Annotated in this window: 79 protein-coding genes and 2 tRNA genes; 36 read left to right on the forward strand and 45 right to left on the reverse strand. The window is 64.1% G+C overall.

Annotated elements, in window-relative coordinates:
- Positions 1-1,572 (reverse strand): SurA N-terminal domain-containing protein (locus tag ACTHN9_RS23325; RefSeq protein ID WP_440539163.1); only part of this gene is annotated, 1,572 nt, incomplete at its 3' end.
- Positions 1,573-1,763: 191 nt separating this feature from the next.
- Between ACTHN9_RS23325 and ACTHN9_RS23330 the strand changes: the two genes are divergently transcribed.
- The gene (locus tag ACTHN9_RS23330; protein ID WP_440539165.1) at positions 1,764-2,435 is read left to right on the forward strand and encodes a nitroreductase family protein; all 672 of its coding nucleotides are present in this window, start codon (positions 1,764-1,766) and stop codon (positions 2,433-2,435) included.
- Positions 2,436-2,555: 120 nt separating this feature from the next.
- On the forward strand, positions 2,556-3,995 hold the full coding sequence (gene phaZ, locus ACTHN9_RS23335) for a polyhydroxyalkanoate depolymerase (protein WP_440539166.1): 1,440 nt from the start codon (positions 2,556-2,558) through the stop codon (positions 3,993-3,995).
- Here the strand turns inward: phaZ and ACTHN9_RS23340 are convergent.
- Positions 3,937-5,745 (reverse strand): PHA/PHB synthase family protein, encoded by a 1,809-nt coding sequence (locus ACTHN9_RS23340; protein ID WP_440539167.1) that lies wholly within the window; start codon positions 5,743-5,745, stop codon positions 3,937-3,939. The genes phaZ and ACTHN9_RS23340 overlap by 59 nt on opposite strands.
- Complete coding sequence (locus tag ACTHN9_RS23345) at positions 5,742-6,494, reverse strand: beta-ketoacyl-ACP reductase (RefSeq protein WP_440539168.1); 753 nt, start codon at positions 6,492-6,494, stop codon at positions 5,742-5,744. The genes ACTHN9_RS23340 and ACTHN9_RS23345 overlap by 4 nt, the downstream gene beginning before the upstream one ends.
- Positions 6,495-6,678: 184 nt before the next feature.
- Here ACTHN9_RS23345 and ACTHN9_RS23350 point away from each other — a divergent pair, with 184 nt between their 5' ends.
- A complete protein-coding gene (locus tag ACTHN9_RS23350) occupies positions 6,679-7,926 on the forward strand; it encodes an acetate/propionate family kinase (protein ID WP_440539169.1) in 1,248 nt (415 codons plus the stop codon).
- 85 nt (positions 7,927-8,011) lie between these two features.
- Positions 8,012-8,485, forward strand: coding sequence for a universal stress protein (locus ACTHN9_RS23355; RefSeq protein WP_440539170.1), 474 nt, complete (start codon positions 8,012-8,014; stop codon positions 8,483-8,485).
- Positions 8,486-8,490: 5 nt separating this feature from the next.
- Here the strand turns inward: ACTHN9_RS23355 and ACTHN9_RS23360 are convergent, their stop codons facing one another.
- Positions 8,491-8,964, reverse strand: coding sequence for a universal stress protein (locus ACTHN9_RS23360; RefSeq protein WP_440539171.1), 474 nt, complete (start codon positions 8,962-8,964; stop codon positions 8,491-8,493).
- 282 nt (positions 8,965-9,246) lie between these two features.
- Between ACTHN9_RS23360 and fnr the strand changes: the two genes are divergently transcribed.
- On the forward strand, positions 9,247-10,023 hold the full coding sequence (gene fnr, locus ACTHN9_RS23365; protein WP_440539173.1) for a fumarate/nitrate reduction transcriptional regulator Fnr: 777 nt from the start codon (positions 9,247-9,249) through the stop codon (positions 10,021-10,023).
- Between the two features lie 39 nt (positions 10,024-10,062).
- Here the strand turns inward: fnr and ACTHN9_RS23370 are convergent, their stop codons facing one another.
- Positions 10,063-11,052, reverse strand: coding sequence for a zinc-dependent alcohol dehydrogenase family protein (locus ACTHN9_RS23370; protein ID WP_440539174.1), 990 nt, complete (start codon positions 11,050-11,052; stop codon positions 10,063-10,065).
- 96 nt (positions 11,053-11,148) lie between these two features.
- The gene (locus ACTHN9_RS23375; RefSeq protein ID WP_440539251.1) at positions 11,149-11,436 is read right to left on the reverse strand and encodes a DUF1488 domain-containing protein; all 288 of its coding nucleotides are present in this window, start codon (positions 11,434-11,436) and stop codon (positions 11,149-11,151) included.
- A gap of 155 nt (positions 11,437-11,591) precedes the next feature.
- Between ACTHN9_RS23375 and ACTHN9_RS23380 the strand changes: the two genes are divergently transcribed.
- Positions 11,592-11,939: a c-type cytochrome gene (locus ACTHN9_RS23380; protein ID WP_440539176.1), complete on the forward strand. Its 348-nt coding sequence runs from the start codon at positions 11,592-11,594 to the stop codon at positions 11,937-11,939.
- A gap of 82 nt (positions 11,940-12,021) precedes the next feature.
- A complete protein-coding gene (locus ACTHN9_RS23385) occupies positions 12,022-12,384 on the forward strand; it encodes a DUF3564 family protein (protein WP_440539177.1) in 363 nt (120 codons plus the stop codon).
- Between the two features lie 5 nt (positions 12,385-12,389).
- Here ACTHN9_RS23385 and ACTHN9_RS23390 read toward each other — a convergent pair whose 3' ends face one another.
- The 9 genes from ACTHN9_RS23390 to ACTHN9_RS23430 form a co-directional block, all read right to left on the reverse strand.
- Positions 12,390-13,238 (reverse strand): ureidoglycolate lyase, encoded by an 849-nt coding sequence (locus ACTHN9_RS23390; protein ID WP_440539178.1) that lies wholly within the window; start codon positions 13,236-13,238, stop codon positions 12,390-12,392.
- A gap of 55 nt (positions 13,239-13,293) precedes the next feature.
- Positions 13,294-14,070, reverse strand: coding sequence for an SDR family oxidoreductase (locus tag ACTHN9_RS23395; protein WP_440539180.1), 777 nt, complete (start codon positions 14,068-14,070; stop codon positions 13,294-13,296).
- Positions 14,071-14,111: 41 nt separating this feature from the next.
- Positions 14,112-14,945 (reverse strand): amidohydrolase family protein, encoded by an 834-nt coding sequence (locus ACTHN9_RS23400; protein WP_440539182.1) that lies wholly within the window; start codon positions 14,943-14,945, stop codon positions 14,112-14,114.
- Between the two features lie 39 nt (positions 14,946-14,984).
- Complete coding sequence (locus ACTHN9_RS23405; RefSeq protein ID WP_440539183.1) at positions 14,985-16,058, reverse strand: aldo/keto reductase; 1,074 nt, start codon at positions 16,056-16,058, stop codon at positions 14,985-14,987.
- Positions 16,055-17,386 (reverse strand): UxaA family hydrolase, encoded by a 1,332-nt coding sequence (locus ACTHN9_RS23410; RefSeq protein WP_440539252.1) that lies wholly within the window; start codon positions 17,384-17,386, stop codon positions 16,055-16,057. The genes ACTHN9_RS23405 and ACTHN9_RS23410 overlap by 4 nt, the downstream gene beginning before the upstream one ends.
- A 19-nt stretch (positions 17,387-17,405) precedes the next feature.
- A complete protein-coding gene (locus ACTHN9_RS23415; RefSeq protein WP_440539185.1) occupies positions 17,406-17,726 on the reverse strand; it encodes a UxaA family hydrolase in 321 nt (106 codons plus the stop codon).
- A 6-nt stretch (positions 17,727-17,732) separates the two neighbouring features.
- Entirely contained in the window at positions 17,733-18,773 is a 1,041-nt protein-coding gene (locus ACTHN9_RS23420; protein ID WP_440539186.1) for an ABC transporter permease, read from the reverse strand.
- The gene (locus ACTHN9_RS23425; RefSeq protein WP_440539188.1) at positions 18,763-20,322 is read right to left on the reverse strand and encodes a sugar ABC transporter ATP-binding protein; all 1,560 of its coding nucleotides are present in this window, start codon (positions 20,320-20,322) and stop codon (positions 18,763-18,765) included. Before ACTHN9_RS23425 ends, ACTHN9_RS23420 begins: the two co-directional genes overlap by 11 nt.
- Before the next feature lie 73 nt (positions 20,323-20,395).
- Complete coding sequence (locus tag ACTHN9_RS23430) at positions 20,396-21,364, reverse strand: sugar ABC transporter substrate-binding protein (protein WP_440539253.1); 969 nt, start codon at positions 21,362-21,364, stop codon at positions 20,396-20,398.
- Between the two features lie 481 nt (positions 21,365-21,845).
- Here ACTHN9_RS23430 and ACTHN9_RS23435 point away from each other — a divergent pair, with 481 nt between their 5' ends.
- The 4 genes from ACTHN9_RS23435 (at position 21,846) to ACTHN9_RS23450 (ending at position 25,624) form a co-directional block, all read left to right on the forward strand.
- Positions 21,846-22,664 (forward strand): IclR family transcriptional regulator, encoded by an 819-nt coding sequence (locus ACTHN9_RS23435; RefSeq protein WP_440539189.1) that lies wholly within the window; start codon positions 21,846-21,848, stop codon positions 22,662-22,664.
- 208 nt (positions 22,665-22,872) lie between these two features.
- A complete protein-coding gene (locus tag ACTHN9_RS23440; RefSeq protein WP_440539190.1) occupies positions 22,873-24,360 on the forward strand; it encodes a diguanylate cyclase domain-containing protein in 1,488 nt (495 codons plus the stop codon).
- 63 nt (positions 24,361-24,423) lie between these two features.
- Positions 24,424-24,990, forward strand: coding sequence for a TetR/AcrR family transcriptional regulator (locus tag ACTHN9_RS23445; RefSeq protein WP_440539191.1), 567 nt, complete (start codon positions 24,424-24,426; stop codon positions 24,988-24,990).
- Between the two features lie 208 nt (positions 24,991-25,198).
- Positions 25,199-25,624 carry an organic hydroperoxide resistance protein gene (locus ACTHN9_RS23450; protein WP_440539192.1) on the forward strand — a complete coding sequence of 142 codons (426 nt, stop codon included), beginning with the start codon at positions 25,199-25,201 and terminating at the stop codon, positions 25,622-25,624.
- Positions 25,625-25,733: 109 nt separating this feature from the next.
- On the opposite strand, the gene ACTHN9_RS23455 is transcribed toward ACTHN9_RS23450, so the two are convergent.
- Positions 25,734-26,057 carry a DUF4148 domain-containing protein gene (locus ACTHN9_RS23455; RefSeq protein WP_440539193.1) on the reverse strand — a complete coding sequence of 108 codons (324 nt, stop codon included), beginning with the start codon at positions 26,055-26,057 and terminating at the stop codon, positions 25,734-25,736.
- 21 nt (positions 26,058-26,078) lie between these two features.
- Positions 26,079-26,306 carry a hypothetical protein gene (locus ACTHN9_RS23460; protein WP_440539194.1) on the reverse strand — a complete coding sequence of 76 codons (228 nt, stop codon included), beginning with the start codon at positions 26,304-26,306 and terminating at the stop codon, positions 26,079-26,081.
- Here ACTHN9_RS23460 and ACTHN9_RS23465 point away from each other — a divergent pair.
- From ACTHN9_RS23465 to ACTHN9_RS23485, 5 genes are all read left to right on the forward strand, one after another.
- Entirely contained in the window at positions 26,305-27,255 is a 951-nt protein-coding gene (locus tag ACTHN9_RS23465) for a LysR family transcriptional regulator (RefSeq protein WP_440539196.1), read from the forward strand. The two genes, ACTHN9_RS23460 and ACTHN9_RS23465, sit on opposite strands and share 2 nt — an antisense overlap.
- A 142-nt stretch (positions 27,256-27,397) precedes the next feature.
- Positions 27,398-30,844, forward strand: a complete 3,447-nt coding sequence (locus ACTHN9_RS23470) for an adenylate/guanylate cyclase domain-containing protein (RefSeq protein WP_440539197.1) — start codon at positions 27,398-27,400, stop codon at positions 30,842-30,844.
- 21 nt (positions 30,845-30,865) lie between these two features.
- Entirely contained in the window at positions 30,866-31,924 is a 1,059-nt protein-coding gene (locus tag ACTHN9_RS23475; protein ID WP_440539198.1) for a patatin-like phospholipase family protein, read from the forward strand.
- Between the two features lie 69 nt (positions 31,925-31,993).
- On the forward strand, positions 31,994-32,608 hold the full coding sequence (locus ACTHN9_RS23480; RefSeq protein ID WP_440539254.1) for an HD domain-containing protein: 615 nt from the start codon (positions 31,994-31,996) through the stop codon (positions 32,606-32,608).
- Positions 32,609-32,781: 173 nt separating this feature from the next.
- The gene (locus ACTHN9_RS23485; RefSeq protein WP_440539255.1) at positions 32,782-33,207 is read left to right on the forward strand and encodes a hypothetical protein; all 426 of its coding nucleotides are present in this window, start codon (positions 32,782-32,784) and stop codon (positions 33,205-33,207) included.
- A 211-nt stretch (positions 33,208-33,418) separates the two neighbouring features.
- Here the strand turns inward: ACTHN9_RS23485 and ACTHN9_RS23490 are convergent.
- The 7 genes from ACTHN9_RS23490 to tig all read right to left on the reverse strand — a co-directional run bounded on the left by ACTHN9_RS23490 (position 33,419) and on the right by tig (position 43,660).
- A tRNA-Val gene (locus tag ACTHN9_RS23490) sits at positions 33,419-33,494 on the reverse strand.
- A gap of 84 nt (positions 33,495-33,578) precedes the next feature.
- Positions 33,579-33,851: an HU family DNA-binding protein gene (locus ACTHN9_RS23495; protein ID WP_440539200.1), complete on the reverse strand. Its 273-nt coding sequence runs from the start codon at positions 33,849-33,851 to the stop codon at positions 33,579-33,581.
- Between the two features lie 202 nt (positions 33,852-34,053).
- The gene (locus tag ACTHN9_RS23500) at positions 34,054-36,636 is read right to left on the reverse strand and encodes an RHS repeat domain-containing protein (RefSeq protein ID WP_440539201.1); all 2,583 of its coding nucleotides are present in this window, start codon (positions 36,634-36,636) and stop codon (positions 34,054-34,056) included.
- Between the two features lie 722 nt (positions 36,637-37,358).
- Positions 37,359-39,776: an endopeptidase La gene (gene lon, locus ACTHN9_RS23505; protein ID WP_440539202.1), complete on the reverse strand. Its 2,418-nt coding sequence runs from the start codon at positions 39,774-39,776 to the stop codon at positions 37,359-37,361.
- A 231-nt stretch (positions 39,777-40,007) separates the two neighbouring features.
- Positions 40,008-41,279 (reverse strand): ATP-dependent Clp protease ATP-binding subunit ClpX, encoded by a 1,272-nt coding sequence (gene clpX, locus ACTHN9_RS23510; protein WP_440539203.1) that lies wholly within the window; start codon positions 41,277-41,279, stop codon positions 40,008-40,010.
- Between the two features lie 212 nt (positions 41,280-41,491).
- A complete protein-coding gene (gene clpP / locus ACTHN9_RS23515) occupies positions 41,492-42,145 on the reverse strand; it encodes an ATP-dependent Clp endopeptidase proteolytic subunit ClpP (protein WP_440539204.1) in 654 nt (217 codons plus the stop codon).
- A gap of 168 nt (positions 42,146-42,313) precedes the next feature.
- A complete protein-coding gene (tig, locus tag ACTHN9_RS23520; protein WP_440539205.1) occupies positions 42,314-43,660 on the reverse strand; it encodes a trigger factor in 1,347 nt (448 codons plus the stop codon).
- A gap of 490 nt (positions 43,661-44,150) precedes the next feature.
- Here tig and ACTHN9_RS23525 point away from each other — a divergent pair, with 490 nt between their 5' ends.
- The 4 genes from ACTHN9_RS23525 to ACTHN9_RS23540 all read left to right on the forward strand — a co-directional run bounded on the left by ACTHN9_RS23525 (position 44,151) and on the right by ACTHN9_RS23540 (position 47,657).
- The gene (locus tag ACTHN9_RS23525; RefSeq protein ID WP_440539206.1) at positions 44,151-45,287 is read left to right on the forward strand and encodes a glycerate kinase family protein; all 1,137 of its coding nucleotides are present in this window, start codon (positions 44,151-44,153) and stop codon (positions 45,285-45,287) included.
- A gap of 234 nt (positions 45,288-45,521) precedes the next feature.
- Positions 45,522-45,983, forward strand: a complete 462-nt coding sequence (locus ACTHN9_RS23530; protein WP_440539207.1) for a MarR family winged helix-turn-helix transcriptional regulator — start codon at positions 45,522-45,524, stop codon at positions 45,981-45,983.
- Positions 45,984-46,168: 185 nt separating this feature from the next.
- Positions 46,169-46,255 (forward strand) — tRNA-Leu (locus tag ACTHN9_RS23535).
- A gap of 394 nt (positions 46,256-46,649) precedes the next feature.
- On the forward strand, positions 46,650-47,657 hold the full coding sequence (locus tag ACTHN9_RS23540; RefSeq protein ID WP_440539208.1) for a 2-dehydropantoate 2-reductase: 1,008 nt from the start codon (positions 46,650-46,652) through the stop codon (positions 47,655-47,657).
- Positions 47,658-47,779: 122 nt separating this feature from the next.
- Here ACTHN9_RS23540 and ACTHN9_RS23545 read toward each other — a convergent pair whose 3' ends face one another.
- Positions 47,780-48,145 carry a hypothetical protein gene (locus ACTHN9_RS23545; RefSeq protein WP_440539209.1) on the reverse strand — a complete coding sequence of 122 codons (366 nt, stop codon included), beginning with the start codon at positions 48,143-48,145 and terminating at the stop codon, positions 47,780-47,782.
- 270 nt (positions 48,146-48,415) lie between these two features.
- Between ACTHN9_RS23545 and eat the strand changes: the two genes are divergently transcribed.
- From eat to adhP, 5 genes are all read left to right on the forward strand, one after another.
- Positions 48,416-49,819, forward strand: a complete 1,404-nt coding sequence (gene eat, locus ACTHN9_RS23550) for an ethanolamine permease (RefSeq protein WP_440539210.1) — start codon at positions 48,416-48,418, stop codon at positions 49,817-49,819.
- 44 nt (positions 49,820-49,863) lie between these two features.
- Positions 49,864-51,258, forward strand: coding sequence for an ethanolamine ammonia-lyase subunit EutB (locus ACTHN9_RS23555; RefSeq protein ID WP_440539211.1), 1,395 nt, complete (start codon positions 49,864-49,866; stop codon positions 51,256-51,258).
- Complete coding sequence (eutC, locus tag ACTHN9_RS23560; protein ID WP_440539212.1) at positions 51,255-52,031, forward strand: ethanolamine ammonia-lyase subunit EutC; 777 nt, start codon at positions 51,255-51,257, stop codon at positions 52,029-52,031. The genes ACTHN9_RS23555 and eutC overlap by 4 nt, the downstream gene beginning before the upstream one ends.
- A complete protein-coding gene (locus tag ACTHN9_RS23565; protein WP_440539213.1) occupies positions 52,028-53,065 on the forward strand; it encodes a helix-turn-helix domain-containing protein in 1,038 nt (345 codons plus the stop codon). The genes eutC and ACTHN9_RS23565 overlap by 4 nt, the downstream gene beginning before the upstream one ends.
- 122 nt (positions 53,066-53,187) lie before the next feature.
- Entirely contained in the window at positions 53,188-54,213 is a 1,026-nt protein-coding gene (gene adhP / locus ACTHN9_RS23570) for an alcohol dehydrogenase AdhP (protein ID WP_440539214.1), read from the forward strand.
- Positions 54,214-54,236: 23 nt separating this feature from the next.
- Here the strand turns inward: adhP and ACTHN9_RS23575 are convergent, their stop codons facing one another.
- The 7 genes from ACTHN9_RS23575 to ACTHN9_RS23605 all read right to left on the reverse strand — a co-directional run bounded on the left by ACTHN9_RS23575 (position 54,237) and on the right by ACTHN9_RS23605 (position 64,474).
- The gene (locus ACTHN9_RS23575) at positions 54,237-54,974 is read right to left on the reverse strand and encodes an amino acid kinase family protein (RefSeq protein WP_440539215.1); all 738 of its coding nucleotides are present in this window, start codon (positions 54,972-54,974) and stop codon (positions 54,237-54,239) included.
- Positions 54,975-55,476: 502 nt separating this feature from the next.
- Complete coding sequence (locus tag ACTHN9_RS23580; RefSeq protein ID WP_440539216.1) at positions 55,477-56,133, reverse strand: dienelactone hydrolase family protein; 657 nt, start codon at positions 56,131-56,133, stop codon at positions 55,477-55,479.
- A 126-nt stretch (positions 56,134-56,259) separates the two neighbouring features.
- Entirely contained in the window at positions 56,260-56,988 is a 729-nt protein-coding gene (gene narI / locus ACTHN9_RS23585; RefSeq protein WP_440539217.1) for a respiratory nitrate reductase subunit gamma, read from the reverse strand.
- Positions 56,985-57,734 (reverse strand): nitrate reductase molybdenum cofactor assembly chaperone, encoded by a 750-nt coding sequence (narJ, locus tag ACTHN9_RS23590; protein ID WP_440539218.1) that lies wholly within the window; start codon positions 57,732-57,734, stop codon positions 56,985-56,987. The genes narI and narJ overlap by 4 nt, the downstream gene beginning before the upstream one ends.
- A gap of 2 nt (positions 57,735-57,736) precedes the next feature.
- Complete coding sequence (gene narH / locus ACTHN9_RS23595) at positions 57,737-59,257, reverse strand: nitrate reductase subunit beta (RefSeq protein ID WP_440539219.1); 1,521 nt, start codon at positions 59,255-59,257, stop codon at positions 57,737-57,739.
- Positions 59,254-63,051, reverse strand: coding sequence for a nitrate reductase subunit alpha (locus ACTHN9_RS23600; protein ID WP_440539220.1), 3,798 nt, complete (start codon positions 63,049-63,051; stop codon positions 59,254-59,256). Before ACTHN9_RS23600 ends, narH begins: the two co-directional genes overlap by 4 nt.
- 13 nt (positions 63,052-63,064) lie before the next feature.
- Positions 63,065-64,474 carry a NarK family nitrate/nitrite MFS transporter gene (locus ACTHN9_RS23605; protein ID WP_440539222.1) on the reverse strand — a complete coding sequence of 470 codons (1,410 nt, stop codon included), beginning with the start codon at positions 64,472-64,474 and terminating at the stop codon, positions 63,065-63,067.
- A 769-nt stretch (positions 64,475-65,243) separates the two neighbouring features.
- Here ACTHN9_RS23605 and ACTHN9_RS23610 point away from each other — a divergent pair.
- Positions 65,244-65,657: a hypothetical protein gene (locus ACTHN9_RS23610; RefSeq protein WP_440539223.1), complete on the forward strand. Its 414-nt coding sequence runs from the start codon at positions 65,244-65,246 to the stop codon at positions 65,655-65,657.
- Between the two features lie 193 nt (positions 65,658-65,850).
- Here the strand turns inward: ACTHN9_RS23610 and ACTHN9_RS23615 are convergent, their stop codons facing one another.
- Positions 65,851-68,037 (reverse strand): prolyl oligopeptidase family serine peptidase, encoded by a 2,187-nt coding sequence (locus tag ACTHN9_RS23615; RefSeq protein ID WP_440539225.1) that lies wholly within the window; start codon positions 68,035-68,037, stop codon positions 65,851-65,853.
- 117 nt (positions 68,038-68,154) lie between these two features.
- Positions 68,155-69,027 carry a LysR family transcriptional regulator gene (locus ACTHN9_RS23620; protein WP_440539226.1) on the reverse strand — a complete coding sequence of 291 codons (873 nt, stop codon included), beginning with the start codon at positions 69,025-69,027 and terminating at the stop codon, positions 68,155-68,157.
- Between the two features lie 168 nt (positions 69,028-69,195).
- Between ACTHN9_RS23620 and ACTHN9_RS23625 the strand changes: the two genes are divergently transcribed.
- A complete protein-coding gene (locus ACTHN9_RS23625) occupies positions 69,196-70,596 on the forward strand; it encodes a DHA2 family efflux MFS transporter permease subunit (protein ID WP_440539228.1) in 1,401 nt (466 codons plus the stop codon).
- 3 nt (positions 70,597-70,599) lie between these two features.
- On the opposite strand, the gene speB is transcribed toward ACTHN9_RS23625, so the two are convergent.
- Positions 70,600-71,565 carry an agmatinase gene (speB, locus tag ACTHN9_RS23630; RefSeq protein ID WP_440539229.1) on the reverse strand — a complete coding sequence of 322 codons (966 nt, stop codon included), beginning with the start codon at positions 71,563-71,565 and terminating at the stop codon, positions 70,600-70,602.
- A gap of 422 nt (positions 71,566-71,987) precedes the next feature.
- Between speB and ACTHN9_RS23635 the strand changes: the two genes are divergently transcribed.
- The 3 genes from ACTHN9_RS23635 (at position 71,988) to ACTHN9_RS23645 (ending at position 75,285) form a co-directional block, all read left to right on the forward strand.
- A complete protein-coding gene (locus ACTHN9_RS23635; protein WP_440539230.1) occupies positions 71,988-72,194 on the forward strand; it encodes a hypothetical protein in 207 nt (68 codons plus the stop codon).
- A gap of 306 nt (positions 72,195-72,500) precedes the next feature.
- Positions 72,501-73,835, forward strand: a complete 1,335-nt coding sequence (locus tag ACTHN9_RS23640) for a glutamine synthetase family protein (protein ID WP_440539231.1) — start codon at positions 72,501-72,503, stop codon at positions 73,833-73,835.
- A 34-nt stretch (positions 73,836-73,869) separates the two neighbouring features.
- The gene (locus ACTHN9_RS23645) at positions 73,870-75,285 is read left to right on the forward strand and encodes an aspartate aminotransferase family protein (RefSeq protein WP_440539232.1); all 1,416 of its coding nucleotides are present in this window, start codon (positions 73,870-73,872) and stop codon (positions 75,283-75,285) included.
- Between the two features lie 26 nt (positions 75,286-75,311).
- On the opposite strand, the gene ACTHN9_RS23650 is transcribed toward ACTHN9_RS23645, so the two are convergent.
- From ACTHN9_RS23650 to ACTHN9_RS23660, 3 genes are all read right to left on the reverse strand, one after another.
- Complete coding sequence (locus tag ACTHN9_RS23650; RefSeq protein WP_440539233.1) at positions 75,312-76,658, reverse strand: nicotinate phosphoribosyltransferase; 1,347 nt, start codon at positions 76,656-76,658, stop codon at positions 75,312-75,314.
- Between the two features lie 237 nt (positions 76,659-76,895).
- A complete protein-coding gene (locus ACTHN9_RS23655) occupies positions 76,896-77,390 on the reverse strand; it encodes a BCAM0308 family protein (RefSeq protein ID WP_440539234.1) in 495 nt (164 codons plus the stop codon).
- A gap of 83 nt (positions 77,391-77,473) precedes the next feature.
- A complete protein-coding gene (locus ACTHN9_RS23660) occupies positions 77,474-77,803 on the reverse strand; it encodes a hypothetical protein (RefSeq protein ID WP_440539236.1) in 330 nt (109 codons plus the stop codon).
- A gap of 295 nt (positions 77,804-78,098) precedes the next feature.
- Here ACTHN9_RS23660 and ACTHN9_RS23665 point away from each other — a divergent pair, with 295 nt between their 5' ends.
- Positions 78,099-79,811, forward strand: coding sequence for an AAA family ATPase (locus ACTHN9_RS23665; protein ID WP_440539237.1), 1,713 nt, complete (start codon positions 78,099-78,101; stop codon positions 79,809-79,811).
- A 56-nt stretch (positions 79,812-79,867) separates the two neighbouring features.
- Here ACTHN9_RS23665 and ACTHN9_RS23670 read toward each other — a convergent pair whose 3' ends face one another.
- Positions 79,868-81,064 carry an NnrS family protein gene (locus ACTHN9_RS23670; protein ID WP_440539256.1) on the reverse strand — a complete coding sequence of 399 codons (1,197 nt, stop codon included), beginning with the start codon at positions 81,062-81,064 and terminating at the stop codon, positions 79,868-79,870.
- 234 nt (positions 81,065-81,298) lie between these two features.
- On the opposite strand from ACTHN9_RS23670, the gene ACTHN9_RS23675 reads away from it, so the two are divergent.
- Together ACTHN9_RS23675 and hpnD are read left to right on the forward strand one after the other, a co-directional pair.
- A complete protein-coding gene (locus ACTHN9_RS23675) occupies positions 81,299-81,496 on the forward strand; it encodes a hypothetical protein (protein WP_440539239.1) in 198 nt (65 codons plus the stop codon).
- A 173-nt stretch (positions 81,497-81,669) separates the two neighbouring features.
- The gene (gene hpnD / locus ACTHN9_RS23680) at positions 81,670-82,530 is read left to right on the forward strand and encodes a presqualene diphosphate synthase HpnD (protein ID WP_440539240.1); all 861 of its coding nucleotides are present in this window, start codon (positions 81,670-81,672) and stop codon (positions 82,528-82,530) included.
- A gap of 35 nt (positions 82,531-82,565) precedes the next feature.
- Here the strand turns inward: hpnD and ACTHN9_RS23685 are convergent, their stop codons facing one another.
- The 3 genes from ACTHN9_RS23685 to ACTHN9_RS23695 are packed head-to-tail and all read right to left on the reverse strand — an operon-like array spanning position 82,566 to position 85,886.
- Entirely contained in the window at positions 82,566-83,804 is a 1,239-nt protein-coding gene (locus tag ACTHN9_RS23685) for a DUF1501 domain-containing protein (protein WP_440539241.1), read from the reverse strand.
- A gap of 4 nt (positions 83,805-83,808) precedes the next feature.
- Complete coding sequence (locus ACTHN9_RS23690; protein WP_440539242.1) at positions 83,809-85,497, reverse strand: DUF1800 domain-containing protein; 1,689 nt, start codon at positions 85,495-85,497, stop codon at positions 83,809-83,811.
- A 38-nt stretch (positions 85,498-85,535) separates the two neighbouring features.
- A complete protein-coding gene (locus ACTHN9_RS23695; protein WP_440539243.1) occupies positions 85,536-85,886 on the reverse strand; it encodes a hypothetical protein in 351 nt (116 codons plus the stop codon).
- Positions 85,887-86,122: 236 nt separating this feature from the next.
- Here ACTHN9_RS23695 and ompR point away from each other — a divergent pair, with 236 nt between their 5' ends.
- The 3 genes from ompR to ACTHN9_RS23710 are packed head-to-tail and all read left to right on the forward strand — an operon-like array spanning position 86,123 to position 88,816.
- A complete protein-coding gene (gene ompR / locus ACTHN9_RS23700; protein ID WP_440539244.1) occupies positions 86,123-86,857 on the forward strand; it encodes an osmolarity response regulator transcription factor OmpR in 735 nt (244 codons plus the stop codon).
- Positions 86,858-86,895: 38 nt separating this feature from the next.
- On the forward strand, positions 86,896-88,245 hold the full coding sequence (locus tag ACTHN9_RS23705; protein ID WP_440539245.1) for an ATP-binding protein: 1,350 nt from the start codon (positions 86,896-86,898) through the stop codon (positions 88,243-88,245).
- A 22-nt stretch (positions 88,246-88,267) separates the two neighbouring features.
- Complete coding sequence (locus ACTHN9_RS23710; RefSeq protein WP_440539246.1) at positions 88,268-88,816, forward strand: peroxiredoxin; 549 nt, start codon at positions 88,268-88,270, stop codon at positions 88,814-88,816.
- A gap of 57 nt (positions 88,817-88,873) precedes the next feature.
- On the opposite strand, the gene ACTHN9_RS23715 is transcribed toward ACTHN9_RS23710, so the two are convergent.
- From ACTHN9_RS23715 to ispD, 3 genes are all read right to left on the reverse strand, one after another.
- Positions 88,874-89,242 (reverse strand): hypothetical protein, encoded by a 369-nt coding sequence (locus tag ACTHN9_RS23715; RefSeq protein WP_440539248.1) that lies wholly within the window; start codon positions 89,240-89,242, stop codon positions 88,874-88,876.
- Positions 89,243-89,257: 15 nt separating this feature from the next.
- Positions 89,258-89,749 carry a 2-C-methyl-D-erythritol 2,4-cyclodiphosphate synthase gene (ispF, locus tag ACTHN9_RS23720; RefSeq protein ID WP_440539249.1) on the reverse strand — a complete coding sequence of 164 codons (492 nt, stop codon included), beginning with the start codon at positions 89,747-89,749 and terminating at the stop codon, positions 89,258-89,260.
- Positions 89,750-89,868: 119 nt separating this feature from the next.
- Positions 89,869-90,573, reverse strand: coding sequence for a 2-C-methyl-D-erythritol 4-phosphate cytidylyltransferase (ispD, locus tag ACTHN9_RS23725; protein ID WP_440539250.1), 705 nt, complete (start codon positions 90,571-90,573; stop codon positions 89,869-89,871).
- Between the last annotated feature and the right edge of the window lie 127 nt (positions 90,574-90,700).

Consider the following 90,700-nt stretch of genomic DNA (forward strand, 5'->3'; position numbering starts at 1 on the left):
GGCTTGTCCGTCCTTGCGGGCAAGCTCGGCCGCTTGTTCGGCCACGTACTTCGCACGCACGGCGTCTTTGATCGACGCCAGCGGCGGCGTCGCCGCCGGCTTGTAGTCGGTCACGTGCGCCGCGATCAGCGTGCTGCTGCCGACGTCGATCGCCTGCGTGTTGTTGTGGTTCTTGACCGAATCGTCGCCGAACACGGCCGCCAGGAATTTCGGGTTGTTGAGCGGGCTCGTCGGGGGCAGCGCGGCGTTCGGCTTCGGCGTGACGGTTGCCGTTTGGATCGTCAACTTGTACTTGTCGGCCGCCGGTTTCAGGCTCTTCGCCTGTTCGTAGACGGTGGAGGTGAAGCCGTCGGAGTCGTCGCTAAACGCCTTCGTCGCGAGTTGCGTTTTCAAGTCCTTGACGATCGCATCCTTGACCTCGTCGAACGGCTTGGTGGCAGCGGCTTTGACGTCCGTCGCCTTGATGATGTGATAGCCGAACGACGAATGCACGAGCGCGCTTACGTCGCCCTTGTTCAGCGCAATCGCCGCCGCATCGAACGTCTTCTCGCCCGTCAACACGCCGTTCGTCGACCAGCCCAGATCGCCGCCCTTGGCCGCCGAACCGGGATCTTGCGATTCCTTCTGCGCAATCTCAGCGAATTGGTCAGGATGCGCCTTGACGTCGGCCAGCACCGCTTCGGCTTTCGCTTTAGCCTTCGCATCGTCCGCCGGGCTGGCCGACTTCGGCGACGCGATCAGAATCTGGCTCACGCGCACTTCGCGCGGCGTCGTGTAGTGCGCGATGTTCTCGTCGTAGTACTTCTTCGCATCGGCATCGCTCGGCGTGGCGAGCGCGGCCAGCGTGGCCGGCGACAACACCAAGTAGTCGATCGTGGCCGTGGCGGGTGTGGCGAAATCCGCGCTGTGCGCCGTGTAGTAGGCCGCGAGTTGTGCGTCGGTCGGCTGAACCTTCGACGCGTAATCGCTCGCATGCAAGACGAGCCCTTGCACCGTGCGCTGCGCCTCGGCCAGTTGCGCGATGCGTTCGGCCAGCGACTTCGGCGTGAAGGCCGTCGCCTCGATGCTTTGCGGAATCTGCTCCATCGCCAACCCGTAGCGCACGCGCTCTTGGTATTGGTCGGGCGTCATGCCCTGCATCGCGAGCAGTTGCGTATAGCGTTCGATATCGATCGAACCGTCGGGCTTACGCAGCGAGGCGATCACCGGATCGGCCAGCAACGCGCGGCGCACGGCGTCGTCCGATGCGGTCAGATATTCGCGCTGGGTTTCGTCGGCCAGCGCGCGCTGTTGGATCAGGTTATCGAGCAAGTCTTGGCGGCGCGCCGGGGTGTCGAGCACCTTGGCATCGAATTGCGCGCCGAGATACTGACGCGCCTGGTCGAGCTGCTGGCGCATGGCGCTATCGAATTCGGCCCGGGTAATTTTGTGCCCGTTGACGCTCGCGACGTTCGCACTTTCATCGAAAAAGCCGCGGAAGCCTTGAATACCAAGAACGCCCAGCCCCGGCACGATGACCAGGACGAGCATAAGCATCATCAAGCGCTGATGGTTGCGAAAGAAATCGAGCATGCGTGACCGGTTACGTTGGACAAAAACGTCCAATAGTACAACAGGTGCGGCGGGACTCGGCAATTTGAACCGCATGCGGGCGTTAGCGGAGCCCGTTGACCGAAATCAACCCCGGCCGCGCCGTGGCTCGCTATCGTCGAACCGTGGGGCTGGGCGGCAGGTGCGCCGTGCCCCGTTCGAAGGAGCATTCCATGAACGAGACACCGTGGCTCACTTATATGCCGTCGCACGCGACGAGCGCGACTCGGCCCGCCGTGGGCGAGGCGCCGGCCGTCATCGATCTGCCCGCGCCCGATCTGCGCTCGGGCGTGCCGCTCATGACGGCGCTGTCGTTTCGCACCAGCACGCGCGAGTTTTCGCCGCGCGCACTGTCGCTCGCGACGCTCGGCGAGCTGCTGTGGGCCGCCGACGGGATCAATCGGCCGCTGTCGGGCGGGCGTACCGCGCCTTCCCCCCATGCGCTGCAAGAGATCGATATCTACGTGGCGTTGCCGCTAGGCGTCTATCGTTACGACTCGCCTAAGCACCAATTGGTGCTCAAGCACGCCGTCGATGCGCGCGGCATGACCGGTTATCAGGATTTCGTCGGCGCGGCGCCGCTCGATCTCGTCTACGTCGTGCGTGGCTCGCGGGTGCTGGACATGCCGGCCGCGCAGCAGGCGATGTTCTCGGCGGTCACGGCCGGCTCCATCGCGCAGAACGTGTCGCTCTATTGCGCGTCGGCGGGACTGGCCACCGTCGTACGGGGCTGGATCAATCATCGATTGCTGGGCGATGCGCTGAGGCTGAACGAGGACGAAACGCCGATCCTCGCGCAGACGGTAGGCTTGCCAGCCGACGCCGACGGTACGCACAATAAGTGACCGGCGGCCCGCGCCGCCGCGCGGGGCCGGAACGCTCCCCGCCCTAACCGATCCGGCACGCCGTGGGGCGTCGCCGTGGTGCCGCGAACGGCTCGCCGCGCTCCTCGGCCGGAGGCGACCATGCTTTACCAATGGCTGGAAACGCAGCGCACGCTCATGCGTTCGCTGGATGTGTGGGCGACGCTCGCCGCCGCCCCATGGGGCGGCTTGCCCGCCGCGGCGGATCACCGCGCCGGCGCACCGTACGACGGCGACGCCCGCTTGGCGAGCGTCGCGCTGCCGGGCTGCGATTGGCTTTACCGGCTCCTGCAAACCACATCCGAACCGCCGCCGTTCGACATCGAATCGGTGCGCATCGCGGGACATGCCGTGCCGGTGAGCGAAACGGTGGTCGATCGAGCGCCTTTTTGCGCCTTGCGAGCATTCGTCCGGGTGTTCGACGGCTCTGCGGCCAAACCCGATGGTCGCGCCGAGGGGAGCAAAACAGCTGCCGACGATGAAATCGATCGAGCCCCCGCTGCTTCAGCCAGCCCTAAAGGGCACAACCTGGCACCGGCCTGCGTGCTGCTCGTCACGCCGCTCGCCGGGCATCATGCCGTCATGCTGCGGGAGACCGTCGAAACGCTGCTCCAAGACGCCGATGTCTACGTCACCGATTGGGCGAACGCGCGCGACGTGCCGCTCGGCGAAGGGCGTTTCGGGCTGAACGACTACGTGCTCACGGTCGAGCGCTTCTTGCGCTCGCTGGCCGGGCGCGGCGTGCACGTGCTCGCCGTCTGCCAAGGCGCGCCGCCCGCGCTTGCGGCGTCGGCGCTGGCCGCGGCGTCCGACGTCAGACTCGCGCCGCTCAGCGTCACGTTGATGGGCGGGCCCGTCGACACGCGCTTGCATCCGACGATGATCGACCGCCTGGCCGCCACCCACGATATCGAATGGTTTCGCCGTACCGTCATCGACACCGTGCCGGCCCGTTACCCCGGCGCGGGCCGGCGTATCTACCCGGGCTATGTCCAGCATGCGGCGATCGTGGCGGCGCATCCGCATCGTCAAGTCGCACTCGAATCGCGGTATTGGGCCAGCCGGATGTCGGGCAACGCTCAAGCCGTTGCCGCGAGCCTGCGCTCGATGAACGAATACTCGGCCGTGCTCGACATGGACGAGGACTACTTCCTCGATACGCTGCGCGTCGTTTTTCAGGAGCAGCGTCTCGCGCGAGGCAACTGGTCGATCGGAACGCGCCGCGTGATTCCGGAGACACTGACGGCCACGGCGTTATGTACGGTCGAAGGCGACCGCGACGATATCACCGGCGCGGGGCAGACGCATGCGGCGCACGCGCTTTGCCGCGCCGTGCCCGATGCGATGCGGATGCAGATGACCGTCGACGACTGCGATCACTACGATCTCTTCACGGGGCCGCGCTGGCACGAACTCGTGCACCCCGCGCTGCAGCGATTTTGGCGCGCAAGCACACGAACGCCCGACACCGCGCCATGCGACGTCAAGCTTCGAAAACGTACGCTCCCGGCGCGTCCGGCAGGTCCGCCTCGAGCGCCCTAGCCTTCACCTGCCCGCTCGAGTTCCGCTCGAGCCACGCGCGCCAACACGGCCACCAAGACCCTTCGATCGGCGCGTTTTCCGCAACGAAGGCATCGGGGCTGCGGTAAGGGGCGTCGACCTCGCGCGTTGCCACCCGATAGTGGCGTCCCGCGTGGCCCGGCTCCGAGACGATGCCGGCATTGTGCCCGCCCGCCGTCAGCAGGAACGTCAAGGCCTGGTGCGCGAACAAGTGCAGCTTGTAGACGGAACGCCATGGCGAGACGTGATCGCGTTCGGTACCGACGACGAATAACGGCGCTTCCATATCGACCAGCGCCACCGGCTGGCCGCGCACGCAATAGCGTCCTTCGGCCAGATCGTTGTGCAAGAACAATCGCGTCAGATACTCGCTGTGCATCCGATACGGCATCCGCGTCGTATCGTCGTTCCACGACATGAGGTCGCTCGGCTTCGACCTGCGTCCAAGCAGATATTCGCTCATCATGCGCGACCAAATCAGATCGCGGGCGTTGAGCAGTTGAAACGCGGCGGCCATTTGCGCACCGTCGAGATAGCCTTGCTCCCACATCAGCGCATCGAGCGCCGCCAGTTCGCTCGCATCGATGAAATTGCCGAGTTCGCCGGGCTCGCTGAAATCGGTTTGCGCCGCGAGCATCGTGACCGACGCGAACGGATCCGCGCGCGGCCCCTCGGCGTTATCGCGCGAGCGCTTCGCTTCGCGCGCCAGCATGGCCGCCGCGATCGACAGCAGCGTGCCGCCGAGGCAATACCCGACCGCATGCACACGCTCGCCGCCCGCCCGCTCGCGCGCCTGTTCGAGCGCAGCAAGCAGGCCCTGCTCCAAGTAATCGTCGAGTCCCAAATCGCGCGACGCGCTGCCCGGGTTGCGCCACGAGAGCATGAACACCGTATAACCCGCATCGACCAGATATCGGACGAGCGAATCGTGCGGCGTCAAATCGAGGATGTAGTACTTCATGATCCAAGCCGGCACGACGAATACAGGCTCGCGCGCGACTTGGGCCGTTGCCGGCGCGTATTGCAGCAGCTCGCACAACGGACCGCGCCAGACCACCTTTCCCGGCGTCGCGGCGATGTCGCGGCCCGGCAGGAACGCCGGATGCGGTTTGCCCCTCAGGCCATGCGAGCGCGCGATCCATTGCGTGTAATCCTCGAACCAATGGCGCGCGCCGAACGCGAAATTAGCGCCACCCGAACTCAGTGCGCTGGCCAGCACGACAGGGTTCGTCGCGACGAAATTGCTCGGGGCGAGCGCGTCGAGCCATTGGCGCGCAAAGAACTGCACAAGGCGTTCGTGATGCGTCTCGACGCCGCGCACGCCGGACGTCGCTTGCCCCCACCAAGCTTCGCTCCGTTGGAACGCATCGCGGTAGGCGCTGAAAGGCCATGCGTGCCAGGCTGGATCGGCGAAGCGCGGATCGGGAGGGGCGTCGCCTGCGGCGCGCGATGACGCGCCCTGGCCCGGCACCCAGCCGGGCAAGCTATCCAGCCAATCTCGCACCGCGTGCGAGGCGAGCGCCACGGACTTACCGGGCGAGATCGCCATGTGCATGGCCCAGTCCGACCAGGCTAGCAGCGCCGAGGCCGGCGATAGCCCGCTCGTCATGGCGGCGATCAGCGCATGCGCGGCGCGATCGAGCGCATCGGCGGGCGTGGTGGCGGGTGGGCGGCAGGCGAGCGTCGGCGCTTCGGCGACGGCTTGCGTTTCTGAATCCCGGTGCGCGGTCATTGCATGTGCATCCCGCCGTTGACGGCTAAATCCGCGCCGGTAATGAACGCCGCATCGTCGGAACACAAGAACGCCACGAGCGCGGCGACTTCGTCGGGCCGCCCCAGACGCCCCACAGGGATCTGCGGCAAGACCTTCTTTTCCATCACTTCCTGCGGCACCGACGCCAGCATCGCCGTATCGAGATAGCCCGGGGACACCGTATTGACGGTGACGCCATGACGCGCGCTTTCGAGCGCGAGCGTACGCGTGAATCCATGTATGCCCGCCTTGGCCGACGCGTAGTTCGCCTGCCCATAGGCACCGCGCGAGCCGTTCACCGAACCGATGTTGACGATGCGCCCGAAACGCCGCTCGAGCATCCCCGCGAAAAATTGCTTCGTGACGTTGAACAGCGCGTCGAGGTCGGTATGCATGACTTCGTCCCATTCGCGCTTGGTCATCTTCAGGAAACTCGCGTCGCGCACGATGCCCGCGTTGTTGACGAGCACATCGACCGGCCCCAGTTCCGAGTGGACCCGCTGTGCACAGCGCTCGCACGAATCGAACGCGGCGACGTCGAGCGCGTACGCATGAAAATGCCGCCCGGCCTGGGCCTCGTGCGTGAGCCAGGTCGACACGTGGTCGTTGCGTTCCGAATACGACATCGCGACGGTCATGCCGGCGTCGTGCAGGCGTCGGCTAATGGCGGCGCCGAGACCGCCCATCCCACCGGTGACGAATGCGACGCGTCGAGCTGAAGCGGACATGGCAGCTCCTTTCGAAGAATGACGATGGACGCTCGGGCCACGAGCCGACACCGGCGGCTCGAACGACGAACGCAGAAGATTCGAGCTTTACTCTAGAGGCGTCTCCTGTTGCCGGGCTTGATCGGCATCAACCGCAGCGCGAACCGAGCCGGCTACAGTCGCGGCAATATCGACTCGCTCGGGAGTGCGCACGATGTCCGGCCAAGATGCCGTCCTCGTCCTGAACGCCGGTTCGTCCAGCATCAAGTTCGGCTTGTTCGACTGCTCTCGCAGCGAGGTGCCGAGGCATGCGCTCGCGGCCGGCGAAATCTCCGGCATCGGAGCGGCCGATCCCGTTGATGCCATCGACGCAGCCGACAACGCCATGACGTTCGCGCTCGACGGGTCGCCAGCGCGCACGATCGCCGCCTCCCCTGGCCTCGACCCTTATCGCGCGGCGCTCGAACCCATCGTGCAATGGCTGCGCGACGCCTGGCCCGATGCGCGCCTGGCCGCCGTCGCCCATCGTGTCGTACACGGCGGACATCGCTATGCCGCGCCCGTGATCGTCGACGAAGCGATCCTCCGGGATTTGCGCACCCTGATCCCGCTCGCGCCGCTGCATCAGCCGCACAACATCGATGCAATCGATGCGCTGCGCGCCGCGTATCCCGGCGTGCCGCAGGTAGCCGTCTTCGATACGGCATTTCATCGCGGCTTGCCGCGCACCGAGCAACTGCTACCGCTGCCGCACGCATGGTTCGACGAAGGCGTGCGTCGCTACGGCTTTCACGGTTTGTCGTACGAGTACCTCACGATCGCACTGGCCGACACGTTCGGCGAGGCGGCGCGCGGGCGCGTGGTCGCCGCGCATTTGGGAAGCGGCGCGAGTTTGTGCGCGTTACGCGGGTTGTCGAGCGTGGCGACGACGATGGGCTTTTCAGCGCTCGACGGCTTGATGATGAGTACGCGTTGCGGTTCGATCGATCCGGGCGTCGTCCTCCATCTGATCGAGGTGCGCGGCCTCACGCACGACGCGCTCGGCGCGCTGCTCTATCGCCAAGCCGGCCTGCAAGGCGTCTCAGGGCGCTCGGGCGATCCGCGCGTTCTGCTTGCGCACGAGCACGAGGACGACCGCGCACGCGACGCGCTCGCCCTTTACGTTCATCGGATCGTGCGGGAGACGGGGGCGCTCGTGGCCGTTCTCGGCGGCCTCGATATGCTCGTGTTCACTGCAGGTATCGGCGAACACTGTGCACCGATTCGCGCACGTGTGTGCGAGCGGCTGCAATGGCTCGGCATCGAACTCGACGAGGACGCCAATCGCGCGAACGCCCATGTCGTTTCGCGCGCCACGAGCCGCGTGAAGGTGATCGTCGAACCGACGAACGAGGCGTGGATCGCCGCCCGCGCGGCGTGGTCGCTCGTCGGTTCGAACGCAAGGCCCGCTTGACATGGATCAGCACGGCCGCGCTCGTTGCCGCCGATCATAAAGGCCTGAGTTCCTCTGAGTCCCTAACAAACGGCGAGGCATCGACATGTATCGACGCATTCTTGCACCGATCGACGGCAGTGAAACGTCCGCGAGGGCATTCGACGCGGCATTGCGTCTCGCGCGCGAATCGGGCGCGCAATTGGTTCCGCTTTATGTCGTCGACGTACCGCTCGTGGGTGCCGACGCGCCCGGCTACGATCCGAGCATCGTCCGCGACGCCTTGTATGAAGAGGGCTCGCACGTGAACGCGCAGGCCGTCGCGAAGATGGAACGCGAGGGCGTAACCGGCACGCCGCGCGTCGTCGAAACGAGCCCGCTCGGCGACGACATCGCCCACTGCATCTTGCGCGTCGCCAACGAATGGCCCGCCGATGTCGTCGTCATGGGGACGCATGGGCGGCGCGGCTTTCGTCGGTTGATACTCGGCAGCGTGGCCGAACGCTTCGTGCGGATCGCGGCGTGCCCGGTGCTGTTGATTCCGGCCGGAGATACCACACGGCAAGCGCCGGCCAGTTGATACGATCAAAGCTTATCGGCCGGCTCGGCATCGGGGTTGTACCGCACGAGCAGCACGGGCACCTGCGCCGTGCGCAGCAAGGCCTCGGCCACGCTGCCGAGCAGCGCACGGCGGACCCCATGCCGGCCTTGCGTGCCCATCGCGATCAAGTCCGCCTCGCACTCGTCGGCCGTGCGCGAGAGCACTTCGGCGATCCGATCGCCATAGGCATCGACGGCACGCGCCACGCCGGCCACCCCATGCTCGCGGAATAGCTCGCGCGCCTCGTCGAGCGCCGCGGTGGCCGCATCGACCAAGGCCGCGTCGGCGCCCCGCTCCGGCATATACACGGCACCGACGTCGACGAGTTGCGGGGCATGTTCGACGACGAACACGGCGACGATCTCCGCACCGGACGCCTTCGCGATCTTGAGCGCTTCATCGAGCGCGAGACGCGCGCCGCGGCTTCCATCCACGGCGGCAAGAATTCTTTTATACATACCTATCCTCCTGGGCTCGGTGCCCGACACTCGATGCGAATGGCATTGAGTTTGCGGTCGGGGCGCCTGGCGCTTGTTGACGGCGATCAACGACGGCTGCGGCCGCCTCGTTTCAATTTCGCCACGCGTTGATGTAGGACAATCCTTACAAAGCTTCATCAACGCTTACCGCAGTTTCATACGCCGCCGATTTCTTTATAGCTTCCGGCCTTCGATACTGCCAATTACCAAATTGACTTCTCGCGCCATCGTGGCTGCGCGCGACTCCTTTAAGGAGGTCGTATGTTCAACGAAACCCCCTTCGTCGATGCAAGCGCAACGGCATCGGTCATCCCCGCCTCCTCATGCACGAATGGCAAGCCGTATCAAAGCCGGCAGGCGCAGCAATGTGCCACCTGCTCGATGCGTTCGGCCTGCATGCCGCAAACGCTGAACGCCCAGGAACTCACCCGTTTCGACTCGATCGTGAGCGCGACGCGCCTCATCAAGCGCGGCGATTCCCTTTATCGCGCGAACGATCCATTCCAGAGCATTTATGCGATTCGAGCCGGCTCGCTCAAGACGGTCGTCATGCATCGCGACGGACGCGAACAGGTTACGGGCTTCCATCTGGCCGGCGAAGTGCTCGGTCTCGACGGCGTGTGCACCGAACGTCATAGCAGCGACGCTATCGCGATCGAAGACAGCAGCGTCTGCATCATCCCCTACGCGCTGCTCGAATCGATGTGCGGCGAGTCGAAGCAGCTTCAGCAGCAAGTTCTGCGCATGATGAGCGGCGAGATCGTCCGCGAATCGTCGCTCATGATGCTGCTCGGCACGATGAGCGCGGAGCAGCGCGTGGCCGCCTTCTTGCTAAACTTGTCGGGTCGCATGAAAGCGCGCGGGTATTCCCCTGCCGAATTCAATTTGCGCATGACACGCGAGGAAATGGGCAACTACCTCGGCATGAAACTCGAGACGGTCAGCCGCATGTTTTCGAAATTCCAGCGCGACGGCTTGGTTCAGACGCACGGCAAGCAGATTCGCATCGTCAACCTCGACGCGCTGGGGCGGGTATGATCGCCGCGCGCCCGATGACCGCCCGCCCCGCGGCTCGCGTCAAGCGTTCGCGTCCAGTACTGCCGCGCCCGCTAGCCGCCCTTCCCGCAGATCGGCCAGCGCACGGTTTGCTTGCGCAAGCGGGTAGACCGTGGTCGCGATATCGAGCGCGAACGTATCGGCGAGTTGCATGAATGCGTGGCCATCGTCTCGCGTGAGATTCGCCACCGAGACGATGCGGCGTTCGCCCCATAGGATGTCGTAGGAAAACGAGGGGATGTCGCTCATGTGGATGCCGCCGCAGACGACCACCCCGCCCTTCACGAGCGCCCGTAACGCGGCCGGCACCAGCGCGCCGACCGGTGCGAAAATCAGCGCCGCATCGAGCGGCACCGGCGCTTGCACGTCGCTCCCGCCGGCCCACTGTGCGCCGAGCCTGCGTGCCAGCGCCTGCGCCGCGTCGTCCCCGGGGCGCGTAAACGCATAGACCTCCCTGCCCTGGTAGCGCGCCACCTGCGCGACGATATGCGCCGCCGCGCCGAACCCGTAGATGCCGAGCCGCTGGGCATCCCCGGCCATCGATAGCGTCCGGTACCCGATCAGTCCCGCGCACAAAAGCGGCGCCGCCTCGATATCCGAATAACGCGTGGGTAGACGAAAGCAATAGCGGCTATCGGCCACCGTTCGCTGGGCGTAGCCGCCGTCGATCGTATAGCCTGTGAAGTTCGGTGCATCGCATAGGTTTTCCTTCCCTCGCGCGCAAAACGCGCACTGCCCGCACGTGTGCCCGAGCCAAGGCACGCCGACGCGCTCCCCTAGCGCGAAATCGGTCACGCCGGCGCCCAGCCCGCTCACGATACCGACCACTTCGTGCCCCGGCACGAGCGGAATCTTCGGCTGCGTCAGCTCGCCGTCGACGACATGCAGGTCGGTGCGGCACACGCCGCAGGCATGGACGTCGATCAGCAACTGCCCCGGCCCCGGACGCGGATCGGGCAGCTCGCACAGTCGCAGTAGAGGGCTATGCCCATCGAAAACCATCGCTTTCATTTCGGGGCCTCCTTCACGCGGCGCGAGACCTCGCCGATAGGATGCATTCGCGCCCGCTATCAGGGGGGCTTGGCGATGGATCCGCCCGGCTAGACGCTACGCATCGTAGAAACGAAAGTATCCGCTGTGCAACAGCACGGGCTTCTTGCCGATCTCGGTCAAAAGCTCGCGCGCCGCGCGTTCGATCTCGCGGCGATGCCGCTCGAACGCCCTCAGCATATCGTCCTCGCGCAGCGATACCGCGCCGAAGTGATCCTCGAGCGCTTCGGCGGTGATCGCGCATTGCACCCGCTCGCCGTCGACGAGCGCGGGAAACGCGAGCACGAGATCTCGGCCGCAGTATTCGGCCGGCTCTTGCGGAAAGCTGATCTGCATGACTGCCACCTCGAAGAACGCGGCCCGGTAAGCGGCCGCCGTCGCATCCAGCATAGTCGATGCCGCGGCCGGAACGGCTTGACCTGGGTCAACGCCGGCCCAACGCCCTGCGCCTACACTCGTCTCCAGGATAGACGAGCAACGCTTGGGGGCGGGAGGGTCCAATGAAAGCGCCATTACGCCGGGCTGCGTCGGGCCTAGCCGCGCTGACGGCATGCGCCGTGCTGGCCGGCGGTGCCCTCGCGCAGCCGCCCGAACCCACCGCACTCATCGATCAGCAGCATTGCATGTTTTGCCATACGGTCGATCAACCGTTTCTCGCGCCGTCGTTCCGCGACATCGCGGCGCGCTACCGCGACAACCCGCAAGCCCAAGCGATGCTCGAAGCGAAGCTCGTACACGGCGGCAAGGCGCACTGGGGCGACATGGCAATGCCACCGCCCGTCGAGCGCGGCGGGCCGCTGTCGGAGGAAGACGCGCACACGCTAGTGCGGTGGGTGCTCAGCCAGTGAGGCAGTATCGCGCCGGCGCAGTAGACCCCGCTCGCCCCGATTCGACCGAACATCAGCGACAGTGCAAGACGAGGACACCACCATGCGTATCACGATCCATCTCAGCACGTTCAACGAAAGGCATCCTTGTGCCTACGCGATCGTTTGGGTCGACCGGGACGCCCAGCGATGGTCGCGCGAAAGCCATTTCGGACTCGAGCTGCCGACGTGGGGCATCGTGCACTCGGGGCCGGGTGCGACGCTGCTGTGCGACCCGCACGACGGCTCGCCGCTATGCGAACTCGATGGCTTCGCGCTGGACGGCGAAGGCGGTCCGTTCGAAGGGGAAGCCGGCAGCGCGCGATTGTGCAGCGACAAGGCACGCGGCCATTGGCACGTGCAATGCATCGATGAAGAACTCGCGCTGCCGGAACACAGCCTGTTCGCCGAAGACGAAGGACTGTGAAAGGACTACTGCGCCGCCACGGTCCGTTGGCGCTGTTCGCCGAGCCCGGCGATGCCGAGCCGCATCGTCTGCCCCGCCTTCAAATAGACGGGTGCCGGCTTGATGCCGAGTCCGACGCCGGGCGGCGTGCCCGTGGAGATGATGTCGCCGGGCTGTAGGCTCATGCAGCGGCTCAGATAAGCCACGACTTCGGCCACGCTGAAGATCATCGTCCGCGTGTTGCCGTTTTGATACCGATGGCCGTCCACTTCGAGCCACAGATCGAGCTGCTGCGGATCGGCCACTTCATCGCGCGTCACGAGCCACGGCCCGATCGGCCCGAACGTGTCGAAGCCCTTGCCCTTGTCCCACTGGCCGCCGCGTTCGATTTGCCATTCGCGTTCCGAGACGTCGTTGACGACGCAATAGCCCGCGACATATTCGAGTGCACGGGCCGCATCGACGTTCTTGCAAGCCTTGCCGATCACCACGCCCAGCTCGACTTCCCAATCCGTCTTGGTCGACCCGCGCGGAATCTCGACGTCGTCGTTCGGTCCGACGATCGCGCTGGTCCACTTGTTGAAGACCACGGGCTCACTGGGCACCGGCAAATTCGATTCGGCCGCGTGATCGGCGTAGTTCAAACCGATGCAAACCATCTTGCCCACGCGCCCCACGCACGCGCCGATGCGCACGTCCGCGGGCACGCGCGGCAGCGACGCGGGATCCACGCCGCGCAGCCGCGCCAGGCCCGCATCGCCGAGCACGTCGCCCGCGATGTCGTCGACGACCGACGACAGATCTCGGATCGCGCCGTCGGCGTCGACGAGGCCTGGCTTTTCCTGGCCCTTGGGGCCGAATCGAAGAAGTTTCATTAGCGTTTGCTCAGTTTTAAAAAAATGCCAAAGCGGCGCGAGGCGGATCCGACGCTCAGTTCGACCACCCGCCGTCGATCAAATGAATCTGCCCGGTCGTGAACCCGGCCTCGTCCGACGCGAGATACGCAGCCAGCGCCGCAATCTCCTCGGGCCGGCCGATGCGGCCCATCGGCTGACGCGCGACGAACGCGGCCTCGACTTCCGCCACCGACTTGCCCTGCGCTTGTGCTTGTTCGGCGATACGCGCAGAGAGCGAGGGCGAGGCCACGGTACCCGGACAAATCGCGTTGCAGCGAATGCCCCGGGTGACGAAATCGGCCGCCACGGACTTCGTGAGACCGATCACCGCCGCCTTGGTCGTGCCATAAACGAAGCGGTTCGGTACGCCTTTGACGCTCGAGGCCGCCGACGCCAGATTGACGATCGAGCCGCGCCCGCGTTCGAGCATGCCAGGCAGAAACGTCCGTATTGTGCGATACATCGACTTGACGTTCACGTCGAACGAAAAATCCCAATCGGCCTCGTCGCACTCCAGCACCGTGCCCGCGTGGACGAAGCCCGCGCAATTGATAAGGATATCGACCGCGCCGATCGTCTCGGCTAGCGCAGCCACCGCGGCACCGTCGCGCACGTCGAGCCGGTGCACGTCGAACGGGGTCTCGGCGAGCAAATCGAGCCGGATGTCGGTGGCGATCACGCGTGCGCCCTCGCTGGCCAAACGCTCGGCGCAGGCCCGGCCGATACCTTGGGCGGCAGCCGTGACGAGCGCCGTTTTACCGGCCAAACGCGCGGCCGGCGGCTCGGGGAAGTTCGTGGCAATGGCGGTCATCGTTTGCAGGACTCCGTAAGAAATGGACAAGACATCGATGCTCAAAGGCCGTAGCAGGCCCGCGCGGTGTCGCCGAAGAGCGCGGCGCGCTCGCTGCTCTCCAAGCGTTCGGCGAACCGCGCCGCGCTGGCGTGCCAGGCCAAGTAGCCGCCGTTCATGTCGACGACGGGCCAATCGCTGCCCCACATCGTGCGCGAGGCGCCGAACAGCTCGAGCAGATGCGCGAGGTAAGGCTCGAGCATGGAATCGGTACAGGGCACGGCGGCTTCCGTCACGAGCCCCGATATTTTGCAAAAGACGTTCGGCAACGCGGCCAGTTCCGCCACGCGGGCGGCCCACGGCAGCCAGCCGGCGGCGCCGTCCGCGATCGGCGGTTTCGCGCCGTGATCGAGCACGATGCGCAAGCGCGGGTGGCGCCGCGCGAACGGTACGAGATACGGCAGATGACGCGTCAAGACAAGTGCATCGAAGACAAGACCGGAATCGATCAACGCTTCGATCGCAGGATCGAGCTCGGGGCGTGCGATCCAGTCGTCGTCGGGCAAGTCCTGCAACATCGGCCGTACGCCTTTGAACTTCGGCTCGCGCGCGAATTGCGCAATCAACGCGGGCGCATCGGGATCGTCGAGCGGCACCCAGCCCACCACACCCGCAATCGCCGGATCGTTGCGCGCCAGATCGAGCAGGAAGCGCGTTTCGTCGAGGGTCGGTGCCGCCTGGACGATCATGCTGCGCGACACCCCGGCGGCATGCGCAAGCGGACGCAAGTCGTGCGGCAGGAAATCGCGATAGAGCGGCGCCAGCGCCGGCGTCAGCCAGCCGTAGTCGCCGCGCGAGAGTTGCCAGAAGTGCTGATGTGCGTCGATTGTGTCCATCGTGGGGCGTCTTGGGCAGTTGTGCGTCGTGAATATCGGTCAGGCTGCGGGTATGGGTGCGCGCGCGTCCAATAGGCCTTCGCGCCGCAACGTCTCCCACAGTGTGCGGGGGATCGGCGCCAAAAACGAGGCGACGTTCTGTGCAAGCTCGTCCACACTGCTCGCGCCGGTCAACACGCTCGCCACGGCGGGATGCGCATAGGGAAAGCGCAACGCGGCGCTCGGCAACGGCACGCCATGCGCATCGCACACGGCTTCGATCCGTTCGACGCGCTCGACAATCTCTGCGGGCGCCTCGCCGTAGTTGAACTTCAGTGCGCTCGATGCCGCACCGGGCGCCTCTCGCAAATGGCGGACCCCGCGCGCGAGAATGCCGGAGTTGAAGGCCCCGCCGATGAGCAGCGAGACACCGCGCCGCTCGCATTCGGGCAGCAGCAGATCGAGCGTGCGCTGCTCGAGCAACGTATAGCGACCGGCCAACAGGGCGCAGTCGATGTCGAACTCGCGCATCGCATCGAGCACCACGGCTTCCTCGTTCACGCCTAGCCCCACGGCTCGCACCGCACCCGACGCCCGCAACGCGTCGAGCGCCTTGAAACCGCCCTCGCTCAGTTGGCGCCAGTAATGCGCGTGACGCTCGCCATGCGTGAACGTGCCGATGTCGTGTACGAGCAGGATATCGATGCGGGCAACGCCGAGCCGCTGCAGGCTATCGTCGAACGAACGCATGATCCCATCGTACGTGTAGTCGTAGACCGGGGCGAACGGCAGCGGATGCGCCCACCCGTCGCGCGGGGCGCGCGCTCGTTCGCCGCGCTCGGGCCGCATGAGGCGGCCCGCCTTGGTCGACAGGACGTACGCGTCTCGCTCGCGTTCGCGCAGCGCCGCGCCGATATAGTGCTCGCTCTTCGTATAGCCGTAGTACGGCGCCGTATCGAACAGCCGGATGCCCGCTTCCCATGCACGGTCGACCGTGGCGCGGGCCTCGCGTTCGCCGACGTCGCGATACAAGCCGCCTAGCCCCGCACCGCCGAGCCCAAGCGCCGTGACTTCCAACGCCGTACGCCCCACGCGGCGACGCGAAGCGATGTCGATCCGTGTGCCGGCACTCATGCGCCCGCCCGCGTCGCCGTTGCCGTCGCCGGCACGATCGGCAGACAGCCGGGGCCGATCGGATCGAAGGCCTTGTACGTCAAGATGAACTCCTGGTGACCGAGCATTTCCGACTTGGACGGCACGCCCCGTCCGACCGCGACCGTGAGATCGAAGATTTCGCGGCCGACCTCGTCGAGCATTGCCCGCCCTTCCAAGATTCGTCCGGCGTCGACGTCCATATCGCCCGACAGATTACGGTATGTTGCCGGGTTCGCGCAGATTTTGATCACCGGCGAGACGGCCGATCCGACTACCGACCCGCGCCCGGTCGTAAACAAAATCACATGGCAACCGCAGGCGATCAGCTCGCCGATTTCGGCGTTGTCGCTGATGTTCGGGAAACCGAAGCGCGGTTCGCCGTCGGGCACGACGTCCAGCAGATAAAGCCCGCCCGTCGGCGGGATGTCGCCCGGTTTGACGATGCCGACGATCGGCGAGGCACCGCTTTTCGCGTAGGCGCCGAGCGATTTCTCTTCCTGCGTCGTCAATCCCCCGTCGGCGTTGCCGACGGCGAAACTGCCATGCCCCATGATCGTGTAATAGCGCGCCGCTTTCTCGACGCAGGCGACGATCGCGGCACCGAGTTCCGGCCGCGCCGCGCGCGAACGCATGTGGTGCTCGCAGCCCACGAGTTCGCCCGTCTCCTCGAATACGCACGCCGCGCCCTGCTCGATCATTGCATCGAAGGCGCGTCCCACCGCGGGATTCGCCGTGATGCCGCTCGTACTGTCGGACCCGCCGCAGACCGTGCCGACGATCAGTTCGTCGAGCCGCATCGGCACGGGCCGCATTAGCGCGAGGGCGGCCCGCGTGCGAGCGACCCACTCGACACCGCGCGCAATCGTGCTGCGCGTGCCGCCCCGCTCTTGAATCGTCAGGACTTCGACCGGCCGCCCGCTCTCGCGCACGACCTCGGCCAGATGATGCTTGTTCATACTCTCGCAGCCCAGCGAGACGAACAGCACCGCGCCGACATTCGGATGCGTCGCAATTCGGGCCAGCATCTTTTGCGCATAGGCGTTCGGATAGCAGCCGGGAAAGCCGATCAAATGCACTTCGGGCGGGGCGTCGTGCGCGTTGATCGCATCGAAGGCGTCGGCGTCCGCAGCGAACCCACCGCTGTCGTCCGGCACCAAGCGCGCCGCGAACTGCGACACGATCGCGCTGGCGACGTGATGCGCGCACTCGACCAGGTAGGCCACGGCGACGACGTTGCGAATGCCCTTGCGCCCGTCGCGACGCGGATAGCCGAGAAGCGGCGCGGAATCGGAGTGGATCTCGTTCATGAACGTTTCGGCGATAAAGTCAGGAATCGTCGCGCTCGACGTAGGCATGGCCCGCATCGAGCGTGTACGTGGGCAGATAGTCGCTTTCCAGGTTGTGCGTGTGCAGATGCTCGCCCTTGGCCACGTCGCACGTGACATGGCCAATCGGCGCGCCGTAGCGCAGGATCTTCTCGCCAGCCGCTAACGCATGCCGCGCGAGCTTGTGTCCGAGTTCGACGGTCGCGCTCAGCACCACACGCTCGTCTTCGACCATGAGGGCGGTGCCGGCGGGCAGCGTCGTCGTGGCGATGACGCAGTTGTCGTCGGGAGAAAGCAGCAGCAATCGCGAATCGAGCGTCATCTCTCGTCACTCCTGGCTGCCGGCCACGCGCGCGATCATCAGCGAGCCGAGAATGATGGCGCCGTAAATCGCTTGAATCCAGAACGAGGGTACCTGCGCGAGCGTCAGGAGGTTCTGCACGACGCCGAGCAGCAGCACGCCCGTGAGCGCGCCGAGCATCGTCCCCTTGCCGCCGTCCAGCGAGATCCCGCCGATCACGGCCGCCGCGAACACCGTGAAGATCATCCCGTTGCCTTGATTGGCATTGATGGCGCCGACGTAGCCCGTCACCACGAGCCCGCCGATCGAGGCGAGCGCGCTGCCGAGCACGAACACGCCCCACACGACGCGCTCGACCCGGATCCCCGCGGCACGGGCCGCTTGCGCGTTGCCGCCGATCGCATAGAGCGCGCGGCCGAGGCGGTGGTAGCGCAGCATGAACGCGGCGATGGCAAAAGCCGCCGCGGCGAGCCAAACCGACAACGGCAGCCCAAGCACGGTGACGGTGGCGAGCGCGAAGAACGACGGCGGCATGTCGAACAGCGTGCCGCCCTTCGTCGCGCCGACGAGCATGCCGCGTAACACGATCAGCGTCGCCAGCGTCACGATGAACGCATTCAAACGCAGCCGCACCACCAGCAGACCGTTGACCCAGCCGATCAGCGCGCCCACCGCGACGATTGCGGCAAGCCCGGCCAACGGCGGCCACTGCCAGCCGAAGCCGGCCGAGGCGGCCGGCATCACGAGCATCGCCCCGAGTGCAGGGGCGAAGCCCACGGTCGATTCGAGCGATAGATCGAACTTGCCGACGATGACGATCAGCGATTCGGCCAGCACGACGAGCGCAAGCGCAGCCGACGCGCCGAGCACGCTGACGAGATTGGCGCGCGTCAGAAAACTGGGGCTGACCCACGCGCCGACGGCGATGAGCAGCGCCAGCGCGGGCAGGAGCGCCAAATCGCGCCAACGCGCCAAATCGAGACGCGCGCCGCGCACGCGGCCGCCGCCGGCAAAGCCGAAGCCGGCCGCATTCGCCTGCGGCCCGGGGTTGGACAAACTAGGCTTCATTGAGATCGACTCCTTCGATCGATGCGATCAATTCGTGGTCAAGCCATCCGGCCGCGAACTCGCGGACGATGCGGCCTCGGAACATGACGAGCACGCGGTCGCAACCGCGTAAATCGTCGAGTTCGCCGCTCGCGACAACGACGGCACGCCCTTGCTCGCGTGCGCGTTCCGCCATGGCGAGCAGCGCTTCTTTCGATTTGACGTCGACGCCGGCGGTCGGATCGATGAGCACGAGCACCCGCGGATCGGTGGCGAGCGCCCGCGCCATGACGACCTTTTGCTGATTGCCGCCCGATAGCCCCGATACGGGCGCAAGCGGCCCCTGCGCCACGATGCCGAGCGACGCGATCGCCTCGCGCGCGAGCCGGGCCTTGGCCGACGGACGCACGAAGCCGAACCGAGCGAGCTTGCGCACAAGCGTCATGGTGGCGTTCTCGGCGATCGACTGCGTGAGCACGAGCCCTTCGCGATGACGATCCTTCGGCACGCACCCCACACCCGCATCGAGCGCCGCGGGCACGTCGCCATAAGGCAGCGTCACGGTCGCTTCGCCGTCGTTGCCGTGCACGCGCACAGCGCCGGCGCGCGGACGCCGCAACCCGGCGATCGCTTCGGCCACACTGGTGCGCCCGCTGCTCGTCGCACCGGTCAAGCCGACCACCTCGCCGCGACGCACGCTGAACGAGACTTCGTCGAAGTCTTCTCCGCCAAGGGCCGCGACCTCCAACGCGAGCGGCGCGTGGGCAAGCGGCGCGCGACGCGTCGCATCGGCGCATGCCACGCCGCCCGCCTCGCCCGTCATCGCTTCGATCAGCGCCTCGCGCGGCAACTGTTCGACACGCGCGGTCAAAATTCGGCGCGCATCGCGCAGCACCGTGACCGCTTGGCAAATCTCGTAGACCTCTTGCAGATGATGCGAGATGAACAAGAACGTGACGCCTTCGCGCTGCAGCTCTTCGATCCGGCGAAAAAGCCGCTTGATCTCATCGCCGTCCAGTTGGGCGGTGGGTTCGTCGAGAATGATGAAGCGTGCGCCGTGCGAAAGTGCGCGGGCGATTTCGACGAGTTGTCGCGCCTCCACGCCCAAATCGCCGCAGCGCGCGTCTTCGCGGACATCGATATGCCAGTGATCGAGCAACATCCGCGCTTCGCGCCGCATCGCACGCCAATCGACGAGACCTCGACGCCCAGGCTGCCGATTCACAAACAGGTTCTCGGCCACGCTGAGTTCGGGAATCACCGTGGAATGCTGATAGACGCAGGCCACGCGCTCGCGCCAGGCATCGCGATCGTCGATCGGCGGCGCTGGTTCGCCGCCGAAGCGAATCTCGCCCTGGTCCGGCTTGCGCAGGCCCGTCAGCAGCGAGACAAGGGTCGACTTGCCCGCCCCGTTGCGGCCCACGAGCGCATGCGATTCGCCCGGCATCACGCGCAAGCAGACTTCGGCAAGCGCCGTGGTCGACCCAAAGCGCTTGGTCGCGCCGAATGCCTCGACCACGGGCGCGCTCGCGAGCGCAGCGGCTTGACTAAATAAAGGAACGGCACCCATATCGGCTCGCGTCAATCGGTGGTTCGGTGGCGAGCCGTGCGCGCACGGCTCGTTCGCTCGACCGCTCGCGCGATCACTTCAGGGTATTGCCCCAAAGATTCTTGTCGTCGACGTTTGCCTTGGTCACGAGCGGCGCCGGCAATTGATCCTCGAGCACGCCGGGCGCGAGCTGAATGATCGTGCTGTCGTGGTCGGTCGGACCGGGCTTGAAGGTCTTGCCTGCCAGCGTTTCCTTCATATACCAAAGGCCGTACTTGGCATAGCTGTCCGCGGGCTGCGAGACGGTCGCATCGATCTCGCCCTTGCGAATGGCGTCGAACTCTTGCGGAATGCCGTCGTTGCTGACGATGACGATATGTTTCGGATCGCCCGCGGGGAACAACAAGTGCTTGCGGCGCAGGGTTTGAAGCGTCGGCGACAGATAGACGCCGCCGGCTTGCATATAGATGCCCTTCACGTCCGGGTTCGCCGTCAACAGGCTATCGAGCGCCGATGCCGCGACATCGCCTTTCCATGCAGCCGGAATCTCAAGCACTTGCAGCTTCGGATAATGGCTCTTCACGCAGGAGCGGAACGCCTCCGAGCGATCGCGGCCATTGACCGAGGCGAGATCGCCCATGATTTGCACGACCTTGCCGGCGCTCACGTGATCGCCGATGTATTTGCAGGCTTTTTCGCCGTAAGCGCGATTGTCCGCCCGCACGACCATGGCGACCTTGCCTTGCGTGGGCGCGACGTCGACGGCGACGACCGGCACGTGTTTGGCCGATGCCGCATCGAGCGCGCGGCTGATGGCCGCGGAATCGAGCGGCCCCGTCACGATGCCTTTGACGCCTTGATTGAGCAGGTTATTGATGTCGGTGATCTGCTGAGCCGGATCGCCGTTCGAGTTCACGGGCGCGAGCATGTCGAGACCGAGCTGCTTGGCGTATTGCGGCAGGTAGTTGTTGTAGGCCTGCCAGAACGGCGACGTGAGCAGCGGCAAATTGGCGCCGATCGCATCGCTCGCGGCGTGCGCGGCCGGTGCCAGCGCCCCGAGCATGCCGAGCGTCGCCGCGCAGGCGAAGGCCAGCCGCCGCAGCGCCCGCCGATGCGGCGCGGCGCGGCCGGCGTCACGTACGTCACGCACTGCACTGACTACACGAATTGCACGAACTGCCCACTGCCCGGCGTCAACCGGTTCGATGCTCGATGTCATAGTCGTCTCCTGGCCCAAATCCGTGTGTCGCCACCGGCCTGGGCTCCATGCTTCGCGGTGATGCGTCGGCAAGACGCAACGGGACGGGCCGTTTCTAGCCCGATCTTTCGGTCCGCTCTTCGGCGGCTTCGTTATGCTGCTGGGTGCGACAGCGGATGCGGCCTAGGTGCGTCGCGTCCGTTAGCGCTATGGGTGCGTCGGCCGATCGCTTCGCCGGCGCGAACATTCATGGATGAACTTATTATTCATATTCGGACGATCGCACGTCAAGCGCCGCGTTCGCCGTGTTTTCCCTTAGTCCCCATGCCATGAGGCAGCACCGCCAGTGAAAATCGCCAAATCCACCCGCCCGAGCGAGACCGCCGACGAGGCCGCGCTCGACGAAGCCGACCGCTACCGCGCCCCGGCGCTCGACAAGGGCCTCGACATCCTCGAATTGCTGTCCGAGCAGAAGGACGGGCTCACGCGGGCCGAAATCATGAAGGCGCTCGGACGCAACGCCAGCGAGATCTACCGGATGCTGGAGCGGCTCGTCGCGCGCCAATACGTCATGCGCTCGGCGGGCGGCGATCGCTACTCGCTGAGCCTGAAGCTGTTCGCGCTGGCCCATCGCCATCCGCCGATGAACCGGTTCATTACCGCGGCGATACCCGTTATGCAGGCCTTCGCCGACGAAGCCGAGCAATCGTGCCATCTGACTGTGTACGACCGCGGCAATCTGCTCGTCATTGCCCAGGTGGACGGACCGGGCACTTGGGGCTTGTCGATCCGGCTCGGCTCGCGCGTGGGTTTAGTGGACACGGCCTCGGGACAAGTCATGCTCGCCTTCCAAAGCGAGGCGGAGCGCGAGCGCATGTTGACCGAGCATACGAAGGTCAAAGGCGAAATCGCGCTCGGCGATGCGCTGCTCGCGTCGACCTACGGCGAAATCCGCGCGCAGGGGCACCTGCGCAAGGACAGCGCGCAGACGTTCGGCGTCACGGATGTGACGTTCCCCATCCTCGGACCGTCGGGCCATGCCATCGCCGCGCTCACCACGCCGTTCATGCGGCGCATCGACGAATACGTCGCGCCCTCCCTCGAACAGGTGACGACAATGCTCGAAGCAGCCGCGCGCAAGCTGTCCATGCACGAGCACGGCTAGCCGCCACCGTTCGCCGGTGGCGCGATACGCTGCGTCGCTCCGCCCGGCCGCGCGCACCAAACAAAGTGGGTTGCGGCCCTACAATGGCGGCGGTCGTCTGCCGTTAACACGGCCGGACAGAGGGGCAGACACCCCCGCCGAACGAGACGAGCACATTCCCACGGCATCGCCGGACCGCTTCGATGCCTACCGCCGAAAGCGCCACCCCATGAAACCAGCCACAGCGAATGCAGGACCCGCCCTCGACATCGATACGACGGGCGTCTCACCCCTCGACTTATTCGATCTCACGCCCACCTCGCTCTGGCTCGAAGACTACAGCCGCTTGCGCGCGCTGTTCGAGACGTGGCGCGAGCAAGGCGTGAACGATCTGCGCGCGTTTCTCACGGCCGACACGCGTCGCGTGGCGCAATGCTCGGCGTGCATCCGCGTGCTGAAGGTCAATCGCCGCACGCTCGAGCTGTACGGCGCGAGCGATTTCGACGAGCTATCGGCGCGCTTAAGCGACGTGCTGCGCGACGACATGCTCGAAGCGCACATCGGCGAATTGGAGCAAATGTGGTCGGGCAGCTCAAGCTTCGAAAGCCGAAGCGTGAACTACCGGCTCGATGGCCGGCGGCTCGACATCTTGCTCAAGGGCGTCATCCTGCCGGGGCATGAAGCGTCGTGGGACCGCGTGCTCGTCGCCATCGACGACATCACCGACCTCGAAGACGCGCGCCGGCGCGCGCAAGCCAGCCAGTCGTACGCACAAGGGTTGTTCGAACACGCCCCGGTCTCGCTGTGGATCGAAGACTTTCGCCGCATCAAGACGCTGATCGACGAAGTACGGGAGCAAGGGATCGTCGACTTCCGCACCTTCACGGACGTCCACCCGGAGTTTGTCGAGCGCTGCATGGAAGAAATCGTCGTGCTCGACGTCAATCGATATACGGTCGACTTGTTCAAAGCGCACGACAAGGCCGCGTTGCTCGGCCGGCTGCCGGAAGTTTTTCGCGACGACATGCGTGGACATTTCCGCGAACAATTGATCGATCTGTGGGAGGGCCGCCTGTTTCAGCAACGCGAAGTCCTGAACTACGCGCTCGACGGCAGCGAAGTCCACTTGCACCTGCAATTCTCGGTATTTCCCGGCCACGAGCGCGAGTGGGACCTCGTTCTGCTCGCGCTGACCGATATCACCGCGCGCAAGAAGGCAGAGGCCTACCTCGAATACCTCGGCAAGCACGACGTGCTGACCAAGCTGAAGAATCGTTCGTTCTATGTCGACGAATTGAACCGCCTCGAGCGCAAAGGGCCGTTCCCGATCAGCGCCATCATCGTCGACTTGAACGAACTGAAGACCGTCAACGATCAGCTAGGCCATGCCGCCGGCGACGCCCTGCTGCGGCGCGCGGGCGAAGTGCTTGCCAAAGCGATCCAGCGGCCGTATCAAGCTGCGCGGATCGGCGGCGACGAATTCGCCATCTTGCTGCCCGGGGCCAACGCGCGCGACACGGAAGTCGTCGCGGACGGCATTCGTCAGATTGTCGAACTCAACAACCAGTTCTACTCGGGACCGACGCTGAGTTTCTCGATGGGCTGGGCCACGTGCGATCGCGGCGAACGGCTCGAAGACATGCTGCGCGAAGCCGACGCGGCCATGTACGAGGACAAGCGCCGCCATCGCGCACCGGAAACCGCAGCCGAAGACTGACGCCCGCAACGCACCCGCATAAAAATCTTGACTATCTACCTACTAGTAGATAAAGTGCAGTTCATGGAAACGACGAAGACGATCCGCGAGCAAATCATCGATCATGCGATTACGCTGATGATGCTGCGCGGCTACAACGGATTCAGTTATCGGGATCTGTCGGAACTCGTCGGCGTGAAAACTTCGAGCATCCACTACTACTTTCCGTCGAAGGACGATTTGGTGCTCGAAGCTGTTCACGCCTACACGCAGGAAGTGCAAAGCGCCGTTCGAACGATCGATACCGCGTTGCCGGCCGAAGGCAAACTCGCCACGTTCGCCAAGATGTTCGGTCGTACGTTGGGCGATGGCGACCATATTTGCCTGTGCGGCATGCTCGCCGCGGATATCGAAACGTTGCCCGAGCCCGTGCGTTTGGCCGTGCAAGCGTTTTTCAAAGCCAACGAGGCCTGGCTGGCGCAGGTGTTCACCGAAGGCGCGCGCGACGGCACGCTGGTGAAGCGTGCCACGCCCGAACAAGCGGCGCGCGCGTTTTTCGCGGCGTTGCAAGGTGCCGGCTTGGCTAGCCGGCTCTTTAGAACCAAGAGCCGGCTGGAAGAAGTCGAGGCATCGTTCAAGTTGTCGAAGTGAAGCAGTCGTAGCGGGATGGGGCGTCGGCGACGCCCCATTTAATGGATCGTTTTATCTACCTTCTAATAGATAGAATGAACACCCGAAGCTAGCAGTCGTGTTCGTGTAGTGGGAAGTAACCGGCAGTTTCGTACGGATCGCCTATCTTCTACCGGGTAGGCCGAACCACCCTCACCTTTATTGTCGATACACCGATAGGAGCAACACCATGTCGATCGAAAAAGTGCTGTACCGTGCCCATGCTCGTGCCACCGGTGGCCGCGACGGCCGCGCCGTCGTGCCCGACAGCGGTCTCGACCTGCGCTTGACGACGCCGCGCGAGTTGGGCGGCGCAGGCGGCGAAGGCGCGAACCCCGAACAATTGTTCGCAGCCGGCTATAGCGCCTGCTTCATCGGCGCGATCAAGTTCGTGGCGGCTCGCGACAAGATGGCCTTGCCGCAAGACGTCTCCATCGACGGGAGCGTCGGCATCGGCGCCATTCCGAACGGGTTCGGCATCGAAGTGGAATTGAAGATCTCGCTGCCCGGGATGGATCGCGCAGCCGCGCAAGCGCTGATCGAAAAAGCGCACGTCGTCTGCCCGTATTCCAATGCCACGCGCAACAACATCGATGTCACGCTGACGCTCGCTTAAGACGTCGATACGCCGAATGGGCGATGCGTCCTTAACGCATCGCCCAACGGCTTCGAAAAGCGATCGAGTCGATTGACCCGATCGGCTCGATTGCCTCAACTGCCAGCGCTTAGTCGTGCTGATAGATCGGCGGCGAGTACGTGCTGACCGCGCCGCTCGTCGCGCCGCCCGATTGCGACGCACCTTCTACGCTCGGGCCGTACCCGCTCGAATCGGCTTGCGCGATGCCTTGTTGCGCGGCAACCCGTTGCTCGGCCGCTTGGATGTTTTCCGGATAGTGCATCCAGTCGCGCGGGTTGTAGCCGGCGCCTTCGAGACGCACCAGATCTGCACGCACTTGTGCGCGCGTAACCGGCTGATTCGATTGCGCGAACGAAGAAACCATGGGAGCGACGAGGGCAACGGCAACGACGATTTGCTTGAGAGCGTTCATGATGACAACCTCCGACTACTGTTATAAGGAGCTGCGAACACGGTTGTGTGCAGCAGGTGAAGGCAGTGTAGGCTTAGGGTCTTCCCGGATAAATACGGAAATCTGGAATTCATTGGTGCCGTAGGGATAACAATCGGCGCGCATGCCTGGCACGCTGCAAACGCAGCGGGCGCCGCTTGCGAGACCATCGCCCCTTGCATTGCCATATAAAAAACGATCCGAAAAACGATCCAAACGGAGGTAGGTCATGGACCGCTTCTTTGCCATGAAGGTATTCACGCGCGTCGTGGAGTCGCGCAGCTTCGTCAAGGCGGCCGAATCGCTGCAACTGGCCGCGCCGCAGGTCTCGCGCACCGTGCAGGGGCTCGAAGCGCATTTGGGTGCGCGCTTGCTCAATCGCACGACACGCAGCATCAGCGTCACCGAGGACGGCGAGGCCTACTATCAGCGCAGTATTCGTGTGCTGGCCGAGGTCGACGAGATGGAGGCCGAACTCACGCATGCGAAGCTCAACCCGAAGGGGCGGCTCAAGGTGAACTTGCCGGCGCTCGTGGCGAAGATGGTGATCATCCCCGCGCTTCCCGAATTCTTCGAGCGCTATCCCGACATCGAGATCGAGATGGGGTTAAGCGATCGTCAGGTCGACATCGTCGAAGAAGGCGTCGACTGCGTGCTGCGTACAGGCGAACTCGAGGATTCGGGGCTCGTCGCGCGGCGCATCGGCAACATGCGGCGCGTGACGTGTGCGTCGCCAGCCTACCTCGAGAAATATGGCGAGCCGAAGACGATCGCGGATTTGCACGATCATATCGGCGTGAACTACGTGTCCAGTAATACGGGGCGCGTGCGCAGCTGGGACTACGTGGTGAACGGCGTGGTCGAAACCGTCGATATGCGCGGGTTGATCGCCGTGAACGATGTCGATGCTTACGTCTCTTGCGGCCTCCATGGTCTCGGGCTGCTCAAGACCGCGATCTTTCCGATCGCGCGGTACCTCGAAACGGGCGAATTGCAAGAAGTGCTGAAGGACTACTGTTCGCCGCCTCGCGCGATCTCCATCATGTATGCGCGCAACCGGCACTTGCCGCGCAAGGTGCGCGTATTCGCGGACTGGGTCGCGGAAGTGTTTGCACGCGACCCGCTGATGCAAACGGGCGCACGCTGCGCCGACGCGAGCTTGGGTGCCCAAGCGGCGTAACGATAAGCTCGCGCGCGCTCGATCGCTTTCCGCCGGCCATCGGCATACTCCGTTGCGTCCAGTGCATGCTGCTTGCAGCCGGCCCGTCCGCCGCCTAATGTTTTAGTTGCAAGGAGACGGCATCGGGCTTGGGAAAAATCGTATGCGCTGCGCACATTGCGGATTCGACAATCCCGCCGAAGCGAGCTTCTGCGAGACGTGCGGCAAGTTACTGCGCCGTCCTTGTCCGCGCTGCGGCCATGAAACCGAGCCTTCCGCCAAATTCTGCAGCGAGTGCGGCGTGGCGTTGTCTAATGGGCCGCCCGCGTCGCCCTGCCCGCCGCGACCCGTCAGCACCCCGTGCGCCGCTCCCGTTCATTACACGCCACACCATCTGGCCGAGCGTATCCGCGCCGAGCAGGCGGCCATGGAAGCACGCGGCGAGATTGCCGGCGAGCGCAAAACCGTCACCGCGCTGTTCGCCGATATGGCCGGCTCGACAGCGCTCGTTCACGACCTCGATCCCGAAGAGGCGCATCGTTTGATCGAGCCCGTCATCGCGCTGATGATGGAGGCCGTCCACTACTACGAAGGGTATATCGCCAAATCGCTCGGCGACGGCATCCTTGCCCTGTTCGGTGCCCCCATCGCGCACGAGGATCATCCGCAGCGTGCGCTCTATGCGGCGCTGCGCATGCAACAAGCCATGCGACGTCATAGCGATCGACTCCGCTTGGAAACCGGCATTCCTCTGCAGATTCGCGTCGGAGTCCATACAGGCGAAGTCGTCGTCCACTCGATTAGAACGGACGACTTGCACACCGATTACGATCCGGTCGGCCACACCGTTCATATCGCGTCGCGGATGGAGAGCATCGCGACGCCCTCCTCGATTCTCGTGAGCGAGGCCACGCACAAGCTCGCCGAGGGGTATTTCGAATTCAAAGCGTTGGGGGCCACGCATCTCAAGGGCATTCCCACGGCGCTTTCCGTCTACGAAGTGCTCGGCCCGGGCGCGTTGCGCACGCGTATGCAGGTTGCCGCGCATCGCGGGCTCGCGCGGTTCGTGGGGCGTGAGGCCGAGCTGTCGAGTTTAAATACGGCGTTGACGGAAGCCGAGGCGGGGCACGGACGGATCGTCGCTGCGGTTGGCGAAGCCGGCGTTGGAAAATCGCGTCTGTTCCACGAATTCAAGGAGCGATCGCGACGTGGCCGGCTAGTCCTTGAGACGTTCTCCGTCTCGCACGGCAAAGCGTTCGCCAATCTGCCGCTGATGGAACTGTTAAGAAACTATTTTCAAATCACAGCGCAAGACGACGAGCGCCGATGCAGAGAAAAGGTCGTGGGAAAGATGCTCACGCTCGAGCGGCACTTCGAAGCGGCGGTGCCGTACGTTCTGTTTCTGCTCGGCATTGGAGACGAGCAGGCGATGCTGGCCGAGATGGACCCCTCTACCCGGCGCGACCGCACCTTCGACGCAATCGTGCGCCTGTTGGCACGCGAGAGCCAGGACCAGCCGGTGGCGCTGCTGTTCGAGGATTTGCAATGGTTGGATCGCGAGACGGAAGGGTTTCTCGCGCACCTGACCGAGCGCCTACCCCCGACTCGCATCCTGCTTCTCGTCAACTATCGGCCCGAATATCGACCTCCTTGGGAATCCGCACGCCATTGCACCCGATTGAAGCTCGACGCGCTGACGCCGTCCGAGGCGGGAGGATTGCTCGCCTTTCTGCTCGGCAATGAGGTCGATCTCGAACCGCTCAAACAGCTCATTTTGGAGAAGACCGAAGGAAACCCCTTTTTTATCGAGGAAGTGGTTCGGACGTTGATCGAGGAAAAATCGCTCATCGGCGATCCAGGACACTACCGGATCGAGCGAACGCCGGCCACGCTGCACATTCCAACGACCGTGCAAGGCGTGCTCGCCGCGCGGATCGACAGGCTTCCCCTCGCCGAAAAGGAACTCCTGCAGACGCTGGCCGTGATCGGCAAGGAGTTTCCGTTCAGCGTGGTCCAGCGTATATGCGGGGACCGCGCCGGCCATACCGACGACGAGTTGCGCCACCTGCTCTCCGACCTCGAAGCGGCGGAGTTCATTTACGAGCGGCCCGCCTTCCCGGAGGTGGAATACTCGTTCAAGCACGCGTTGACGCAAGAAGTGGCCGGACACTCGTTGTTGACGGAGCGTCGCAGCGTCTTGCACGAACTCGCCGCCCAAGCGCTGGAGGCACTGTTCCCGACGCGTATCGCCGACTATTGCAGCGAACTCGCGCATCACTACAGCTTGAGCGGAAACATCCCTAAGGCGGTGGAATATCTGCATCGCGCCGCGCAACAGGCACTGCGGCACGCATCTCACCCGGAAGCGATGCATCATTTGGGGGCCGCGCTGCATCTGCTCGAACGTCTGCCGGACACCCCTTCGCGCAAGCGACAAGAATTGTCGCTGCTTCTTGCACTCGGCCCGGCGTTGATGGACGTGCGAGGCTACGGCGCGCCGGAGGTGGCGGCCACCTATGCGCGCGCCCTCTCGCTGTGCGATGAGATCGGCGAGCCCGAGCAGTTGTTCGCTGTGGATTTGGGCCTGAGAATTCATTACATGTCGCGCGCACAGCACGCCAAGGCCAGCGAACTAGGCGAGCGGATGCTGCGCATGGCTTGCGACGCCAACGATCCTGGTCTGCTGCTCGAGGCGCATGGCGCACTCGGTGTGTGCCGATTCTTCCAAGGCGCGTTCGCAGACGCGCGAACGCACCAGGAACAGGCGCTCGCCCTGTACGACCCCGACCGGCATCAAGCGCATGTGTTCGCGCACGGCGTGGATCCGGGAATCCGCGCATTGAACTTCTTGGCGTTGACGCTTTGGCTTCAGGGCTATCCCGACCAAGCACTCAAGCGCATGCAGCAAGGGCTGGCGCTTGCGCGCAAGCAGGCGTATGGGCCGACGTTGGCGTTCGCCCTAGCTTATGCGGCCGAGTTGCATCACCTGCGACGCGAGCCGTCGCTCACCCGCGAATACGCCGAAGCCGTCATCGAGCTATCGACCGAACACCGTTTGCCGTTTTGGCTCGCATGGGGAACGCTCTTTCGCGGCTGGGCGCTGACGGAATGCGAAAGCGTCCGCGAGGGAATCGCGCAGATGCGCAAGGGTTTGACGGCCGATGAGGCCACCGGTAGCGCCGATCAACGATCGTATTTTCTGGCATTGCTGGGTGAAAACCTGCGTATGGCGGGCGAGGCGCAGGCAGGCCGGCAACTGCTCGAACAAGCGTTGACGGTCATGGCGCAAACCGGCGAGCGTTGCTTCGAAGCGGAACTTGCCCGCCTCAAGGCGATCTCGCTGCTCGGCGCCGCAAACGCCGACGAACCTGCCTATGCGGCCGGCGAGCAAGCCGAGATTTGCTTGCGCGAGGCGGTCTCGGTCGCACGCGCTCAGGGCGCCAAATCGCTCGAATTGCGCGCGGTATCGAGTCTCGCCCGCCTATGGAAGCGTGCAGGCAAAACCGACGAGGCACGGCTCGCGCTTGTCCGAATCCACGACTGGTTTTCCGAAGGATTCGACACGGCCGACTTGCGGGACGCACGAACGCTGCTCGATGAGTTGGTGTGAGTGCGCATGAGGAAACAGACGATGTCGACACCGCATGGGAACCCTCCCCGTCATCCAGACCACGCAGAGCGCAAGCGCATCGCCCTGGCGTTGCAAGGGGGCGGCATGCACGGTGCCTTCACGTGGGGCGTGCTCGATCGGCTGCTCGAAGACGGCAGGCTCGAGATCGAGGGCGTGAGCGCGACGAGCGCCGGGGCGATGAACGCGGCTGTGCTCGCCTACGGGCTGATGCTCGATGGCGACGAAGGCGCACGGCGCGCGCTGCACGAGTTCTGGCACGCCGTATCGCAGTCGGCCGAGCGCTACAATCCGTTGCGCTGGACCCCGTGGTTGAAGGGCACGCACAGCTTCGGCCTCGATCATTCCTCGTTGTATGCGTTTGCCGATATGGTGCTGCGCATTTTCTCGCCCTACCAATTCAACCCGCAGAACGTCAATCCGTTGCGCGAGGTGCTCGAAAGCCAGGTCGATTTCGCCGAATTGCGCCGGCGGTGTCCCATCCATCTGTATTTGTGCGCGACCAACGTGGAGACGGGAAAAATTCGCCTATTCAGCGGCGAAAGCCTTTCCGCGGATGCGGTGCTGGCATCCGCTTGCGTACCTACGCTGTTTCAGGCCGTCACGATCGACGGCGAGCACTACTGGGACGGCGGCTACATGGGCAACCCGGCCATTTATCCCTTGATTTATCACTGCAGCACCCGGGACGTGGCGATCGTTCACATCAACCCGCTGATTCGCCGCGGCGTGCCGACCACGACGGCCGACATCCTCAATCGCATCAACGAAATCAGCTTCAATTCATCGCTGATGCGCGAGATGCGCGCCATCGCCTTCGTCACCGATCTCATTTCGCAAGGCAAGATCGATCGCGGCGAAATGAAGGAAATGCTGATTCATTCGATCCGCGCCGACGATGCCATGTGTGCGCTCAGCGCGGCTAGCAAATACAACGCCGATTGGGGATTTCTTCGCGAGTTGTTCGATCGGGGACGGCACGAGGCCGAGAACTGGCTCTTACACCACTACCGGGATATCGGCGAGCGCTCGAGCATCGACATCCGCCGAGAGTTTCTTTGAGTGGCGGGTCCCAGCCGGCGCGCACATCGAGCAATGAAGCGGGTATTGGAGGGGGTAATGGCCCGGGCAATGAGCGGCACGCAGGAGCGCTTCGCTACCCTATGGCTACGTTGTGGCGGCCAGCGTGCGCAGACGGTGTATGCCGATTTGATCCGATACTACGCGGAACCCGCGCGCCATTACCATACGATGCGCCACATCCGCCGTTGCCTGCGCGACCTCGATGGGGTACGCGGCGCAGTGCCGCATCCCGATGCAGTGGAATTGGCGCTGTGGTGCCACGACGTCATCTACGTGCCCGGCGCGCCCGACAACGAGCAACGCAGCGCGGACTGGTTTCGGCGATGGGCGGACGAGCGCATCGAGCGAGGCGAGCACATTTGCGACCTGATCCTAGCGACCAAGCATGCGCAGCCCCCCGTCGACGCGGATGCCTGCTTCGCCGCGGACATCGATCTCGCGATGCTGGGGGGCGGGCGCGCTCGCTTTCGCGACGACGGCGTGCGGCTGCGGGCCGAACGGCCCGACCTCGACGACCGTACCTATGAACTGCACGAGCGGGCGATCCTGGAAAACCTGCTGACGCGCGAGCGCATCTACCACACCGACGTGTTTCATACGCGCTGCGAAGTGCGTGCCCGAAGCAATCTTTCGTGGCGCCTCGGCCTGCCGACAGCGAAGTGACGGGGCAGCATCGACGTCTTGTCAGACGATACCTACAACCCCACCGCAGGTCCTACATCCATCTGAGCATCCGCTGATTTCGCTTGGCGCCGGCATCGACCATAGTGAAGTCAACGAACGGCGACCGCTCTTAACGCCCTCAACCAACCGGCGGCCGTCGCGGGAGACAGATGATGAAGACGATTCGCTTTCTGACGCACCAAGAAATTTTCGACCGCGTCGTTGCGCACCTGACCGAGCAACGCGGCGCGGCGCTGCTTCCGCGCGGCGGCGGAGCCTACCGCGGCGCGTGCGGCGGCTGTCCGATCGGGCACTTCATTCGGCCGGCGGATTACTCGAGCGCCATGGAAGGCGTGCCGGTGCGCTATTTGATCGGCACGGAACTGAGCCACCCTCAATACATGGACGCCGGTATTGCCGCGCTGCGCAAGGCCCTCGTCAAGGCCAAGATCAATGTCTATGACGAACGCACCGTCGCACTGCTGAGCTGCCTGCAAAATGTCCACGACGCGTTCGGCGTCTGGGAATGGCAAGAGCGCCTGCTTTCCATCGCCCGCGAATTCGGTCTCGTTGGCGATCGGCTAAAGGCGGCTGCATGAGGTGACCGAAGGCGGCATCATTCGGCAATGCGGGGACTGGCGACGCCTCGAACTTGAAGTTTGCGACTGAACGAGCTTCTCCGAAGCGGCAGCCAGCGGAAGTCGCGGCCGCGCGCAAGGCAACAAAAAACCCGCAGAGCCGATAGCCATGCGGGTTTTTGCGTGCTGCAGCAGATCGATGAGAACCTGCTTGAAAGCCGTTCGCGAACGATGGTGGGTGCTGAGAGGCTCGAACTCCCGACCTACGCCTTGTAAGGGCGCCGCTCTACCAACTGAGCTAAGCACCCGTTCGCGAAGCGAGCTTTTGCTGCTTTTTGCTTCTTATTTCGCTTAGCTTGCGAAGATCAAAACATTCACAGCCAGCGAGCCCGCTAGTTTAGCGCATCTTTCAGGGCTTTGCCAGGTTTAAATTTCGGCACCTTCGCTGCCTTGATTTTGATCGCGGCGCCGGTGCGCGGATTGCGGCCCGTGCGCGCCGTGCGCTTGCCCACGGCGAACGTGCCGAAGCCGACGAGCGTCACGGTACCGCCCTTCTTCAACGCGCCCTTGACGCCGCCGATGACGGCGTCGAGCGCTCGCCCCGCTGCCGCTTTGGATAGGTCTGCCTGTTCCGCAATGTGGTCGATCAGTTCCGTCTTGTTCATCCGAATCCCCGATGATGATTGTTGGCAGTCGCAAGGCGCCGCAGCGCCGAAAGAAGACGCAGGCAATGCTGCGCCCGCCCATTAAAGGTGGACGAAACGGGCGTGTCAACAGGGGTTGCGCCGGATCTGACGGGCGCTTTGGGGTCCCGGAAGGGACCCCATTCCCTATGGCTTCGAATTTCCCTCCATCCTGCCTGTTCCGTCAGTGCGCTGCTGCATCGAGCAAGCGCCTGTCATATGCCTGAACGAACGTATGTGCATTCTCTTGGATGCGCTGTCTATTGCTGTCCGTGTGGATTGCCACAATCTTACTTAAGTCAGCACCTCTTCCTCTCAATGTCTCCAAAAATATTGCAAGATGACTTGCCTGTGGACGGTAATGACCGCTATGCGCCTCAACAGAGACGATTTCAAAATCTTGATTCATAACGATCATCCCAGCCGATCGAACTGGCGCTCCAGCCATTAACGAAGTGTGTTGACGCTTATATTTTTCCTTATGCATCATATAAATTTCATTATCCCTATCCATGATGAAGATGGCTTCCGGGTGAGGCGCCGCCCGGAGGATCCCACTTTTTTGATCGAGCGGAAAATCCTCGGAAGGCCGAACTGTATTCCCGCTGAAAGAAGCAGTTATTTTATGGCGATTGCGATCGGCGGCGTCCTGGAGGTACTCAACCCCTTGGAACTCTGGCTTGCTCTTCACCTCATCGGGCACAGATGTCTTGAACCATTCGAAAAAATTGGAATCGCTGTCGGATTTTTCCCATAGCTTGCGTTGGTCCTCCAAGGCGTGCCCGTATCTATGCATGGGATCCAGAAGTTCCAAGTAGTAGTCCGAATGAAGGGATAGCGCCCCCTTGAAGCTGCCGGCAGATATTCGGCGCGCAAGGCCCACTGCTCGCCGCCAGTTCCTTTCGGCCCGCGCATGTTGTTCTTGCGTCAACTCGAGTCCCGCCTCGCGTTTTTTGTCCGCGGCTAATCCTTGGCCATCAACCAGAGTTGTAGGATTGTTGTGCACCATACGATAGCGGTTCAACCCATCCACGATCCCTGCCGGATCCGCATTCAACCACCGTCCGACCCAGGGTTGATAATAGCGGTACCCGTAGTAATAGAGCCCCGCAGCATCTCGCTCCTTGCCCGAATAGCGCACGAACTTGGTATCCGCCTCCACTTGGCTGCGTGCCGCCCATACTGCCGTGCCACCGTACGGGTAATACTCCTCGCGACTGATCAGGTCCGCGTCCGCGTCGAGTTCCACGGCGATTGAGTTGATGACATCGCTAGACCCATAGCGCGCCATGTCCCCCGGCACGCCTTTCGGTTGCCCTACCTCCCAATGCAGGTAGCGCATATGGATGAAGCCAGCCTCGCTGCCGATCTCTTGTATCTTCTCGCTCACGGTCATAGCCTTCCCATCGCCGTTCGACGTCACCCGAAGCGTCAACCCTGGCAAATAGATCGCCTCTACCGTGCGCGTCATGTTTTTGGCCTGCGTCCGCCGGCACTTGCGCACGCGCATCCCATCGGCGCCGTATTGGTACGCTTCTCGATCGTTATCGGGCCCACTGCGTTCGATCAGCGTCACACGCCGCAACGCGTTCCGGTTGTTCCAGGCCAACGGCTGCGTAGCGTCGGGCAACTGCTGTTGCTGATTGCCCGACGCGTCGAACCACTTGCCGTTGTCGATACCGTCCGGCGTCAGCGTTCCCGCTCCGTCTTGCAGCATCGCGTGATTGCTTCGATTCGATACGACGATCGCTTGCTTGTAGTTGATGGTTCCCTGGTGGCCAATCGTCGTCAGGTTGCCACCGCGATCGTAGGTGTAGGTGCGTGTGTAGTTCGAATAGACGGAATCGTCGACAGGTAGGGGAATCGTCGCTGGCGGCACGGTATGGCCTTGCACGCCCCGTTTGGCGATCTCGCGCCCCGTCGCACCGATCAATTGATACAGCGCGTCATACCGATAAACGCTCGCCGACTCGGTCCTGTGTTTGCGCCAATACGAGGGCGCCTGCGCGGCGTCGCTGACTCGTACAACGTTTCCCACCGGGTCGTATCGATAACTGACGTCCTGAACGATCGTGGCACGGCCGGTCTTGGCCGGACGCACGACCTTCAGGCCGATCAATCGCCGCGTTTGCGGCTCATAGGCATAGCTGCCGACCATGCCATTGCCGGCCGTCTCGCTCAAAATCTGCCCTGCCGCGCTATAGACCACCGACGAAAGCACGACTTGCTCGGCGCCCTTCTCGGGTTGCAATCGACTACTCGCGAGCCGGCCGGCAACATCGACACACCGCTGCTGGGTATTGCCCATCGCATCGGTTTGTCGATACCAGGCACCCGTTGCGTCGTGCCCCCAAGCCGTCGAATATGCGGTTGCATCGAGCGCCCGGTCCCACGCCGTCTCGTCGTCCTGACCGACCCAATTGGAATCGATATCGGGGTCGGCCAGCAGCCAGCGCGTTTCGTTAAGCGGCTGACCTGTCAATCGGAAAGCGCGCCACGCCAGCTTGCCCGCGGTGTCGTAGCAACGCACGCACTGGCCGCGCAGGTTATGCTCCTGCGCATTGGCTTCCCGCTCGCCGTAAATCCACACATCGCGAGTCGCAGCCGATTCGTCTCCCACCGCCTCGGCGCGCGTCAGCGGCCTTCCGAGCGCATCGTGCGCCCAAATCGTTGTCGTGCCACGGCCATCGCGGGCCCATACAGGCCGGCCCTCCACGTCGGACAGATCCCATTGCGGCCCGGCATCGACGCTATCGGTCCGCAACACCTGGCCCGACAGCGACGAAGCGTATGCGAAGTTCGGTAAGGGCGAACCTGAAGCGGCAAAGAACCTCGCGTCGATACGCGACGCCGCATGTCCGATCGGATCGTACGTCGTTCGATCGATACGCTCATCGAGGGCATCGCCGACTGTCTCGCGGTTATAGCGCAGCGTACGGATAGGCAAGCCGCGGTTGCTGTGCACCAGCAGTGTCGGCGTGCCAAAGGCGGCGTTCGTTGACATCGGGTTCGGCTCCCTTCAGCGCGTACACACGACACATATCGATCTCACCGACCGACACTTCACCTAACGATCTCCCGAGTGCGACTGCGCGAAAAACTACCCTGCTCGCAGGCAATGCAATCGCGCCTGCTTGCACCCGGCAACGACGCCCCCTATCTGTCCGCGACGGGTGCACTCTCGAAGTTGCGTGGCCATTATCAACCGATACGCGTCATACCCAACCACCGATATCCTCTCGGCTCGGAGGCGATCCTAATGGTTGGGATATCGATTGGTTCTTTGAAGCATCCCATGTCGATCGCCATCGAAACGATTTGCCGCCATCCATTCGGAATCGAGTGCTCCGATCGGGTCTAGCCGAACGAACTAGCGCCATGCATCGAGCATTGCGGAGTCGAAAATCCATAAAAAAACCGCGAGTAGCGCTATGCGCGCTCTCGCGGTTTTAATCGACGATTGGATGGCCGCCGCCGGCGGCCTAGGCCTCAATGCTTGACGACTTCGGCACCCGCTTCCTTGCCCGGCTCCGCAGCCACCGGCGCAGCCTTCACCTCTTCCTCGGCCAGCGGCTCCGGCATCCGTTCGAGCGCAAGTTCCAGCACCTTGTCGATCCAGCGAACCGGCACGATCTCGATCGCGTTCTTGACGTTATCGGGGATGTCCGCCAAATCCTTGACGTTCTCCTCTGGGATCAAGACGAGCTTAATGCCGCCACGATGCGCGGCCAGCAGCTTTTCCTTGAGCCCGCCGATCGGCAGCACTTCGCCGCGCAACGTGATTTCACCGGTCATGGCGACGTCCGCACGCACGGGGATACCCGTGAGCACCGACACCAGCGCCGTCGTCATCGCACCGCCGGCAGACGGGCCGTCCTTCGGCGTCGCGCCTTCCGGCACGTGGATGTGGATGTCCTGCTTGTCGAAGGCTTCGTCCTTGATGCCGAGACGACGCGAGCGCGAACGCACGACGGAGCGCGCCGCTTCCACGGACTCCTTCATCACGTCGCCGAGCGAACCCGTGCGGATGACATTGCCCTTGCCCGGCATCACCGCGGCTTCGATCGTCAGCAGATCGCCGCCGACTTCCGTCCACGCCAAACCGGTCACTTGCCCGATCTGGTTTTCCTTCGCGGCCAGACCGAAGTCGTACTTGCGCACGCCGAGGAACGTATCGAGATTGCCCGCGTCGACCTTCACCGCGCCTTCGGCCTTCTTCAGCAGCAACATCTTCACGACCTTGCGGCAGATCTTCGACACTTCGCGCTCGAGCGAACGCACGCCCGCCTCACGCGTGTAGTAGCGAATGATGTCGCGGATCGCGGCTTCGGTCACCTCGATCTCGCCGTCGCGCAGGCCGTTGTTCTTCTTCTGCTTCGGCAGCAGGTAACGTTGCGCGATGCTGACCTTCTCGTCTTCCGTATAGCCCGACAAGCGGATGACTTCCATCCGATCGAGCAGCGGCGGCGGGATATTCAGCGAGTTCGACGTGGCGACGAACATCACGTCCGACAAGTCGAAATCGACTTCGACGTAGTGATCGGCGAACGTGTGGTTCTGCTCGGGATCGAGCACTTCGAGCAGCGCCGACGACGGATCGCCACGGAAATCCATGCCCATCTTGTCGACTTCGTCGAGCAAGAAGAGCGGATTGCGCACGCCGACCTTCGTCAAGCTTTGCAAAATCTTGCCCGGCATCGAGCCGATATACGTGCGGCGGTGGCCGCGGATCTCGGCCTCGTCGCGCACGCCGCCGAGCGCCATCCGCACGAACTTGCGATTCGTCGCACGTGCGATCGACTGACCCAGCGACGTCTTACCGACGCCAGGAGGCCCAACGAGGCAAAGGATCGGCGCTTTGACCTTGTCCACGCGCTGTTGCACCGCGAGATACTCGAGAATGCGTTCCTTGACCTTTTCGAGGCCGAAGTGGTCTTCGTCGAGCACGCGCTCGGCGTTCGACAGATCGTTGTTGACCTTGCTCTTCTTGCGCCACGGCAACGCGATCAGCGTGTCGATGTAGTTGCGCACGACGGTGGCCTCGGCCGACATCGGCGACATCAACTTCAGCTTCTTCAGTTCCGAATCGGCCTTCTTCTTGGCTTCCTTCGGCATGCGAGCGGCTTCGATGCGTTTCTCGAGTTCTTCGAGATCCGCCCCCTCTTCGCCCTCGCCGAGTTCCTTCTGAATCGCCTTGACCTGCTCGTTCAGGTAGTACTCGCGCTGGCTCTTTTCCATCTGGCGCTTGACGCGGCCACGGATGCGCTTTTCGACCTGAAGGATGTCGATTTCGGCTTCGAGCTGAGCGAGCAAGTGCTCGAGGCGTTCCACGACGGGGAACATCTCGAGGATGTGCTGCTTCTGATCGAGCTTGAGCGGCAGATGAGCCGCGATCGTATCGGCCAAACGGCCAGCTTCGTCGATACCCGCGAGCGACGTCAGGATCTCCGGCGGGATCTTCTTGTTCAGCTTGACGTATTGGTCGAACTGCGACACGATCGCGCGGCGCAGCGCTTCGGTTTCGGCGCTGTCGGCGTGGTCGGGTTCGAGCGGCATGACTTCACAGGAAAACTGCGTTTCCTGCTCTTCGATCGACAGCGTCTTCGCGCGCTGCAGGCCTTCTACCAGCACCTTCACGGTGCCGTCGGGCAATTTCAGCATCTGCAGGATGTTGGCGATACACCCTACTTCGTACATGTCCTTTTCGGTCGGCTCGTCTTTGGCCGCGGTCTTTTGCGCGACCAGCATGATGTGCTTGCCGCCCTCCATCGCGACTTCGAGCGCTTTGATCGATTTGGGCCGCCCCACGAACAGCGGAATGACCATATGCGGGAAAACGACGACATCGCGCAATGGCAGCAGCGGGAGCGTGGTGCGCTCTTGAGGGAGGAGTTGGGTTCCTGACATTTCATTTCCCCATGGATGGAATCAGTTCGTTCGGTAGTTGAGGCCCGCGGTACGGATTGCAAGCCTACGCGTGTGGGAAAAATTCGATGTATTCAGAAAGAAGCAGTCAGTGTTACCCACAAGATAAACGAAAAAAGCCGTTCACGTCTCCATGAACGGCCATTCCTGCGAAAGCTTTAGGGTCTACGGCGCTCGTCAGCTGAAAAAACACGCGCAAAGGCCCCCAGGCCATTAGTTCGAGCCCGCGACCTTCGGCGCTTCTTCATAAATGAGCAAGGGTTTGCCGTCCCCATCGATGACGTTATCGTCGATGATGACCTTGCTAACACCTTTCATCGCTGGCAGTTCGTACATGACGTCGAGCAACGCCTGTTCCAGGATCGAACGCAGGCCGCGCGCCCCGGTCTTGCGGCGGATCGCCTTGCGCGCCACGGCTTGCAGCGCCGCCGGGCGGATCTCCAACTCGACGCGCTCCATTGCGAACAGCTTGTTGTACTGCTTCACGAGGGCGTTCTTCGGTTCGACGAGAATCTTCATCAGCGCCGCTTCGTCGAGCTTGCCGAGCGTCGCGACGACGGGCAGACGGCCGATCAATTCGGGGATCAACCCGAATTTAATCAAATCTTCCGGTTCGACCTCGCGCAGCACCTCGCCGGCGTCACGCTCTTGCTTGCTCTTCACGCTCGCCCCGAAACCGATCCCCGTTTTTTCCGTGCGATCGGTGATGACCTTTTCCAGGCCGTCGAACGCGCCGCCGCAGACGAACAGGATGTTCGTGGTGTCGACCTGAATGAAGTCCTGGTTCGGGTGCTTGCGCCCGCCTTGCGGCGGCACGGAAGCCATCGTGCCTTCGACGAGCTTCAGCAACGCCTGCTGTACGCCCTCGCCCGACACGTCGCGCGTGATGGACGGGTTGTCCGACTTGCGGCTGATCTTGTCGATTTCGTCGATGTAGACGATCCCGCGCTGCGCCTTCTCGACTTCGTAGTTACAGTTTTGCAGCAGCTTCTGAATAATGTTCTCGACGTCTTCGCCGACATAGCCGGCTTCCGTCAGCGTCGTCGCGTCGGCGATCACGAACGGAACGTTCAACAGGCGAGCGAGCGTTTGCGCGAGCAAGGTCTTGCCGGAGCCGGTCGGCCCAATTAGCAAGATATTGCTCTTGGAAAGCTCGACTTCATCCTTCTTGTCGAGGTGTTTGAGCCGCTTGTAGTGGTTGTACACCGCCACGGCCAAAATCTTCTTCGCGCGCTCCTGCCCGATCACGTACTGATCGAGGATGTCGCGAATTTCTTGCGGGCTGGGCAGGTCGGATTTCGACAAGCCCACGTCCGTGCCAGCTCCCGCGGCTTCGTCGCGAATGATCTCGTTGCACAAGTCGATGCATTCATCGCAGATGAACACCGACGGGCCCGCGATGAGCTTCTTGACCTCATGCTGGCTTTTGCCGCAAAACGAGCAATACAACAGCTTTTCGCTGTTCGAACCTTTCTTGTCCGCCATGGATATACGAGCCTCCGGACACTCGAATGACAGGCGCGCCGTCTGCCGCCCCACAAGCGGGGTCGGAATCGGCTGGCCGGCGCAACGGCGACGCGTGTCGCATCACCGCCGTCGGCGCCCAGAACTATTATCGACCAATTATCACATCGCTTGAGTCGGTCGTCGCACCTATGCAAAAAACGCACGAGCCACGCGGCCGGACGAGCGATGCGTTATGGGCGCTTGTGTAGGACCTGATCGATGAGGCCGTACGCTTGCGCGTCTTCGCCCGACATGAAGTTGTCCCGATCCGTATCGCGGGCGATACGTTCGACCGGCTGCCCCGTATGATGCGCGAACATCTGGTTCAGCCGCTCCTTCAAATACAGGATCTCGCGCGCCTGGATTTCGATGTCGGACGCCTGACCGCGCGCGCCGCCCAGCGGCTGGTGAATCATCACCCGTGCGTTCGGCAACGCGAACCGCTTGCCCTTCGCACCCGAGGCCAGCAAGAACGCGCCCATGCTAGCGGCCAACCCCATGCACAGCGTCGACACGTCGGGCTTCACGAACTGCATCGTGTCGTAGATCGCCAACCCCGCCGACACCGAACCGCCCGGGCTGTTGATGTAGAGGCTAATATCCTTGTCGGGATTTTCGCTCTCGAGGAACAGCAGTTGCGCCACCACGAGGTTGGCGGTTTGGTCGTTCACTTCGCCGACCATGAACACCACACGCTCCTTGAGCAGGCGCGAATAAATATCGTACGAACGCTCGCCGCGGCCGCTCGTTTCGACGACGATCGGAACGAGCCCCAGCGCCTGCGCCTCGAAATCGCGCGGTGCGTGAGAGGCCAACGTGTCCAACAGTTGAGCGCGAGAGATCATGCAAAGGATCCTTGTTCGGAATGGGTCTTGAAACGGCAGGAAGGCGGCCCCGAGCACAGCACAGCGCGACAGCGATATGCACCGCTGCAACGCAGCAAACGCGCCGCGCCATGAAAAACGGCGTGCGGCCGTCGCTCCGACAGCCCGCACGCCGTGTCAGGCAAGGCCTTACGCTTGCGCCGAGGCGCTCGCCAGTGCTTCGAAGCTGACTTCCTTATCCGTCACCTTCGCCTTGCCGAGCACGAATTCGACGACGTTGCTTTCAACGACGTACGCTTCCATTTCGGCGAGACGCTGCTTGTTCGAATAATACCAGCGGATCACTTCCTTCGGGTCTTCGTAGCTTTTCGCGAATTCTTCGACTTCGGCGCGGATCTGCTCGGGCTTCGCTTCGAGACCGTTTTCCTTCACGAGTTCGGCCAACACGAGGCCCAGCTTGACGCGGCGCTCGGCTTGCTCCTTGAACATCTCGGCCGGAATCGGCGCATCGGCCGCGTTGGGCACGCCGCGTTGCGCGAGGTCTTGACGCGCCATTTCGACGAGACGCTGCTGATCTTGTTCGATCAGCGCGTTCGGCACCTCGAGTTCGGACACTTTCAGCAACGCATCCATCACTTGGTTCTTCACGAGCGCTTGCGTACGGCGCTTCGCTTCGCGTTCGAGGTTTTCCTTGATCTCGGCGCGCATCTTGGTCAGATCGCCATCGGCGATGCCGAGCGACTTCGCGAATTCGGCGTCGACTTCGGGCATGTGCGGCCATTCGATCTGCTTCATCGTGATCGTGAACTGCGCCGTCTTACCCGCGACGTCCTTACCGTGGTAATCGTCGGGGAACTTCAGGTCGAACTCCTTGTGCTGTCCCACGGACAGGCCCGTCGCAGCTTGTTCGAATTCGGGCAGCATGCGGCCTTCGCCGAGCACGAACGCGAAATCTTCCGCGGTGCCGCCTTCGAACGCCACGCCGTCGAGCTTACCGACGAAATCCACCGTCACGCGATCGCCGCTCTTGGCCGACACGTCGGCGCCGCCGTCGCCGTGCTCGCCCGCTTCGCCGCGTGCATGATAGTGCACGCGCTGCTTGCGCAGGATCTCGAGCGTGCGATCGACTTCGGCTTCGGAGATTTGCGTGACCGAGCGCTCGACTTCGGCGCTCGCCAGATCGCCGATCTTCACTTCGGGATAAACCTCGAAGGTGGCGTCGAACGCGTACGTATCGTCGGCCGCGCCTTCTTTCGGGCTAAAGGCCGGCTGACCGGCCACACGCAGGTTCTCGGCGCGGCTGATGTCGAAGAATTGCTTGCCGACCTTGTCGCTCAGCACTTCGGCCTCGACCTGTCCCGCGTACTGCTGCGTCACCATCTTCAGCGGCACCTTGCCCGGGCGGAAGCCCGGCATGCGGACGTTCTTCGCGAGTTGGCGGATGCGCGAATCGATCTCCTTTTGCACGGTGTCCTTCTGCAGGGAAATCGTCACACGGCGTTCGAGCTTGCCGAGGTTTTCAACAACGTTAGCCATGGCTTCAATCGTCCTAAATTGTTCAAGCGAATCGGTTATCTTTCGCCGTGCCCACGTGTTGCGCCTCGCCCTCGGGGGACCGCAATCACCGCCCCAAGCGATTTGCGCGATCGACGTCGCATTGTGTCGCAATGAACGCAAATGAACGTTGCGATCGACGTCGTCTTGCCGCCTGCGGCACGGTTTGAATCGGAAGAATCGAGCATTCTAGCAAACTATTGATCCGCGCAATCCCGATTTGGCGGCGGCGCGTGCTTGCGCGCCCCCGCGCCCCGGCTGGGCATGACTCGCCCTCGCCTCCTCTCGCGGGCCGCTGCGCGCATCCGAACGCACCGAGGAACGCCCCATATCCTGCGATGCGCGACATGCGATCGGCCGTATCCCGGCAGACGCGCGCACTGCTAAGCTCGCACCTGAGCACACCGCGAACCACCCCGCTACCACCCGCTAGCCGGCCTCGCCGCGCAGCGCAAGTCCATTTGGAGACACCATGCCCGGCAGCACACCCATCGTCGTCATCGCTCCCGATTCGTTCAAAGGCTCGCTCAGTGCGCAAGCCGTCGCCGAAGCCATCGCCGACGGCGTGAAGCGGGCGGTGCCGCAAGCGAGCGTGCGCTTGTGCCCGATGGCCGACGGCGGCGAAGGCACCCTGGACGCAATGCTCGCGCGCGGCGGCGAACGCCGCATGTTGCGCGTGCGCGGGGCATCGCTTGCCGAACGCGACGCCGCGGTCGGCTTGCTGCCCGACGGCAGCGCGGTGCTCGAAACGGAGGAGATCGTCGGCATCACCGATACGGTGGCGATGCGAACCGACGTTGCCGAACGGAGCACGCGCGGCATGGGCGAAGCCGTGCGCATGTTGCTCGACGCCGGCGCGCGGCGCTTTTTCGTCGCACTAGGCGGCAGCAGCACGAACGACGGCGGCGCCGGGCTGCTCGTCGGCCTCGGGGTGAAATTGTTCGATGCCGACGGTGGCGAACTGGAACCGACACCGAATGCGCTCGCCCGCCTCGCGCGCATCGATGTATCGGGTCTCGACGCGCGCTTGGCGCAAGCGTCATTCGTGGCGATGTCCGACGTCGACAATCCGCTGACGGGCGAGCATGGCGCCACCGCCGTGTTCGGCCCGCAAAAGGGTGTCGCCTCCGAGCGCGTCGGTGCGCTCGACGCCGTGCTCGGACACTTCGCCGAACTCGCGGAAGCGGCGCTTGGCCGTGCTGGCAGCGCCTTGCCGGGCGCGGGCGCGGCCGGCGGGCTCGGCTTCGCGCTGCACTTGCTCGGCGCGCGGTTCGAGCCCGGCGCGGAAGTGGTGGCGTCGCAAGTCGGGCTCGATGCCGCCCTTACCGGGGCCGACTGGCTAATCACCGGCTACGGCCGCTCGGACGCGCAGACGCGGCACGGAAAGGCGCCCTTCATCGCCTGCCGGCACGCACGCGCGGCAGGCGTACCGGCTACGCTGCTGTCGGGCGGCGTCGATGCGAGTGCGCTCGCGCGCCTCGGCGAACATTTCAGCGGCTGCTTTTCGCCCGCCCCCGGGCCGATCACGCTAGAGGCGGCGATTCGCGACGCGGCGCGCCTGCTCGCGAACGAAGCGGAACAACTCGCGCGCTTGAAGTTCGGCGGCTGAAGTTCGGCGGCTGAAGTTCTGCGGCTGAAGTTCGGCGCTTGATATCGGCGCGCGATCGCTCGTCGTCGTTGTCGCTGCGATCGCACGGCGATTGCGCGCTCGCCCGAGCAACGGCGCGCGCCGAGCTTGCCCGTCGCACAGGGAAACACCGCGTTGACCCTCGCGCCGGATGCGGCAACAATCGACGATCAGACGCCTCTTGCCCGCCCACTTCCGACGAGATCGACACGACCTATGAAGGCCGCAGCCAAAGCCGGGCTCGAACAGTTTTTGACCTACCGGATGCACGTGCTGAACAAGCTCTCCGATCGCGGTATCGGCGAGCGCTATCAGACCAAACTCGGCATCACGCTGCCGGAGGCGCGCGTCATCGCCTCGGTCGGCTCGTTCGGGCCGTTTTCCATCATGGACTTGGCCAAGCACGCGAACCTCGACAAGAGCCAGGCGAGCCGCGCGGCCGAAGCGCTGATCCAGCGCGGCCTCGTCGGGCGCGCGCCTAGCCCCCAGGACGGACGCGTGGTCGTGATCTCGCTGACACCCGAAGGCCGTGCGCTCTTTCGCAAGGTCATGCCGATTGCACGCAAGTGGAACGCCGATTTGTTCGCTTGCCTCGACGAAGCGCAAGCACAAGCGCTCGGCCGTGCGCTCGACAGGGTGATCGCGCATGCCATGGCGAACGCCGGTAGCGAACGATAGCGATGACGATCGAAGCGGATCGGCTCGCGTCGCCCCGACGCCGCTCTCGCTCGACAATCGATGACACAACCTTGCGCGAATGAGTTAGAATCTCGCGCTTACGCTTTCGAACGCTAACGCGTGCCGCTCCCAGCGGCGCCACGAAAGCAAGCCACACATCGAAGCGAGGCATTGCCCGCTTCGGCGCGAGGATGGCGAAATTGGTAGACGCACCAGGTTTAGGTCCTGACGCCAGCAATGGTGTGCGGGTTCGAGTCCCGCTCCTCGCACCATCTTATTCACCCCATTGAACCGCTCGATACGATGCATCGCCCGGCCAGGGCCGCCAAACGCGGCCCCTCTCCGTGCGGCGTGTCGTTCCGTGCGTTTTCATCGGCTCCGTGCCGCGGCCACGCCCGTTCGCTTCAGCCGGGCCGAGTCCAGGGACCCAACGCTCACGGCCACGCCGCTTTTGCACTTCGCACGCTAGCTAGCCTATCCTTTCGTTCTCGCGTTGTTTCGACTAATTAGTTGCATGCGCAACCAATTAGTCGGCCGGCGGTCGCCACGCAATGCGCATGCGATTCGCTACCGTTCGACCCCGCGTACGGTGCAGGGCAAGATGTGCTCGATGCGCTTTTGCGTCAGGTCGATAAAATCGATCCGTCCTATAAGGAGTAGCCATTGATGAACGTCGAAGATCGAGACAACGCGCGGCCGCCGCGCACCTGCATCGTCGGTGCCGGGGCGATCGGCGCGCTCATCGCCGCCGCGCTCGCCCGCGCCGGCCACACGGTATCGGTGTTGGCGCGCGGCCATACGCTCGCGGCAATCCGGACGCACGGGATTCGCATCCTCATGGGCGATGCACCGACCAGCGGCGTGCGGGTGCAGGCGAGCGACGACGCCGCGGCGCTGGGCGTGCAAGACATCGTCGTCATTGCGCTCAAAGGACATGTCCTGCCGGAGGCGGCAGACTCGCTGCGGCCAATGATCGGACCCGACACGGTCGTCGTCAGCGCGATGAACGGCCTGCCGTGGTGGTTTCTAAATGGGCTCGACGGCCTAACGAGCGACGGACCGCTCGAAGCCGTCGATCCAGGCGGACGCGTATCCGCTGTGCTGCCGGCCGAGCGCGCGATCGGCTGCGTGGTCCATTTGTCGTCCGCCATCGTCGAACCCGGCGTCGTCAAACGCGGCCGCGGCAACCGGCTGATCGTCGGCGCCGCCCGCACCGAATGCGCGGAACCGGCGCGCGCGCTCGCGCACGCCCTCGCCCAAGGCGGCTTCGAGGTGGACGCGACCGACCGCATTCGCGACGATATCTGGGCCAAGCTGTGGGGCAACATGAACATGAATCCGCTCAGCGCGCTGACCGGTTCGACGGCCGATCGTCTGCTGGACGATCCCTTCACGCACGCGCTCGTGCTACGGATGATGGAAGAAGCCGATGCGATCGGTCGGCGCCTCGGATTGTCCACGGGCATGTCGGCCCCGCAGCGCTTAGCCGTTACGCGCGAACTCGGGGCGTTCAAAACGTCGATGCTGCAGGACTTCGAAGCAGGACGCTCGCTCGAGATCGGTCCGATCCTCGGCGTCTTTCCGGAACTGGGACGCAAGCTTGACGTGCCGACGCCGTTTTGCGACGCGGTACTCGGTTTGTTGCGTCAACGGGCGGCAGCCAGCGGATTGTGACGCTCGCGTGCGGCCGTCCGGACGGGGACTGAAAGCCCCGGCGTTCCGGCACGCCTGCCCCTTTTCCCCGAAACGCGAGTGCGACCGCACCACGCGTTCGGCGGCGACGCGTGCCCTCGGCACTATGCGTTCAGTTGCTCGTAGGCGTCGCGGCCGGCACGGGCCAGGTCGCGCCACGCCGTGGACGAGTACGCGTGCCCCGTCGCGCGGCCCTCGAGTAGACGATCGCAGAGCGCGGACAAGCGGCGGAACGCTTCGACCGCGTCCGGCTTGCTGTCTTGATGCGCGGCCAAGACCGCATTCGCGTCGCGGGTGGCATGCGCGAGCGCCTGCCATTGGGCGTCCTGAATCTGCAAACCGTGCGCGCCGAGTTGCGCCGCCGCGCCCGACACGAGATACAGCGCCTTCAATGCCGCGCACGCGTGCAAGACGCAAGCGGCGTCCCGATCGGATCCGGCCGATTGATGAGATGAAATCGCGGAATGCATGAGGTCCGGGGTCAATGAGGCGAAATCGAGCGCAAACGTTGGCGCATTAAGACGTGCACGTGCTTACCCATACCGCTTCAAGGATGACGGCTCCCGACCCTTTTTGCTTGATACGCGTAAACCCTAGATGTCGTCAGCCACCAAGCGCGCTTAGGCGCGCCCGCCAACTTTGCCGAATTTCGATAACACGCCCAAATATGGCTCCCTACTATCGAGCCTTATGCATCGCGCTTGCCGCCCGTAATCGGCGCCCCCACCGGAGAGAGATCGATGACGCCCGACCTGAACCTCGCGCCCGCGCGCGCCGTGACGCACCATGAATTGAAACAGACGTTGGGCACTTGGCAGTTGTGGGGCATCGCCGTCGGGCTCGTCATTTCCGGCGAGTATTTCGGCTGGAGCTATGGGTGGGCCAGCGCCGGAACGCTGGGTTTTCTGATCACCTCGCTCTTCATCGCGGCGATGTATACGACGTTCATCTTCAGCTTCACCGAATTGACCACGTCGATTCCCCACGCCGGCGGCCCGTTCGCCTATGCGCATCACGCGTTCGGACCGCTCGGCGGATATCTGGCCGGCATGGCGACCCTGATCGAATTCGTCTTCGCGCCGCCCGCGATCGCCCTGGCGATCGGCGCCTACCTGCACGTTCAGTTTCCCGGCCTAGAGCCGAAGCATGCCGCCGTGGCCGCCTACGTGGTCTTCATGGCGCTGAACATCGTCGGCGTACAGATCGCGGCCGCGTTCGAGCTGTTCGTGACGATTCTCGCGATCTTCGAATTGCTCGTCTTCATGGGGGTGGTGTCCCCCGGGTTTAGCTGGGCGCACTTTGCGCACGGCGGATGGGCCGGCTCGCCGCACTTCGGCACCGGGGCATTCAGCGGCATGTTCGCCGCGATCCCGTTCGCGATCTGGTTCTTCCTGGCGATCGAAGGCGTCGCCATGGCCGCCGAGGAGGCTCGCAATCCGAAACGCTCGATCCCGATCGCCTATGTGACGGGCATTCTGACGCTCGTGGCATTGGCCGTCGGTGTCATGATCTTCGCGGGCGGCGCGGGCGACTGGACCAAACTCTCGAACATCAACGACCCGCTTCCGCAGGCGATGAAGTCCATCGTCGGCGAACACAGCGGTTGGATGCACATGCTCGTCTGGCTCGGTCTGTTCGGCCTCGTCGCCTCGTTTCACGGCATCATTCTCGGCTACTCGCGCCAAATCTTCGCGCTCGCGCGGGCCGGCTATCTGCCCGAGTGGCTCGCCAAAGTGCATCCGCGTTTTAGGACGCCGCATCGGGCCATCTTGGCAGGCGGCGCGATCGGCATTGCCGCCATCTACAGCGATGAGCTGGTTCAGTTCGCGGGGCAAACGCTCACGGCCAATATCGTCACGATGTCGGTGTTCGGCGCGATCGTCATGTACATCGTCAGCATGCTCGCGCTCTTCAAGCTGCGACGCAGCGAGCCCAGGCTCGAGCGGCCGTTTCGCGCGCCGGTGTTCCCCTATTTCCCCGCGTTCGCACTCGGCGCGGCGCTTGTCTCGCTCGGCGCGATGGTCTACTACAACCGCGAAGTCGCCCTCGTATTTGCGCTCTTCGTCGCGCTGGGCTACGGTTATTTCTTGACGACGCGCCGCCGGCGCGCCGCGGCGCCTATCGATGCCCTCATCGAAGAGTGAGCCGCGTCGCGTCGTCGTCCCACGCAGCGACGGGAGTTGCTCGCATGAGTTATACGCACACGGTCGGCGGACACGTCTATCGCTTCGCCGATTTGAAGACGATGCTCGCAAAAGCCAGCCCGCAGCGCTCGGGCGACGAACTCGCAGGCCTTGCCGCCGCGAGCGAGGAAGAACGGGTGGCCGCCAAATTCGCCTTGGCGGCCACGCCGCTGCGCGCGTTCTTGAACGAGGCGGTGATCGCCTACGAAGACGACGAAGTGACGCGCCTCATCATGGACGAACACGATCCGCAAGCATTCGCGGAAATCGCCCATTTGACCGTGGGCGATTTCCGCGATTGGCTGCTCTCGGAGGCGGCCGACACCGCCGCACTGACACGCATCGCGCCGGGCCTCGCGCCCGAGATGACGGCCGCCGTCTCCAAGCTCATGCGCAATCAGGATCTGATATCCGTCGCGCGCAAGCGGCCGGTCGTCACACGCTTTCGCAATACGATCGGCTTGCCCGGCCGCCTCGCGGTGCGGCTCCAGCCGAACCATCCCACTGACGACGTCAAGGGCATCGCCGCCTCGATGCTCGACGGCCTGATGTACGGCTGCGGCGACGCCGTGATCGGCATCAACCCCGCCACCGACAACTTGGCCGCCATTACGACGTTGCTCGTCATGATCGACGAGTTTCGCGAGCGGTATGGCGTGCCGACGCAATCGTGCGTGCTCACGCATGTCACGAGCACGATCGCGGCCATCGAACGCGGCGCGCCCGTCGATCTCGTCTTTCAATCGATCGCCGGCACCGAGGCCGCCAATGCGAGCTTCGGCATTTCGCTCGGCTTGCTGCGCGAAGCCCACGAAGCGGCGTTATCGCTCGGGCGCGGCACCGTCGGACATAACGTCATGTACTTCGAGACCGGGCAAGGCAGCGCCTTGTCCGCCGGTGCGCACCACGGCGTCGACCAGCAAACGTGCGAAGCGCGCGCGTACGCGGTGGCCCGCCGCTTCGAGCCGCTATTGACCAATACCGTGGTCGGTTTTATCGGGCCGGAATATCTCTACGACGGCAAACAGATCACGCGTGCGGGGCTGGAAGATCACTTCTGCGGCAAGCTGCTAGGCGTGCCGATGGGCTGCGACATCTGCTACACGAATCATGCGCAGGCCGATCAGAACGACATGGACGGCCTTTTGACGTTGCTTGGCGTGGCGGGCGTGAATTTCATCATGGGCATTCCGGGCGCCGACGACATCATGCTCAACTATCAAAGCACGTCGTTTCACGATGCGCTCTATCTGCGCAATGTGCTCGGGCTACGCCGCGCCCCGGAATTCGAAGCTTGGCTGGAATCGATGCGCGTGATCGACGCAAGCGGCGCGCTGCTCCCGGCCTCGCCGCACCAGCCTCTGCTGGCAGCCGCTAGCGCGTGGGTGGGTCAGCCATGAACCGTTTCGTCGCCCCCGATCCTTGGCACACGCTGCGCGGCTTCACCCGCGCGAGGATCGCACTCGGCCGAACAGGAGATGGCTTACCGACCGATGCCCTGCTCGCCTTCGAGCTGGCCCACGCGAAGGCGCGCGACGCGGTCCATCATCCGCTGGATACCGATGCATTGCACCGCGCGCTGCTCGCCGAAGGCTTCGTCTCGCTCGACGCGCATAGCGCCGCCCCGGATCGTGCGCACTACCTTAGACGTCCCGACCTCGGGCGCCGCCTAGACGCCGAAAGCCGCACGGCGCTCGGTCAAACCCCCGCCTCGAATCCCGCGTTGACATTCGTCGTGGCGGACGGGCTCTCGGCAATCGCCGCGGCCCGTCACGCCGTGCCGCTGTTGGTTCAAGCGCGGACCAAACTCGAAGGCTGGCGCATCGGACCCGTTGTCGTCGCGCGCCAAGCGCGCGTTGCGCTCGGCGACGAGATCGGCGCCATGCTCGGCGCCAGCTTCGTTGCCGTACTCATCGGCGAACGGCCGGGCCTCAGTTCGCCCGATAGCCTTGGGATCTATCTGACGTACGGGCCGCGGGTCGGCCGCACCGACGCCGAACGCAACTGCATTTCGAATGTCCGTCCCGAAGGGCTCGGATACGCGCAAGCCGCCCACAAACTGCACTACCTGTTGACGCAAGCGCGGCGCCTTTCGTTGACGGGCGTCGCACTGAAAGACGACAGCGAAGCGCTCGATGCAACTGGCGCGGCTCTTGCATCGTCACGGCCATGACGCCCACGCCCGAGCGCTTTGCGCTCCCTCTCGATGCTGCCGCGCACCTCAGCGAGGCCGCCTTCGCCCGTCCGCTGTGCATGTCGGTCGCGCACGACGCGGACGAGCAAGCACGCAATCTGCATGGGTGGCATCAGACCTACGATCAATTGAGCGCGGGCCGCTTCACCGGCACGCTCGTCGAACTCTTTCTCGATCGCATGACCGTGTTTCGCGAAACGACGAGCCACGCGCTACGCCAAACTTGCGAAGTGAAATCGGACGCGTATTGGTTCGGCATCCCATTGTGCGAAGGCGGCACGGGACGCATCGATGGGCAGCCGGTCGACGAAGATGCGCTTGTCTGCCGGCCCGGGGGCGTCGAGTTCGAGCTATTGACGCCGGCGCGCTACGAGTTCTTCGGCATCGTCGTCAAGGGCGAGGTATTGCGCGGTTATGCCGCCGAGGTCGAGCATCTGGGATTCGCGCAACGGGTCGACGTCGCGCCAGTCATGCCGATCGGCGCCGCCCGCAAGGCGCGGCTCGTCGCTTCGCTGCGTGCGATCCTCGACGAAAGCGCTCGGCGCGGCGCGCCGCCTTCGGCATTCATGCGCAATCAATTGCAATCGTCGGTGCTGGCCGCTTTATTCGATCTTTGCTCGCCCGACGATCGACACGACATCGAATCGATCCGCCCCTCGACGTATCGCCGACGGCTCGCGATCGTTTCCGATGCCCGCGATTATGCGATGGCGCACCGCGATCGTCCGATCGGCGTGCCCGAATTGTGCGAGCAGTTGCACGTCAGCCGACGCACGCTTCAATATTGCTTTCAAGAGGTAACGGGGCTCGCGCCCGCGGCGTATTTGCGGGCGATCCGATTGAACGGTGCGCGCCGCGATCTGAGCGCCGCCGCGCGCGTGGCGGGGCAGGCTCCGTCGGTGCAAGATGTCGCGTGCGCGTGGGGCTTCTGGCACTTCAGCCAATTCTCAGCGGACTACCGTCGCTTGTTCGGCTTGCGCCCCACCGATACCTTGACTTCCTCCGCCGCCTGAAGGCGGGGGCTTGCCGCGCATCGGGTCAAATACCACCGTCCGCCCGCTTGATCTGCCTCAACGGCCGGCAGCGCGGCCGAATCGATACTGCTCCTGTCCTTCAACCGCGAGAGGAGTCAGAGATGCCCCGATTCATGAAAGCCGCTGTCGTACACGCGTTCGGCGAGCCGTTGCGTATCGAGGAGGTTCCGGTACCCACCCCCGAGCCCGAGCAAGTCCTCGTGAAAATCGAAGCGTCCGGCGTTTGTCATACCGATCTGCATGCCGCCGAAGGCGACTGGCCCGTCAAGCCGTCCTTGCCGTTCATTCCCGGTCACGAGGGTGTCGGCTACGTCGCCGCGGTGGGGTCGCGCGTCAAGCATCTAAAAGAAGGCGACCGAATCGGCGTGCCGTGGCTCTATACCGCATGCGGCCATTGCGAGTATTGCCAAACGGGCTGGGAAACGCTCTGCCACGCGCAACAAAACACGGGCTATTCCGTCAACGGCAGTTACGCCGAATACGTCGTGGCCGATCCGAACTACGTCGGACGTCTGCCCGAGCAGGTCGCGTTCGACGAGATTGCGCCGATTTTATGCGCGGGCGTGACGGTCTACAAAGGCATCCGCGTGACCGATACGCGTCCCGGCCAATGGATCGCGATTTCGGGCATCGGCGGCTTGGGCCACGTCGCAGTGCAGTACGCGGTCGCGATGGGACTGCATGTCGTCGCCGTCGACGTAGCCGACGACAAACTCGAATTGGCGCGCAAACTGGGAGCGACGCTGACGGTGAACGCGGCCACCGACGATCCGGCCGCCGTCATTCAAAAGCAGGTCGGCGGCGTCCACGGCGTGCTCGTGACCGCCGTCTCGCGCAGCGCGTTTGCGCAAGCCCTCGGCATGGTGCGCCGTGGGGGCACTATCTCTTTGAACGGACTGCCGCCGGGGGATTTTCCGCTGCCGATCTTCTCCACCGTCCTCAACGGCATCACCGTGCGCGGCTCGATCGTCGGGACTCGGCGCGACCTGCAAGAATCGCTCGATTTCGCGGCCGAAGGCAAGGTGCGCGCGCACATCCATCGAGACCGGCTCGAGAACATCAATGCCGTGTTCGCCGCATTGAAAGCGGGCAAAGTCGACGGGCGCGTGGTTCTCACTTCGTATTGATTTCGACGCATCGCGCGAGGGGCTCATCGAGCGACGGCCCCTCCGGAGAAGCGGCTCGGATCGACCCACTCGCAGGAAATCGTCGTGCCGGCCGTGCCCTCGATCAGCCGCTCCATATCGGCCAGCGCACCGATGGCTGCACGCCGTCCCGTGCGCTGCGCGAAACGCGAGGCGGCTTGGAGCTTCGGCCCCATGGCGCCAGCCGCGCACACGAACTCTTCGACCACGTTCGGATGCCCATGGCGCAGCAGCTTCGAATTCGCGGTGCCCCAATCGAGAAATACGCCGGCCATTTCGGTGGCGATGACGAACAAGTCGGCATCGATCGCCTCGGCGATAACAGCCGCTCCGGCATAGGGATCGATTATGGCCTCCACGCGATGCAGCACGCCATCGTTCCCGGCCACGACGGGGATGCCGCCACCCTCGCACATGACGACCGTTCTCTGCTCGATCAAACGGCGTAACGCTTGAGATTGCGCAAGCCGCACAGGCTTCGGGTTCGGTACGACGTGTCGATAACCGATCCCGTCCGATGCCATCGTCCAGTGCTTGGCTTGCGCCTCGGCCACCGCGCGCCGATCGAGCAGCACGCCGCCGATCGGTTTGTCCGGATGGTCGAACGCGGGATCGGCGATATCCACTTCGATCATCGCCGGCAGCGTCGTGCACAAGCGTGCCGCCGTCAGGCAGTGGCGCAGCTCCTGTTCGAATCCGCCGTCGATGGTCGCGTCAGGGGCAGCGTGGGCAGCAGAGGCCATCGGGCCGTCGTGGAGGCGATCACAGCCATCCTGCGCCGATGGCGCAGCGCCATTCCGATGTCCGCTCTCGTACACAAGGACAACATCGTTTCCGTCCACGATTCGCGCCAATCGCTGCGCCGCGGAGCGAACGCAGCAGCCATCCGCCTGCATCCCGCCCCGCTCCGCGCGCTTATGCAGCGCATGCTCCGCCAATGCGATCACGATACGCATTTCCGCATTCTCCCGCCCTGTTCGGGTGGCTATCGATTCATCGAATCAATGCGCGAATACCGCTCATCGGCATCCACACCGATTTATAGCGAAGCCCGATGGCGGCGACTGCGTCCTGGGGCACATCCGGCCACGATCGGGGCAGTCCGAGGCGCTAGGTTTTCGGGGAGGCGAGCCCATTCGTCAGGCGAACGCACTCGAAATCGGCGACGGTTGTGCGGCTGCATGACGGCCTGCGCGCTCCGACCGAGGCATACCGTCGAGCGGCATCGCGTCGCTCGACAGCCATTCAACCGATCGGCGGCATCAGTTTGGCGGCAAACCAATCGCACGCGAGCCGCGCGGCGTGTTCGAGCGTTCCGGGCTCCTCGAACAGATGCGTCGCATCGGCCACGATCATGAGCCGATGCTCGCATCGCATGTGGCCAGCGGCCAGTTGATTCAACCGAATCACGTCCTCGTCGAGTTCGCCGACGATCAGCAGTGTCGGCGCCTGCACGTATGCCAGCGCTTCGTGCGCGAGATCCGGCCGGCCGCCGCGCGAGACAACGGCATCCACTTCGCCGGGCCGAACCGAAGCCGCTTCGAGTGCCGCGGCCGCACCCGTGCTCGCGCCGAACAGGCCGACGGCGAGCGAGCACGTCTCATCTCGCGAATGCAGCCAATCGAGCGCCCCTTCGAGCCGGCGCGCTAGCAGTGGAATGTTGAACCGGTATTCGCCCGATTGCGCGTCGAGTCGATTCTCTTGCGCGGTCAGGAGATCGAACAAGAGCGTCGCGAAACCGGCCTCTTGCAGCACCTGCGCGACATACTGATTGCGCGGGCTCAGCCGGCTGCTGCCGCTACCATGAGCAAACACGACGATGGCGTGCGCGTTGGGCGGAATCGTCAGAAAACCTTCGAGTTGGACGTCATCGTCGGCAATGACGACGGCTTGCGTTTGCATGAGTGGCTCCGAAAAAGCGCAGGCGGCGAGCGCGAAGCGCACCGAGGCGCGCCCGCCCACGCATGCTACGACACTCGCCCTACAACTCGACAACGCGGATGATGGCCCGCGACGGCCGCTCCGCGTTCAGCCCCCGCGGCGCGCGTTCGCGCGTCTCGCCACCGGACCCAACCGACGCGAACGCACCAGCTGATACGGACGCAGGGCATACGCTAGCGTGCCGAAGCCGCTCCAAATATGCACGAGGCGCGTGAACGGAAACAACAAAAACACCGTCATGCCCAGTACCAGATGCAGCTTGAACGGCCAAAGCACACCTGCCATCGCCGCCGCATCCGGCCGCAACGTCACGATGCGCTGTGCCCAATCGGCAAGTACCAGCATCTCGTGTGCGTCCGCACGTTGCGCGTACGAGAACGGCAAAGTCAACAACCCCAGACACAATTGCACCCAGAGCACGGCCAAGATCGCGATGTCGGTCGGACGGCTCGTCGTTCGAATCCGCGGATCGAACAGGCGCCGATGCAGCAGCATCGTCAACCCGATAAAGCACAGCGTTCCGGCCGTGCCGCCCGAGACGATCGCCAGCACCTGCTTTTGCGAGGCCGTGATAAACGCCGAATACAACGCATGCGGCGTGAGCAACCCCACCGTGTGGCCGAACAGCAGAAACAGCACGCCGATATGGAACAGATTGCTCCCCCAGCGCAACTGCGCGCGCCGCAGCAGTTGCGACGAATCGCTTTTCCACGTGTATTGCGCACGCTCGAATCGCGCGAGGCTGCCGAGCAGGAAAATCGACAGGCAAATATACGGATAGACCGAGAAAAGAAAGGTGTTCAAAGCGGTGCTCATGCCCGTGCTCCTTGGGCGGCGCTAGGCGCTGCGTGTGAATCGGCGGCCGGCGCGCGACGCACGAGATGCACCGGCTGCGCCTGCCCTGCCCCTTGGCGGCCTGACTGACCTTGTTGTCCCTGATTGGCGCAACCGTCGAACGCGGCAGGCTCTTCCCAGGCCGCGTCCAGGTCCAGTTCCGGTTCCGCCGCCTGTACGCTCGCCATCGCGCACGCGCCGGACAGATCGAGCAGCGCTCCGATCACGGCCGCATAAGCGCTGCCGCGCCGCTTCACCGCGCCATCAATGCGCTGCAAAATGTGCGCGACTTCGCCGAGCAAGGCGGTTGCCGCGTCGCGCGGCTGCGTCGACGCGTACTCGAGCAGCACAGTCAAATGGTCGGGCAATTCGTCGGTTCGCAACGCCAGTCCCGCTTGCTCGTAGGTCGCGATCAGATCGAGCATCGCAGGCCCGCGCTCGCGCGAGTCCCCGTGCACATGCTCGAACAAATGCAGTGCCGTGCCGCGCCCGCGATCGAACAGATCGACGTACTCCGCCTCGGCTTCGAGTGCTTCCGCAGCCAACATTGCCTCCACCAGCGAAGCGATTTCGGCCAAGCGGTCCCGCCCCAACGCGTTCGATCCCCGCAGCGCATCCCATACCTCGCCGAGATGGCCTCGCCACTCGTCGTCGGGATAGCGAAGCAGGTAGCCGAGCGCACGCACGGTCAGTGCAAACGAATCTTGTGGTCGGTCGTATTGCGCCATGGTCAGCCCTCCACCTTGATGGGAATCGTGCGTTTGCCTTCGCCGCCGAATAGGCTCGACTCGTCGCCGTGATTGCAGCCGTTACCGAAGCTGAAACCGCAACCGCCGCGCATGTCGAACGCATTCTCGGCGTATTCGCGGTGCGAAGTGGGAATGACGAAGCGGTCTTCGTAGTTGGCGATCGCCATCACCTTGTACATTTTTTCCATCGTGTCGACGCTGAGCCCCACTTGCCGCAGCACCGCATCGTCGGTCACGCCGTCGACGTGCTTCGCCCGCTGGTACGCGCGCATGGCGAGCATTCGCTCGAGCGCGCGCACGACGGGCCCCTCGTCGCCGGCCGTCAACAGATTGGCCAAATATTTCACCGGAATTCTGAGCTGGCTCACGTCGGGGATCGCGCCGTTCGCGCCGATATGCCCCGCCTGCGCAGCGCCCGTAATCGGCGAAAGCGGCGGCACGTACCACACCATCGGCAGCGTGCGGTATTCGGGGTGCAGCGGCAACGCCACTTGCCACTCCACGGCCATCCGGTACACCGGGCTATTGCGTGCGGCTTCGAGCCAGTTCTCGGGCACGCCGTCGCGCCGCGCCGCTTCGATCACGGTCGGATCGTGAGGATCGAGAAACACGTCGAGCTGCGCTTGATAGAGCGCCTTCTCGTCTTCCACACTAGCTGCCGCTTCGATGCGATCCGCGTCGTACAGCAGCACACCGAGATAGCGAATCCGCCCCACGCACGTTTCGGAGCAAACGGTCGGCTGCCCCGCCTCGATCCGCGGATAGCAGAAAATGCATTTCTCCGCCTTCCCCGATTTCCAGTTGTAGTAGATCTTCTTGTACGGGCAACCGCTCACGCACATGCGCCAGCCTCGGCACTTGTCTTGGTCGATCAAGACGATGCCGTCCTCCTCGCGTTTGTAAATCGAGCCAGACGGGCACGACGCAACGCAAGCCGGGTTCAGGCAATGCTCGCACAAGCGAGGCAGATACATCATGAACGTGTTCTCGAATTGTCCGTAGATGTCCTTTTGAATCGCCTCGAAGTTGCTGTCCTGCCCGCGCTTCGAAAACTCGCCGCCGAGAATTTCCTCCCAATTCGGGCCGCCCGTGATCTTCTCCATCGGCTGGCCGGTGATGAGGCTGCGCGGCTTGGCGGTCGGCGCAGCCTTCATTTCGGGCGCGCTGTGCAGGTGGTCGTAGTCGAACGTGTAGGGTTCGTAGTAATCGTCGATCTGAGGCAGGTTCGGATTGGCGAAGATGCGCGAAAGCACTTTGAGCTTGCCGCCCTGACGCGGCTCGATCGAGCCGTCCTTTTTGCGGATCCAGCCGCCGTTCCACTTCTCCTGGTTCTCCCACTGCTTCGGATAGCCAACGCCGGGCTTGGTCTCCACGTTGTTGAACCAGGCGTACTCCATGCCGGGCCGATTCGTCCATACGTTCTTGCAGGTCACGCTGCAAGTATGGCAGCCGATGCATTTATCGAGGTTGAGCACCATGCCGATTTGGGCGCGCACTTTCATTGTTGGGCTCCTTGCGTGTGTGCTGCGCTCCCCGCAGCGGGCTCGTCCAGCCAATCGACGTGCCGCATCTTGCGCACGACCACGAACTCGTCGCGATTCGTGCCGATCGTTCCGTAATAGTTGAAACCGTAGCTGAGCTGCGCATAGCCGCCGATCATATGCGTGGGCTTGAGCACGATCCGCGTGACCGAGTTATGGATGCCGCCGCGTATGCCCGTGATTTCCGAGCCCGGCGTATTGATGATCTTTTCTTGGGCGTGATACATGAGCACCATGCCCGGGTTGACGCGCTGACTCACGACGGCGCGCGCGGCAATCGCCCCGTTGACGTTGAACAGTTCGATCCAGTCGTTGTCTTCGATACCGGCGCGGCGCGCGTCGTCTTCGCTGAGCCATACGACCGGGCCGCCGCGATTGAGCGTGAGCATCAAGAGGTTGTCGCTGTACGTGCTATGGATCCCCCACTTCTGGTGCGGCGTGATGAAGTTCAGCACGATCTCCGTGTTGCCGTTCGGCTTCACGCCATTCATCACGTCGGTCGCCTTCAAATCGACCGGCGGGCGGTAGCTCGAAAAACCTTCGCCGAATGCGATCATCCACGGGTGATCTTGGTAGAACTGTTGCCGCCCCGTCAGCGTGCGCCACGGAATCAATTCGTAGACATTCGTATAGCCCGCGTTGTAGCTAACCGTCTCGCTTTCGATCCCGCTCCAGGTCGGCGAACTGATGATCTTGCGCGGCTGCGCTTGCACATCGCGATAGCGAATTTTCTCGTCTTCGCGGGCAATCGCCAGATGCGTGTGATCGCGCCCCGTCGCCTTGGAAAGCGCCTCCCACGCCTTGACCGCGACCTGGCCGTTCGTTTCCGGCGCGAGCTGCAAGATGACTTCGCAGGCATCGATGTCGGTGACGATGCGAGGCAGCCCTTGCGTGGCGCCCGCCTCTTGCGTGAAGCCGTTCAGCTCGCCCAATTGGCGCACCTCCGCCTCGGTCTTCCAGGCGATTCCCTTGCCGCCGTTGCCGACGTTCGACATCAAGGGGCCAAGCGCCGTGAATCGCTTGTACAGGTTCGGGTAGTCGCGCTCGACCAGCGTCACTTGCGGTGCCGTCTTGCCGGGCACCGCCTCGCATTCGCCCGTGCGCCAGTCGCGCACGTCGAACGGTTGCGCCAGCTCCGCGGGCGTGTCGTGCATGAGCGGGGTCATGACGACGTCTTGTTCGACGCCGAGGTGGCCTTCGCATACCTCGCTGAATGCCTTGGCGAAACCCTTGTAGATTTCCCAATCCGAACGCGACTGCCAAACCGGATCCACGGCCGCGGACAGCGGGTGAATGAACGGATGCATGTCGCTCGTGTTCAGATCGTTCTTCTCGTACCAGCTCGCGGTGGGCAATACGATGTCCGAATACAGGCACGTCGTGCTCATGCGGAAATCGAGCGTCACGAGCAGGTCGAGCTTGCCTTCTGGCGCTTGCTCGTGCCAGTTCACCTCTTGCGGCTTTGCGTCGCCCGCGCCCAAGTCCTTGCCCTGCACCCCGTTGCTCGTGCCGAGCAAATGTTTGCAAAAATACTCGTGCCCCTTGCCGGACGAGCCGAGCAAGTTGGAGCGCCAAACGAACATGTTGCGCGGCCAGTTTTCCGGCGCATCGGGATCTTCGCAGCTCATCTGCAAGCTGCCATCCGTTAGGCCCTTCGCGACGAACTCGCTCGCGCCCTTGCCCTCTGCTGCGGCCATGCCGGCCAGATGCAAGGGATTGGTCTTCAATTGCGGGGCGCTCGGCAGCCAGCCCATGCGTTCCGCCCGCACGTTGTAGTCGATCATGCTCGCGCCGAAAAGGGAGGCGTCCGCGAGCGGCGAAACGATTTCTTCCGGGCTGAGCTTTTCATAGCGCCATTGATCGGTGTGCGCGTAAAAGAAGCTCGTGCTGTTCACCTGACGCGGCGGGCGCGCCCAATCGAGCGCAAAGGCGAGCGCGGTCCAGCCCGTTTGCGGGCGAAGCTTTTCCTGGCCCACGTAGTGCGCCCATCCGCCGCCGCTGCGGCCGATGCAGCCGCACATCATCAACAGATTGATGACCCCGCGGTAGTTCATGTCGGCGTGATACCAGTGATTCATGGCCGCGCCGATGATGACCATCGATTTGCCGTGCGTCTTGTCCGCGTTCTCGGCGAACTGACGCGCCAGCGCGACGATCTGCGAACGCGCGACGCCCGTGATCGATTCGGCCCAGGCCGGCGTATAAGCCGTGTCCTCGTCGTAGGTCGACGCGCCGCTGCCCAGGCCGCGATCGACGCCATACTGCGCCGCCTGCAGGTCGAATACCGTCGCCACGTAAGCTTCGCGCGTGCCGCCTTCGCCATCGAGCGACATGCGCACCGCCGGGACGCGCGCCACGGCGATTCGGCCGTCCTGCTCGTTGGCCGGGAAATGCGGATTGTGCACCCCGCCGAAGTAGGGAAACGCTACGTCGACGATTTCGCTCGGCTGAGGACCGTCTTCGAGGACCGACAACTTCAAGCTCGCGGCGTCCCCCGTTTGGGCGTCCTTCTCTTCGAGATTCCATTTACCAGCATCGTCGCGGCCTTCGGCGCCCCAGCGGAAACCGATCGAACCGTTCGGCAACACGACGCGCCCCGAGCGGTCGAACGCCACGGTTTTCCATTCGGGGTTGTTCGTCTGCGCGAGCTTCGCATCGAAATCGCTGGCTCGCACATATCGGCCCGGGACGAACGTCGTGCGCCCATCGGGTAACGTCTTGCGCTCTAGCATGACGAGCATCGGCATGTCCGTATAGCGCCGCACATAGTCGTCGAAGTACGCACTGCGTTTGCGGAAGAAGAACTCCGTGAGCACGACGTGTCCCATCGCCATCGCGAGCGCGGCATCGGTGCCTTGCTTCGGATGCAGCCACAGATCGGCGAGCTTGGCCACCTCGCTGTAGTCGGGCGTGATAGCGACGGTTTTCGCACCCTTGTAGCGCACTTCAGTGAAGAAGTGGGCATCGGGCGTGCGCGTTTGCGGTACGTTGCTGCCCCAGGCAATGATGAACGTCGAGTTGTACCAGTCGGCCGATTCGGGCACGTCGGTCTGCTCGCCCCACACTTGGGGGCTGGCGGGCGGCAGATCGCAGTACCAATCGTAAAAGCTCATGCACACGCCGCCGATGAGGCTCAGGTAGCGGCTGCCGGCCGCATAGCTCACCATGCTCATCGCGGGAATCGGCGAAAAGCCGACGATGCGGTCGGGCCCGTGGCGCTTGATCGTGTAGACGTTGGCGGCTGCGACGAGCCGATTGACCTCGTCCCACGAGCTGCGCACGAAGCCGCCCATGCCGCGAGCTTGTTGATAATCGCGGCGGGCCGCATCGTCTTCGACGATCGATGCCCACGCTTGCACCGGATCGCCCTGCTTGGCGAGCGCCGCGCGCCAACGCTTGAGCAAACGGCCGCGCACCATCGGGTATTTCACGCGGTTCGCGCTGTACAGGTACCAGGAGTACGAGGCGCCGCGCGCGCAGCCGCGCGGCTCGTGGTTCGGCATGTCCCAGCGTGTGCGCGGATAGTCCGTCTGCTGGGTTTCCCAGGTCACGATGCCGCCTTTCACGTAAATCTTCCACGAACAGGAACCCGTGCAGTTCACGCCGTGCGTGCTGCGCACGATCTTGTCGTGCGACCAGCGGTTGCGATAAGCATCCTCCCACTTGCGGTCCTCGCCCGTGGTCACGCCGTGGCCCTCCGAAAAGCGCTCGGAAGGAAGCGCGAAGTGAATCAGTCGATCGAGAAAATGACTCATGGATGCTCCAAAATCAGCAAGGCATCGGCGCACCGCGGCGGGCATAGTGCCACCACGTCACCACAATGCAGACGACATAAAAGGCGATGAACAGATAGAGCGCGGCCTCGGGGCCGCCGGTCAGCGCAATGGCGCTGCCATAGCTCTTCGGAATGAAGAAGCCGCCGTATGCGGCCAATGCAGCCGTAAATCCCAGAGCGGCTGCCGCTTCGGTATTGCCCTGCTTCGTGGCCCGCTCCAACGCCTCGCGATCGCGTGTCGGCGCTTGCGCCAGGTTCAGCGCGAGGAAGATCGCCGGAATCATTCGGAACGTCGAACCGTTGCCGATGCCCGTCGTCAAGAACAGGACGAGGAAGCTCAGGAAGAAGCCGCCGAAGTTGCCGCTCGACGAGCCCGAGGGCAAGCAGGCCAGCACGCCGCCCACGGCCAGCGCCATCGCGACGAAGTTCCACAACGTCACGCGAGCCCCGCCGAGCTTATCCGCTAGCCAGCCGCCGAACGGACGCACGATCGCACCGACGAGCGGGCCTACCCATGCATACGCAAGCGGGTCGACGTGCGGAAACTCGTTTTTGATCAACAGAGGAAAGCCCGCTGCATAGCCGATGAACGAACCGAAGGTGCCTAGGTAGAGCAGGCACATCAACCAGTTGTGCTTGCGCCGGAAAATCGCGGCTTGGGCTGCGAACGATGCCTTCGCCTGTGCGATGTCGTTCATGCCGAACCATGCCGCGAGCGAAGCGACGGCAATCCACGGCACCCAGATGAACGCGGCGTTCTGCATCCAAACCTGCGACATATGGCCGGCCTTCACGATCGTCTGCGGCGCACCGCCGAAAATGCCGAACACCCCGGCCGTGACGACGAGCGGGCTCAGGAACTGCACCACCGACACGCCCAAATTGCCGAGGCCCGCGTTGACGCCGAGTGCGGAGCCCTTGCGCTCCTTCGGAAAGAAGAAGCTGATGTTGGCCATGCTCGAGCTGAAGTTGCCGCCGCCGAAACCGCACAGCAGCGCGAGCACGAGCATCGTGACGTAGGGCGTCGTATTGTCTTGCACCGCGAAACCGATGCCGAGCGCGGGCACGAGCAGCGAGGCGGTGGAGATCGCGGTCCATCGACGCCCGCCGACCAGCGGCACCATGAACGAGTAGAAGATGCGCAGCGTTGCGCCGCTCAAGGCGGGGGCGGCGGCGAGCCAAAAGAGCTGATCGGTGCTGTATTTGAAGCCCAGCGCAGGCAGGCTGACGGCAACGACGCTCCACACCTGCCAGATCGCGAACGCGAGGAACAGTGCGGGCACCGAAATCCATAGATTGAGTTTGGCGACAGCCTCGCCCTCACGCTGCCAGAACGCCTTGTCCTCGGGCGTCCAGATCTCCAGCGTATGGCCGCTTCGCTGAGTCAGCGAACGGATGGTCATGACGATTCCCCTATCGATTCGTTGTGGCGTCGGCAAGACATCCCCGACGTGACGTCGTACGCGCCTCGCGCCGACGGTTCACAAACTAACCGGCCCGCATAACGGTCGGGTTGACGCCGATCAAGTACATCAAGAAGTGATATTTGCCGTGACGCCCCGCGACAACGTGTCAACGCGAAATTCGAAGCGGGGAGGCTTCCGATTGACGCACGTCAAATGCGGCGTGGCATGGGCGAGGAAAATGGGACGACCCGGTATGGCTCAAAGCCGATCGCCGGGCGCAAGGAAGGCCATACGATGCAGTCGAACGCGAGCGGGCACTAGCGGCCAAGTGCGTGGCTGTGCGAGTGGCCTAGGGCCTGACTGTCAGTGCGGGCGTGTGGGTAGACAACCTTTGCCGTCCGCCCAAGGACGCGCCTTTCTTTTGGTTACTTTTCTTTGGAAGAGCAAAGAAAAGTGACCGCCGCCCCGCGGAGGGGCAACGCTAGCAGACCAAAAAGAAAGCAAATTGCACGACGTCTCGTGACGACCACCGCATGGTTCGGGCGGCCCCACATCGATCACGCGTGCCCGCTATCCTATATGCAAACAGCCATTCGTTCGGAGATTGCGCACCGAGCGAAAACCCGCGCCGCGGTCGCGCGGCTTGACGTCGATCAACAGCCAAGTTGCCGAGGTTGCCTACGATGGGCGAGTTAGCCGCGTGAGCCCGAGGCACAGAAGCGCCAACGCACAATGAGTGCCGCATCGATGCGGCAAGGAGCATCGCATGGACGAAAACGACCAACGCCGAGCCCTGCTGCTGCATCTGGGCGACGTCCTGCAGACGACGAGCCTGCTTTTGGAGTACGAGCGCCCCGATCAGACGCTGGGGGAATTGCGCGAGGCACAGCCGCTCCTGGCCGACGTGCCGCTACTCGAACACGCCTACGAACGTATGACGGTGCGCGAGTTTTCGGCTGCCGCGCTGCAAGCGTTTTGCCTCTGGCCCCAGTTGTTGTTGGAAATGCCGCTCGATCGTGCGGCACTGGCCGCGCCGGTGCGCGAGCATTTGTTTGCCGACAACCCTCGCGGTTGGGCCGCCTATGCCGCCTCGCTTCAGATCCAGGTGGGCTGGTTCGGCAAGCCGGCGGCCGTACCCGACGCTCCGCCGGACGGCGACGGCGTACGCCGCTCCGCGTAGCGCAATTCCGCGTAAACGGAAAAGCGACGGGCGTTCGTTGCGTCGCGTTCAACGGCAAGGCGACGATTCGCCCCCCAACGGCGCCGGCGCCGGCGCCGCCGACGCTCGGCCGCTTCAGCGGTCGTCGGACGGCGCCTGTCGCGACCTGAGGCCGATGAGGCGTCGCCGGAGTCTGCCGAAGCGGCGAAGCGGCTCAATGCGCGCGCGGCTGGAATCCGGGCGCACCGACCTGCCATAGTGCGAACGCCCACTCGTCGGCGTAGCGGTCTGCCGTTTGCTTGACGCTCGAGCCGATCCCATGACCCGCATCGTAGTCGACGCGCAGCAGCACCGGGCGTGAACTCGACGTGGCGGCTTGCACGCGCGCCGCCATCTTCAGCATGTGCCACGGCGACACACGCGGATCGTTCGCTCCGGTCGTAAACATGACAGCCGGGTACGGCGTGCCGTCATGAATATGGTCGTAGGCGCTCATCGCGTACAAGCCGTGGAAGCCCGCTTCAGTCGACGTCGATCCCATCTCGGGCACATTCGGCGGACCGTTCGGTTCGGTTTCGAAGCGAAGCGTATCGGACACGCCTACATCGTCGAGCACCACACGGAACAGACCCGGATCGATCGTCAGCGCGCCGCCCATGACGATACCGCCCGCGCTGCGGCCATTCGCCACCAGGTATTGGCGCTGCGTGTAGCCCTGATCGATCATGTAGTGCGCGCCTGCCAGGAAGTCGAACAGGGTGTTGATCTTCCACAGCTTCTGCCCGGCGCGATGCCAAGCGTCGCCGTACTCGCCGCCCCCGCGCATGTGCACCACCGTCATGACGCCGCCTTGTTCGAACCAGGCCCGCCAAGCGGGCTGATAGCTCGGATCCATCGAGAGGCCATAGCTGCCGTAGCCGTAGATGATCGTCGGGTGCGAGCCGTCGAGCTTGATGCCTTTTTTCGAAATGATCGAGACCGGGACGCGCGTGCCGTCGTAGCTCGTCGCGAACGTTTCGCGTGCCTCGAGATCGTCGGTCTCGGTCTTCGACGGCGGCACGAGACCGGTATCGGTGGCCGCCGCCGCACCGGGCGCGTATGCCAGCTCGCGAGGCGACTTGACCCAGCCGCGCAATTCGAACATCACCCCGGGCAGTTTCGCGTCGGGCGCTAGATCGTGAATCGCGCCCGCGAACGGCAACGAAATCGTGCGATCGTCTTTGCCGTCGAAATCCGTTCGATGCAGTTCGAACGTCGCACCCGCGCGCTCGGCCAGGTAGAGGCCGTCGCTGCCGAGCGCGAACGAATCGATCACGTTCGCGCCTTCGGGCACCACCACATCCGCGTGTGCCAGATCGGGATGCGCGAGCGGCGCCGAGACGATCTTGAAGCGCGATGCATCCTTGCCCGTCAACGCATACAGGCGATCGCCGCGCAGTTGCACGTCGACCACGCCGTCCTCGGGGCTCGCGATCTTCTTCCATGGCGTGTCGGCGCCGTGGATATCGGCCAGGCGCGCGACATAGAACGTGTTCGGATTGTTGTCCATGTTGTGGTTGGCCACCGCGACCGCATACGGCGAATCGGGCGATACCAGCACATACGCGGCCTGGCCTTCCGGCACGTCGAGCTTAGGCGACACACCGCGGCCGAACACCGCCGCGTCGCCGTCGCCGTCCGCGTGTTGGCCTAATACGTGAAGATGGGCCACGGCGTTGTACTCGCTTTGAGCAAGCGGCGTATCGGGGCCGACCTTCGGATAGCGCAGATAGAAGAACGAGCGATTGTCCGCGCGCCAACCTACGACGCACGAACTCGTGCGGTCGATCGATTCGGCAAGCGGCTGCCCCGTCTGGACGTCGATCACGTGCAGGACGCTTTGCTCGGAGCCGCCCTCCGAAACGCCGTACGCAACGTAACGGCCGTCCCACGACGGCGCGTACCAGTCGAGCGCGAAATGGCGCGACGCGTCCGTCGAAAGTTTCGCCGGGTCGACGAGCACGTGCTCCTCGCCGCTCACGCCGTCGCGATAGGCCAGTTTGAGGAGGTTTTCACCCACGGCGGCCGTTTGGTAGAAGAGCCGATGGCCCCGGCGCGTGAAGTCAGTGCGGCGCAGGTCGCCGCCCATGAGCGACTCGACCCGTTGCGCGAGCGCATCGCGCCCGGGAATGGCGGCCAGCTCGCGACGCGTATAGGCGTCTTGCGCCTTCATCCAGGCTTGCACCTCGGGATCTTTCAGGTTCTCCATGTAGCGGTAATTGTCGACAACCGGCGTACCGAAATACACGTTGGTGACGGGGCGCACGGGGGCGACGGGGGGATGTTCGGCAGACCGGGAAGCGCTCGAGGCGGCAAGGCAAGACAACAGCGTTACGGCTAATAGAGGCTTGTTTCGTTTCATTGTTTTGTTCGCTCCAAGTAACGACGCGCAAGATTAACGCGACGCGCGCTTGGGCGATAGTAGACGAGTTGTTCGAATTTCGGCGTGAGCCGCGCATCGGCTCGCCGCGCCCGCCGCTCATGACGACGGGTCGAACTCGCGCGCAACGACATCGATAAACGCTTGGATGCGCGCGGTCTTGTACAAGTCGGCATGGGCGACGAGCCAAACGTCGAAGCGGTCGCGGCGGCCGGGCATCACGCGCACGAGCGCCGGTTCGTGGTCGGCTCTGAAGCACGGTAGCTCCGTGACGCCAAGCCCGGCAACCGCGGCCTCGAATAGCATCATCGTCGAGGAGGTCTGGAACACCACGCGCCCACGGTGCGTGGATTCGCCACACAACGCCTCCCACATGGACGGCACGACCGGCTGCTGATACATGACGAGATCGTGCCCCTCGAACGCGCAGCCTTCGCTCGGTTCCCCGCGCGCGGCCACATACGCGCGCGACGCGTAGATTCCCGATTCGAGCTGCGCAAGACGACGCACGATCAGATCGGGCGACTCGGGCCGCAGTATGCGAATGGCAATGTCGGCCTCGCGCCGCGTCAAGTTCGCCATGCCCGGAGAAGTGACGCAGACGACGTCGATGCCGGGATGCTCGGCACGCAGTTTCGCAATCGCGGGCACGACGTAGCGCTGGCCGAGCGAATCGGTCGTGGCCACGCGGATTGTGCCGCATAGCTGATCGTCGATGCCGACGATCCGTCGCTCGATTTGATGAACAGCCTGCTCCATCGCCTCGGACGGCCCGATCAACGCCTCCCCGGCGCTCGTCAACACGTACATCGTGGGCGTGCGCAGAAACAACCGAGCCGATAACGCTTCTTCTAGCGCGGCGATCCGCCGGCCCACGGTCGCCTGATCGACACCCAGCCGAGCCGCGGCCCCGCGCAGCGTGCCCGTGCGCGCTACCGCCAGAAAAAACCGTGCATTGTCCCAGTTCGTCATCGCGTTTTACGACTATTCGTAGCGCGGCTCGCCGACCATCGACGAGAACCCGTAGTGATGCACTTTTGCATCATCGTCGTGCAGATTCGCCGCTTTATCGCAGTGGGGTCAGTCTATAGACTTTCGAGCATTCGCGGCACGAGAGCGTGGCGCAAACCGGAGCTATCGATGACCGACTACGCCGTCAAACCGCTTCTCCCCAACCGCGCGCCGGTACGCGCCGAAGCCGCTCGGCGACGCGCAACGCTCGTGCTCGTGGCGAGCGGCATGTTCATGGCAGTCCTCGACACAACCATCGTCAACGTTGCGCTACCCTCGATGCGCGCCCATCTGCACGCGTCCGTTGCTGGGCTCGCGTGGATCGTCGATGCCTACACGTTGAGCTTCGCCGCGCTGATTCTCGCCGGCGGCGTGGCCTCCGACCGTTTCGGCGCGAAGGCCGTCTACTTATGGGGGCTCGCGTTGTTCGTCGCCGCATCCGCCGCATGCGGCTTGGCGCCCTCGGTCGGCACGCTGGTCGCCGCACGCTTCGTCCAGGGCATGGGTGCCGCGTTGTTTTTGCCGGCCTCGCTCTCCATCGTGCGCGCGACGTTCGACGATCCGGCGCAACGTGCGCGCGCCATTGCCGCGTGGGCCGGCATCGCCTCGCTCGCCGCGGCGATCGGCCCCGTGGCCGGCGGCCTGCTCGTCGACGGCTTCGGCTGGCGCAGCGCATTTCTCGTCAATGTGCCGACGGGCATCGTCGCATTGGCTGGGGCGTGGCTCATGGTGCGCCGCACGGTGCCGTCAGGCGGGCGCCGCTTCGATTGGGCCGGCCAGATAGCCAGCACCGTTGCGCTGGCGGCCCTGTGTTTCGCCGCAATCGAAATGCCGACGCGCGGCATGGGCGCGCCCGAGGTTCTCATCGCCATCGCCCTGGCCGTCGTTTCTACCGGTGCCCTGATTGCCGCGGAACGGCGCGCGGCCGATCCCATGGTTCCGCTCGCTTGGTTCCGCAACGCGAAGTTCGTGGCGATGAATACGAGCGGGACGCTCGTCTACGTGGGCTACTTCGCCGTGCTGTTTCTGTTGAGTTTGTATCTGCACGGCGTACGCGGGCTCGATGCACGGCACACGGGCCTCGCGATGTTGCCGATGGCGGCCAGCCTCTCGCTCGGCAATGTGCTGGCCGGCAAACTGCAAGGTCGCATGAGTGCGACGCGCATGATGACATTCGGATTGGCGACGGCCACCGTAGCCGGACCGGCGATGACGGCGCTACTCGAAGTCCAAGCTGCATGGGCGTTCGTTGTCGCCGCGATGGCGGCCTTCGGCATGGGCACGGCGCTATCGGTCCCGCCGATGATCTCGACGATTCTCGAACAAGTCCCGGCCGAATCGGCGGGGGTTGCATCGGGGTTGCTCAATGCGTTGCGCCAAGCGGGTAGCCTGCTCGGCGTCGCGTTCGCCGGCGCGGCGGCCATGCTGGCGACGCATTTGACAACGGCGCTCACGTTCGTTGGCGTGCTCGCGGGCGTCACGTACGCGCTCGCCGCCTGCTTGGCCGCGAGAGCAACGATCGCCCGCTGAGCGTTAGCGCGCTAGCCCCACCTTGCGCTGCCGCCATAGGCAAAGCAGATCGCACGCCACGTGCGCCGCCGCGATCGCGGTGATTTCCGCGTGATCGTAGGCTGGCGCCACTTCCACGACGTCGGCGCCCACGATATCGAGCCGCCCGAGCGCGCGCACGATGGCGAGCGCTTGTGCCGACGACAAGCCACCGGCGACAGGCGTGCCCGTACCCGGTGCGAAGGCGGGATCGAGACAATCGATGTCGAACGTCAAGTAGGCGCGCCGCTGGCCGACGATCGCACCGATCCGCTCGACCACGGCACGCGTGCCGTGCTCGTGAACCCACGGCGCATCCAGCACATGCATGCCCATGAAGTCGTCGTTCCACGTACGGATGCCGATTTGCACCGAGGTGCTCGGGTCGATAAGCCCGTCTTTCACGGCCTTGTAGAACATCGTTCCGTGGTTGAGGCTGTCGGGGCAATCGTCCGCCCAGGTATCGCAATGCGCATCGAAGTGAATGAGCGAAAGCGGCGCGCCGTATTTCTCCGCATGCGCCATCAGCAACGGATACGTGACGAAATGATCTCCGCCGAGCGTCAGCATCTTTGCATCGCTGCGCAAAATGTTCCGCGCGTGTTCGACGATCGCCGGCTCGATCGTCAACGGATTGTGGGCGTCGAACCAGCAATCGCCGTAATCGACGACAGCGAGATCGTCGAACGGATCGAAGCCCCAAGGGTACGGGTTCAATTCGGCGAGCTGGACGCTGGCCGCCCGGATGGCCGCCGGCCCGAGACGCGCCCCGGAGCGAAAGCTCGTCGCGAGATCGAGCGGGATGCCGGAGATCGCGACATCGATGCCCGCGAGTTCGCGCGTATAACGTCGTCGCATGAACGAAAGCGCCCCTGCAAAGGTATTTTCGATCGATGCTCCGTAGAGCGAGGAACGGCGAATGGCGCCGTCACCGTAAAGTGTTTCCGTCATGAGAAAAACCCAATATCCAAGCCTTCGACCGAGCCAATCATAGCGTGGCGGTTCATGCCAATCGAACTTGCATAGCGAGAATCAGCCGAATCCGAGTCGTTCGTGCGACAACGGGCCGCCATGTCGTCCTATTCATGTTGGATTGCATGGTGGATCGCGTAGCGGATTGCGCGCGACGCCGCGTCCGATTTTTCCGAAAGGGATTGACGGCCAGCTTGGCTGATATATGCTGACTAACAGGTCATGGCCCTTGGGGTGCCGTTTTTCGTCTTTGCGCAGCGCCGCATGATTGCGCGTCAAGTCGATACTTCGCAGGCCCAGACCGTTCGCCCCGCTTCGTCGCACATCGTGTACGCCGATGCCGGGCGTTCGATATTGTCGATATCACCAAGTCGAGTCTTACCGTGAGAGTCCGAGGCCCTTTGGTTAGATGGAACCGAACGCAGGGCGGCAATCGCCTTCGCGCCGGCCGCGCCATCGCCGACGGCAGCAACGGCCCGCTTGCGTTCCGCCGGTTCCTGTCCGTCTTCACGATCCTGTCACGCCGCTGCGTCCGACGTCATAACGTGACGTCCGCCCGCGCCTACATCGCCGTTCACATCGACGACGTCGCTTCGCTGCTGCCGTAGCGCCTCCCACTCGTCCGTCGCATTCGATCCGCCCGCGGCACCGTTTCGGCGTTCGCCTCATCGCGCCCGCGCGAGGACTGCGTTCGCCCCGCGTTTGCCTCGCGTTCGTCACGGGCGATCCAGCCAATCCGGGCGACCGAGGCAATCGATATCGGCCGCAAGCGCCGAGCGACTGCAGCCGCCACGAGGCCAAACCGCGTCCTGTTCTGCAATTAGTTAGTGATACTAATTAATTCGTTCGTCGGCCCGACGCACCGACGGCGCACAAGCCCCACCTGCGCATAAGACACCTCATCGAGAACTGCCATGCACGACATCGACGAATTTCTCAAAAAGCATCACATCACCGAAATCGAAGCGATCATCCCCGACATGGCGGGCATCGCGCGCGGCAAGATCATCCCGCGCAGCAAGTTCGAATCGGGCGAATCGATGCGTCTGCCGCAAGCCGTCATGATCCAAACGGTAACCGGCGAATACCCCGACGACGGCAGCTTGACCGGCATCACCGATCCCGACATGGTCTGCGTGCCCGATCCTTCGACGATCCGGCTCATCCCCTGGGCCGTCGATCCCACGGCGCAAGTCATCCACGATTGCGTGCATTTCGACGGCACGCCCGTGGCGATCTCGCCACGGCGCGTCTTGCGCCGTGTGCTGGAACTCTATGCGGCCAAGGGCTGGAAACCCGTCATCGCACCCGAACTCGAGTTCTATCTTGTCGAGATGAACAAAGACCCGGACCTGCCGCTACGGCCGCCGGTGGGCCGCACAGGGCGCGCCGAAACGGGGCGCCAGGCCTATTCGATCGAAGCGGTGAACGAGTTCGATCCACTATTCGAAGATATCTACGAGTACTGCGAAATTCAGGAGCTGGAGGTCGACACGCTGATTCACGAGGTAGGCGCGGCGCAAATGGAAATCAACTTTCTGCATGGCGATCCGCTCAATCTGGCCGACCGCGTCTTCCTGTTCAAACGCACCGTGCGCGAGACGGCGCTGCGTCACCATATGTACGCCACGTTCATGGCCAAGCCGATGGAGGGCGAACCGGGCTCCGCGATGCATGTGCACCAGAGCGTGGTCGATCTCGAAACTGGCCGCAATCTGTTTACGGACAAGGACGGCGCGCCGACCGATCTCTTTTATCGGTACATCGGCGGTTTGCAGAAATACACGCCGGCACTCATGCCGATTTTCGCGCCGTACATCAATTCCTATCGGCGCTTGTCGCGCTTCATGGCCGCCCCCATCAACGTGCAGTGGGGCTACGACAATCGCACCGTCGGGTTTCGCATCCCGCATGCGGCCCCGGCGGCGCGGCGCATCGAGAATCGTATTCCGGGCGTCGATTGCAATCCCTATCTCGCGATTGCGGGCACACTGGCGGCCGGCTACCTCGGGCTGACCCAAGGGCTCTCGCCCACCGAGCCGCTAGCCAACGACGGCTATCGCATGCCCTACCAATTGCCGCGCAATCTCGAGGAAGGCCTCACGCTGATGGCCGCCTCGGAGCCGCTCGCGTCCATCCTCGGCGAAGCGTTCGTCAAAGCCTTCCTTGCACTCAAGGAAACCGAGTACGACGCGTTCTTCCGTGTCATCAGTTCGTGGGAACGCAGGCATTTGCTGCTGCACGTGTAACCACGCGCCCGCCGCGCCATTTCATGGAGGCAACATGACTCACGATCTCGAACCGTCCTCGAACGAAACGCGCGAGGGCGCGCATTCGCTCGGCACGGCCGACTATCGCTTGCTCGATGCCGCGCATCACCTTCATCCGTTTTCCGATATGGGCACGCTCAATCGGCACGGCAGCCGGGTGATCGTCAAGGCCGAGGGCGTCTACCTGTGGGATTCCGACGGCAACCGCATCATCGACGGCATGGCCGGCCTGTGGTGCGTGAACGTCGGCTACGGCCGAAAGGAACTGGCCGATGCCGCGTATCGCCAACTGCGCGAATTGCCCTACTACAACACCTTCTTCAAGACCACGCACCCGCCCGTCATCGCCCTTTCTGCGTTGCTCGCCGAGCTTGCGCCCGCCCCCTTCAACCACTTCTTCTATTGCAACAGCGGCTCCGAGGGCAACGATACCGTCCTGCGCATCGTCTATCGATATTGGGCGACGCTCGGGCGGCCATCGAAGCAGTATGTCATCGCCCGCAAGAACGGCTATCACGGCTCGACGATCGCCGGTGCCACGCTCGGCGGGATGAGCTATATGCACGAACAAATGCCTTCGAAGGTGGAGCATATCGTTCATATCGATCAGCCGTACTTCTTCGGCGAAGCACCGAACGATTGCTCTGCCGAAGCGTTCGGCCTCGAGCGCGCCCGGCAACTCGAAGCGAAGATTCTCGAACTCGGACCCGAAAACGTCGCGGCCTTCATCGGCGAACCGTTTCAAGGCGCCGGCGGCGTCATCTTCCCGCCTGCCGCTTATTGGCCCGAGATACAGCGCATCTGCCGCCAGTACGACGTTCTGCTCGTGGCCGATGAGGTGATCGGCGGCTTCGGGCGCACCGGGCAATGGTTCGCGCATCAACATTTCGGATTCGAGCCCGATCTGATGACGCTCGCCAAGGGCCTGACGAGCGGCTATGTTCCGATGGGTGCGGTGGCCCTGCACGACCGAGTGGCGGCGCCCATCATCGAGAACGGCGAGTTCAACCATGGCCTGACCTATTCCGGTCATCCCGTGGCAGCGGCCGTTGCGGTGGCCAATCTCGAGCTGCTGCGCGACGAAGGCATCGTCGAGCAGGTCCGGCGCGAGAGCGGCCCCTACTTTCAGGGCTGCTTGCGGCAGGCGTTCGAAGGTCATCCGATCGTCGGCGAGGTGGCGGGCGCAGGGCTCGTGGCGGGGGTGCAGCTCGCGCGCGAACCGCGTACGCGGCAGCGTTTCGCGAACGGCGCCGAAGTGGGGACGGCCTGCCGGGACTTGTGCTTCGACGGCAACCTCGTGATGCGCGCGTCGGGTGATCGCATGTTGCTCTCGCCGCCGCTCGTCGTCACGCGGGCCGAGATCGATGAGATCGTCGATAAAGCGAAGCGTGCGATCGATGCGACGGTGCGGCGATTCGGCATGGCTTAACGGCAAAGGGCGCCGGTGCCCTCGCCTCAGTTTGGCGCGAGCCCTTCGTCGAGACGCCGCGCCAGTTCGCGCAAGCCGTCGGACACGGCAACGGGATACGGTTCATCGACGTCGAGCGTGCGCTGCGCGTTAGGTAATGCGCGCAGTTGCCGCCACGCATGATCGCGCGAAGATTGAAGCGTCGCGGGCGCCGCGCAGCGTTTGCCGTCGCGCATCGTCGGCTCGAGCAGCGGCTCGCCGTCGCGCCGCTCTCTGGCAAGCGTAATCCAATCGCCGGCCATCGCATCGTTCGGTCCGCGAAGCCGATACACGGCCTTGCAGGCAGGCCAGGTTGCCTTGCCCTCCGAGCGCTTGCGGCGCGGCTCGCCGGCATAGTCGACAAGTTTATAGGCGCAATCCAGATATGGCGCGTCGGACGACGTATTCATCCGCGTGCCGACGCCGAACGCATCGATCGGCGCTTGGTCGGCCATCAACCGACGCAACCGATATTCATCGAGATTACCGCTGGCGAAGATCGTCACGGCCGACAATCCCCCCTCATCGAGGATGCGCCGCACCCGCCTCGCGTGTTCGGCGAGATCTCCGCTATCGATGCGAACGCCATGAATCGCGATGCCGTCGCGCGCGAGCAGCGGCGCGAGCGCCACGACCTTGCGCGCCGCGGCCTCGGTATCGTACGTATCGATCAAGAGCGTCGCGTTCGCGGGCTGCGAACGCGCGAACGCCTCGAAAGCGAGGGCCTCGTCTGTGTAGGCCTGAACATACGAATGCGCCATCGTGCCGTAGACGGGAATATCGAACGCTAGGCCGGCCGCAAGCGTGGCGGTACCGCCGAATCCAGCCATATAGGCGGCGCGCGCGGACAGCAAGGCCGCCTCGGCCCCATGTGCTCGGCGTAGGCCGAAATCGACGAGCAGCTTGTCCGGCGCCGCCAGCACGCATCGGGCAGCCTTGCTGGCGACGACGGTTTCGAAATGGGCCAGATTCATGATGCGGCTTTCCACGAGCTGCGCTTCGCGCATCGGCGCTGTGATACGAATGATCGGCTCATCGGGAAAGAACACCGTCCCCTCGCGCATTGCGTCGACATCGCCCGTGAAGCGCAAGTGCTCGAGCGACCTTAAGAACGGCGTTGGAAAACGCCCGGTCTTCGACAGCGCCGATAATTCGTCCGCCGTAAACCGAAGCCGCTCCAGATAGTCGAGCACCTGCTCGAGCCCAGCCGCCATCATGAAGTTGCGCTGCATCGGCAACGCGCGCACGAATAGCTCGAACGATGCGGTCTCGTTCATGCCGGCATCGAAGTACGCCTGCAGCATCGTCAGCTCGTAAAGATCGGTCAGAAGAGCACTGTCGGGCGATAGCTTCATGATGTCGTCTCCGCGCGCAGGCCCGATGCCCGCAGTAGCGGCCGCAGCGCGTCGAGCACCCGCGTGTCGAGCACCCATGTCGGCGTGACGCTGCGGCATGATGGCTCACCTAGCGCGTGGCGCTCCGCGCGTTTGCGTACATTGTTCGGCGACTAGGCGAAAGACAGACGACGGGACGACGGAGGCGACGCACATGACAAACGCCACCTCCGCCGCCGTCCGCGATGGACGGCGTGGTCAACGCCGCCAATAGACTCGCGCAAGATCCTCGTCGCGACTGTACTTGAGATCGAGCGTACCCTGGAACGCCGATTTCAACGCGTCGCCTAGATCGCGCGTGTAGTGAACGTCGGTGGTCGCGACGACGGTCGTCCCGTTCTCTGCTTCGATCGACATGATCCGTTTCATCGGATGTTGCGCGCGCGTTTTCGCTTCATCGCGGCGTAGCAGGTCGATAATCTCGACTTGATGTTGCGCGGCAAAGGCGCCATCGATCGTCAAATAGCCGGCGGGCAGATGGTCGGCCGTGCGCCGGCACGCCGTGCAGACGGCCTCGTGAGCCTCGTCGGGCCGCGACAGCCATTGCCAGCGTCCACCCGTGTACACGACCCCGCAGTTGGGGCAAACCGACGGTTCCTGCAGTTTTCCGCGCAGCCGATACGGGTCATGGCCGAGCCCCGGAAAGACTTCCGCATGATCCCCCGCTTTGAAAGGCCTCGTGTGATCGCTCATAGGAATGCTCCTAATCGTCAGCTGCGCGCCATGCGCCGGTATGTCGATGCGGACGCGAGAAACGCCCCGCATCCATGGTCAGCCTATGACGCGCTCCACCGCTCGGATTGACTTGCGTCAACGAAGCGGGAGGCGGATTCGGCGGAGCGCGAGCGCGCGATTCGTCGACCTAGACCCAGTAGCCGCAACGAAGGCGCCGCGCTGCGAATTCGTTTGACCACGTCGAATGTATCGCCCGTAGACGCCGCCAAATAGATGGCCAATACCGTGGCACCCTTGCGCTGCGCATACGCCGCAGCGTCGGGGGCGAGCGGTACGTGCCCCGCTATTTCGATGCCGTCCGTCGATTCGAACAAACGACGCAAATGCCCCAATGCCGAGCCTTCCGTTCCTGCCAGTACGATTGTGATCATGTGACGGTCCTCGCTCGGGACGCGCGTCGCCAACGGCCTCGCCTTTCGATTTTAGTCTTCCCGTCGCGAACCGAATGTGCGCTTACCTGCGCAATGCGAACGCCGCACGGCCTATCCGCCAACGCGACGGCCGGCTTGACGAAAATCAACGGCCTCGGCTGGGAAGTCACTACGCTACCACTACCGCTACCGCTATCGCCCATCGCAAGGCGAGCGCCGTTGCGCATGCCCGAACATGCGGCGGCGAAGGAGAGGGTATGAAGGTCGATTCACTCGCTTTTGAATACGCGTACGAATGAGACGCCCGAGCGAGCCCGGTATACCGCGCCGCCAACTGCGGCATCCCGGGCGCACCGCGAATGTGGCTGAAGCGCAGTCGCGCCGCATCGATCGCGCGCTGCGGCGGCCCAACGCCTACCCCCATCGAGTCGGCCACATCCGCCGCATCGAGACGCATATCTCGATCGTCTATCTCGCGGGGCCGTTCGCCTATAAGCGCTGCAAACCGGTGAATTTCGGCTTCGTCGACTTTACGCGACCCGACGCGCGCTATCGGGCCTGTCTCGACGCTCTACGGCTCAATCGCCGGCTCGCGCGGGTGCTTTACATCGGCGTCGTCGAGATCGTCGGCAACGCTCGCGCGTGCCGCCTCGTCGCGCGTCGTACGACGAGGCGCTCGGGCCAGCCTACCGGGCCTCTCATCGATCACGCCCTGAAGATGCGCCGCTTTCGCCAGTCGGAGCTGTTGAGCGCGCGCGTGGCGCGCGGCCTTCCTTGCCGCGACGAGATCGATCGCGCGGCCGAGCGCATCGCCGCCTTTCATCGCCGCGCGCGCCCTTGCCGGCCCGATGGGCGCTTCGGCTCTGCGGCGGCGGTGCGCGCGCAACTGGACGATGTGATCGGCGCGCTCGAGCGCGTGGCGCCCGGCTGTCTGCCGGCTGACGTCGCTCGAGCCGCCCGCAACCAAACCGCCGCGCTCGCCGACCATATCGAGCACCGTCGGACCGGCGGGTTCGTACGCGAATGCCATGGCGACTTGCATCTCGAGAACATCGTTCGTCGCGGACGCGACCTCGCCGTCTTCGATTGCATCGAATTTTCCGACGCGCTGCGCTGGATCGACGTCACGGCCGACTTGGCCTTTCTTACGATGGATTTGCTCGCGCATGGGCGAGGCGATCTTGCGACGCGGTTCGTCGATCGCTGGCTGCTCGAGAGCGGCGACTATGCCGGCATGCGCGCGCTCTCCTTTTACGTCGTCTACCGCGCCCTGGTGCGCGCGCTCGTCTCTGTCCTGAAAGACCGCGTAGACGGTCGAATGCAAGCGCTCCCCGCCGCGGCTAAACGCTATTTGCAGCTCGCCGAAGATCTGACGACTCCCGCCCCTCGGTTCCTCGTCCTATGCCATGGCTTTTCCGGTTCCGGCAAATCGTTCGCCGCGGAGACGCTAGCGCCCCACCTTGGCGCGATCCTCATCAGTAGCGACATCGAGCGTAAGCGTGCGCCCTCGCCGTTCGCTACGCCATCTCGAACGGCGCTGCCGGCCGCCGCGTATGCGAGCGACGCGCTCGACGCGAACTACCTTCGGCTGGCCGCACTCGCGGACGCGTTGCTGCGCTCGGGCTTGCCCGTCGTTGTCGATGCGAGCTTTTTGAAGCGGACGCATCGAACGCAATTCGTCGAACTCGCGAAACGGCATGGCATCCCCGTTTTGATCGCAGACGTCGACGCCCCCTATTCGGTGCTTGTCGAACGGCTTCGCGCACGCGCGCTGCATGGTGGCGGACCATCCGATGCCGATCTGGCCGTGTTGCACCGGCAAATGATCGAGGCGCAGCCGTTAGACGCACCGGAATCGTCGATCCGCGTATCGATCGATGGGAGTGCGTCGCGCGCGGCGATGCAAACCGCCACGTTCTGGCAACCGCTACTTGCGTGCCTCGACGGCGCGCGAGGTTGGCTCGCCGGCCGCACCCCGCCCCGCCGCGTCGCGTCGCGTAGCCGCTGAACGGCCCGCCTAGCGCCACCCTAGCACCCCCTAGCACCAATTAACGCCGTCGAACTTCAGCCCGGCTTGCCGTCGATGCGCGGTGCGCTCAAGAACGGGACGTAACGAACCAGATAGACGATGAGCGCCGCACACCATAATCCGCCGGCAATATCGACCCACATCCCCGCCGATGCGGCAAATGCCATCGGCCCGAACACGCGTGCAAGCGCGGCTGCGATCATGAGCCAGTAGCTGGCGACTTCGAACGGCCCCGCAACGAGCGCGCGCCCCGTGTGGCCCAACGCGGTGCGCGTGATCATGGCGATGATTGCTCCGCCCATCGCCCCGACCGTCAACGCGTGAATCGCCAGCGAATGGGGAACGAAGCCGAGCGCCGCACAGGCCAGCAACGCGAAGCCGATCGGAATCCATAGACACGCGATGTGCAGAACCCAGAGAATCGGCCGCGGCCCGACGCGCCACGAGCGCCATCCGATCATACGAATCGCATGCACAATCGCGGTCGCGGCCGCGCATGCCGCGACAAGGGCAGCCGGAGCGCCCACCGCGTCGGCGACGAGCGCGATGAGCGGCGCGGGCGTCGCCCAAGTATCGATGAACTTCCAGCGCTTAAGCGTAAAACCCGCAATCGCATTGGTCGTGAACATCGGCACGACGCGGCCGCTGATCACGGAGATGAACATGATGACGAGGCCGGTCGTCGCATACCCCACGCGCAAGGCGAGATCGATGCGCCCCTCCCACACGTACCCATGGAAGAGCGCGTCGAGCAGCCCATACAGTGCGAGCGCCACCGGCAAGAAAATGTTGTGGCGGTTCTTTGCGGCGATCAGCACGCGCAGCAAAACGATAGCGGCGATCGGCAAGAAGGCGACGTCGACGATTGCCGCGACGGGCTCGGGCCCGGTCCACACCAGGATGCGCCCTGCCGCCCACAGGAGCCACAGTGCTGCGAGCGGGGCACCGGTCGGCGTGGGCCGGGACGTCCACGCGCGTACCGCCGTCAACAAAAAACCGACCACGATCGCGGCGACGAAGCCGAACAGCATTTCGTGCACATGCCAGGCCACACCGGTCATGGCCGCCTGCCCCGGCGCCACGCGGCCGTGCAGCGCGGCGAGCCACAGCGCGAGGGCGACGAGACCGAATCCGGCACCGCCGAGATAGAAGGGACGGAATCCAAGCCGCAACACAGACGGCCCGATGGCGTGCTTCGATGCGCCGCGCTCGAGCGGCTCGTTGATCTTCATCATCGTTACCCCCTTGGCGGAATGGCCGCCTCAGGCTTCCAAGTTGGCCGCGGCTCGCGCACGCCGGATTCGCAATCCGCTGCAATCCGAAATAGATCACAAGTTGATACGAATACCGTGAGCATAGCGCGCCGGAACGTCCATTTCGCCGCCTGCGACAATTTGCGACGCAGCCGCGAGACGCGCCCGTTCTATCTTGGTAGCAGATGCTCCACGTCCGCCACGGAGGGAAACATGCTGAGCCCACATGAATTCGCTGCGCTGTTGGCCGTTGGCGATACGCGCGCAGTGGACGAACTCGACCGGAACGATTTGGCTTCGCTCGTCGAGCGCCAGCTCGTCGCATTGGAGGAGTTGGCCACGGGGCACCGGGTACGCTTGACCGAGCGCGGAGACTCGATCGTTAAAGCCGTGTCGCGCCGGCCGCATTAGCGCCTTGCCGGTACAGCCGGGGGCGCCCCGGGCTCGTGTGACGAAACTGAGGTAGTATCCGCACCAAAGCGAGCGCCGGACGCCTCGTCCGGTCGCGCGAGCCCATCCGCTCGCGGCCTGCTCGCGATGAAACGATCGTCCACCTTCACCGATTGCCTCACCGCTCGTTTGCCGTGCCACAGCCCCCGACCTCAGCCCCTCAAAACTTCGACGAATATTGCGCGCAAAAGGCCGCGCCCGCGGGTTCCAGCGTGTATTACGCGCTGCGCCAAGCGCCCCTGGCGCGGCAGCCGTTCCTGACCGCCCTATTCGCCCTGCGCCGCGAACTGGAGGAAACCGTCAAGGACACGAGCGATCCGACGGTCGGACGCACCAAGCTCGCATGGTGGCAGAAGGAGACGGCGGCGCTGGCCGCCGGACAACCGTCGCACCCGGTCTCGCACGCCCTAGTCAAACATTGCGTGGATATCGAAGCGGAAGCGCCGACGCTGCGCACGCTCGTCGCGGGCTTCGAGATGGACCTCGATCAAGCGCGCTATCTCGATTTCCCCAATCTCGCGCGCTACATCGAACGCGTCGGCGGCGCGTTCGCCGTGGCCGTGGCGCGCGCTACCGCCCGCGACACTCGACACGCCGAGGCGTGGGCCCCGGCACTCGGCAATGCGCTGATGCTTGCGCAGTTCGTTCAGGAACTCGGCAACGACGCGCGGCACGGCCGCATCTATCTGCCCATCGACGAATTGCAGCGCTACGGCGTGACCGCCGCGGAAATCGTCAACCGCAAATACAGCCCGGCCTTCTCCGAACTGATGCGCTTTCAGACAACGCGCGCCCGCGAGGCGCTGCAAGCGGCGCTGGCCGCCATCCCGGCCGCCGAACGCCCCACCCAACGCACGTTGCGGGCGCAATCGGCCATGGCGCTCGCGCTGCTCGACGAAATCGAACGCGACAACTTCCAAGTGCTGCATCAACGCATCGCGCTCACGCCGATCCGCAAGCTCTGGATTGCCTGGCGCGCGGCGCGGCGGCGCTAAGGCGTAGCCCCATACGAAACGAGGGCGTCCGCCCTTCAGACGCGCAGCAGCGGCAACGGCTCGAAACGTCCGCGCAGCACCCGGCTCGCATCGAGGCCCCACCAAGGGCCAAGCACGGTGGCAAAAATCTGCCGAAAATCGATGCCGACGGGCAAGTTGCCGTTGCCGTCGAGCCGCGCCAGTTCCGGGGCCGGACCGTAGAGTCCGCCGCGCACACGGCCGCCCGCGACGAAATGCGGTGCGACGGTGCCGTGGTCGGTCCCGTTGGTCTCGTTTTCGCGCGGCCGGCGGCCGAATTCGCCATAGGTCGCGATGAGCGTGTCGTCCCACCGGCCTAGCTCGATCAACGCGGCCCGCATTGCCGTGAGCCCTTGCGCCAGCTGCGCGAGCAACGCGGCATGCTGGCCCGGCTGGTTTTGATGCGTATCGAAACCGTTCAGCGTTAAGCGGATCGCGGCCACCCCTTGCCCGGGGATCGGTTGGCCGCGTGGCGTATCGGCGCTCGCCAGCGCCTGCATCGCCGTCTTCGCGGCGGTGCCGAACGCACCGCTCGGAAACGGCGTCTTCAACGCCAACTCGCCCGGATGCGGTTTCAAGCGCAAGGCCGCATGAACGATGTCGTTCTCCACATCGAGGATATGCGCCAGCTCGGCATTGCGTTCGCGCAGCGAGGCGGGCTGCACGAGCCGCGATGCCTGCGCGAATTGGGCCGGATTAACGAGTGCGATCGCGCGCGCGCCACCGGCTAACGGCCCCATTTCCGCGCTGCCGATCACGAGCGCGTCCGCCGCGAAGCCGGCGGGTACCGGCACTTGGGCAAAAGCGCGCGTCAGCCAACCGTCGTCCAAGTATTCGTCGGCACGCGACGCCGTATTCCAAATTTCGATCGAGCGAAAGTGCGAGAGGTTCGGCTGCGGATAGCTGACGCCCTGCACGATCGCCAACTGGCCTTCGTGCCACAAAGGCAGCAGCGGTTGCAGCGCGGGGTGCAAGCCGGTCCGCTCGTCGAGCGCGATGACGCGTTCCCGGTCGATACCGATCCGCTTACGCAAGACGCGGTAGTTCGGATCGTCGTACGGAACCACCGTGTTCAGGCCGTCGTTGCCGCCCTTCAGTTCGATCAGGATCAGTAGGTTGCGATAGGTCGGCCCCCGCATCGGCGCAGGCGCAGGCGCGAGCGTCGATGCGAGCTGCGCCAGCGCGGGATCGGCGGACACGGCGAGCGCCGCGCCGGCAGCGGCTGTCATCGAAGAAAGAAAGCGGCGTCGCAGCATCGGTTCAGTCCAGTTGGTAGACGGGGTCCATCAGCAACGCACGCAAATACGCCGAACTCGACGCACCCGTGTCGATCGGATCGACGGGGGAAATCGGCAGCACCGCGTGCTGCAATTGCAACTCGACCGAAAGCCCGGGCCGCTGAGCCGGTGCCGTGCCATAGCGGGCGAGCCAGCCGTCGAGATCGAAGCGCATGCCGCGCGCATGCGCGGGGGCGCTCGGCGACGATTGCATCGATGCGGCCATGCTCGTGCCCGGCATTCCTGCCATCTTGGGCGAGCCATCGTGCGCCGCCATCTCCGGTGCGCTCCCGGCGGCCATTCCGGCCATCGAAGGCATCTGCATCGTCCTCGCGCTTGCCCGGCTCGCCTCCGTCGCTCGAAACAATTGTTCGACGAACTGCTCGCGCGCAAGGAGCGTGGTGCTGTTGATCCAAGTCGAGCCACCCGGCCAGCCTTTCACGTTCGGCGGCGCGAACAAATTTTGGCCGAGATTGCGGACGGTCCCCGCAAGCGGGGTCGTATCGTCGTCATCGACATCGAACGAGCGCAACGTGCCGACGACGAATTGCACCGGCGATTTCACGAGCACGCCACGATTGCGTGCGTCCCAGAAGGCGTCGGTCGAAAACAGTCCGCGCAGCGCTACGGCGATGTCGTAGCCGCTCGCGCGAAAGCGCGCGGCGATCGGCTCGATCAGGGCCGGGGCGGGACGCTCGGAGACGAACTCGCGCCACAGTTGCGTCACGATGAACGTCGCCGTTTGCGGCTGCGCCAACAAGAGGTCGAGCACGGCGTCGCCATCGAACGCACCGACTTGGCCGAGCACCGTCTTCGTACCGGCGTCGTGCCACTCGGCGCGCCAGACGTATGCGCGGGTGTCCGGATCCAGGCTCCAGCCCGTGTAGGCGCGCGCGGCCTCGCTGACGTCGCGCTGCGTGTAATGCCCTTCGCCGAGCGTGAAGAGTTCCATGACCTCGCGGGCGAAGTTCTCGTTCGGATGCCCTTTTCGATTGCCCGCGCCGTCGAGATACATGAGCATCGCGGGATCCTTCGCCACCGCGTGCAGCATCTGGGCGAAACTGCCCAAGGCATAGCGGCGCAACAACGCGTTTTGCCGCGCCATCAGTTGCGGATAAGGCACCTTGTCCTGCGCCGAGGTGAAGTGCCCATGCCAAAAAAGCGTCATGCGCTCGGTCAGCGGCGACGGCGTGACGACCATCTCGTGGATCCACCATCCGCGCAGCGCTTCGTAGCGGCGGCCTCGTTCGGCCGCTTCGGCCCGGCGCGCGTCGGCGTCCAGCGCGCGCTCCTGCGCACGCGTCGGGATCGGCTCGTCGACCCACGCGGGCATTGGCGTGAACGGTGTCGCGCGCGCCGTGGCCAGCAACATGTCCACGGCCTGCTCGCGCGAAAGACCGACATACGGCGCGAGCGCCTGCGCGTCCGGTGCAAAGCCCGTGCGGGTCAGAAAATATCGGGCGTCGTCCTCGTCGAGCAGAGGCTGCGCGAAATCGGCGCGCTCGGGCGCGTTGGCCTTTGGAACGTCTTGCGAACCCTGGCTCGGATGCGCAACGCGCGTATGCTTCGAATACGAGCGATGGGAATCGGCGATAGCGCTCGATGCAAGCGCAAGGAGCAGCAGCGCGGCGCCGAGGTTCGCGCCCGAAGCACGCAGAAAACGTTTTCGCATCGCGCTCCCCTCGGCGTCGAATGTCGGTCCGCGCTTAATCAGCGCTTATACAGCTCGCGCACGGCGTCTTCGATATGTTGGCGCAGCAACCGGCGCTCGTCGGGCGTCATGTGACCGTCACGCTGATGATTGCTGAACTCGTCGGGCGACGACGCCGTGCGCACGATCGAAGTCGGCGGCGCGCTGACCGGCGCGGGATGGGTTTGCGGTTGGGGAGGCAAGTAGCGATGGCCGTATGGACGGAACGGATGCGCTCGCTCGACCCGGCGCTCGCGCTGCGGCGCTTGCGCCTGGGCGTCGGCGGCAACGATCAGGCCCGCGACTGCACCGGCAATGGCGACCGCGGCGATCCGCACTCGCAGGCGCGGCAACGCGTGTCCCACCGTCATCTTGTTCCCTTCGTCGTGCGGCAACCGGCTACCTCGGATTACGTGTACTGATGCCCGACCCAACATCGAGCGCGAGAGAGTGGTGTTAATGGGATGAAGTATCCACCGAACAGCCGCTATCAGTGAAGAAGTTTATGTGCGCACCGTTTACGCGGCGCATCAACACGGGTAAATTTTGTAACTGTCTGTAACCCAATAATTCCCAGTTTCGCGCCCTCCTTTCCAATCGCGCTAAGATGCCGGCCATGGAAACAAAAAACCCTTCGAAGATTTTGGTCGTCGACGACGACCCCCGCCTGCGTGACCTGCTTCGCCGATATCTCGGCGAGCAGGGCTTTAACGTCTACGTCGCGGAGAACGCCCCCGCGATGAACAAGCTTTGGGTGCGCGAGCGGTTCGACCTGCTCGTGCTGGACCTGATGCTACCCGGCGAGGACGGGCTGTCGATCTGCCGCAGGCTGCGCGGCAGCAACGACCGCACCCCGATCATCATGCTGACGGCCAAGGGCGAGGACGTCGACCGCATCGTCGGCTTGGAGATGGGCGCCGACGATTACCTGCCCAAGCCGTTCAACCCGCGCGAACTCGTGGCGCGCATTCATGCCGTGCTCCGTCGTCAATCGCCGTCGGAGCTGCCTGGCGCGCCGTCCGAGACGGCCGAGGTGTTCGAATTCGGCGATTTCGCGCTGAACCTCGCCACGCGCACACTGACCAAGGCCGGCCAGGAGATTCCGCTCACCACGGGCGAGTTTTCGGTACTGAAAGTCTTCGCGCGCCACCCGCGTCAGCCGCTCTCGCGCGAGAAGCTGATGGAACTTGCGCGCGGCCGCGAATACGAAGTGTTCGATCGCAGCCTCGACGTGCAGATTTCGCGTCTGCGCAAGCTGATCGAGGTCGATCCGAGCAGCCCGCGTTTCATTCAAACCGTCTGGGGTCTCGGCTACGTCTTCATCCCCGACGGCTCCGCGTGACGCACGTGCTCTCGCCCCGCGCGCTCCGATAGGCCCCCATGCGCATCAACCGGCGGTTTCTCGCCCACGCGTTCGGGGGCCTGTTTTGGCGTACCTTCTTACTGATCGCGCTGTTGATCGCGGTCAGCTTGGCCGCGTGGTTTCAAAGCTTTCGCGTGATCGAACGCGAGCCGCGCGCCCAGCGCGTGGCGCTGCAGCTCGTCGCGGTGGTGAAGCTCACGCGCACGGCGCTGCTCTATTCCGATCCGGATTTGCGCCGAGCGTTGCTGCAAGATCTCGAAAGCAACGAAGGCGTGCGCGTCTATCCGCGCGAGAGTACCGATAAGTACACCTTGCAGCCGGACGAATCGCTGAACCGGCTCATCGAGCACGACATCCGCGGCCGGCTCGGCGACGATACGATCATCGCCCAATCGGTCAACGATATCCCTGGGGTTTGGATCAGCTTCAAGATCGACGACGACGATTATTGGGTCGCGCTCGACCGGGATCAGCTCGACAACGTCACGGGGCTGCAGTGGGCCGGCTGGGGCGTCTTCGCCCTCGCGCTGTCGCTGTTCGGCGCGGCATTCATCACGAGCCTGGTGAATCGTCCCTTCGCGCGCCTCGCAGCCGCGGCGCACCGGGTTGGGCTGGGTCAAACGCCCGACCCGCTGCCCGAACAGGGCCTCGGCGTGGCCGCCGAGACCAACCGCAGTTTCAATCAAATGGTGCGCGACCTGGAACAGCTCGAGGCCGATCGGGCACTGATGCTCGCCGGCATCTCGCACGATTTGCGCACCCCGCTCGCGCGGCTGCGGCTCGAAACGGAAATGAGCCCGTCGGATCAGGCGACGAAAGACGCGATGGTCGACGATATCGAACAGATGGACTCCATCATCGGGCGCTTCCTCGATTACGCCCGCCCGCCGCAGCACTTCTCGCGCCCCGTCGATTTGTCGCTGATCGCGGGCGACATGGCGGCGCGGCTGGCCAGCGAAGACGGCGTGCGGCTCACGGTGCGCCTTGCCCAGGAGGCGGTCGTCGATGCCGACGAAACCGACCTGCGCCGGGTGGTCGGAAATTTGCTCGAGAATGCGAAGAAGTACGGCTTGAGCGAAACGGACGGCATTCCGCACATCATGGTCGAGACGCGCGTCTCGCATTCGCGGGTGGAGCTGTCCGTGCTAGACGAAGGCCCCGGCATTCCCGAGGACCAGATCGGCCTCGTCACCCGCCCGTTCTACCGCGTCGATTCGGCCCGCAGCCAGGCGAACGGAACGGGCCTCGGCATGGCGATCGTCCAGCGCATCGTGAGCCGCCATCGCGGCACGCTGAAGCTGCGCAACCGCGTGCCCGCTCCGGGGCTCGAAGTCACGATCGAATTTCCGCTCGTCAAGAGCGCGTAGGGTCAGACATAGGAGTCATCGCATGAAAACCGTGGGCGATAAACTCGAAGCATTTACTGTCGCGGCTGCGAAGCCGGGCTTCAACCAGCACGAGGAAAACGGTCAGTCGGCCTTCGAAGAGATCACCGAACAGTCGTTCCCGGGCAAGTGGAAGATCATTTATTTCTACCCGAAGGACTTCACGTTCGTCTGCCCGACCGAAATCGTCGAATTCGCCAGGCTACAGAAGGATTTCGAGGAACGCGACGCCGTGCTGCTCGGCGGCAGCGTGGACAACGAATACGTCAAGCTGGCCTGGCGCCGCGAACACAAGGATCTCGACAAGCTGAACCACTACGCGTTCGGCGACGTCAAGGGCGAGCTGATCGACCAACTCGGCGTGCGCGATAAGGAAGCCGGCGTGGCCCTGCGCGCGACGTTCATTGTCGATCCGGACAACACGATCCAGCACGTGTCGGTGAACAACCTGAACGTCGGGCGCAATACGGACGAGATTTTACGTCTACTCGACGCCCTCCAAACGGGCGGCCTGTGCCCGTGCAACCGCTCGGTGGGCGGCGCGACGCTGTAATCGAGGCTCGGGACACTAGCGACCCGATACGCCCCGTTGGGGCGTCCGAGCCTGCCGTCAATCGAACCAAGCCAGCACGGCATCGATCAGGACGTCGAATACCGCTTCGGATTTGTCCGCCGTCTCGTGCCGACCGGCCTGCGTGGGATTCGGCACGGCATCGCTTTCGATTCGCGAAGCATCCAAGTCGGGCGTTGCGCACGGCACGAGCGCGTGGGTGGCGCACGAATCGAATGCACCGGCGCGGCGGCGATTTTCATCGCAAGCCCAGATTGTGTTCCATCCCATGGCGTAGCCGCGCGCAGTGTCGTCGGCTTCGCCCTCTTCCAAGAACAGGATCGGCCCCGGCGAAGCGGCCAATGCTTCCTCTGCGGCGGCGACGCCGGCGCGGTAGGCTTCCATGCAGATCGGGGCGTCGTTCTCCACGGCAGAACGCTCCGGCTACCCGCGTGCGCCCGCCACGCTCAGCAGCACCGCGGCTTGCGCCTCGATCCCCTCCGAGCGCCCCAGGTAGCCGAGCTTCTCGTTCGTCTTCGCTTTGACGTTCACGCACGCGAGCGGCAACGCCAGATCCGCGGCGATGTTGACGCGCATTGCCTCGATGTGCGGCGCGAGCTTCGGCGCTTGCGCGATGACCGTACTGTCGACGTTCACGATGACAAAGCCCGCTTGCTTGACGCGAGCCGCGCATTCGCGCAGCAGCACGCGGCTGTCCGCCCCCGCGAAGCGCTTATCCGTATCGGGAAAGTGGCGCCCGATGTCGCCGAGCCCCGCCGCACCGAACAGGGCATCGGTGACGGCGTGCAACAACACGTCGGCGTCGGAGTGGCCGAGCAGCCCTCGGTCGTAAGGCACCGTCACGCCGCCGATAATGAGCGGCCGCCCCGTCACGAGCGCGTGCACGTCATAGCCTTGTCCGATTCTGAAATTCATTTGCGAGTCTCGATGCTGTCGCGGCCCAAAAGGCCGCGGTTGGGTGATAAAAGCGCCAGGCCGTCGACGGTGCGGCCGTCAAGGCCCGGGCGGCGCAAGCAGCGCCGGCGTCGATTGCGTCACGGGCGTTGCGTCAAAATCGCCTCGGCCAACGCGAAGTCTTCGGGATAGGTAACCTTGAAATTGCGCAAACTGCCTTGCACGAGACGCGGCGCGTGGCCGAGCCATTCGATCGCGCTCGCTTCGTCGGTCAAATCGTGCCCGTCCCGTTCGGCGCGCGCGATCGCCTCGCGCAGCATGCCGATGCGGAACATCTGCGGCGTTTGCGCCTGCCAGAGCCCGTTGCGAGACTCGGTGCGCGCGATCCGGTCGCCGTGCTCGATATCGACGCGCTTAAGCGTATCGGCCACGGGCAGCGCCATGATGCCGCCCACGTCGTCGTCCGCCAGCGCGCGGATCAGCGCGCGGATCAGCTCGGGCGTGATGCCCGGCCGAGCCGCATCGTGAACGAGTACCCAGTCGTCGTCGGCCGCCCCCATTTCGATGAGCGCATCGAGCCCGTTCCTGACCGACGCCTGCCGCGACGCGCCGCCGCAACGGCGCACGGCAAAGCGCAAGGGCGCGAAGCGCCCGGCGTCGAAATGGGTGTCGTCGGCGGAAATGACGACGAGCGTCTGCGCCAGTTCGGCGCAGGCGTCGAACGCTGCCAGCGTGAAGGACAGCAGCTCGCGCCCGGCCAGGCAGCGGTATTGCTTGGGCATCGGTGCACCGGAACGGCTACCGGTGCCCGCGCAAGGAATCAGGGCGAAAAAGCGTGAAGTCACGAAATCGGAGTCGGCCGTACGGGCCGCCAGTCAAAAATGGACGACGGATTTTATAATAGGCGCTTTGCTCCGGGCACCGCATTCGTCTTCGATGCGACGCCCGGCGCTCGAAAGAGCGTCGCCGCGC

Source organism: Trinickia sp., assembly GCF_051953405.1.
Taxonomy (GTDB): domain Bacteria; phylum Pseudomonadota; class Gammaproteobacteria; order Burkholderiales; family Burkholderiaceae; genus Trinickia.

Coding starts and splice junctions, on each gene's coding strand:
- ACTHN9_RS23330 (WP_440539165.1), top strand. CDS start 1,764: ATGAACGAGACACCGTGGCTCACTTATATGCCGTCGCACGCGACGAGC.
- phaZ (WP_440539166.1), top strand. CDS start 2,556: ATGCTTTACCAATGGCTGGAAACGCAGCGCACGCTCATGCGTTCGCTG.
- ACTHN9_RS23340 (WP_440539167.1), bottom strand. CDS start 5,745: ATGACCGCGCACCGGGATTCAGAAACGCAAGCCGTCGCCGAAGCGCCG.
- ACTHN9_RS23345 (WP_440539168.1), bottom strand. CDS start 6,494: ATGTCCGCTTCAGCTCGACGCGTCGCATTCGTCACCGGTGGGATGGGC.
- ACTHN9_RS23355 (WP_440539170.1), top strand. CDS start 8,012: ATGTATCGACGCATTCTTGCACCGATCGACGGCAGTGAAACGTCCGCG.
- ACTHN9_RS23360 (WP_440539171.1), bottom strand. CDS start 8,964: ATGTATAAAAGAATTCTTGCCGCCGTGGATGGAAGCCGCGGCGCGCGT.
- fnr (WP_440539173.1), top strand. CDS start 9,247: ATGTTCAACGAAACCCCCTTCGTCGATGCAAGCGCAACGGCATCGGTC.
- ACTHN9_RS23370 (WP_440539174.1), bottom strand. CDS start 11,052: ATGAAAGCGATGGTTTTCGATGGGCATAGCCCTCTACTGCGACTGTGC.
- ACTHN9_RS23380 (WP_440539176.1), top strand. CDS start 11,592: ATGAAAGCGCCATTACGCCGGGCTGCGTCGGGCCTAGCCGCGCTGACG.
- ACTHN9_RS23385 (WP_440539177.1), top strand. CDS start 12,022: ATGCGTATCACGATCCATCTCAGCACGTTCAACGAAAGGCATCCTTGT.
- ACTHN9_RS23390 (WP_440539178.1), bottom strand. CDS start 13,238: ATGAAACTTCTTCGATTCGGCCCCAAGGGCCAGGAAAAGCCAGGCCTC.
- ACTHN9_RS23395 (WP_440539180.1), bottom strand. CDS start 14,070: ATGACCGCCATTGCCACGAACTTCCCCGAGCCGCCGGCCGCGCGTTTG.
- ACTHN9_RS23400 (WP_440539182.1), bottom strand. CDS start 14,945: ATGGACACAATCGACGCACATCAGCACTTCTGGCAACTCTCGCGCGGC.
- ACTHN9_RS23405 (WP_440539183.1), bottom strand. CDS start 16,058: ATGAGTGCCGGCACACGGATCGACATCGCTTCGCGTCGCCGCGTGGGG.
- ACTHN9_RS23410 (WP_440539252.1), bottom strand. CDS start 17,386: ATGAACGAGATCCACTCCGATTCCGCGCCGCTTCTCGGCTATCCGCGT.
- ACTHN9_RS23415 (WP_440539185.1), bottom strand. CDS start 17,726: ATGACGCTCGATTCGCGATTGCTGCTGCTTTCTCCCGACGACAACTGC.
- ACTHN9_RS23420 (WP_440539186.1), bottom strand. CDS start 18,773: ATGAAGCCTAGTTTGTCCAACCCCGGGCCGCAGGCGAATGCGGCCGGC.
- ACTHN9_RS23425 (WP_440539188.1), bottom strand. CDS start 20,322: ATGGGTGCCGTTCCTTTATTTAGTCAAGCCGCTGCGCTCGCGAGCGCG.
- ACTHN9_RS23430 (WP_440539253.1), bottom strand. CDS start 21,364: ATGCTCGGGGCGCTGGCACCGGCCGCGCACGCCGCGAGCGATGCGATC.
- ACTHN9_RS23440 (WP_440539190.1), top strand. CDS start 22,873: ATGAAACCAGCCACAGCGAATGCAGGACCCGCCCTCGACATCGATACG.
- ACTHN9_RS23445 (WP_440539191.1), top strand. CDS start 24,424: ATGGAAACGACGAAGACGATCCGCGAGCAAATCATCGATCATGCGATT.
- ACTHN9_RS23450 (WP_440539192.1), top strand. CDS start 25,199: ATGTCGATCGAAAAAGTGCTGTACCGTGCCCATGCTCGTGCCACCGGT.
- ACTHN9_RS23455 (WP_440539193.1), bottom strand. CDS start 26,057: ATGAACGCTCTCAAGCAAATCGTCGTTGCCGTTGCCCTCGTCGCTCCC.
- ACTHN9_RS23465 (WP_440539196.1), top strand. CDS start 26,305: ATGGACCGCTTCTTTGCCATGAAGGTATTCACGCGCGTCGTGGAGTCG.
- ACTHN9_RS23460 (WP_440539194.1), bottom strand. CDS start 26,306: ATGACCTACCTCCGTTTGGATCGTTTTTCGGATCGTTTTTTATATGGC.
- ACTHN9_RS23470 (WP_440539197.1), top strand. CDS start 27,398: ATGCGCTGCGCACATTGCGGATTCGACAATCCCGCCGAAGCGAGCTTC.
- ACTHN9_RS23475 (WP_440539198.1), top strand. CDS start 30,866: ATGTCGACACCGCATGGGAACCCTCCCCGTCATCCAGACCACGCAGAG.
- ACTHN9_RS23480 (WP_440539254.1), top strand. CDS start 31,994: ATGAGCGGCACGCAGGAGCGCTTCGCTACCCTATGGCTACGTTGTGGC.
- ACTHN9_RS23485 (WP_440539255.1), top strand. CDS start 32,782: ATGAAGACGATTCGCTTTCTGACGCACCAAGAAATTTTCGACCGCGTC.
- ACTHN9_RS23495 (WP_440539200.1), bottom strand. CDS start 33,851: ATGAACAAGACGGAACTGATCGACCACATTGCGGAACAGGCAGACCTA.
- lon (WP_440539202.1), bottom strand. CDS start 39,776: ATGTCAGGAACCCAACTCCTCCCTCAAGAGCGCACCACGCTCCCGCTG.
- clpX (WP_440539203.1), bottom strand. CDS start 41,279: ATGGCGGACAAGAAAGGTTCGAACAGCGAAAAGCTGTTGTATTGCTCG.
- clpP (WP_440539204.1), bottom strand. CDS start 42,145: ATGATCTCTCGCGCTCAACTGTTGGACACGTTGGCCTCTCACGCACCG.
- tig (WP_440539205.1), bottom strand. CDS start 43,660: ATGGCTAACGTTGTTGAAAACCTCGGCAAGCTCGAACGCCGTGTGACG.
- ACTHN9_RS23525 (WP_440539206.1), top strand. CDS start 44,151: ATGCCCGGCAGCACACCCATCGTCGTCATCGCTCCCGATTCGTTCAAA.
- ACTHN9_RS23530 (WP_440539207.1), top strand. CDS start 45,522: ATGAAGGCCGCAGCCAAAGCCGGGCTCGAACAGTTTTTGACCTACCGG.
- ACTHN9_RS23540 (WP_440539208.1), top strand. CDS start 46,650: ATGAACGTCGAAGATCGAGACAACGCGCGGCCGCCGCGCACCTGCATC.
- ACTHN9_RS23545 (WP_440539209.1), bottom strand. CDS start 48,145: ATGCATTCCGCGATTTCATCTCATCAATCGGCCGGATCCGATCGGGAC.
- eat (WP_440539210.1), top strand. CDS start 48,416: ATGACGCCCGACCTGAACCTCGCGCCCGCGCGCGCCGTGACGCACCAT.
- ACTHN9_RS23555 (WP_440539211.1), top strand. CDS start 49,864: ATGAGTTATACGCACACGGTCGGCGGACACGTCTATCGCTTCGCCGAT.
- eutC (WP_440539212.1), top strand. CDS start 51,255: ATGAACCGTTTCGTCGCCCCCGATCCTTGGCACACGCTGCGCGGCTTC.
- ACTHN9_RS23565 (WP_440539213.1), top strand. CDS start 52,028: ATGACGCCCACGCCCGAGCGCTTTGCGCTCCCTCTCGATGCTGCCGCG.
- adhP (WP_440539214.1), top strand. CDS start 53,188: ATGCCCCGATTCATGAAAGCCGCTGTCGTACACGCGTTCGGCGAGCCG.
- ACTHN9_RS23575 (WP_440539215.1), bottom strand. CDS start 54,974: ATGGCCTCTGCTGCCCACGCTGCCCCTGACGCGACCATCGACGGCGGA.
- ACTHN9_RS23580 (WP_440539216.1), bottom strand. CDS start 56,133: ATGCAAACGCAAGCCGTCGTCATTGCCGACGATGACGTCCAACTCGAA.
- narI (WP_440539217.1), bottom strand. CDS start 56,988: ATGAGCACCGCTTTGAACACCTTTCTTTTCTCGGTCTATCCGTATATT.
- narJ (WP_440539218.1), bottom strand. CDS start 57,734: ATGGCGCAATACGACCGACCACAAGATTCGTTTGCACTGACCGTGCGT.
- narH (WP_440539219.1), bottom strand. CDS start 59,257: ATGAAAGTGCGCGCCCAAATCGGCATGGTGCTCAACCTCGATAAATGC.
- ACTHN9_RS23600 (WP_440539220.1), bottom strand. CDS start 63,051: ATGAGTCATTTTCTCGATCGACTGATTCACTTCGCGCTTCCTTCCGAG.
- ACTHN9_RS23605 (WP_440539222.1), bottom strand. CDS start 64,474: ATGACCATCCGTTCGCTGACTCAGCGAAGCGGCCATACGCTGGAGATC.
- ACTHN9_RS23610 (WP_440539223.1), top strand. CDS start 65,244: ATGGACGAAAACGACCAACGCCGAGCCCTGCTGCTGCATCTGGGCGAC.
- ACTHN9_RS23615 (WP_440539225.1), bottom strand. CDS start 68,037: ATGAAACGAAACAAGCCTCTATTAGCCGTAACGCTGTTGTCTTGCCTT.
- ACTHN9_RS23620 (WP_440539226.1), bottom strand. CDS start 69,027: ATGACGAACTGGGACAATGCACGGTTTTTTCTGGCGGTAGCGCGCACG.
- ACTHN9_RS23625 (WP_440539228.1), top strand. CDS start 69,196: ATGACCGACTACGCCGTCAAACCGCTTCTCCCCAACCGCGCGCCGGTA.
- speB (WP_440539229.1), bottom strand. CDS start 71,565: ATGACGGAAACACTTTACGGTGACGGCGCCATTCGCCGTTCCTCGCTC.
- ACTHN9_RS23640 (WP_440539231.1), top strand. CDS start 72,501: ATGCACGACATCGACGAATTTCTCAAAAAGCATCACATCACCGAAATC.
- ACTHN9_RS23645 (WP_440539232.1), top strand. CDS start 73,870: ATGACTCACGATCTCGAACCGTCCTCGAACGAAACGCGCGAGGGCGCG.
- ACTHN9_RS23650 (WP_440539233.1), bottom strand. CDS start 76,658: ATGAAGCTATCGCCCGACAGTGCTCTTCTGACCGATCTTTACGAGCTG.
- ACTHN9_RS23655 (WP_440539234.1), bottom strand. CDS start 77,390: ATGAGCGATCACACGAGGCCTTTCAAAGCGGGGGATCATGCGGAAGTC.
- ACTHN9_RS23660 (WP_440539236.1), bottom strand. CDS start 77,803: ATGATCACAATCGTACTGGCAGGAACGGAAGGCTCGGCATTGGGGCAT.
- ACTHN9_RS23665 (WP_440539237.1), top strand. CDS start 78,099: ATGAGACGCCCGAGCGAGCCCGGTATACCGCGCCGCCAACTGCGGCAT.
- ACTHN9_RS23670 (WP_440539256.1), bottom strand. CDS start 81,064: ATGAAGATCAACGAGCCGCTCGAGCGCGGCGCATCGAAGCACGCCATC.
- ACTHN9_RS23675 (WP_440539239.1), top strand. CDS start 81,299: ATGCTGAGCCCACATGAATTCGCTGCGCTGTTGGCCGTTGGCGATACG.
- ACTHN9_RS23685 (WP_440539241.1), bottom strand. CDS start 83,804: ATGCTGCGACGCCGCTTTCTTTCTTCGATGACAGCCGCTGCCGGCGCG.
- ACTHN9_RS23690 (WP_440539242.1), bottom strand. CDS start 85,497: ATGCGAAAACGTTTTCTGCGTGCTTCGGGCGCGAACCTCGGCGCCGCG.
- ACTHN9_RS23695 (WP_440539243.1), bottom strand. CDS start 85,886: ATGACGGTGGGACACGCGTTGCCGCGCCTGCGAGTGCGGATCGCCGCG.
- ompR (WP_440539244.1), top strand. CDS start 86,123: ATGCCGGCCATGGAAACAAAAAACCCTTCGAAGATTTTGGTCGTCGAC.
- ACTHN9_RS23705 (WP_440539245.1), top strand. CDS start 86,896: ATGCGCATCAACCGGCGGTTTCTCGCCCACGCGTTCGGGGGCCTGTTT.
- ACTHN9_RS23710 (WP_440539246.1), top strand. CDS start 88,268: ATGAAAACCGTGGGCGATAAACTCGAAGCATTTACTGTCGCGGCTGCG.
- ispF (WP_440539249.1), bottom strand. CDS start 89,749: ATGAATTTCAGAATCGGACAAGGCTATGACGTGCACGCGCTCGTGACG.